This is a genomic window from Candidatus Nitrotoga sp. 1052, from assembly GCF_927312905.1.
Taxonomy (GTDB): domain Bacteria; phylum Pseudomonadota; class Gammaproteobacteria; order Burkholderiales; family Gallionellaceae; genus Nitrotoga.
The window spans coordinates 1-91704 of sequence record NZ_CAKMHQ010000012.1 but is presented as its reverse complement, the minus strand read 5'-3'; the positions used below and the strand labels follow the sequence as shown (position 1 = coordinate 91704).

64 protein-coding genes and 7 pseudogenes are annotated in these 91704 nt (G+C 51.4%); 47 read left to right on the top strand and 24 right to left on the bottom strand.

Annotation, left to right across the window (positions count from 1 at the left end; genetic code table 11):
• Positions 1 to 72: 72 nt before the first annotated feature.
• Positions 73 to 669, top strand: a complete 597-nt coding sequence (locus tag MJ768_RS02490) for a DUF1780 domain-containing protein (RefSeq protein ID WP_239287755.1) — start codon at positions 73 to 75, stop codon at positions 667 to 669.
• A 91-nt stretch (positions 670 to 760) separates the two neighbouring features.
• Complete coding sequence (locus MJ768_RS02485) at positions 761 to 1225, top strand: hypothetical protein (protein WP_239287754.1); 465 nt, start codon at positions 761 to 763, stop codon at positions 1223 to 1225.
• 993 nt (positions 1226 to 2218) lie between these two features.
• On the opposite strand, the gene MJ768_RS02480 is transcribed toward MJ768_RS02485, so the two are convergent.
• From MJ768_RS02480 to MJ768_RS02465, 4 genes are read right to left on the bottom strand one after another with little or no spacing between them, the layout of a single operon-like run.
• Complete coding sequence (locus MJ768_RS02480) at positions 2219 to 2722, bottom strand: hypothetical protein (protein WP_239287753.1); 504 nt, start codon at positions 2720 to 2722, stop codon at positions 2219 to 2221.
• A 33-nt stretch (positions 2723 to 2755) separates the two neighbouring features.
• The gene (locus MJ768_RS02475; protein ID WP_239287752.1) at positions 2756 to 2965 is read right to left on the bottom strand and encodes a hypothetical protein; all 210 of its coding nucleotides are present in this window, start codon (positions 2963 to 2965) and stop codon (positions 2756 to 2758) included.
• A gap of 3 nt (positions 2966 to 2968) precedes the next feature.
• Complete coding sequence (locus tag MJ768_RS02470; RefSeq protein WP_239287751.1) at positions 2969 to 3256, bottom strand: hypothetical protein; 288 nt, start codon at positions 3254 to 3256, stop codon at positions 2969 to 2971.
• Positions 3222 to 4193, bottom strand: a complete 972-nt coding sequence (locus MJ768_RS02465) for a ParM/StbA family protein (RefSeq protein WP_239287750.1) — start codon at positions 4191 to 4193, stop codon at positions 3222 to 3224. Before MJ768_RS02465 ends, MJ768_RS02470 begins: the two co-directional genes overlap by 35 nt.
• A 230-nt stretch (positions 4194 to 4423) precedes the next feature.
• Between MJ768_RS02465 and MJ768_RS02460 the strand changes: the two genes are divergently transcribed.
• The 19 genes from MJ768_RS02460 to MJ768_RS02370 all read left to right on the top strand — a co-directional run bounded on the left by MJ768_RS02460 (position 4424) and on the right by MJ768_RS02370 (position 29246).
• Positions 4424 to 5275: a replication initiator protein A gene (locus MJ768_RS02460; RefSeq protein ID WP_239287749.1), complete on the top strand. Its 852-nt coding sequence runs from the start codon at positions 4424 to 4426 to the stop codon at positions 5273 to 5275.
• Between the two features lie 203 nt (positions 5276 to 5478).
• The gene (gene mobI, locus MJ768_RS02455; RefSeq protein ID WP_239287748.1) at positions 5479 to 5937 is read left to right on the top strand and encodes a conjugative transfer protein MobI(A/C); all 459 of its coding nucleotides are present in this window, start codon (positions 5479 to 5481) and stop codon (positions 5935 to 5937) included.
• The gene (gene traD, locus MJ768_RS02450; protein ID WP_239287747.1) at positions 5934 to 7754 is read left to right on the top strand and encodes a conjugative transfer system coupling protein TraD; all 1821 of its coding nucleotides are present in this window, start codon (positions 5934 to 5936) and stop codon (positions 7752 to 7754) included. The genes mobI and traD overlap by 4 nt, the downstream gene beginning before the upstream one ends.
• 1 nt (position 7755) lies before the next feature.
• Positions 7756 to 8358 (top strand): DUF4400 domain-containing protein, encoded by a 603-nt coding sequence (locus tag MJ768_RS02445; RefSeq protein WP_239287745.1) that lies wholly within the window; start codon positions 7756 to 7758, stop codon positions 8356 to 8358.
• A gap of 4 nt (positions 8359 to 8362) precedes the next feature.
• A complete protein-coding gene (locus MJ768_RS02440) occupies positions 8363 to 8539 on the top strand; it encodes a metal-dependent hydrolase (protein ID WP_239287744.1) in 177 nt (58 codons plus the stop codon).
• Positions 8540 to 8627: 88 nt separating this feature from the next.
• Complete coding sequence (locus MJ768_RS02435) at positions 8628 to 8858, top strand: ParD-like family protein (RefSeq protein WP_239287743.1); 231 nt, start codon at positions 8628 to 8630, stop codon at positions 8856 to 8858.
• Positions 8855 to 9124: a type II toxin-antitoxin system RelE/ParE family toxin gene (locus MJ768_RS02430; RefSeq protein ID WP_239287742.1), complete on the top strand. Its 270-nt coding sequence runs from the start codon at positions 8855 to 8857 to the stop codon at positions 9122 to 9124. Before MJ768_RS02435 ends, MJ768_RS02430 begins: the two co-directional genes overlap by 4 nt.
• 72 nt (positions 9125 to 9196) lie before the next feature.
• On the top strand, positions 9197 to 9622 hold the full coding sequence (locus MJ768_RS02425; protein WP_239287741.1) for a hypothetical protein: 426 nt from the start codon (positions 9197 to 9199) through the stop codon (positions 9620 to 9622).
• Between the two features lie 542 nt (positions 9623 to 10164).
• Positions 10165 to 15279: a DEAD/DEAH box helicase gene (locus MJ768_RS02420; protein ID WP_239287740.1), complete on the top strand. Its 5115-nt coding sequence runs from the start codon at positions 10165 to 10167 to the stop codon at positions 15277 to 15279.
• Positions 15276 to 18134 (top strand): helicase-related protein, encoded by a 2859-nt coding sequence (locus MJ768_RS02415; RefSeq protein WP_239287739.1) that lies wholly within the window; start codon positions 15276 to 15278, stop codon positions 18132 to 18134. The genes MJ768_RS02420 and MJ768_RS02415 overlap by 4 nt, the downstream gene beginning before the upstream one ends.
• Before the next feature lie 11 nt (positions 18135 to 18145).
• Complete coding sequence (locus tag MJ768_RS02410) at positions 18146 to 19618, top strand: DUF4062 domain-containing protein (protein ID WP_239287738.1); 1473 nt, start codon at positions 18146 to 18148, stop codon at positions 19616 to 19618.
• A 112-nt stretch (positions 19619 to 19730) separates the two neighbouring features.
• Positions 19731 to 20462, top strand: coding sequence for a hypothetical protein (locus tag MJ768_RS02405; RefSeq protein ID WP_239287737.1), 732 nt, complete (start codon positions 19731 to 19733; stop codon positions 20460 to 20462).
• The gene (locus MJ768_RS02400) at positions 20459 to 23662 is read left to right on the top strand and encodes an Eco57I restriction-modification methylase domain-containing protein (protein ID WP_239287736.1); all 3204 of its coding nucleotides are present in this window, start codon (positions 20459 to 20461) and stop codon (positions 23660 to 23662) included. The genes MJ768_RS02405 and MJ768_RS02400 overlap by 4 nt, the downstream gene beginning before the upstream one ends.
• On the top strand, positions 23659 to 24672 hold the full coding sequence (locus tag MJ768_RS02395; RefSeq protein WP_239287734.1) for a CBASS cGAMP-activated phospholipase: 1014 nt from the start codon (positions 23659 to 23661) through the stop codon (positions 24670 to 24672). Before MJ768_RS02400 ends, MJ768_RS02395 begins: the two co-directional genes overlap by 4 nt.
• On the top strand, positions 24665 to 25150 hold the full coding sequence (locus MJ768_RS02390; protein ID WP_239287732.1) for a cyclic GMP-AMP synthase DncV-like nucleotidyltransferase: 486 nt from the start codon (positions 24665 to 24667) through the stop codon (positions 25148 to 25150). Before MJ768_RS02395 ends, MJ768_RS02390 begins: the two co-directional genes overlap by 8 nt.
• A gap of 90 nt (positions 25151 to 25240) precedes the next feature.
• Complete coding sequence (locus tag MJ768_RS02385; protein WP_239287730.1) at positions 25241 to 26065, top strand: nucleotide-binding domain-containing protein; 825 nt, start codon at positions 25241 to 25243, stop codon at positions 26063 to 26065.
• 240 nt (positions 26066 to 26305) lie between these two features.
• The gene (locus tag MJ768_RS02380) at positions 26306 to 26518 is read left to right on the top strand and encodes a hypothetical protein (protein WP_239287728.1); all 213 of its coding nucleotides are present in this window, start codon (positions 26306 to 26308) and stop codon (positions 26516 to 26518) included.
• 135 nt (positions 26519 to 26653) lie between these two features.
• The gene (locus MJ768_RS02375; RefSeq protein ID WP_239287727.1) at positions 26654 to 28375 is read left to right on the top strand and encodes a hypothetical protein; all 1722 of its coding nucleotides are present in this window, start codon (positions 26654 to 26656) and stop codon (positions 28373 to 28375) included.
• A gap of 550 nt (positions 28376 to 28925) precedes the next feature.
• Positions 28926 to 29246, top strand: a complete 321-nt coding sequence (locus MJ768_RS02370) for an integration host factor subunit beta (protein WP_239287726.1) — start codon at positions 28926 to 28928, stop codon at positions 29244 to 29246.
• Here MJ768_RS02370 and MJ768_RS02365 read toward each other — a convergent pair.
• From MJ768_RS02365 to MJ768_RS02345, 5 genes are all read right to left on the bottom strand, one after another.
• Entirely contained in the window at positions 29207 to 30481 is a 1275-nt protein-coding gene (locus tag MJ768_RS02365) for a Y-family DNA polymerase (RefSeq protein ID WP_239287725.1), read from the bottom strand. The two genes, MJ768_RS02370 and MJ768_RS02365, sit on opposite strands and share 40 nt — an antisense overlap.
• A 9-nt stretch (positions 30482 to 30490) precedes the next feature.
• A complete protein-coding gene (locus tag MJ768_RS02360; RefSeq protein WP_239287724.1) occupies positions 30491 to 31096 on the bottom strand; it encodes a LexA family protein in 606 nt (201 codons plus the stop codon).
• Positions 31097 to 31128: 32 nt separating this feature from the next.
• Entirely contained in the window at positions 31129 to 31809 is a 681-nt protein-coding gene (locus MJ768_RS02355; protein ID WP_239287723.1) for an SOS response-associated peptidase, read from the bottom strand.
• Positions 31810 to 32245: 436 nt separating this feature from the next.
• Positions 32246 to 32743, bottom strand: coding sequence for a GNAT family N-acetyltransferase (locus tag MJ768_RS02350; RefSeq protein ID WP_239287722.1), 498 nt, complete (start codon positions 32741 to 32743; stop codon positions 32246 to 32248).
• Positions 32743 to 33024: a type II toxin-antitoxin system TacA family antitoxin gene (locus tag MJ768_RS02345; RefSeq protein ID WP_239287721.1), complete on the bottom strand. Its 282-nt coding sequence runs from the start codon at positions 33022 to 33024 to the stop codon at positions 32743 to 32745. The genes MJ768_RS02350 and MJ768_RS02345 overlap by 1 nt, the downstream gene beginning before the upstream one ends.
• Positions 33025 to 33380: 356 nt before the next feature.
• Between MJ768_RS02345 and MJ768_RS02340 the strand changes: the two genes are divergently transcribed.
• From MJ768_RS02340 to MJ768_RS02330, 3 genes are all read left to right on the top strand, one after another.
• Positions 33381 to 33725, top strand: coding sequence for a toxin-antitoxin system TumE family protein (locus MJ768_RS02340; RefSeq protein WP_239287720.1), 345 nt, complete (start codon positions 33381 to 33383; stop codon positions 33723 to 33725).
• Positions 33706 to 34050: an HVO_A0114 family putative DNA-binding protein gene (locus MJ768_RS02335; protein WP_239287719.1), complete on the top strand. Its 345-nt coding sequence runs from the start codon at positions 33706 to 33708 to the stop codon at positions 34048 to 34050. The genes MJ768_RS02340 and MJ768_RS02335 overlap by 20 nt, the downstream gene beginning before the upstream one ends.
• A 500-nt stretch (positions 34051 to 34550) precedes the next feature.
• Positions 34551 to 35642, top strand: a complete 1092-nt coding sequence (locus tag MJ768_RS02330; protein WP_239287718.1) for a hypothetical protein — start codon at positions 34551 to 34553, stop codon at positions 35640 to 35642.
• A gap of 101 nt (positions 35643 to 35743) precedes the next feature.
• Here MJ768_RS02330 and MJ768_RS02325 read toward each other — a convergent pair.
• Positions 35744 to 35891: pseudogene (locus MJ768_RS02325) on the bottom strand (IS110 family transposase); the annotation flags it as partial.
• A 31-nt stretch (positions 35892 to 35922) separates the two neighbouring features.
• A pseudogene (locus MJ768_RS15250) lies at positions 35923 to 36905 on the bottom strand (IS110 family transposase).
• A 652-nt stretch (positions 36906 to 37557) separates the two neighbouring features.
• Here MJ768_RS15250 and lepB point away from each other — a divergent pair.
• From lepB to MJ768_RS02265, 9 genes are all read left to right on the top strand, one after another.
• A complete protein-coding gene (gene lepB / locus MJ768_RS02305) occupies positions 37558 to 38139 on the top strand; it encodes a signal peptidase I (RefSeq protein ID WP_239287713.1) in 582 nt (193 codons plus the stop codon).
• 3 nt (positions 38140 to 38142) lie between these two features.
• Entirely contained in the window at positions 38143 to 40245 is a 2103-nt protein-coding gene (gene mobH / locus MJ768_RS02300) for a MobH family relaxase (protein WP_239287712.1), read from the top strand.
• Between the two features lie 90 nt (positions 40246 to 40335).
• Positions 40336 to 40968 carry a type-F conjugative transfer system protein TraW gene (traW, locus tag MJ768_RS02295; RefSeq protein WP_239287711.1) on the top strand — a complete coding sequence of 211 codons (633 nt, stop codon included), beginning with the start codon at positions 40336 to 40338 and terminating at the stop codon, positions 40966 to 40968.
• Positions 40952 to 41959: a TraU family protein gene (locus MJ768_RS02290; RefSeq protein ID WP_239287710.1), complete on the top strand. Its 1008-nt coding sequence runs from the start codon at positions 40952 to 40954 to the stop codon at positions 41957 to 41959. The genes traW and MJ768_RS02290 overlap by 17 nt, the downstream gene beginning before the upstream one ends.
• The gene (trbC, locus tag MJ768_RS02285) at positions 41959 to 42615 is read left to right on the top strand and encodes a type-F conjugative transfer system pilin assembly protein TrbC (RefSeq protein WP_239287709.1); all 657 of its coding nucleotides are present in this window, start codon (positions 41959 to 41961) and stop codon (positions 42613 to 42615) included. Before MJ768_RS02290 ends, trbC begins: the two co-directional genes overlap by 1 nt.
• A gap of 23 nt (positions 42616 to 42638) precedes the next feature.
• Positions 42639 to 43355: a hypothetical protein gene (locus MJ768_RS02280; protein ID WP_239287708.1), complete on the top strand. Its 717-nt coding sequence runs from the start codon at positions 42639 to 42641 to the stop codon at positions 43353 to 43355.
• 50 nt (positions 43356 to 43405) lie between these two features.
• A complete protein-coding gene (locus MJ768_RS02275) occupies positions 43406 to 45097 on the top strand; it encodes a conjugal transfer protein TraN (RefSeq protein WP_239287707.1) in 1692 nt (563 codons plus the stop codon).
• A gap of 92 nt (positions 45098 to 45189) precedes the next feature.
• Positions 45190 to 45492, top strand: coding sequence for a hypothetical protein (locus MJ768_RS02270; RefSeq protein ID WP_239287705.1), 303 nt, complete (start codon positions 45190 to 45192; stop codon positions 45490 to 45492).
• Between the two features lie 52 nt (positions 45493 to 45544).
• Entirely contained in the window at positions 45545 to 45754 is a 210-nt protein-coding gene (locus MJ768_RS02265) for a hypothetical protein (protein ID WP_239287703.1), read from the top strand.
• A 715-nt stretch (positions 45755 to 46469) separates the two neighbouring features.
• On the opposite strand, the gene MJ768_RS02260 is transcribed toward MJ768_RS02265, so the two are convergent.
• Positions 46470 to 46535: a hypothetical protein gene (locus MJ768_RS02260; RefSeq protein ID WP_239287757.1), complete on the bottom strand. Its 66-nt coding sequence runs from the start codon at positions 46533 to 46535 to the stop codon at positions 46470 to 46472.
• Positions 46536 to 46560: 25 nt separating this feature from the next.
• Positions 46561 to 46854, bottom strand: a complete 294-nt coding sequence (locus MJ768_RS02255; RefSeq protein ID WP_239287701.1) for a LexA family protein — start codon at positions 46852 to 46854, stop codon at positions 46561 to 46563.
• A 319-nt stretch (positions 46855 to 47173) separates the two neighbouring features.
• On the opposite strand from MJ768_RS02255, the gene MJ768_RS02250 reads away from it, so the two are divergent.
• The 3 genes from MJ768_RS02250 (at position 47174) to MJ768_RS02240 (ending at position 52245) form a co-directional block, all read left to right on the top strand.
• Positions 47174 to 51400, top strand: a complete 4227-nt coding sequence (locus MJ768_RS02250) for a hypothetical protein (RefSeq protein WP_239287699.1) — start codon at positions 47174 to 47176, stop codon at positions 51398 to 51400.
• Positions 51397 to 51903 (top strand): hypothetical protein, encoded by a 507-nt coding sequence (locus tag MJ768_RS02245; protein ID WP_239287697.1) that lies wholly within the window; start codon positions 51397 to 51399, stop codon positions 51901 to 51903. Before MJ768_RS02250 ends, MJ768_RS02245 begins: the two co-directional genes overlap by 4 nt.
• A gap of 72 nt (positions 51904 to 51975) precedes the next feature.
• The gene (locus MJ768_RS02240) at positions 51976 to 52245 is read left to right on the top strand and encodes a hypothetical protein (protein ID WP_239287695.1); all 270 of its coding nucleotides are present in this window, start codon (positions 51976 to 51978) and stop codon (positions 52243 to 52245) included.
• 688 nt (positions 52246 to 52933) lie between these two features.
• Here MJ768_RS02240 and MJ768_RS15320 read toward each other — a convergent pair.
• The gene (locus tag MJ768_RS15320; RefSeq protein ID WP_445082958.1) at positions 52934 to 53038 is read right to left on the bottom strand and encodes a M48 family metalloprotease; all 105 of its coding nucleotides are present in this window, start codon (positions 53036 to 53038) and stop codon (positions 52934 to 52936) included.
• A gap of 397 nt (positions 53039 to 53435) precedes the next feature.
• Between MJ768_RS15320 and MJ768_RS02235 the strand changes: the two genes are divergently transcribed.
• Complete coding sequence (locus tag MJ768_RS02235; RefSeq protein WP_239287693.1) at positions 53436 to 61328, top strand: SpvB/TcaC N-terminal domain-containing protein; 7893 nt, start codon at positions 53436 to 53438, stop codon at positions 61326 to 61328.
• A 445-nt stretch (positions 61329 to 61773) separates the two neighbouring features.
• Positions 61774 to 62358, top strand: coding sequence for an ATP-binding protein (locus MJ768_RS02230; RefSeq protein WP_239287691.1), 585 nt, complete (start codon positions 61774 to 61776; stop codon positions 62356 to 62358).
• A 624-nt stretch (positions 62359 to 62982) separates the two neighbouring features.
• Here the strand turns inward: MJ768_RS02230 and MJ768_RS02225 are convergent.
• Together MJ768_RS02225 and MJ768_RS02220 are read right to left on the bottom strand one after the other, a co-directional pair.
• Entirely contained in the window at positions 62983 to 66309 is a 3327-nt protein-coding gene (locus MJ768_RS02225; protein WP_239287689.1) for a Tc toxin subunit A-related protein, read from the bottom strand.
• 327 nt (positions 66310 to 66636) lie between these two features.
• Positions 66637 to 74592 (bottom strand): neuraminidase-like domain-containing protein, encoded by a 7956-nt coding sequence (locus MJ768_RS02220; RefSeq protein WP_239287687.1) that lies wholly within the window; start codon positions 74590 to 74592, stop codon positions 66637 to 66639.
• A 194-nt stretch (positions 74593 to 74786) separates the two neighbouring features.
• Between MJ768_RS02220 and MJ768_RS02215 the strand changes: the two genes are divergently transcribed.
• Positions 74787 to 75263 (top strand): hypothetical protein, encoded by a 477-nt coding sequence (locus tag MJ768_RS02215; RefSeq protein WP_239287685.1) that lies wholly within the window; start codon positions 74787 to 74789, stop codon positions 75261 to 75263.
• On the opposite strand, the gene MJ768_RS02210 is transcribed toward MJ768_RS02215, so the two are convergent.
• Together MJ768_RS02210 and MJ768_RS02205 are read right to left on the bottom strand one after the other, a co-directional pair.
• Positions 75155 to 76645 (bottom strand): hypothetical protein, encoded by a 1491-nt coding sequence (locus MJ768_RS02210; protein WP_239287683.1) that lies wholly within the window; start codon positions 76643 to 76645, stop codon positions 75155 to 75157. The two genes, MJ768_RS02215 and MJ768_RS02210, sit on opposite strands and share 109 nt — an antisense overlap.
• Positions 76646 to 77195: 550 nt before the next feature.
• Positions 77196 to 77759: pseudogene (locus tag MJ768_RS02205) on the bottom strand (IS630 family transposase); the annotation flags it as partial.
• Positions 77760 to 78037: 278 nt separating this feature from the next.
• Here MJ768_RS02205 and MJ768_RS02200 point away from each other — a divergent pair.
• Both MJ768_RS02200 and MJ768_RS02195 read left to right on the top strand, forming a co-directional pair.
• Positions 78038 to 78895: pseudogene (locus MJ768_RS02200) on the top strand (IS630 family transposase); the annotation flags it as partial.
• Positions 78896 to 78898: 3 nt separating this feature from the next.
• Positions 78899 to 79985 (top strand): annotated as a pseudogene (locus MJ768_RS02195) (IS110 family transposase); the annotation flags it as partial.
• A 515-nt stretch (positions 79986 to 80500) separates the two neighbouring features.
• On the opposite strand, the gene MJ768_RS02190 reads toward MJ768_RS02195, so the two are convergent.
• The 3 genes from MJ768_RS02190 to MJ768_RS02180 all read right to left on the bottom strand — a co-directional run bounded on the left by MJ768_RS02190 (position 80501) and on the right by MJ768_RS02180 (position 82667).
• Positions 80501 to 81678 (bottom strand): IS3 family transposase gene (locus MJ768_RS02190; protein WP_239287681.1). Its coding sequence is split into 2 segments (ribosomal slippage): positions 80501 to 81411 and positions 81411 to 81678, totalling 1179 coding nucleotides; the frame shifts between segments, so codons are not numbered across the junction.
• 214 nt (positions 81679 to 81892) lie between these two features.
• Positions 81893 to 82453: a hypothetical protein gene (locus tag MJ768_RS02185; protein WP_239287679.1), complete on the bottom strand. Its 561-nt coding sequence runs from the start codon at positions 82451 to 82453 to the stop codon at positions 81893 to 81895.
• Between the two features lie 7 nt (positions 82454 to 82460).
• A complete protein-coding gene (locus MJ768_RS02180; RefSeq protein WP_239287677.1) occupies positions 82461 to 82667 on the bottom strand; it encodes a hypothetical protein in 207 nt (68 codons plus the stop codon).
• A gap of 1090 nt (positions 82668 to 83757) precedes the next feature.
• Between MJ768_RS02180 and MJ768_RS02175 the strand changes: the two genes are divergently transcribed.
• The 6 genes and pseudogenes from MJ768_RS02175 to MJ768_RS02150 all read left to right on the top strand — a co-directional run.
• Complete coding sequence (locus MJ768_RS02175; protein ID WP_239287675.1) at positions 83758 to 84180, top strand: hypothetical protein; 423 nt, start codon at positions 83758 to 83760, stop codon at positions 84178 to 84180.
• A gap of 14 nt (positions 84181 to 84194) precedes the next feature.
• The gene (locus MJ768_RS02170; RefSeq protein ID WP_239287673.1) at positions 84195 to 84419 is read left to right on the top strand and encodes a hypothetical protein; all 225 of its coding nucleotides are present in this window, start codon (positions 84195 to 84197) and stop codon (positions 84417 to 84419) included.
• A 65-nt stretch (positions 84420 to 84484) separates the two neighbouring features.
• Positions 84485 to 84782: pseudogene (locus tag MJ768_RS15315) on the top strand (IS5/IS1182 family transposase); the annotation flags it as partial.
• Positions 84783 to 84938: 156 nt separating this feature from the next.
• Complete coding sequence (locus MJ768_RS02160) at positions 84939 to 85970, top strand: hypothetical protein (RefSeq protein ID WP_239287671.1); 1032 nt, start codon at positions 84939 to 84941, stop codon at positions 85968 to 85970.
• Positions 85970 to 86437 carry a M15 family metallopeptidase gene (locus MJ768_RS02155; protein WP_239287669.1) on the top strand — a complete coding sequence of 156 codons (468 nt, stop codon included), beginning with the start codon at positions 85970 to 85972 and terminating at the stop codon, positions 86435 to 86437. The genes MJ768_RS02160 and MJ768_RS02155 overlap by 1 nt, the downstream gene beginning before the upstream one ends.
• 60 nt (positions 86438 to 86497) lie before the next feature.
• Positions 86498 to 86636, top strand: a pseudogene (locus MJ768_RS02150) (IS481 family transposase); the annotation flags it as partial.
• Positions 86637 to 88214: 1578 nt separating this feature from the next.
• Here MJ768_RS02150 and MJ768_RS15310 read toward each other — a convergent pair.
• From MJ768_RS15310 to MJ768_RS02140, 3 genes are all read right to left on the bottom strand, one after another.
• On the bottom strand, positions 88215 to 90005 hold the full coding sequence (locus MJ768_RS15310; RefSeq protein WP_445082959.1) for a trypsin-like peptidase domain-containing protein: 1791 nt from the start codon (positions 90003 to 90005) through the stop codon (positions 88215 to 88217).
• 152 nt (positions 90006 to 90157) lie between these two features.
• Positions 90158 to 91306 carry a hypothetical protein gene (locus MJ768_RS02145; protein WP_239287668.1) on the bottom strand — a complete coding sequence of 383 codons (1149 nt, stop codon included), beginning with the start codon at positions 91304 to 91306 and terminating at the stop codon, positions 90158 to 90160.
• A 3-nt stretch (positions 91307 to 91309) separates the two neighbouring features.
• The coding region (locus MJ768_RS02140) for a hypothetical protein (RefSeq protein ID WP_239287667.1) at positions 91310 to 91704 on the bottom strand (395 nt) is incomplete at its 5' end.

Genomic DNA, 91704 nt, shown 5'->3' with positions numbered 1-91704 from the left:
TCTACCCAAAGCTGAATCAGGTGTTCAGAATGGGGTTTTTCTACAGCGTCGTTAGCTGCCATGAATGATCAGATGTCGACCTCCGAAGCAGGTATACTCGCCGAAATGAAACGTTATTGGGCGGAGAGCCATCGGTTCTATTCAAACCCAGGTAAAGAAGATCGTGAACGCTGGGTCGTAGAAGAGTTCCTCAACTGCCTGTCTGTTCCTTTTACTAACGATGAATTGCAATCCCATCCTCAGTACAGCAAGGTCGATATCGAATTTCGTCAGGCACGATTCCAAATCAAGGAAATACCGAACCCCAATTTTCGACGTGGGGACGAAATCAAGGATACGTATCGCCGAGTGATGGAGGCGAAGACATTGCAAGACACTGTAGGGCCTGGCTTTGTCTATGAAGTGCCACCTGTTGTCAGCGGGTATGGCCTGGTTCGTGACAACGCACACAAGCTGGCGTTCGAAGAGAAGTACATCGATTGCAAAGCAAATATCGATCTCCTCTTCTATATCACACGCACAAGAGCCTCCATCGTTGAAATGAAAGATGTCAAAATCGAAGAACTGTCACCCCTCGGCTGGCGTTCGGTATCTTGCCTTATGGGTAGCCGAGCACTAGTTCTATATGCCACACTTGAAGCGCCTGCATTCCTGCATACTGCGCTATGAAAACAGCTAACCTTACAGTCAAGAGGGGCTGCGCGAGGCTTTATTCGCGCAGCCCCTTACTTTTACGTTGGGCATCATAGGAACCGATCTCATGAGCATCAGTGATGAACATTGTTTAGCCATTGGGAAAATCAGCGTTGCATTTGCTGAGCTTGAAAGCTGGCTTAGCTCATTCATTTGGTCGCTTATCAGTTCGGAGCAACATGTAGGTCAAATGGTCACCGCAGAAATGTCGTTTTCGCGCAAACTCGACCTTTTAGTTTCACTGTTTCAATACCGATGTAAAGACGCGCAGGAGCACGACCACCTTAAGGCACTTGTCAGCCGCCTATCCGACCTTGAACAACGGCCAAATACAGTGCAGCACTCGCTCTGGATTAGACAGACCGCTGATCCAACGGAAGCCACGCGACTGAAAATAACGGCTAAACGCAAACATGGATTGTCCCATGCAAAAGAAGTGCTGACATCACAGCCGCTTGAGTCTCTTGCAAGAAATCTACAGGTAGCCGTGTCTGAGCTATCATCCTTCATGGTCACGTTCCTCGCGAAATGATGCCCAACCCGACATTCAACCTGGTCTCCGCAAAAGCGCGGAGCCAGTTAATTTTACGTAGCCCACTCAATGCCCAAAGTGATTCCCGAAGTTCTTAAAGAGCACATCCTTCCGTTCAACTGGGATGTGTGCAAGGTTTGGGCAGTCGACACGGATACAGTTCAGGTTTCGTGTTCTGAATTCGCCTATCTCTTGGATCTACCGCTATGGTCATCGGTGCCCTGCCGTGGGTTGCTATTCGACACTTGCCTGATCGATGTCATTCGTAACCCTGGCGCCTCAGCTATCAGGCTCAACGCTTACATCAGACAGAGGTGGAATATCCGATAGACATACTGAAGTTGCAAGACAAGCAATGGATTCTTGATGGTGTTCACAGAATCGCGAAACATTTCATGTTGGGCAACGCGACGCTTCCCGCTCGTATTCATGATGAATCTATCATTGCTAAAATCAGAGTGGGCTAACCCTGCGGTCAACCGGACGCTGCGCGATAAAGCCGCGCCGCGCCAGTTACCTTGAACGTCTGCTTTCCGGAAAGTCAGATGGCCGGTATGTGTCGATAGTACGCAGTCGCCGAAGTTGGAAGCGGCCGTTCAGCGGCATTCCAAGCCAATGACCGGTGTACGTTGCATACCGGTCGTTCTCCACTCTAGTTGCCACCGGCAGCAATGTGTCGAAAGCACACGGTCGCGTTTCAAAAAAGCGGCCATTCTGAATGATTTCAGCGTCTATGACCGCTGATGGCTGTGTATCGGTCGTAGTTTCATCTGGACGCCACCGGCAGCAATGGCCGAAGTGGGTGCATTCCCCATTGGGGTATTGAGCAGCAGTCCATTGGCACATTCCAGAAGCTTATTTTGCCAGATTGGACGCCGAATACCAGTCGTTCGCAAATTGCCTCTTTTGTCCTGTGCCGAGCCATATGATTCGATCTGTTCGGACTGCAACTGTCTGTTTAAGTCTGAACTACTACAATTAAAGCAATTGGCCTCAGCGATGCAAACCGCCTACGCCGCTCCGCCTAATTGCACTTGCCATTTCCTGCTGGCGCAATTCGGACTTCATTGTCCAGAGGTGAGTCTTGTGCCAGTCTTCAGCGGTGCAGTCCTTGAAAGTCTTGGCACGCCATCTTGCTGCCCTCATTGCAGAGGGAGATGCCCAAAGCAAAAACCACAGGGTTATAACCGCAATGATTAACACCCAAACAAAAGACGCCATTGCACCCAAGGCGACAAAGAACACAAAACTCCATCCAAGCTTGATACCGCTATCTTCGGTTGCATGCTTAAACCCGGCCATCAAATCGTAAACGTACTGGGTAAGCGGGTTATTAAACTCAACCACGGTTTTGAAATCATATTTGGACGGCACGACCACATCTTGGTATTTTGGAAGGTCGAGAAGGCGGATCAGCAACCGAAACGCGCCGACAGTCAACCAGTAGCATGCAAATATCGCTACTATCGCGATGCTCAACAAAATCAAGATTCCCATTTTTGCCTTCAGTAACTCAATTATTTTTGCAATTTAGCCGATCAACCTCATCCCGCAATTTTTGGCCGCATCTCGGTCAAATGTTGCCGTATAACCACACCCCGCTTCGTTGGCCGAACGCTCGATCAAGCAGTCCAGGATGATCGCCCGAAAAAATGCGATGTGATGCCGTTCGATCTTTCTCTCAACCGCGATTGCTGGACGCATATCGACGATAATTTGTGTTTTCGCAAGCACTACCATGCATCAAACCTGATCGAATATTCTTTTCACGATCCCAGACGGGCTGCCGTGACTGGCTGGCTGAGTTACATCAGGAGTTGCTTCTTTAGCAGGGGTAACTACTGGAGCTTTGTTTATGGCTATCCCGCCACCTAGAACCGACAAACCAAGCGAGGCAAGCATCCGCATCCGTTCCGCTCTGGCGCGCAGGGGGAATGCAGACAGGTCGGCCTGCAATTCTGGATATCCCTCGAAATAATTGATGGTGATGCGCATCTTAGGCAGCACCTCCACGCCAGAACCCTCTTGCATTTGCGAATACAGAATCAGGGGCAACGGTTACCGGAACCTGATGGAAAGCGGCTTTGATTGCTGCTTCGTAGAATGGAGCACCTCCTCCAACCAACACAATCGTGTCGATATCAGAATCTTCTTTTCTGAGCGATTCTTGAAGTTGCGCGCCAACAATGTGGCCAACCTTGGATGATGCATCTGCCAGATAGGGTGCAATATCTATCCGCGCCCCAAAGACGGATACAGTGTTGCGTCCTGACCTGATCGCGTTCTCCAGCTTTCCTCTGCCTGGGTTGCCGCCATGATCCCTGGAAATTAATGCTGCAGTTTCATCCAGAATGACCGAGGCCGCATCCAGGCTTGTTCCAGATGAGGCTCGCTTGAATTCGCCGTTGACCAGCAATACCCAGTCAACCGAGAAGAAGCCGGGATCGACCACCAGAACGCTGGCATCCTCAACCTGGGTCGGGTCGGCGAGTCCGTGCAAGTAGTCCACAAACCCGCCCAAAGGTTGAGGCACGATCTTTACATCCTTTACTACAACCTTCCGGCATGGCGTAACCTGATGCTCGCCTTTCATGGTCTCGACCAGACGCGCACGAAGTTTGGCGTCGAAGTATTGGCTGGTTGGCAACCCGGTCACAATCTTGTCAATTTCACTCAAACCGGACAGCAGCAGGCCGGAATAAAACAACGCACGATAGGAATCCGTTGTGGTGAAATCCTTGTGCATCTCCCGCGCCCAGTTTTCGATTCTGTCGTGGCTGATCGCTGCGGCGAACTCGCGACCATCCACCAAAACGCGCACGGCATCGTCATCCCCCATGATTCTTTGCCCGATGTGATCCGACGGGGCTGCGCCTGCTGGGCGGTTCACCAATACAGGGTCGCCACCATTGTCGCCATAGGCAATTTTTAAATTCGAGTAACCAATATCCATTCCAATCACGCTCATTACCTTCTCCTTGAAATTAACTACACAACATCTACAGAACGTCTCCAGTTCGCCTGCACCGCAGCCACCGTAGCCAACAAGTGCCACAGCACGTCCACAGCACGTGTGCGAATTATTGATGAGCGAGAAAATATAATTCGGCAGATTCTCGGCAAATTTGCCGAAAATCTCGCTATCGTGCCAAATCGAACAAACTAAACTACCAACACATTCGTTTCGCTACACCTCCAATGCCGGTTCTCATATCGCCCGAGTCCTTCACTTATCTTTACTTGGCGGATGTGTTGAGCGCAGGCAAGGCCAGCACTCGTCCTGTCGTCTGCTCGCCATTTTCGTTATCTGCTCGTGATTTAGAGGCTCGGCGATTCGCTCTGGACGGACAGTTCTTCGAGATAACACCCAGCGCAACGGGGCTTCCGACTGTGCGCGACAAGGATGTCTTGATTTACTGCGTGAGTTGGTTGGCCAATGCACTATTTGATGAGCGGCACAAGGATTTGAGTCGCAATCTGCAATTTACCGCACGCGATTTTCTTGATTTCAGCAAACGCGGGATCGGCGGGGCTCAATACGATGGCTTGGCTCAGGCGCTGGATAGACTTGCCGGAAGCAAGATAACAACGAACATTTGCCCACCAGATGAAATCAAGGAATGCAGCGACAGCTTCAATTTGATTCGTTACGAGGCAGAACGGGATCGTGATGGACGCATTGATGCGGTGAGTATTGAGCTGCCCGAGCGGCTCTATCATTGCGCGACAGACTGGACGCAGGTATGTGTCATTTACCTGGACTACTTCTCGCTCGCGCCATTACGCAGGCTGATCTACATCCTCGCCAAAATACAGTGTGGCGAGTGGCAGCCGTGGGTTGTATCCCTAAATGAATTGCACCGTTTGACCGGGTGTTCCTCGCCCTTGCGCAAATTCAGAAATTCCGTGCAAGGACTGCTGACGGACAACGCTATCCCGGAATATCGAATTGAAATGGACGCGCAAGGAATGACGGTTACTTTTTACCGTTTGCCGGGGGCCACGCCAGGGCTTGTGCCGATTCCTGTAAAACGTTCCGCTTGTGTTTGAGTGATTCTGTAAATCGTTCCGCATTTAAGCGGATGAAATACAAGAAAGTTAATTCTGTAAAACGTTCCGCTTTGAGCTTTTCGGTGTGCTGTAAATCGATCCCATCTGCCGCGCGGAAACGGCGGTGCGCGTAGAAGTAAAGTTGCGCTGAAACGACAGATTCCGCACAGCAAATAATAGTTGTTTCTTTTGTAGAAAGAATCATGGAAGAGCAAGTCATGGATGAAATGGAGGTGGATGATGCGATCAGCATCTTGCGAGTCCGGCTGGAAGCACTTGAAACTAAGGCGGCAGATTTGTGCAAGCAACACTTTTATTTTGCCATGGCAGAAAACAAGGCAAGAGCATGGGAGCACAGGAGCGTCTTGTATGCACAGGCCAGAATGCGTGACAACACCCTGGGTGTTGCGTGGTACGAGATTCATTGGTATGGATCAAAGGCCGCCAAAACCCGCAGGATGACCAAAAATCTTATTCGCAAACCCAAAGGCAAGCACGGCTACAACCTGGATGCACTACTCAAGTTGGCCCAGCCATGGGAAATGGACATGGTGCGAGACACTGAACAAGAGCTATGCGCCATACGGCGCGAAGCGACATTCATTGGCAAGGCTATCGGGCAGCTCAATCACATCATCAAAAGTGAGGGTAGCCTCCGATGAAAGCATTCTACGAGTGGGAATCGCCGTGGCGACCAAATTTCGAGGCAACGATGTCGGCCTCGTGGGCAGGTGCTGCGTTGTTCACACTGATTGCGGCCAAATATATGCCAGTCCCTCTCCCTGTTAAGTTCAGCGCGATTGCGATGACTCTCTGTACCGGCATGGCCTTGTATCGCGGTATCGGGGCATGGCGCCGTTACGTCAACCTGACGCGCCTGGACAATTATGGCAAAGAATTCATCACCATTCCTGAGTTGATAAACAAGACAGCGGTGGCGACCCAAAAAAACTCTGTGTGGCTTGGCAAGGGCTTTGACTGGACGGATGTTGAATCGCAGCAGATGCACGCACTGATCGGGCAGGGTGTTGCACAGACCATCGGCAAGATCACCAACGAGCGTCACCTGGACGGCGCGTACTGGATACATGGTCTGGACAAAGAAACTGACCGGTTTATGGACATCGCCAATCTGGTCGGCCATACCTTGCTGGTTGGAACGACGCGGGTTGGTAAAACCAGAATGATGGAGTTGTTGATTGGTCAGGCAATCATTCGCAACGAAACCGTCATCATCATCGACCCGAAAGGGGATCATGCCCTGGCGGAAAACGCCAAACGGATATGTGCGGCAATGGGGCATCCGGAGCGTTTCGTGTACTTTCATCCCGCCCACCCGGAAAAGTCCACGCCCATCGACCCGATGCGTAACTGGAATCGCCGAACCGAACTAGCCAGTCGGGTTGCCGCGCTGATTCCATCCGAAACCGGCGCAGACCCGTTTGCGGCCTTTGGCTGGAAAGTGCTCAACGACATCGTGAACGGTTTGGTGGCAACGGGCGTGAGCCCCAATCTGGTTCACATGAAGCGTTATATTGAAGGTGGCGCGGACAACTTGCTGCTGAACACGTTGCGCCATCACTTCATCGACACCGTGCCGGAATGGGAGACGCGCTCCAGCGGGTTTGTGAAAAAACATCGTGACCGGATACTGGAAGCTTATATTGGTTTCTACAAGCAGATCGCCATCCACGAAGCGCAGTCGTCGGATCTGGATGGCCTGATTTCAACCTTCGAGCATAACCGCGACCACTTCCAAAAGATGGTCGCATCGCTCATCCCGATTCTGTCCATGCTGACCTCTGAGCCGCTGGCGGAACTTCTGTCGCCGGAATTCAAAACAGGGGATCAAAAGCAAGCGACCGACATGGCGAAGATCATCAACAACAACCAGGTACTCTATCTCGGCCTTGATAGCCTGGCTGATGGCACGGTCGGGAGTGCCATAGGCTCAATCATGCTGGCCGATCTGACCGCAGTGGCCGGTGATCGCTATAACTATGGAATCGCCTCAAACAAGCCGGTCAATCTCTTTATCGACGAAGCGGCAGAGGTCATCAACCAGCCCACCATCCAGCTCATGAACAAGGGCGGCGGCGCGCTCTTCAGGGTGACGATTGCGGCGCAGACGTTCGCGGATTTTCCTGCGCGGCTTGGTGATGAGAACAAGGCGCGCCAGGTGCTCGCCAACATCAACAATCAAATTGTGCTGCGTGTGATTGACGCGGAGACGCAACAATACATCGCCGACAGCATGCCCAAGATCAAAGCACAATCGCTAAGCATCAGGTACGGTCATGGCGTTGATGCGAAGATACAGGACGAATATCAGTCGTCCTATCAGGAATCCATGTTGGCGGAAGAAGTGGAGTTGTTCCCCGCCGCGATGCTTGGTAACCTTCCTCCGCTGCACTTCTTGGCCAGGATGTCAGGCGGGCGGGTCATCAAAGGCAGATTGCCAATCTTGAAGGCGGAATGACATGGCAAAAGACCAGAAAGAGCAGGGGAACTTTACTGCCCTATGGATGGTTTTAGCCTTGCTCGTGGCAATCTGCACATGGATGTTCATTACCCCGGAACACCTGCTGAAATCACTCGCAGGTGAACGCGCGTTTGTAACCGAGCTGTCTGGGCAGCAAGCCGATCAGTGGATATTTAGCAAAATGATTTCGGTAAGCGTGAGTCAGATTCAGGGCATGTCGGACGCTATCAAAGATACACAAGACACGCCGGGCGCATTCAAAGAGTGGATTCAGAACCGGATTGTTGTAACGTGGTTGTGGGGTTCGTTAATCGTGTACCGCGTCAACCTGCTTATGCTGTTCTGGTTCATCCTGATGCCATTCACCATTGCGGTGGCGATAGACGGCTATTCAACTAGGATGATACGCACCTTTCAGTTTTCTTCGCAGTCGCCCATTCGTCACCGGATAGGCGTGCTTATCTCCACGATAGTGATGTTTGGCGTAGCAATCTGGCTGGTGCTGCCGATACCTGTGCCTTCTATGGTTGCCCCTTTGGCGATTGTATCCATCGGCTGGGCGACCTGGATGTGGGTCAGTAATTTGCAGAAGCGAATTTGACTGGATGATGCTCGTCTTTACCCGCATTGCTGCGGGATTGTCATTACTTGTCTCAGGTGTGCTAAACGCGCAACCATTACAGACGATACTGGTGCTTGGTGGTGGTATCCTCGGCAGCATGCTGCCAGACATTGACCACCCGCAAAGCGCGTTTGTAAATGTGTCCTGCCGCTTTCGATAGCGATTGCAGGGAAATGCCGTTGTTGCCATGTTTACTTCGCCACGGCTACAATGTCGCTACTTTTGTAGTAAAGGTTATTGGGAGAGTAATGATGGGAATGCCAGTCAGGATTGATGACACGTTGTACGAGCAGGCGCGCGCTGAAGCGCTGGTTGAGCACCGCACCATTGCCGGGCAGATTGAGTATTGGGCGACGATCGGTCGTGCATCACTCGACAACCCTGATCTGCCGGTGAGTTTTGTGGCGGAAGCACTGGCATCGATGCGTGAGCCGCGCAATCAGGCCACACCCTTTGTGCCACGCAAACGGCGTACATGAGTTACGCGGTTGTACAGACGAGGCGATTTGCCCGTCAGTACAAAAAACTGAATGACAACGTTGCGACTGATGTCGATGATGCGGTCGAGCTGATCGCCAGAAAGCATTCCATCGGCGAACGAAAAAAAGGTGACCTGGCTGATTTGTTTGTATACAAATTTCACAGCCAAGGGCAACTCTATCTGCTGGGTTACACACTCGACGATGGTGTGCAGCTGGTTTATCTGGAGGCGATTGGCCCTCACGAAAATTTTATCGTGACCTGAAGCGCTAAGCTGAACACGCCTATGTCGCTAGTCAGCGAGCCGGGCGTTGGTTGGATTGTGTAGACTACTCGCATGATAGAAAGAGAACGACAAGATGCCATAACCTCGGATATTGACCCCGATAATCCGACGTGGGCAATCGAGAAACCTTGGAAGGAACTGCTCTCGGTGGAGCATGTTGAAGCTTGGATTAACCAGTACAACATGGAATTACAGCAGTACATTACCAAGACTAATTCGACTGGTTGTGGGGTGTGTTTCTGCCTCACCCATGGGGGTCACATCTTTATGCACACCCCCGAGGGGGCAATCCTGCTCGACGTGACGCCAGACGCGGAGTGGGCAGTGCCAGTGATTATTGCTGCAACTGGAATAGATGCTCCAGCTACGCAGATCTGGGTGCTACCTGACGATGTATTAACACAACTGGTGCTGGGCTTGAACAGTTTGATTGCTGCGACCAGAGTTGTCGTTATCCACAAATACAAAAAACAGTAGCCGCTACAACCACCTCCGTACTCTACTTTGGTAGTTGAAGCACCCTCCCAAAAAACTTGGTATCAATGTGCTCTTCCTCGTGGCGAAAATTAGAGAAGACGCTGCAGTGCCAAAACAAAAACCTCCCTGAGCACTTGTTTTCGTAAATCACCTCACCGCTTCATGGAGGAAAACCCAGATCACCAAAAAGATTACGTCCCTGGAAATATCGGGCAAGCAAAGCATTCAGCATCTGCCGGAAGAAATCTTTGATTGTGTAGTGCCGCGTCATCTGTTCACTACTCGGGTAAGGTAGAATCAAGCAATAGGATTATGCTGGACATTGCAGCACATTACAGCACATAGGCATTACAATCGCCGCCTATGGGAGAACAATGGCTGCTGCCGGAATAGACATGCAGCCTTTTGGTATCGAACATGGAAGTATTGATAATATAAATCACTTGTTCGGTGTCAGCTTGAAGCCGACGAAAAAGTCATGGATTAGCTTAAACATATAGGTATCCAGTTCGTCGGTCTAAATATATCCTTAAGAATCGAATATGAATGTCTTCCAAACACACGCCGATATAGTCTCTGACTACGCAACCTATATTCGGAGTTTTCTCAAAATTGCCGACCTCGCAATTCGCAAAACAGTTGAGCAGGCGCTTGATGAAGGGAAGTTGTGGCCAGAGCCGTTACTTCAGTTCAATCCCTCCTTCGAGATGTATGGCAGCCTTGAGGACTTGGCAGAGCAGAAGGTGATACACCCAGACATCCGAGACATCTTCAAGGGTTATTTGCTTTATCGCCATCAGGTAGAAGCCATTCGTCTAGGAACATCCGGCAAAGATTTTATCGTCACATCAGGAACAGGTTCGGGCAAATCCCTCACCTATATTGGGTCGATCTTTCACCACCTGTTGTCGAATCCTGGTGTTAAGGGAGTAACTGCGATTGTCGTTTATCCGATGAACGCGCTGATCAACTCTCAGTTTGAGGAATTTACCCGCTACAAGGACAACTACGAAAAGACCACGGGCAAAATTTTCCCAATCAGCTTCGGCCAATACACAGGGCAGGAAAAGGAAGATAAGCGCGCTGATATGCGCGATAACCCGCCGCAAATCTTGCTCACCAACTACATGATGCTGGAGTTGTTGCTGACGCGCCTTCGCGAGCGATCAATACGCGACGGAATATATGAGAATCTCAGTTACCTAGTTTTCGACGAGCTGCATACCTACCGTGGACGGCAGGGTGCGGACATAGCCATGTTGATTCGTCGCATTCGTGCCCGTTGTATTAAACCGATTGTGTGCATTGGCACCTCGGCAACGATGGTCTCTGTGGGCTCGCTTGCTGAACAACGTATCGAGGTAGCCAAGGTCGCGACGAAACTGTTCGGAAAAACTTTCACTCCAGATCAAATCATCAATGAAACCCTCGCTAGGTCGCTAGGTTACGATGGCTATTTGCCAGCTACATCACTATTAGCGAAGGCAATTGAAACTGGCGTTGATCAAAATGCAGATGCAGATGTGCTGAAGGCGCATCCTGTTGCAATTTGGCTTGAGAACAAGATTGCGCTAGAAGAGCGTGAAGGGCTTTTGGTACGTGGGAAGCCCCTAAAATTATCTGAAATTGCGACGTCTCTCGCTATTAATGCTGAAAAATCTGACGAACAATGCCAAGTTTTTTTAAAACAGTTGTTGCAGTGGATTAGCGTAGTCAACCAGAGCACACAGGATGCCGGGCATCGCTATACGCAACTGCCGTTCAAATTGCACCAGTTTATTTCTCAGACTGGTTCTGTCTATACAACACTCGATCAGGATGAGGATCGCTTCATATCACTTGAGCCTGGTGTCTACAAAGTTGATGGAAATGAAAAGAAACCAATATTCCCGAATGTCTTTAGCCGACCCAGTGGGCATGCGTTCATTTGCGTGGCAAAACTTGGCAATCGACTAGAGCCACGAGAATTTAGAGCAAGTTCCGACGAAGAGTTGGAGTCTAATGATGGATATTTAATTATTGGTGATGACATTTGGGACCCATTGGAAGATAGTGAACTTCTGCCCGAATCCTGGTTGCGCCAAACCAGGTCTGGGCTAGTACCTGACTCAAAGAAAAAAGCCTTCTTCCCGACCAAGCTGTTCTTCAATGAATTGGGCGAGTGCTCTGAAACAAAATCCATGAAGTGGTGGGGCTGGTTCATGAAAGCTCCGCTGTTATTTGATCCAACTGCCGGTGTCTTTTACGACACCAAGACCAACGAAGGAACTAAGCTGACGAAGTTGGGCAGTGAAGGACGCAGCACATCTACCACCATTACCGCCTTTTCTATTCTCAATCGTCTCAATGATGCGGGGTATCGTCAGGAAGACCAGAAGCTACTCAGCTTTACTGATAATCGCCAGGATGCTGCTTTGCAAGCGGGGCATTTCAACGATTTTGTTCAGGTAGTTCGTTTGCGAGCCGGCATTCGCAAAGCACTTGAGGTTGCGCCAGATCAAACACTGAATTTTGCAACACTTGGTGAGGCTATATTCAAGGCGCTGGCTGTGCCGTTCACCGAATTTGGCAACCGAAACGAAGAGCCACAATTTTCCTCAGTCCGCGATAATTACGAGCGATGTTTTCAAGACTATCTGCTTTACCGCGTCATTGCTGACCTTCGTCGAAGCTGGCGAATTGTTTTGCCAAATCTGGAGCAGTGCGCGCTGCTCAATGTTACCTATGCCGACTTGGATAACAGGGCTGCTGACGCTGCATGGAACAGTTTTCCGCTGATAGGCGACTTGTCATTTGAGAATCGTAAGGAGTTCATCTCCACGATTCTTGATTTCTTTAGACTCGAATATGCCATTCATAGTGAAAATTACCTTACACAATCCAAAATAAAGGAAAACGAGAAGCACTTTCGCGAAATGTTGCGTGCCCCGTGGACACTTGATCGGAACGAAGAGCTTCGGGAGCCTTTTTTCATTCGCTACGATCCGCTGCATAAGTCCGCCAGGTTTTCGTCGAAGAGCATGGGACCGGCCAGTGCATTGGGCAAGTTCATTAAGACTTATGTCCGTCAGAACAATATTGATCTTGATTTAAAAGGCCCGAACTACCGCATATTCATCGAGCGGCTCATGGCAATGCTTGAGCAAGCTGATTACCTGAAGTCACAGCTGGCCCGTAACGAAAAAAATGAGGATGTTCCAGTCTATCGCCTCAGACTGGAGAAAATTGTCTGGAAGCTGGGAGATTGCATGACCGTAAAGGCAGATGTCATCAAGCAGCGATCTTACAAAGAACAAGCGCCGCGCCCAAACTTTTTCTTTCAGAGTCTTTATTTGCGTGATTTCGCGAAGGTCAAGCGGCTGCGTGGAGAGGATCACACCGGGCAATTGAACACGGATGTGCGTATCGAGCGGGAAGATTTGTTCCGTGAGGGAAAGATCAGTGCATTGTTCTGTTCTCCTACGATGGAGCTTGGCATCGACATACGCAATTTGAGTGTCGTACACATGCGTAACGCGCCACCGAATCCATCCAACTATGCACAACGGTCAGGACGTGCTGGGCGGAGTGGTCAGGCTGCACTGGTATTTACCTATTGTTCAACTTATTCTCCACACGACAGACACTACTTTAATAAGCAGGTTGAATTGGTGGCTGGCGCAGTCATGGCGCCACGGCTGGATCTTTGTAATCGCGAATTACTGGCATCACACTTGAATGCCCTGGTTGCTTCAGAAATTGGCATGCCAGGCGTTGACGATGTAGGAACAGGAAAGGCGTCAATAATGCGCCTGATTGTTGATGACAACGATGCTATGCCTCTATCGAAAGAGGTTCGTTCAGGCTTGGAATTATCTCAGGCCGCATTCAACGAGATAAAGTCCACTTTCAAACGGGCTATACGAGATTTTGAGGGCGACCTTGAAGCCAATGGAATAACTTGGTATTCCGACCTCTGGATTGAGCAGAACCTGTTGAAGATTGCAGACAATCTGGATAGCGCGTTAATTCGCTGGCGGCGGCTTTACCGATCGGCCAGAGCCATACTCAGCCGCGCCACACAAAAGATTGATAGCGGTACGTTAAGCCTTGGAAGCGATGAATATCGTAAGCATAAACGCAATCAGGATCAGGCAACACGCCAGCTGGACTTATTGCGCAACGACCTGTCTGGACGTTCCACTGAACTTTCCGAGTTTTACCCTTATCGCTATCTGGCATCTGAAGGATTTTTGCCCGGCTATAACTTTACTCGCTTGCCGCTGCGAGTATTTCTCCCTACAGGGGATTCCGCTGGTGAATTTGTTTCGCGCCCAAGGTCTATTGCTCTTCGGGAATTCGGCCCGCTAAACATCATCTATCACAATGGCCGGAAATATCGGGTAAGCCAGCTTGTTATTCAGGATGCTGAATCGGCGCTGACAGAAGCCAAGGTTAGTACCAAGACCGGATATTTCATGACGGGTGATGAGGCCAAAAACAGTACATGTCCATTTTCAGGTATTGACCTATCAGACAACTCACAAAAGGAACATATCCATAATCTGGTTGAGATGTCCGAATCCAGGGCTGAAGAAATTGATCGAATCTCCTGCGAAGAAGAGGAGCGCGTTTCGCGTGGGTATGAGATCAAAACTTATTTTTCAGTTGATGGTGGGCATACTGAGCGAATTCGCAAAGCTGTAGCAAAAACCAGCGAAAATGCGCTGCTCAATCTACGCTACATTCCGGCCGCCCGTCTTGTCCATGTCAATACCCAATGGCGCGCACAAAAAACTGAGGGTTTCCCCATCGGGATGGTTTCTGGAGACTGGCGCGGCACCATTCCTGAGCCTGACGCAAACCTCAAAGAAGAATTCCGTTTGGTCAAACTCTGGACATCCAATCTTGCCGATGCCCTTTATATCGAACCTGTCCAGCCGCTCGGATTGAAACCGGAAGGTGTCATTACGCTACAACACGCACTCAAACGGGCTATTGAACGTGTATTTCAAGTTGAGCCCAATGAGATTGGCGTGGTTGCGATAGGCGACCATGAAGCACCAAACATCTTGTTGTACGAAGCGGCAGAAGGCAGTCTCGGTATCCTGTCGCAGTTTGTGGAAGACGTTAACGTTTTTCATGATGTAATTTCGCAGGCCATTTCTTTATGCCGCTTTGATGATGAGGACTACAAAGAGCCAGCCAGTTACGACGACCTGCTTAGCTATTACAACCAGCGTGACCACAAGATCATTGATCGTCATTTCATTAAGGATGCGCTGGAAAAATTGCGAATTTGCTCAATTGAAATCCAGACCAACACCGGGTTTGGTAGCTATGACGAGCAATATCAGGCACTGCAACGCGGTCTCGACCCGACCTCATCGACTGAGAGTAAGTTCATAAAATACCTATACGACAATGGACTGCGCTTGCCGGACGCTGCTCAGAAGCGTGTTGATGGGCTTTATGTGCAGCCAGATTTTTATTATGAGCCACGCATTTGGGTGTTCTGTGATGGCACCCCCCATGATGAGCCTGCAATTCAGGCTGATGATGAAATTAAGCGCCAGTCGATCATGGCGCAAGGTGATGAAGTCTGGGTTTATTATTACAAAGACAACCTTGTCGAGATAATAGCGGCCCGCCCTGATATTTTTAGAAAAGTCAGATGACAGACCTCCTTCAGCCCGGAAAATTGGTCACTCTGCGCGGGCGCGACTGGATCGTTCTTCCTTCTGACGATTCTGACCTGTTGGTCGTCAAGCCATTGGGCGGCTCTGATGACGAAATTGCCGGAATCTACCTGCCACTTGCAATAAAATCTGATCAGCCAGAGGATGCCAATTTCGAGCCTCCTTCAGCCGAAGATCTGGGCGACATCAGCTCCGCGCGCTTGCTCTATGATTCGGCTCGCTTGGCATTCCGCAATGGATCAGGGCCATTCCGTTCTCTGGCTAAGCTTTCTTTCCGCCCACGTTCCTATCAGATGGTGCCGCTCATCATGGCACTGCGTCAGGAATCGGTACGCCTGCTGATTGCCGACGATGTAGGTGTCGGCAAGACTGTGGAGGCGTTGCTCATCGTCAAGGAGTTGCTGGAACGACGCAAAATCAAGCGTTTCGCTGTGATCTGTTTGCCGCATCTTTGCGATCAATGGCAAAACGAAATTCGCTCCAAGCTGGATATTGAGGCGGTCATCATCCGTTCCAACACCCAGGCAAGGCTAGACCGCCAGATTCAAGGCGATACCAGCGTTTACGATTACTATCCGTATCAGGTCATCAGCATTGACTTCATCAAGTCGGATACTCGGCGAGACGTATTTGTCGAACAGTGCCCGGAACTGGTAATCGTCGATGAAGCCCACACAAATGCTCGCCCGGCAGGAGCATCGACAAGCCAGCAGCAGCGCTACCACTTGGTCAGCCGCATCGCGGAAAAACCTGGGCAGCAACTTATTCTTCTCACGGCCACACCACATAGCGGAAAGCCAGAGGAATTTCAGTCGCTACTTGGATTGTTACGCAAAGACTTTGAAGGTCTGGATATTCCGGAATCAACTCAACAGCAACGGCGCGAACTCGCAAAACACTTTGTGCAGCGCAAGCGTGGCGATGTCGAAAAGTGGCTGGGCGAAGATACCCCGTTTCCAAAACGTGATGCCTTTGAGTGGCCATGCGAGCTTTCACCCGCATACCTGATCTTTTTCGAAGATATTATCGGTTTCGCCCGTCGCCTGATTGCCCCTGACCCAGCGCGTGGAGTGACCAAGCGCGTGCATTACTGGACTGCACTTGCTCTGTTGCGAGGTGTTATGTCCAGCCCCGCTGCGGGCATCGAGATGCTCAATACCCGCCTCACCAACCTGGCCTCTTCTGCTGGTGACGAAGCCAGCGATGCGATCATCCTCGAACTGGAACAAAACCCCGTTGGCGATACAGAATCCGGTGCCGAGAGTGACAACACGCCCACCCAGATCGTCGAACGCAATGACTGGACGCAGCGTCAGCGGCAGGAACTGCGCGAGTTTGCCAAGCAACTCGAACAGCTAGGCAACATCAAGCAAGACAATAAATTGGCATCAGCCGAATTGATCCTCGACGACTGGTTGAAAAGCGGGTTAAATCCTGTTGTATTCTGCCGCTACATAGCCACAGCGAAATATATCGGCGAACAACTTGCGCACGTACTCAAAAAGAAATTTCCCAAGCTCGATCTGCAAGTCATCACCAGTGAATTGCCGGACGAGTTGCGCAAACAGCGTATTGAAGAAATGGGCAAGTCGCCACTACGGGTGTTGGTGGCCACCGACTGCCTCTCCGAAGGCATTAACCTGCAAGAGTATTTCACCGGTGTGCTGCACTACGACCTTCCGTGGAACCCCAACCGGCTAGAGCAGCGCGAGGGCCGTGTTGATCGCTTTGGGCAAATGGCGCCTATCGTCAAAGCGTGTCTTCTTTACGGCGCCGACAATCCTATTGATGGCATCGTCCTCGAAGTCCTTCTGCGCAAGGTCCGTGAGATCAAACGTGCCACGGGTATCAACGTCCCATTCCCCGAAGATTCACAGAGCATCATCGACACCATCACCCAAGCGCTGCTCCTTAATCCCAATCGCCACATCGAAAAAAAGAGCGTCGGCAAAAACCAGTTTGAATTCGACTTCGGACAGCTTGACGAAGCAGCAACTGCCCGCACCACCGTCACTCGCAAACTGGAAGAAGCCGCCGAGAGAGAGAAAACCTCGCGCGGCATCTTTGCCCAGAATGCCATCAAGGCGCAGGAAATCGAGGCTGATCTGCGGGAAGTCGATGAAGCAATCGGAGACCCAAAGGCTGTTGAGAATTTTGTTACTTCCGTGCTGAACAATCTGCTCGGCGTGCAGGTCAGCAGGGATGCCAAGGGATTCCGCGTCGTGATGGGCAATCTGCCCACGCAACTCAGAGACTTGCTACCGCCCGGCGACCCGCTCAAAGTATCTTTTCAATCGCCGACACCGGAGGGCTATCACTACCTGGGGCGCAACCATCGCTTTGTCGAACAGCTCTGCCAGTTTGTTATGGCTAACACGCTGGCGCGATCAGGCAGAAGAGCTGCCCGAACATCCGTGATCCGCACCCGTCAGGTCAGCATCAAGACCACCTTGTTGCTTTTTCGCTGCCGTAACGTCATTGAGCAGACCAAGGCAAATCATCAGATCGTCGCCGAAGAAATGCTGCTGTGGGGCTGGCGCGGAACACCGCAGCAAAAGGAGTTCCTTGATCATGCTGAAGCAATAAAGATTCTCACCGAGGTGCGTGCTTCTTCGGACATTTCACCCCAAGCCCGTGCCAGCTTTCTGGAGAATGAAGTCAAGCTCCTGAGCAATCTGGATTCGGAATTTAGGGTGATTGCCGAACAGCAGTCCAAGCGCCTCGTCGAAGCTCACGAACGCTTCAGCGCCCTTATGGACAAACAGCGTTTTCAGGTAGTCTATCCCGTGTTGCCGATGGACTTGCTTGGCATTTATATTTTGTTACCCGAATAGTGTTTTAAATAATGACCCCACTCGGAATTTTTATCAGCAGTGTGCAGAAAGAGTTGGCAGCGGAACGCAATGCGGTAAAAATATTTATTGAAAACGATTTTCTGCTGCGTCGTTTTTTTACGGTTTTTCTCTTTGAGGAATTGCCTGCCAGTGATCGGCGGACAGACGCGGTCTATCTTGCTGAAGTGGATCGTTGCGCCATATACCTTGGCTTGTTCGGCAATGACTACGGATTCGAGGACACCGAGGGCGTGTCTCCAACCGAGCGAGAGTTTGATCGTGCCACCATTCAGGGCAAGCCCCGCCTCGTTTTTATCAAAGGGACAGATAATCAGCAGCGGCATCCCAAGATGCAGGCTTTCATTCACAAGGCAGGAGACCAGCTCATTCGTCGGCGATTCAACACCAGTGACGAACTGAACACCGCACTTTATGCCAGCTTGGTGGAGCACCTCGAATCATGCGGCGTCATTCAAAATCGCACCTTTGATGAAAGGCCATGCTCGGACGCAACGCTAGACGATCTGGACGCCAGTAAAGTAACAAGCTTCGTGCGCCAGGCTCGCGCAGGGCGTCAATTTCCATTGGAGGAAAACGCACCGCTAATGGATGTTCTCACGCACTTGCATTTGCTCCACGAAGGCCATCCCACCAATGCCGCACTGCTCCTTTTTGGACGTGATCCGCAGCGTTTTCTGCCCTGCGCCGAAATACGATGCATGCACTTTCATGGCACCGAAATTCAGCGTCCGGTGCCGTTTTACCGCATCTTCAAAGAAACTGTTTTCGGGCAAGTGGATATGGCTGTGGACATCGTCATGTCAAAACTCAATCGCAGTGTGGGCACTCGCGCCGAAAGCAATCAGGCTCCCATCCGTTATGAAATTCCGCCCGATGTTATCCGCGAGGCCATTGTGAATGCCATCGCCCATCGCGACTATACCTCGGCGGGAGCCGTGCAGGTTTCTGTCTTCGCTGATCGCGTCGAAGTTTGGAATCCGGGCACGCTATCAGCGCCACTCACAACAGAAAGTTTGCGCCATCCTCATGGCTCTATTGCTCGCAACCATCGGCTTTGCGAGGCACTTTTTCTCGCCAGTTACATCGAAAAATATGGCACCGGCACCCTTATGATGATTCGTGAGTGCATCGCCCACGAACTGCCTGAACCGGACTTCGTTCAACGGGGTGGCGGGTTCACCACTGTTATTTGGCGCGACTGGCTGACGGATCAAGTGCTGGCGGGATGCGGCCTGAATGACCGGCAGTTGCAGGCTATTGTCTATCTGAAGTCAAATAATGTAATTACCAACGCGGAGTACCAGAAAGCTGTGGGTTGCCCCCAGCGGACGGCTACGCGAGATCTGAATGAACTGGTTAAAAAAGGCCTCATTGAACTTGGAGGGAGAGGGCGTGGGGCGAGCTATCGACTTTTGAATAAACGCGCCATAAATGCGCCAAATGCGCCATCGGGGAGCGAATAATGCGTACTATCCTGGCGAACTTCCACGGCTCGTTTAATGCGCCAGAAATACGCCAATTGCGTCACGAACACGCCAACCGTGCAAAGGCAATCTCGCCAGACGGGATCGCGGCATGAACTACCCCAGCATCCGCATCGAAGGTGCCATCCTCTCACCGGACATTCTTGACCGTCTCGACGATGCCCCCGGCCAGCGTCCTGCCGATTTCGGCCTCGACACTGGTAATAAGGTAAAAGACGAAATTGCCCGCGCCTGGGCAGACGCGCAAGACTACTGGCGCATCTTCCAGCGCAAGCTGGAAACGCTCCGGCCAGAATCCCCCGCAACCACCGAAACCCGCCAGCAATGGATCACGCCTTTGCTTGGCCTGCTAGGCTACCAAATCGAATTTCAGGCCAAGGGCGTTGAACTCAATGGCAAGACCTACACCATCTCTCACCGTGTCACCAATCGCGGCCACACCCCCATCCACATCATCGGTGCCCGCGAAGCCGCCGGACTGGATCGCAAGCCGGAGCGTACCCACATTGGCGCACCGCGTATGTCCGCCCACGCGCTGGTGCAGGAATATCTCAATCTTCACGACGAACTCTATGGCATTGTCACCAACGGTCGCGTGCTACGTCTGCTACGCGACAGCTCCCGCCTGATCAAGCTCAGCTACCTGGAATTCGATCTCGACCGCATATTTGGCGATGGCTTATTTGCCGACTTCGCCATTCTTTATCGTTTGCTGCACATTACCCGCCTGCCGAGCAGCAATGACGCAGCGAACGAAAGTCTGATCGAGCGTTACCACCACAGGATTCGCTGGACTCTGGCGCCCGCATTCGCGAGGGTTTGAGCAAGGCCGTAGAACAAGCCATCCGCGATTTTGCCAATGGCTTTCTTGTGCATCCTGATAACGAAGAGCTGCGCCAGTCGATTGCCGATGGAAAATTGAAACCGGAAACCTACTACCAGCACCTGCTGCGCCTGATCTACCGGCTGCTGTTCCTGCTCGTCATCGAAGAGCGTGACCTGGTCTTCCCCATCTCGGCAAGCACCCAGCAGCGCGACATCTACCGCAGCTACTACAGTCTCGAACGCCTGCGACTGCTGTCCGAAAAGCGCCACCTCGCCGACAAACGCCATCACGATCTTTGGCTGGCGATGCTCGCCACCTTCCGCCTGTTCGAAGCACACGGCCCTGGCCACAAAATCGGCCTTGCCCCGCTTGCCGGCGACCTGTTTAGCCCTGCGGCCATTGGCCCGCTGGCGAGTGCCATGCTGGGCAACGACGTTCTGCTCGGCTGCCTGCGCGCCCTCGGTCTCTATCAGCATCCCGACAACGGCCAGACCATCCGCGTGAATTACGCTGCCCTTAATGTAGAAGAGTTTGGCTCGGTCTATGAAGGCCTGCTCGAATACGAACCAGTGTTCCTTGGTGTCTCCCCTCGCCCGCAAGCGGGAGAGGGGCTGGGGGAGAGGGTCAATGCTGACCACTTAACCGTTCGTGGTGAGCTTGTCGAACCACCTGCTACGCAACTAGAACCCTTCGACAAGCTCAGGGCGAACGGGATTTTAATTAAGCCAACAATATTGGGAGAGAGGGTAGGCACCATCGAATTCGCCTTCGCCCAAGGCGACCAGCGTGCTGCCACCGGCTCCCACTATACCCCGGACGATCTCGTCCAGCCGCTCATCAAACACTCGCTAGACTACCTGATCGCCGACGCACTGAAAAAAACTGATCCGGCAAAAGTCCTGCTCGATCTCCGCGTCGCCGACATCTCCTGCGGCTCCGGTCACATTCTGCTCGCCGCCGCCCGTCGCATCGCTACCGAACTCGCCATCGTCCGCACCGGCGAAGAGCAACCCTCGCCATCGGCCTTCCGCAGCGCAATCCGCGACGTGATCCGCAACTGCATCTACGGTGTGGACTTGAACCCGCTCGCCGTCGAGCTCTGCAAGGTCGCTCTCTGGCTGGAAGCCCACAGCCCCGGCGAACCGCTCAACTTCCTCGACCACCACATCAAATGCGGCAATGCTATTGTCGGCTTTGCAAGGCGAGAGGAAGCCGAACGCGGCGTGCCCGACGAAGCATTCGCCACCATGCCCGGCGACGACAAGGACACCGCCGCGCTGCTCAGAAAGCGCAACAAACAGGAGCGCAAAGATCACGAGGCCGGTCAGTTGCCGCTTTCGCCCAGCCTGCAAAAACAGCTCGACGACATCCTGCGCGGCTGGCACGAACTCGCCACGCTGCCGGAACATACGCCCGATGAAATCGAAGCCAAGAAGGCCCGCTATCTCGCCTTGAGTCAGAGCCAGGACGCCTGGTTTCTTAACCAGATCGCCGCCATTCCCATCGCCCAGTTCTACCTGCCCAAGGCGGCTGACAACCTGCAAAAATTCGTCACCGATGCCACCTACCGGCGCTATTGGAAAGGCGAAGTGAGTCCGCAAGGTCAGGCGACTGCAGAGGCGTGGGCGATGGCCGAGCGCAAGCATTTCTTCCATTGGTTTCTAGAATTCCCAGAGATCATCGGAAGAGGAGGGTTTGATTGCATACTTGGCAATCCTCCATATCTTGGTGGTTCATCGCTAAGTAATACCTATGGTTATCCGTTCTGCCAGTATGTTAAGTGGGGATATGCGCCAGCAGGTTTATGTGATCTTGTTGTATATTTTATTCGTCGCATATTTGCCTTGCTGCGTCCCGCTGGTTTCATGGCATTTATTACAACAAACTCAATAAAGGATGGGGATAACAGAAGGGATGGTTTAGATCAGATACTCCTTCAGCAGGGCACGATTAATTTTGCAGTTAGAACAATTAAATGGCCAGGAAAAGCAAACTTAACAGTGTCCTTGGTAGCAATACATCGCGGACAATGGACAGGAGATAAAGTTTTAGATAACCAAAAGGTAGCAGCAATTAGTAGTTATTTTGAGGACTCTATCGACGCGGGTGATCCTTGTCCTCTCAACGAAAATTTACGGCGTACATTTGAGGGCTCTAAATTTTTGGGTGAAGGCTTTCTCTTGACCCATGAAGAAGCTACCCAAATGAAGTCTTTAAACAATACGTTGCAAGAAGTCATTTTCCCAGTAATTAATGGAGATGAAGTAAATAATCATCCTGAGCATATTCCGGGAAGAAGTATTATTAATTTTTTTGACTGGACTCTTGAACGAGCCCAAAGCTATGGCAGTGCATACCAACGAGTGCATGATCTCGTAAAGCCAGTTAGAGATAAAGATAAGCGTCCAGTTCGCCGTGAAAGATGGTGGCAGTATGCAGAGCGAGCTTCGGGGCTTTATAGTCGTATCGATGGTCTTTGTAGAGTATTTGCGACATCTGGAACCTCGAAGCACCTGAGCTTTACGGCACTTCCGACTGGTTACGTATATACCCAGTCACTTAAAATTCTTACATCAGATCGATGGGATGTTTTTGCAGTAATACACTGTACCCTGCATGAAGTTTGGGCGCGTAAATACAGTGGTTCGCTAGAAACTCGACTTAGCTATTCGCTTAGAAACTGCTTTGAGACTTTCCCATTTCCAAATGATCTTTGGTTCACCTCAGATCCTAAGCTGGCTGCTATTGGTGAGTATTATTACGAATCTCGCGGCACCGTGATGATGCAGCTATGGCTCGGCCTCACTGACATTTACAACCTGTTCCACACCCGCGACCTCACACCCGCCCAGGTCGCCAAAGTCAGCAAGAAATCCGTTGAAGAAGCCGAAGCCGGATACCAAGGCATCCTCGAACTGCGCCGCCTGCACCGCGAACTCGACATTGCCATCCGTGACGCCTATGGCTGGTCCGATCTTAATCTCGGTCACGATTTCATCGAAGTCGAAACCCTTCCCGAAAACGACCGCGTCCGCTACACCATCAGCCCCGCCGCCCGCAAGGAAGTTCTCAAACGCCTCCTCGCCGAAAACCATCGCCGCGCTGCAGTGCAAGCCGTAACCTCCCCCGAAAAGCCCAAGGCTAAACGCAGTCGCAAGTCCGCAGCCGACGATGTCCACGGAGATTTATTCATATGAACAATATCAAGTGGTCTGTTGAACAACCGTTTCAAGCCTTGGCGCTTACCGGCGGCGGGTTTCGTGGCATCTTCGCAGCCCAGGCACTTCAATGTATGGAGGAGCACATCGGCCATCCCGTGGGGCGACACTTCGACATTTCATGCGGAACTTCCATAGGCGGCATCGTTGCTCTCGCGGTCGCATTCGAGGTTCCAATGAAAAAGGTGGTAGATGTATTCACGGAACATGGAGAAGCTATCTTTCCGTCACACACGCCGCCAGAAGGCAAGTGGCAGATCGGGTGCGATCTATTCAAGCATCGCAATAGGCCACGTTATTCTTCTGTCTCTCTACGGCAGGCCATTGCTTCACTAATTCCTGAAGGTGCGGTTCTGGGTGATGCTCTTCATCCGGTAGCCATTCCGGCTGTAAATGTGACCGAGGGACGCCCCCAGGTTTTCAAGACTAGGCACAAGCAGGAATGGCATCGGGATTGGAAGCTGAAGGCAATTGACGTGGCTCTCGCCACATCGGCTGCGCCCACTTTCTTCGGGCTGGCAGAAGTCTCCGGCAGCCTCTATTCGGACGGTGGCCTATTTGCGAATGCGCCCGACCTGATTGCCTTCCATGAGGCAGAGTACTACTTCGGTGTGCCAGTCGATGCCGTAAGGATTCTCAGTATTGGCACCACGACGAAAAGTTATTCAATTTCTTTCAATGCTGGCCGGGAGTTCGGTGTCGCCGACTGGATGCAGGATGCACGTCTATTTTCCGTGATGATTTCTGCTCAACAGCAATTCGTCGATCAATTGATGGCTCACCGACTGGGTGATCGGTATCTCCGTCTGGACAAGGAGCCGTCGCAGGAGCAGGCGTCTGATCTCGGTCTGGATATAGCCACACCTGTTGCGATTCGGACACTCAAAGCGCTGGCTACAAAGGCTACCACCGACCTTATTGGCAACCGGCTTGATGGTTATCTGTCGCATACACCTCAACTTAAGATATTCGGGAAAGACAATGGGTAAGGCAGCGCGGCTATTTAACGGGACAGCGGAGCAAACGCTGATTGGCCGGTTAACACCGAGCCAGGAACAGCGAGAGTTTCTTCAGTTGCAATGGAACGATTTGGCTGAGTACCTCAAGCCGAAACTAACTGAAGATTACGGTTACCCGACTTCAACCTGGCTCCAAGGTTCATACAAGTATGGGACGCTGATTAAACCTGTCCATAAAAATGAGGAATACGACGTTGACGTAGGGCTGTATTTCGAGTGGGAGGATGATGGCAAAGTCAAGCCGTCTCCCGAACAGCTTAGGGAATGGGTTCAACAGGTGCTAATTGCCTACATGTACAGAACAGCCGAGTTACGAGAGGTTGTTCAGCCACCCAAAGAACGTTGTTCACGCGCGTGTTTTGATGCGCGTTTTCATATCGACGTTCCGGTGTATTGGCTTGATCCATCCTTAGACTCAAGGCGGCTTGCGACATTGTCTAATAAGTAGGAAAACTCCGATCCAAAAGCAATATATCTGTGGTTCAAGTCGTTCGTAGAGAGACCGGAACGGGATCAATTGCGAAGGCTGGTACGCTACTTGAAAGGATGGGCGGCTGTTGCTTTTGATGGCTTCAGTGATTCACGCCCTTCTTCAATCGTTCTTACTGTACTGGTAGCAGAGGCTTTTGCGGGCGATGGTTTGGCTGATAGAAACCTCGATGATGAAGATGCGCTGATCGCAGTGATTCGAAGTATTGATGCGCGACTATGTGCTTCTTTAATGGTTCGGAATCCGGTGGATACAACGGAGAACCTAAACCGGATTCCTGAGAAGAATTGGCCAAAATTTTTTGAGGCGCTCGGCTTGCTCAGAGATGCTGCCGATAAAGCTGCTGATAGTGATGAAGAATCAGGCGCAGCCTTGGCGTGGTCAGAAGTATTTTCATTTTTGATGCCGCTACCTGAGGCCGATGAGGTTGAAGTAGTTGACTTATCTGGACGGGCTTTGATGGTGCTGCCAAATATCCAGATTGAAGTGTATGCGCGAAATCCGAAAAGACTCATTGCGACGTATATGAATGAAGTTTCGACTATCTCCAAGAACTGCGATCTCAAGTTCAGAATTACCAACCCGCACGTCGTCCCTCAATATGCAACCATCGAATGGACGGTAAGGAACGATGGGAAGGAAGCAGATGCTGTAGGCGACCTTGGTCATACTCGCATAATGTCGATGGGCTTCGAAGCAGAAAGATCGACATCGTATTTCGGTAAACACTATATGGACTGTGTCATCCGGCTCAGTGGAAATATTTTCGCCGTGCGCCGTGTGCCAGTCAATGTACGGGCCACAATTTACCCAACAAGAAATCCTCCAAAGCCTTTTTACACAAGAATTCAAAGTTTGTTAAGAAGACGTTAGCGAGGCTGCAAGATATTCACCATGGGAGGGCGAAATGAATGAACATTAAAACCAACTGGGTATCACCACCGCTTGAACTAAAGGGGTCAGCTTCGCATTAGATTTCTTAATGATCCGAATGCTGGCTATGTCTGGCACTCAAAAGTGATTATTCAAAATTTCGAAGCAGACATACCGGCAGGCCGAACAAACAGCATTTTCATAAAATCGCCAGCGTCCGCAATGGTTTAGGGTTGTCAGATGCCTGCCCTTAGTCGCAGCCCGAGCAAGATGCAACGACCCTCAGTGGGGCAGGAGTCTGACAAGCCTAAACCAAAGCAGACAAATAGTACGGCGCTGTTAAACGACAGCAATAGCGCACATTCCAGCCAGTCAGGCTGTAAGATGTCTACTGGCTCGTGGGCTATCGACGTTGATCGCAAACATAGCTGGGCGATCGGTTTCAGACTTTAAATATGTATGCCTCCAGATGACTCTGTCCATCCGGATAAATCAGAGATCATCGTCAGCTTTGTTTAGCGGAAACCGCTTGGGGAACAGCCTATAATGGCTCCCCAGTAGCCGAACGCGATGGCAATGGAGGTTTGGATGGCACCAGAACAATGCATTTGGGGAATATGCTTCTACCAGCTTGATGGAAACGAGCAAAAGTTCTTCGGCTTCTCAGAGTTTCTAGCAAGCCTCGCGCTCATGGTTTTGGCTTGGACAATCGCCGATGTCCGTTACCGCTTTCGCATACGAAGCGCACCCATTCCCCTGCAAGGCATCACGTTCACTGTCGTCTCCGCCGTTGGTGTACTTACGCTGTTGACGGACCTTTGGCGTGCTGAACAGTGGTATGTCCCGGTGGGCAACTTCCTGACACCAAGCATTTGGCAAGCACTTCTTGGCAGCTTGTTCCTGCTTACCTTCCTCACTTGGGCTTGGTTCGCATTTATCCGCCCACCCATATACGGAAATCACAACGCCAAGCGGTTCGCTGAGATCCTGTATCGATACGTCCTCAAAGGCTCGCCTATAGAACTTGCCGTCATCGCCGACGAACTGGCCTACTCAGCCCAATCCCTTGTTCAACACGCAACGGATAGGGGGAGACATAAACAATACTGGAACAAAACCGAAGGGCAAGAGAAGCAAAAACGTCCAGATGTGGAGGGTTATGCTAATGATATTCTCCTACTTATCGCGGATCGGCGGATGTGCCGTGCAATCGTCGATTCGTCGCCGGGCACAGCCTTGGCCGTATTTCGTGCGATGGCTGAAACTAAGAAATATGGCGTACAGGTGGAGACCTTCGCAAGGAACATTGTGAATGAAGCAATCAGGAATAAAGATTCCTTCCTATTTCACGAAGCTGAGGGCTATGAGTCTGGGCTGATTGGATATCACAAGCCTCTCAGTCAGGCCATGTTCTCGAACTACTATATGGTCGAAAGCATCGGCACTATTCTTGATCCAGACATCCACAGTTATAGGAAATGGGACGCAGAACAGTGGGAGGCTTACTGCCGGGTTGTGCTAATAACTCTCCGCAGCTATGTCAAAGACGGTTTTGGCGAGCACTCGTACGTGCTCTATCGCGCCAAGGGCAATATCGAGAATGCGGTTTCCGACCTTTACACTCTGAACGAACTTACGAATACTTGGGACTCAGACATTTCCCGTCGCCTAAATGTCGTTGTCGATTTCATCCAAGATGCAGTTAAGATTCTCGACGAGAGGGATGTCCCTAGCTACGTTCACCGTCGTGTGAAAGAGAAACACGGCTATCCGCACAAAACCTTCTACGATCACATAGCTAGCATAATATTCGAGGTGATCTTCCATGTTTCTGCAGTTAATTCACCACTGTGGACCTGCTGGTCGATTCAACACAATTCGGTGTGGAGAAAGCTGTTCAACTTCGACTGCCTCGACGGCCCTGCGGGCAGGATGGTGAAGTTCAAAGTAAGACGACTTCTGTACGATGAAATTGCCGACATGAAAAAATTCCCCAATTTCAAGGGGGCCAAGATACTTGGCTTCTGCCTAAACGTTATGGGGCTTACCATTTGCAACGACGACTATGACAAGGACAGTAAGGCACTTCAGAAGGCCGTGCTGGCTTGGACCAAGAAAAACTTCGTGTGGCTGCACGATTACAACCCCCGAGTCGCGGATGCGTGCTTGGTAGCCGGTATGTCCTACGACGCAGACAATCAATGCCTAGTGCGAACTTCTCCAGCAGATGGGCTCAGACGAGAGCCAAGTTACGTCTATTTCGACCTCAATCCGGCTCTGTCGGAGTCGAACTCTCATGGAGAGATGTAATAGGATGCTGAATCGCCCCCGAACAGTAGGCGCCTTGCAGCCTGATTGTCTGGTATGCGCGGTAGGGCTGTCTTTCAATGGAATAACACCGCATGTCGGCTATGGCCGAGAAGTAGTCTCTCGTGGCAAACGAAATGACCGTCTCCAATGTGTCGTTTGCTGACCGTCATGATTGGCAGCATCTGGGCATTTAATTATCGAGATCGTCGGAGTGCAGGGGATATGTTTACCTGAGCCAGGTAGTCGATAGTCGAGGCATTAACACTAGATGATGATTTCGGCTGGCTTCTTTGGTGATAAATAATTCCGCTTTACAGCGCACCTTAGCCACTAGAAATGACCCGCTCCAACCTAATATCTCGCCTAGTCTAGTTACACCCTCAACTAATAATCAAAGATGCCGATAGTAAATAGCCAAGGCAATCCATTGATTGCACTGACCACTACACTAACAAACTGCTTGCTTCCGTCTTTGCTAAATCGTCTGCTTTCTACGGCTAAGAGGATGTTCTGTAACCGTGAACTATCACCAGTTAGTAAAGGTACCAGCATGAATCGCTCTGATCTAATATCACACCTAGCCGACCTGCATCCTCAACTTCAAATTAAAGATGTCGAAAGCATAGTCAAGGCAATCATTGATGCACTGGCCACTACACTATCGAATGGTGGGCGTATTGAGATACGTGGTTTTGGCAGCTTTAGATTGAATTACAGACCGCCACGCAATGGACGTAACCCAAAAACTGGTGAACGATTGGAAGTGCCTGCGAAATACGTGCCACACTTTAAGGCCGGCAAAGAGCTCAGGGATCGAGTAATCAAGGGTAGCTACTCTACTTCCGGCAATTCAAACCAGTCAGTGGTGTAGTTCGGAGACTGCCTCTCCCTCCGCATTGCCCAGCGATGCTTTAAGCCAGATGCGGCCAAGGTTACGCTCCCCTTTCCCATTTTCTTATTGATCGCATCCAGAGTGCGCATCATGTTGATAGACTTGGCTTGCTTATCGGTGTCATCAAATAGCGTCGCTTGAATCGATTCTTTACTCTGAAGTCCCATCAACAGCACGCCGCTTTTCTTGTAGTGAAAACCACTGCGATAGATTTCCTTCAAGCCCATGAGCGCAGCACCGATGAGTTCCATCGTGTCATCGCTGGGTTGATTCAATGACACTGTGATGGCCCCATTGTATTGAGGCGCTTCAGTCTTGAACGGATTGGTATGGATATAAACTGAAATGTTGGCAGCAACCGAACCGTCTCGCCGCAGCTTTTCGGCTGCCAGTGTGGTGAAGTAGGCAATTGATTCCGACAGGTCATCCAGTCCCGTCACCATGGTGCCGAATGAGCGGGAAACAATGATCTGTTGCCGTGGTTTACCTATTTCTTCCAGCCTGATGCAGGAGACGCCGTTGAGTTCCTGCACGGTGCGTTCCAGAACGATCGAGAACTGACTACGAATTCTCTTAAGATTGGCCGTGCGCAGGTCTTCGATGGTCTTGATTCTCATGGCCATGAGTCCCTCGGAGATGCGCCGCCCAACTCCCCATACATCTCCGACCGGAATGCTGGAAAAGAGCTCACTACGTTGGGCATCATCCAGCAGTCCGAAGTCGCATACACCGTCCGCACCAGCAAATCCTTTTTTGGCGCAGTGGTTGGCCAGTTTGGCCAGCGTCTTGGTATCAGCGATACCAACACAGACAGGAATACCAACGTTGCGCATGATAGTCTGCCGCATCGTCTTACCGTATGCCATCAACGATAGCGGATTAAAGCCATCAAGATCAAGGAAGCATTCGTCAATCGAATAGATTTCCTGGCGTGGAGAGAACGTGGAAAGAATGGACATTACACGCTTGGATAAGTCGTCGTAGAGCGTGTAATTGCTTGAGAACGCAATGATGCCATGCTGTTTGGCCAGCTTTTCCAGCTTGAACCATGGCTCGCCCATCCTGAGACCAAGCGCTTTTACTTCATTGGAACGGGAGACGACGCAGCCGTCGTTATTGGATAACACCAAGACTGGTTTGCCTTCAAGTTTGGGCTGGAAGACGCGCTCGCATGAGACGTAAAAATTGTTGCAGTCGATGAGGGCAAGTGCCATGGTTCACTATCAGATGAACTTCTTCACTGTGGAGGTCACTACTCCCCACACTTGCAGTTCCTGTCCGTCTTTGAGTTCTATTTCTTTAAAACGTGGATTTTCTGGTTTGAGGATGGTCTTGTTATCCCGCAGGATAAGACGCTTCACCGTCAAGTCGCCATCTATTATGGCAATGACGATGTTGCCAGATGAGGGGGTCAAGGACTTATCGACTACGAGCAAATCACCATCAAAGATGCCAGCGTCAATCATGCTGTTGCCCTTGGCGCGCACAAAGAAGGTTGCATCCTTGTTTGTGATCAAGTGTTGGTCCAGACTTAACCTGGCTTCGATGTAATCATCGGCGGGAGACGGAAATCCGGCTGGCACTTTATGGCTAAACAGGGGCACCCGGATGGGCTGGCTATCCAAGGCCGGGTATAAAATGTCATTTTTGAAGCGTGCCCCTAGCCGCTGAGCTTTGCAAGCCGCAAGGATGCCCCCAACCGTTTCGACTATGCTTTCCGGGATACGCATGAGCTTTGTGTTTTCACCGTAGGGACTTGAGCCGACTTTACGGCCAGCACCAGGCCGCGTGCCGCCGCGTGTTGATGATTTTGAGTTGGTTTGTTTCATATGATTATCGTAACAATAATCATAAGTGCAGGTCAAGCAATGTTTGGTAGGGGTTCGACCAGTCCAGCATCATCCCGTAATCCAACTCGATTGAGTTCGCGGGTGACCGGCCAGACTTGCAGGGAATCAGATTCACACGGATGAATCATCTGGAGCTGTTTAGCGGCTTGGTGTTCTTGTGGTGAAAGCCAAGCAGCCCATTGGTCTGGATTCAGGATCACGGGCATACGATCATGTATCGGTTCCATGAGCGAGTTCGCTGCGATAGTGATGATGCAGCAGCCTTCAATGGGCTCCCCATCTTCAGGATGCCATATCTCCCAAAGACCGGCAAAAGCTAGGGGGTCACCGGACTTGAGACTGACATACCACGGATACTTGATGCCATTCTCTGTTTTCCATTCATAGAAGCCCGATGCGGGGATGAGGCAGCGCCGATGCTTGAAGGCTGACCTGAATGATGGCTTCTCCGCAACGGTTTCGCCCCGTGCATTGGCGAGCTTGTTGCCTATTGTTACATCTTTTGCCCATGACGGAATCAAGCCCCAGCGCATCTTGTGGAGATGCCTGTTCCCTTCTGCATCAGCAGTGATGGAACAGATGCGAGACGATGGGGCAATATTCCAGGATGGCAGGAATTCCAAGTCGCCGGTCAGCTGGAAGTATTCACCGAGCTTCTTGGGATTTTCTTTCAGTGCAAAGCGGCCACACATATTATTTACCTCGCCATAGCCCTTCAACCACGGTGAAAATCAGGCAAGAATTCTACGCCCGTTCGTCGAACGAGTTCTTCATCGCTGATTAGCTTACCTATCCTAGATTCATCAGTGTTGTCTAGCCAAATGGGCCGACTCTCGATTTGTGGCGTGATCATAGACCCATTGATGCCAATGTTGTGTCGATGATCATCTGGTAAAGGCCAGAAGCCGACACTAATGAGAGAGATAGTTATGTGCCACAAATGATTATTTAATCACTATTTCCTTATCGGCCTTATGTAGCGCTGCACATAAGGCCGAGGAACGGGCATCTGAAAAGTTGCCTGAACGGCAATTCATGGCGCGCTGCGAAAATCCAATCTTGTTTTTTCACTATTAGAAATCATCGCTTAGTCTTGTCTATATGTCAGCATACAATTTTCTTGCGAGCCTATTTTGCCTGAAACACAGAAGCTGGCAGCAACATCCTGCCTGCTTGTCCTTGCAGCGGGATAAAACCAAAGTGCTTATAAAACGAAATTGCATCATCATCTTTGGCGTCAATGATGATTCCAGCCACGGCCAGGACGGTGCTGGCTTGCGATACTTTTTGGCAGGCATCGGCAAGCAGGATTGAACCCAACCCCTTGCCCTGGAATTTTTTATCCACTCCCAGCCGACCGATCAGTGCAACCGGCACCGGATAGTGGGGAAGCTTACGCGCCAGGGATGCCGGGAGGCTCGAACAACTCACGCTCCCTGCACTCAGGGTGAAAAATCCGGACAGTTGCCGTGGATCATTTTCCGGTGTGGCGATAAAAACCCGGGAAATATTTCTGCGCACATCCTGCGACGCATAGCGGCGGATATAGTCATTCAGGGGCTCGCTACCGCACTGAAAATCCGCAGCATTGATGAATGCATCAAGCGGCCTGATGCAATAAGTCATCAGCGGCGAACTTGATCGGCGTGACGCTTGAAAGCGCGCTTCAGTGCTGCATTGGGTTTGGCCGGTACATCCAGCGCTGTCAGGAACGCTTCGAAGTCTTTGGGTTTCAATGTGATTGATTCATGTTCCTGCACCACCCGCTCTGCGGATGCCAATGCATTCGACAGGACAAATTCGGAAATGCTGACGTGGGCATAACTGGCCGCCTTATCCAGCAACTGGCGAGTGCGGCTGTCGCAGCGGATATTCAGGCGATTTTCCTTGAGCGTTGAGGTTTCCATGTTGGACTCCCAGAGACTAATGGCTAAATTGTGCGCCATCTGTGCTCACATTGCAAGGGGGCTCTCTCGAAGCAATCACGGGGTCAGAGTAGCATTTATTGGGGGGTGTCTATTTTCTTTTGTGGTCGCCCTGCCTTTCTTGGTATAGATAATATTACTCTGCCCCCGATTATTAGGCTATGCGGGGCTTTAAATGAACCTGAAAACCATAGGTGCGTTTTTCAGGCCGTAATGAATGAAGCGATGTCACAGGTATCGGAGTCGGTTTCAATTTTCATCATGCCAACCTATGAGGTACGTGCAAAAACAATTCGAAGCTGAGCCCGTTTAATTCAGTTTATTTTTAAGGACCTCATGTGTTGTTCAATTTGACAACACGCCAGCATGTTGTTATTGTCTCCAACATGAATGCCCGCGAATTATTCAACCGACGCGTTGCTGTTACGGAGCAGGCCTTTGCGGAGCTGGTGCTGTGGGAAGTGCCCGAGCCGCTTTCCGGCAGCAAGCATCGCTACAAATATCGTTTGGCCTTCGTCGTTGCCGGAAAGTGTGTGCTGCGTTATGACAACGAATCAGGCAAGGGCGATCATAAACATGTGAGTGGCAAGGAAGTTAAATACAGCTTTGTTTCGGCTGACAAGCTGGTGACGGATTTTTTTGAAGATGTGAAGAGGTGGCGCGATGAAAACAGTAACGATTGATGTACGACCATTGACGGACACGCTGGGCGATTTCACCAAGACATGGAAGAGCGGCAAGCCTACCGCGCCGCGCATCAGCTTTGAATCGCCCGAACTGCTATTTAAAGTGTTGGCCGGCAAACGCTGGGAACTATTGATCGCAATGACAGGTGCAGGCGCAATGTCCATCCGCGAGGCGTCGCGGCGCGTCGAGCGCGACGTCAAAGCCGTGCATGGCGACGTGACCGCATTGCTTAACGCCGGGCTGCTGTCAAAAACAGACGATGGCATGATCGTGTTTCCGTTCGATGCCATCCATGTGGACTTCATGCTCAAGGCGGCTTGAGGTGAGGATCAATTGAGTCTGACCCTATCAGTCATTCAGAGACAACGAGATATACTGAACCATACGAAGAGCGCTGTGGGAGTCAAGAAACGATAGCCTCTACAAGCCGTACCAAGTGCTATGGCAGCCGCTTTTTCAAAAATTAAAACGTAAAGCGTTGGTAGAAAATGCAAATTGATTCGTTTTTGTTCGGTGTCCGAAATAGAATGAACAAAACTCGAATTAAGATTGTCGATCGCCATGATCATCTGAAAAAAAATTTAAGTTATAGACACAATAGAACAATTGAGTGCACGATGAGATTGATCTTGCATGGCTAAAATGAATGGGTAACAGTAGCATCGCATTGGGATGCCAAATAAGTGATTGAGTAGGTGGTTATGATAGGTCGAGAGAAGTTGGGCTTCATTTCATTCAACCCCAGCTTCCCAGCTTATTTGCGCATCCAGACGGACAAATGTCTGGGTTATTCAATCAAACAAAACTGAGAGGAAATTACTGTGCTTAGAAGAAGACTCGCAATTGTCTCTGTCATACTCTTCCTTTCCTCATCATTATCACACGCAGCCGGAATCGGCCTAATTTTGAAAAAGCTTGCCATGGAGGCGGGAAAGGCTGCGTCTTCTGAAGCAGGCAAAAGTTCCGTGGATTATTTTAAAAAAATGTTTAATAAGGACGCTACCCTCAAAAAGCAAAAGCAATCTCCACAACTTCGGGATGTAGAAAGTGGCGAGATTAGAAAATGGTTGATTTCACCAGTAGGGACATTGAGTAAGAGTGAAATTAAAGAGATTGCAAAGACCCTTAAATCACTTGATCAAAACAGAGAGCAATCCATAAGCATTAACGTCAACAACAAAGTTGAAGAGATATCGAATACTCAGGTCGACATCAAGAATGGCCTCCTAATTAACACAACTGACGGTCCGGTAACCCTTAATACCCAAAATGGCACACAAGGTGTTCAAATCATAGGAAATAATAATAACCCTCAGGTATACATAAATAGTCCGAACGCGGTACAGAACGTCACCCAATGGTATCAAGGCACGTGGCATGTTGATGTTGATAAAACGATGAAATTGAATGCCGACAATATCGAAAAATTAAATGCTCATATAGCTAAACTCGTAGCTAAACTCGGAATACCCCTACCTTATAATTTAGATGAATTCCTAAAATCAATAACCTATAAATTTTATAAAAATCATGGGGTTAAAAAAATGCCTGGAGCAAACAATAATAGTAATAATAGCAAGCAAATAGGTAATGTAAATACTACATCTTATAGTTATTATTCTTCTATCGGGCTTCAGGAATTTCATATAACACCTATATCTGACAGTAGTGCAACCCTGACTTTAAATAACCCCAATAATACTGAACCCACACCTGAATATATTCGTGTAGCACCCAAACTAATGGAAATTGAGCTTGTAAATGATCCAAAAAAAGGGGTGTATATAACAGAAAATATGCAATTGAGCAGCTGCATAGATTGCGACCCGGCTATTCCAAAAGGGAATGAAAAGTTTGAATACCAAAATTTGGATTTTAATATGTTCCTTAAAAAAACAGAGGAAGGGCATTAAGCCCAGTGCTTATGATCAATCATTGAAATCTATTTTAAAACCCTCGGTTGTCGCCTGAACGAAGTCGAACTAGTGTAGCTCGGTAGTTACCGTCTTAATTGTTAAGCATTTTTAAAATAATCGTATTGATATGCCTGTTGAGTTTTAAGTACGCCAACGCACAAAATGCACCTGCTTGCGCATCGCGGCGCCCAAGGCGGACATCTTGGACTTGCCTGGGACAAGCAGGCGTTCATACACAGCTTTGACGGTTGAAGCCATGTAGATACCATCTTTAAAGTCAAGCATTTTTCAGGTAATCGTATTGATACGGCTGCTGAGTTTTGAGTACGCCAAAGCACAAATGCACCAGCTTACGCATTGCGGCACCGAGGGAGGACATCTTGGACTTGCCTCGGGCAAGCAGGCGTTCATAGACAGCTTTGACATGTGGGTTGTAGCGTGTTCCTACGACGGCAGCCATATAGAGCACGGCGCGTATTCTGGCGGGGCCGGCCTTGGACATTCTTGCGCGTCCCAGCACTGAACTACCCGACTGTCGTCCCACCGGAACGAGTCCCAGATAAGCCGCCAACTGTTCCGCCGAACCGAAATCATGGTTGTTCACAGAGAGTATATTGCTCCCCACCTGCGGGCCAATTGCTGGAATACTCTGGAGCAATGCCCTATCTTTCTGAAGATTCGAATGCTTGTCGATGTGTTCGTCAATATCCTTTTGCAGCTGGGCTAACTGCTTGACCAGAACCCAATGCTATCTTCAAGTGATTTATGAATCAGCGCTGGCGTGTCTGTGGCAACGGCTTTCTCCTGGCGATTGCGCTCGCGTTGTAAATCTTGGGCAATGGCTTCACGGCGGACCAACAACGCTTGCAGTACCCGCGCTTCCTGAGGAGGCGGCACCTAAGCTTTGGGTTTGAGTAATGCGCCATAACGGGCCAGCACAACGCTGTCCACGCCATCGGTCTTGATGCGCACGGCAAGCCCACGACCAAAATCTTTAACCTGCGCCGGATTGATGATGGAAGCCATCACGCCAGCATCCGCGAGCGCCATGGCAGCTTGTTAGTGATAGATGCCGGTGGCTTCCATGATGATATGCAATGCTTCTGGGGAAACGTTTTGTTTAGCAACCCAAGCCAGCAAATCAACGATGCCTGACTGGGTGTTTTTCACTACTTTGATCTTGCGCTTGCCACTGGCTTCATCCAGCAACAGGCAACAATCCAATTTGGCTTTTGCCACATCCATACCGAGATAGAACATGATGACCTCCTGTTTCAATGTTAGCCAACTTCGCCCACTTGCCTTGTGCATGCAGGGTTCACCCCTTGGATACCGTTCAGTGTCTATGCTGGCGAAAGGTGAAACAGAGGGCTTGATCTACGTTACAAGGTCGAGCCTTAAGGTTGGGCTCAAGCTTCCTCTGCTTCGTGTAATGGTAGCTAACCACCAAGGAAAGAAAGATACAAGGGTGGGCATGTCTTTGTGCCCACGCGGTCAATTGACCCGAAGCCCCCTATACCCCTCAAGCCCCCTACCACTCGCCCGCTCGCCACATCAGGAACAGTTGGGGTCAGTCCTAACATTGAAACATTTTGTTGGAATGTTAGAACTGACCCCACGATTTGCGCGATTTGAACTGACCCCGCGATTTTGAATATGAACCATCTCAATTGAGCGGAGAGGTCAGGTTTTACATAGAGCCTAGCGATGGTGTCTTGCTGCCATGTCGGGATGCTTTGAGACCATTTTAGAATCTCTCGCAGGATCGTCACTGGCTTTTCTTCCGTTGTTTGGAGGTTGGGCAGATAAATTACTTTCAGATCATGGCAGTTCATATGAATTGCATATGGCCAGAAAAAATTAACTTAGATTCACACCCACACATAAATTGCAACACAGATTCTGCGCATAATTGCTCAGAACTCTCCTGATTTTATTGTGCTTCCCGCGCGACAATTGTTGCATGGAAGACATTCGATCCCTCAAGGCGTTATTCTGGTTTTCAGGCAAGATGGATGTGCTGTACGAGCATCTCTGTCGCCAGTACAAAACATACATCCTGCTGCTGCTTACCTATCTCGCTTTCTCGCTACGGTATGAGTTTGCCGTCAACGTAAGCCGAAGTCTTCCGGGTACGCTGTACCTCATAGAGAAGGGCGACCTCCCCAAGCGAGGGGAGTATGTTGCCTTCAACTACCAGAGCAATTTTCTGTACCCACAAGGCACACGCTTCTTGAAGCGCGTAATGGGCACAGCGGGCGATTCTGTCCAATCCCGCGACCACAAATTCTATGTCTATGGGACATTCGTGGGTGAGGCAAAACCTGCGACCAGCACCGGGCGACCGATTCGGGAGCTGGGGTTCAATGGCGTGATCCCCGCTGGTCACTACTATGTAATGGCCGATCACTCGCTGAGTCTTGATTCCCGGTATGAAGCGGTCGGATTGGTGTCAGCCAGCCAGGTCATCGGCAAGGCGTTCAAGCTGTTCTGATTCATGGATACCTTAACTGATCGACTGCTACGCAAATTCTGCTTTCTGCCGAGCGCGCATGAGGCTGTGCAAATCAAACAGATTGCGTCTGCGAAGCGGATTGAAGACTTGCAAAGAATACCGCGCTATCCGCCATTCATGGAGGGATTGCCGGTGTATGCCCCCGCCGAACTGCTCGCCACGCAACACGAACTAACGGGCGGAATTCGCCAGCTGATTGCTGACGCGGAGCTGCTGGCAACTCACTACAACCCGGCGATGTTGCGCCTGGCCGCTTTTGTCCATCTTTTGCCGGCCTCGCAAGCGCATCATCATCGCGGGGCGGGCGGCATGTTGCGCCACTCTCTCGAAGTTGGTTTGTGGGCACTGCAACAGACTGAGGGCAAGCTGATACGCGGCGTGATCACGCCACAGCAACGGCGGGTGATAGAGCCGCGCTGGCGGCTGGCCGTGTTCCTGGCTGGCATCTGCCACGACCTCGGCAAGGTGGTGACCGACTTGACTGTCACCGACCGCGCGAACACGCAGAAATGGCGACCTTACCACCAAGGTGTTTATGACTGGGCGTTGGCGCACGACATCGAGAATTATTTTTTGCATTGGCAAGAGGGGAGAGGAAGACATCACACCAATGTGTCCAGCACCTTGATTGATGCGGTGATTGCCAAAGAGTCGTTCGACTGGATAAGTGACGGCAGCACGGATGTGGTGATCTGGTTGACGGAATCGCTCAACAGCAACCCCGGACAATCCAACCAGATACATGACTATGTGGTCAGAGCCGACCAGTTAAGCGTCGAACGTGACCTGAAAACCATGGGCGTGGCGATGGCAGGCTACGAGATCGGTGTGCCCGTCGAGCGGTATCTGACCGACATCATGCGCCGTCTGGTGCGAGAGGGCGTGTGGCGAATCAACGAACCTTCCGCCAGAGTATGGAATATCAACGGCATTACCTACCTTGTCTGGCCGATGGCGGGTGAGGAGATTGCCCGGCGCACAAACGATGAAGACATTCCCGGCTTACCCAAAACCCCGGATGGCATCCTCGACATGATGGTTGAAAGAGGGATTGCCTGTATGCGCGAAGGCGATGGTGATCCTTACTTCTATATTGCGCCCGACGTGCTTACTGATAAAATCCCCACCCTGAAACTGAAGTCCATCCGGCTGCGCGATCAGGCGCTCATCAGCACGATGCCGATTGCGCCTGTCGCCGGCCGCGTGATTGGCAGCAACGAAGCTGCTGGCCGCACCGAAACCCATGTTGACGCAGAAAACCTAGCACCTCCCCAGCACCTCTCCAGCACGTCTGAGCAAGTGATCAGCACCGGCACAGAAAACCCAGTACACCTACAGCACGTCTCCAGTACAGCTGAGTCAGAAACCCTTGGGCCAGCAACTCCTGTCACCGCCGAGCAACTCACCGGCAGCATGGGTGAAATGCTCAAGGTATTGATCGATGACTTCCGAACCGGCAAGAAAGCATTGAATGACCTTGCTTTGCATCCCGAAGACGGCTGTTTGCGCCTCAAGTGGCCCAATGCCTTTTCCGGTTATGAATTCACCCCCAAACAGATACTGGATGGCCTTACCGAGCGCGGCTGGATGGAAGCAGACAGTGATGTTGCCAAAGTAGGTGAAGCCGAGTTCGCCAGCGGCGTAGCCAAGGCCATCAGACTTACTCGGTCGATCAGCAATCTTTTTCCGCAGCGCGCAACAACCGCGCCTCAATGCGCCACTATCAATACGGTTTTCGCATCCGATCCGCAGCTGAAGACAAAGGCAGTTCGCCAGCCTGTCACGAGCGATGCGTCTGAGCAGCAGAACATCGTCACACCTCCCAATAGCAAGCCAAGGAAGCGAGCTGCGCCAAAGCCACGCGCGTCTAGCAATGCTGCGATCAAAGATCAATCGTCACCGCCTGTTGATCTGCCTGGCCAAATAGCCAAACTAAACGAACTGTTGCAAGCGGCTCAGAGGGACGGCAAAGAACTGACCAAGCGTGACATCAACTTGTTGGTGCAGCAGAAAGTGGGAGTCAAAGCTGCAGCCCATTTCATGCGAGGCATCAGACCTTCCGGCATCCCGGAATTGAGAACATGAACACAAAGCAGATCATCATCTTCACTGGACCGCACGGACATTGGCTGGTCTGGCATTCGATACATTCAGACTTGCAAAACGGACGGTGAGATGCGAAGCCACTTTTATCTTGCTCCGCTTTACGCTGTGGTGATCGCCACTCAGATCGGTTTGGCTCACGCAGAAGACCTCGGTGTCATCGGCAAGACGTATGACATTGCCGAACATGATCTCATCGAGTTCATCAAGGACAAATTGCGCCACATGGAGAAAACCGGGGAGCTGGCAAAACGACAGACTGAATACAAAAACCGCGTGATGTCGGGCATTAAACATCCCAGGCCGATACCGGGTATTCAAGCCACAGAAACAGCCAATACACACTATTACGACCCTTCCATAGTCACGGACAAGGATATTGCTGACGCAACCGGAAAAATTCTTTATCCCCGTGGCACGCGCGTTAATCCGCTCGATTACATTGGCTGGAATAAATACTTGTTGTTCGTGGATCCGCGCGATGCCAAGCAGTTGGAATTCAGCAAAAAAATTACCGCAGCATCCGACAGGCCGGTCAAGCTGGTGCTGGTAGCAGGCGCCCCATTGGAGCTGATGCGTAAATGGAAGATGCCCGTTTATTTCGATCAAGGCGGCAGACTAACCAGACGTTTCGCCATCACCCAGGTGCCCGCCATCGTCAGACAAGAAGGGAAGAGGCTGCGTATTGATGAACTACGTTACTAAAACATTACTCTGTGCGTTCGGCCTGCTGATATGTGGACAGAATGCGCTGGCATCTCTTGAGTGCCATGGGCGTTTCCCCAATCCGATTACCGACATCTGTTGGAGTTGTGTTTTCCCGATCACGTTTGGTGCGGGCGTGCTGTCTCTACCCATCGCGCTCGGGCAAGAGGACACGCCGAATCCTGGCGGTGCGCCGATTTGCCTGTGCGGCGTCAATCCCGGCATCAAGATCAGTTTCTGGGAGCCAGTGCGTCACGTCGATGTGGTGCGAAAACCATTCTGCATGACATCGTTGGGCGGTATTGATATGAACCCCGGATTCGACGCACCACACGGCACACAAAGAAAAAAAGACAACTCTGACACCAGCTCGTTCTATCAAGTGCATTGGTATGTTGATCCGAAATTGATATTGCTAGAAGCCGTTGTAGATAGTCCGTGTCTCGAACAGCAGGTGTTCGATGTGGCCTATCTCACCGAACTCGATCCGCTTTGGAATGATGACGAAATGACCAGCATCCTCAATCCGGATTCATTCCTGTTTGGCAACCTGGTAGCCAGACTCGCCTGTGGCGCGGATTGCGTTGCGTCCTCCCTTGGATTTGGCAGCAACACGTTATTCTGGTGTGCCGGTTGTCAGGGTTCGATGTATCCGTTGAACGGACATGTCGCTTCACATATTGGCGGCGTGCAGGCATCGAGCCTGCTGGTGTCGCGCATCATTGCCAAAATGCATCGCGAAGGGCTGATGTGGGCCGCATCGGGGAGTTCCGGGCTGTGTGGATACTACCCGCAACTGCTCATGGACAAGACCAACTACAAATACCAAATGCACTTTCCGGTAGCGCAAGACAAGATCAATGGTAAATGCTGTCAGCCGCTAGGCCGCACAACTGTCATTTGGGGCGCTGGTAAAGAAATTTCGGCCGCTGGCGAAGATTTTGCCTACATGATCTTCCGCAAGCGGAACTGTTGCCAGGGACCATTCTGATGGTGAATGTCGCGTCGCGTATCACATTGGCCTGTGTGCTTGTTTTGCTGGTGCAGCAAGCCAGCGCGGAAACTGTACTGGAAAGATCAAACCGGATCCTCCAGGAGATCAACGAGCGCGTTGTTAATAAATACCGCTCCCCCGCACTTGATGTAACCGCATTGCCTCAACCGGCGACCACCGCAAACCCGGAAGACGTGGCAAAGCAATTCCACCAGCAGCCCTTGCAAACAAAGCCAGCAACACCAGAGATGATGATCTTTGTGTCGTTCTCGATGCCGCGAGAAAGTTTGCTGCGCATTGTTGAACAGTCGGAAAAAACCGGTGCGCGACTGATTTTCCGTGGTTTCAATGGCGACAAAATGACCGACATGTCAAAGCGCATCAGCGCGCTGCTAGGCAATCATCGTGTCGAAGCAGTCATCCATCCGCCCGCGTTTACTCAGTTCAAAGTGAATCAAGTACCTGCCCTGGTGCTCGCTCAATCCGACGCTGGCGACAAACTGGAGAGCGGCTACGCTCAACCGGATCGGTATGTGAAGGTTACGGGCGACGTAAGCCAGGACTACGCACTTGAATACATCGAGCGCACGTCACCGCAATGGGCGGCGACTGCGCGCTTGTTTGGCGACAAAGTCAAAATGGATCATCAATGAGAGCAGGGTGCAGAAAGTTTGCCATGGTCTTGTATCTGAGTGGCGCAATCCCGCTGCTGTCACACGCCGTTACACCCGTGGAGCAGGCGTTTATCGATGGTCAAGCCACTGCGCAAAGTGCCATACCCAATGCATCGACAAACATCACCAACGGCACGATAGCGGCTACGGTTAACAGCTTCAATCCGAGCTACTACAATTACAGCCGTACCGCGCCAGAAGCGGGCTATTTCATGGGGGGAAGCGGAGATACGATTACGGCAGGGGCAGGGAAAGTGAGCGCCTGTCAGACCGGACCGGTCAACCCAAACGCCTTCCTCCAGCAAAACTGTGAAGCCATCAATTACATGGCGCGCAACCCGACAACGCGACCGCAGTTCACCCTTACCTCGGGCGATCCGAATGTCACAAGATCGAGAATCATAGAAGCCAATCCCGGAACACTTGCAGCAACATCATTGGGGTATGCCAGCCCATCCGCAATCGGGGCTTTTACCGGATGCACGACTCAAACCATCACCAAGCCGCCAACCTTTACCACCGAAGTCTGCAATGAGTATCTGACCACAACCAGTCACATGTGTATTGTCGGACGCACGATTGTGGTGGATGCCGATGCCAACTATCAATGCAGCCAGACAGCAATAAGCTACGAATCCCTGAGTTGTCGGCGAGGTGCCTCGACGGTAAGTACCTGGACGTCCAATGAGTGCATCGTCTTGCAACAGCGGGCACTGTAATGAAGGCGCTATCGTTGGTGATTCGGTCATTAAACAGATTGAAATCCGTATTGAAATCCGTTCGTGGTGAGCTTGTCGAACCACCTGCCTCTTCGACAATCTCGGGGCGCACGGCACACTATATATTGGTCGGCTCTATAGTGATCCTTTTCGCCATGGTGCTCTGCGGTCGTGCAATTGCCGCTGATTGTCGGCTGGCAAGTTCCACTTGCGTCGATAACACGGCCAGCAAAACGATTTCCGGTGTCACGGTGACGCTGGCTGAGGCTGGCGGTTGCTGGGAGTATCAGGACACCTATACCTGCATCAAACCCAACGCTGTCGATAATTGTTCAGCCTTCGGGCAAATTTCAGGGTGTTGGCAAGTCAGCTCAACGTGTGCGGTTACCGACACCACGTTTGGCACAGGCTGCATGCAATGGGATAACACATGGCGGTGTGGCAACCCGGCGTTATCCACGCCGTCGAACACAATAAGGGTAGCTGATAGCTATACCATTGTGACCGACACCCTCAATAACACCCAGTGCCAATCGTACGCAAACAGCCCAACCTGCGCGATTGCGTCGCACATCTGCATTGAGCCAGCGGCAACCCGCATAATTAACGGATTGCCGGTGTACAAAGACTGCTGGAGCTGGCAAGACAATTATTCGTGTCTGGGGACGCCGCAAACGGACTGCGGCGCATTGCTGGCTAGAGGATGCGCGCTCAGCACATCGCAATGCCTGACAACAGCTATCAACAACCAGTGCAGTCTCACCGAAAAAACCTATCGCTGCCAAAGCGCGCCCGGATCATCTTCCACTGTTGCAGATTGCGGTGGAAACACCTACTGCACAGGCGGCAACTGTTTCAATACCGGTCATGTGCCGGACACGGATTTTGCTCAAACAGCCGCCATGATGGAAGTCATGCGACAGGGCGGAAATTACATGGATGCAGTGAGCCTGCGTATATTTGGAGGGCAGGGGTCTAGTTGTAAAAAATCACTGTTTGGTTTGGTTAACTGCTGCAAGCCGAGTGGAGGTGGTGCGGCAGTAAGCAATGCTTCCGTCATGGGGTATGCCGTGAGTGCCGGTGGACAGACACTGAAATATGGCAGCAGTTACATGTATGACACGCTGTTTGATAACTTCCACATTGTGCGAGGATTGGACTCGGTGCTTGCATCAACCCCGATCGGATCACTCGCCGGTGGGTCGTCGATGCCATTCAGTCCGTCTTTTTCGCTTTACGGCTTTACCGCAACGTGGGGCGCAATGCCGGGGGCACTGGGTTCTTTTGGTGGGATCAGTTTTGCTTTCGACCCCACCTCACTCGCGATCCAAGTAGGACTGATGATTCTTCAGGAACTTCTGTCATGCGACCAGCCAGAAAAAATGCTCGCCATGAAAAAAGGGCAGAACCTTTGTCGTTACACAGGGAGCCATTGTTCAATAAAGATTCCAATTATCGGCTCCTGTATGCAGACAACAGAAAGTTATTGCTGCTTCAATTCCCGCTTGGCAAGAATTATAAATACATCTGGCGGAGTGCAAATTGGTAAGCCAGTCACGGACTGCACAGGCTTCACCCCAACCGAGTTTTCCAGTCTTGATTTTTCGAGAATTGACCTTACCGAATTCTTTAACGAGATTATGGCGAACGTGAGAATGCCAAGCGCAACCATTATCAACACCGATAGCACCGCCACCATGCAGCGCAAGCTGAATAACTACTACACGCGAGGTCGTCAATGATCGTAACAAAATACTTTATCACCATTACCACAATCATTCTTTTGGTAACTGCGGCAAACGCAGCGGAAAGCATTAGCGCGAAGGCGTTGTTCATGCAGGCATTGAATGCGCCAAATGGCACAGCCAAAGGGATTATAGAGGACAAAGAAGCAGATGCAATTCACACTGCAACCGGCGCGTCCGATCCAATCAGAGCGGAGGTATCAACAATCAAGAAATTTAACCAGGAAGGGTGTAGCCGCCTTGCGGTTAAATTAATTCAGCCTAACACGCCAACCAAAGAGGGCGGTAAAACGGACTTTGCGCTGAATTATGAACTGAATTTATGTCGAAACGGCACGCCCCCGAGCGAAGGGATGGATTTGGCGAAGTTGGTAAAGGTTTTGGTCAACTGACAAACAGAGTAAAGATATACTGAATATAGCTTTCTCCGTCATCAAGAATATCATGACGACCACATCAAAACCAGATCAACTATTACTCCGTTTCCGACCAACCGACACGCAGAACGGCATCAGCCGTTCAACCGTGGAAAAATTGGCCGAATATCTCGGTTTCACAGGGGAAACGCAAGTGATTCATTATGCGTTACGCAAGCTGGCGAAAAAAATGATTCCGGCCCATGAAGCAGACGACGGCGAACTGACGCCGACATAGTTTGTCGCAATTCGCAAAGCAATACCCCAAGGCCGCACAAAATCGTTCAAATCGAGCTTGTTCTGAAGCAATGGGGAAATATTGGTGGCCGGCTCCGGAAGCAGGCGAAATTGTATGGTGTCACTTTTCAGAAAATAAAGGAATTAAGCCGGGGCCGAAGCCTGGACCTGCTTTAATAGTCAAGGTATTTGACGATCAGGCGCCCCATTTCATTGTATTGGTGGCCTAGGGAACCAGCCAGAAAATTGACCAACCCCGCTCGGGAGAATTTCTTATTGCTGATCGCGAGACGCCGGCGTACCGACTTGCAGGCTTAAGCTACTCGATAAAATTCAGTTTTCATAACACGGTTGAACTGCCATACAACAGCGAATGGCTCAAGGTGCCGCCCAGCGCCTCAAACGGCCAAACATCAAAGCTCGGTGTGCTTCATCCAAGTTTGATGCAGCGCGTAAGTGCCGCCTAGGAAGCGGCTCAAGCAGGTTGACATCTTTCCCTCCCAAAAGGAAGGGAATCCCTACGGTGTTGCTAAAACCTGGCTGACTCACTTCGACATTGCCCTTCGCTCAAGCTGATTGCTGTCCTTTAGCAGTCGGTGGGATTTTCACTCGGGGAAGAGTAGGAATGCACGTTTGTGGTCAAAATCATTGCGAGTGAAGAATGATAAATCGTCGCTATAACGGGTAGGAGGCGTGATGTGCGTTTTCCTTGAGTATCACATCGAGGCCCGGGCGATCAGGTCATCGTTAATGCTGTTGGCGATCTTGCTGAACGTGCTCATGGTGCAGGGGCAGTCCACCATCGCATCACCGTGGCAGCGTCCGTCCGTCATGGATCAAGCCGACCATGAGGCCTTCGATAGCCAGGTGGCCGTTGACCACGATGGGCGCATAGTCTGGGTTCTCCGCCAACAGCTCGATGCGCCCGCCTCGGCGCTTGAGACGCTTCACCGTCACCTCGTTCTCCAGTCCCGGCCCAGCCAGAACCGGAGTTCGAGTTCGATCAGCGCATCGCCTGGTGACAGCAATTTTTTTGCTCACCTTGGGTAGGCTTGTGCGCTGAGTTTGGCGTGTGCCGTTTTTTGGTGTTAACGCAATCAATTCTTACAGTGGGAATGGGCGAAAAGTAGAATCTGTCATGGTTTTGAGGATGGAAATCGGATTGGCGAGGAGATGTGGGGAAAAGTTTATTTGACTTGCGCGGTTGAGTTTCCTATTCTTTCCCTATCCTTAAAATGTAGCGACGGAGGGGGCCTTGGGGGCAACGTGGTCGAGGTGTGCAACAATCACGATCGCTCTGACCAGCGTGGCCTTGGCGTCTGTGCGACCGGTACTGGCGGCAGGTAGTGTCGGCGAGCCAATCGCGTTCGCGACGCCCTCCCAGCTGCGGCTCCGCACTGTCTCCTTACAGTTGACCCCATTGGAAGCCAATCAGCTAGCTGACGCTTGGCTCGCGCAACTCGATTCAAACGATCCGCGATTGGTACCCGGTGCTATCTATCTTTTGGCGGATGCTCCCGCGGCAGTCATCGAGTCCATTGCAACGAAGCTGTCCGGCACGGACCGTTTCGCACGCGTGCTGGCAAACGCGAGTCCAGAAGTCCGAGGCAGAGTCCGGAACGCGCCGGCGATGAACACCGCCAAGTTGCTGGACTTCGCGCCCGCGGGGTTCATCTCGGAGCTGGATGAAGCATTGGCCGCCGGTGACATCGGATTGATAGCGGCCGTGGTTTCCACGGCTGAAGGATTCCGCCACCTTCCGACCGAGGTGGTGAGCAAGGTCGTAGCCGCGCTGGAGACGGGCAAACTGGGAGACCAGCAGCGGCGTGAGCTGGTGGCCTTGTTGCGCCGCCATCCCCTTGACCTCAAACCAGCGCAGGCGCAACTCCAGAGTTGGCGGGTGAACCGATCCCAAGACCCCCTCGTGACGCAGAAGCGCGATCTAGCGTTGGCGGCCTTGTTGTCGCTTCGTGTCCCGCTACCCAACGAAGAGATCTTGTCCGCGTTGAAATCGGCCGACCTGGCGGTCTCTAGAGCGGCCGTCGCGTACCTTCGAGCGTTTGGCCAATCAGCTTCAACACCGCTTGCGCTGTCTCGCGCCGAGTCGGACGAAGTTGTACGTCTGCTTGATTCTGCGAAGCAGATCGGCGATTGGTCAGAAGCTTTTGAACTGCTGCGAGACCGGAGCCCTGCAGTCCTTGAGGAGCACTACCGGAGGACAACCCCGGCATCGGTCGCCGTGATTTGGCCCGCAGAATTGGCGGCCCAGTGGCTCAGGCGAGCTCCGACTTCTGTACAAGCATCATTGGTCACCAACTTCCCACTTGAGCTGTACGACCCGCTCAGCCAATTAGCGGACTGCAATGCCCTTCGCTATAAGTTTGCCCTGCTAACTGTGCGCAGTAGTGCAGGTCAAGCTACGTTGAAGGAATTCTGGACCACAGCAGCCAACAAGATGCACAACTGTCGCGATTCGTTCGGTGACGAGATTGATGCCTACCTCGCAGAAGCTGGCAAGGGGCGTGATCTAGGCATTGAGCTGGCCGCCTTTGTCCGACAAAACGGCCTCGGGCAATTGCCCGACTGGCAGCCACGCTCGATGGGGCTTTCGCGGGCTCTCAGCCGGGAGCTTACGCGACGGCTGATGATCTCCGACTGGACAGTGGCCAAGCAACTGATGCTCGCCGGCGTAAGGCCATCTCCAACTTTGCTCGAACAGAAGGGCTTCTGGATCAATACAAAGCCTTCGCTAACCGGGCTGAACCATGAGTGGTTCTTTCGCGTCCTACAGGCGGCGGGAGCTGCGCCCGAGTCGATTGTGCAGTTCGCAGCACAGGCAGCCATCGACCCCGGGCTGGACCAAGTTGCCCGCGCCACCGCACTCATTGCCTTGGCTTCTGTTGGGCGAGTTGTGCAACACCAGGATGTTTTCAACAAAGCGCTCCTCGATAGCAAGCTCATCAGCCGAACCGCAATGTTGCTCCTAGGCCGAGCCTATGACGAAGGGCTCACCAGAACCGCCTTCAAGAGCCCAGACGAAGAAATAATAGCGACGGTGTTGACCCGGCCTGAGCTCGCAAACGACACACCTGATTGGCTGCCAAGGTTAGTGCGCTTCGGTACAACATACGCGCGATGGCAGACCGAAAGGGCGAAATGGTCTGAAGAGCCTTCGAAGAGTTGCTTTTCGCTTGTGCCGGCAAGGCCGCTTGGCACGGATGTCGGCCTCGCAATCCTCGACGCGGTCACGACAGAAGCTTCTGCCGATGTGCTCAGGGCCTGCATTGGCATTCTCTTTGATACCAACAGCTCGATGGCAATCATAGCGCGGCAATGGGATGCGACCTCCGTCGTGGATCCAGCGCGGATACTGGCTGCGCTCAAGGAGCTGTGGCAGTCGACGGCGTTCCAGAACGCCGGCAATCCGCTGAGGAAGAAAGTGGCAGCCTTGGCAGCGGCGGCCGGAGGTGACTTGCCATATCAACTAGAGTCACAGTCGACGCTATCATGGTGGGAGGATGTGCTTGACAAGGAACTTCCCGCGGTGGCATCTCAGGTCCGAACAGAGCGCCGGAAGCGCTTGGTGTTGGGCGCCCTAATTGCCGTTCCGGCGGCTGTCTTGTTGCATTTAGGTGTCTGGGCCGTTCTCCTGGCGGGCTATCCCAAGTCGCCAACGCTTCAAGCAGTCGTCTTCTGGAATCCCTTCGTCCGCAAGGTGATAGGCTTTGGCTATATCGATCTCGTTCTGCTTTACGTGCCGTTCGCAAGACGGCGATTGTTCGCACCCTTCGCGTCAGACTTCCTCCGAGATGTACGTGACGCAAGCGGACCGGCATCGCAGGCGCAGGGGTATTTCGACGGAAGCATGGTGCAGCACTGGCCTGCACGTTCAGGGGCCACACTCGATATCCGGGCTCAGCCACGACCGATAACTTCGGCGCTGGCAACCCACCGAGGACGCGTCCTATTGCTTGGTAAGTCTGGACTAGGCAAGTCGAGCTTTCTCAAATTCTGGCTGTCCAGCCGAGCGACCGAGGGCAAGGACATCATGGTCTATCTGCGCGCAGACCAGTGCAGGGCCGGCGTCGAAGCTGAGATCGTCAAGCGTATGAAAAGCGTCGGAAGCGACCAGAACCTGCTGCGGTCAGTTCTCTACGCAGGCCGCATGTCGGTCTATATCGATGGTTACAACGAAGTGGACCTGACGACGCAAGACGCCATCACGTCCTTCGTCGGGGACTATCCGCACGCAAACATTCTGGTCACGAGCCAAATCCTATTGCGTGGGTTTACCGGCATCGAAACCTTCGAACTGCTGCCACTGGATCGCGAACATGTGCGAGCCTTTCTTACGACGCGTTCCGAAGTGCTGCCGGCAGATGCGGTGATTCGCGACGAGGTATTTCAACGGGCCGCGAGCGCGTTCCTTGACGACGTCTGGGCTAGGCCGGCGACCGAGGAGGAGGTGCAGGCGTTCGAGGAAATCCTGGCCAACCCAATGGACCTAACCTCGGTGGCGCTGCTGCTATCTCAAGGCGGGGTTCCGGATCTCTTCGCGTTGGAGAAACAGCAGTTCGACACGGTCAAGCGGTACCTGCAGGCGCAAGGCCTTGAGTTCCGCACGCTGGGGTTCTCAAGTGCCTTGCTGACGCAAAGGCTCGCCGACCAGGAAGATCTTGGCGGATTGCCCTTCAAACCTGAGGTGGCGGAACTGGTCCACGCGAAGCTGGCGCAGGTGCGTACGTTCAGTGAGCCCTCCGGAAAATTAGCGGCACAGGAGATTCGTTTCCGACATGATAGGATCAGGGACTTCTTCACGCACTTCGTCCTTTTGGAAATGGCGCCGGAAGAGCAAGCCGCCCACGCCAAGGACGCCCGGTTTGCAGGGGTGTTTCCGTACCTGGCGCGTTCGATGCCCTGTGCAAGCGCTGAAGCGTTACGCGAGCAGCTCATCACTGTGGCCGCGCACATCGAAGACCATCGGGTCAGCGACAGCTTCATGCGGGAATTCAGCTGGCGACAGCGTTTTGCCGCGCAAGATCCGGATTGGATGCTTTCTTACGACATGCCGGCCGCAAGGTACGCTGACAGCGAATACGCCAACCTAGCACAGAAGCGGTCTGATCTGGATGCAGCCATGGGACGTTTGCGCGAGCAGATAGCGTCCTCGCGGCGAATAACTCGCGTCCTGACGACCGCAGATTCGGCGGAAATGGTATCGCTCGCGCGCGAAATGCTGTTGGCCATGGGGGCCAGCGAAGCAAAAATCCAGCAGCCCATCGGTGCCACACTGACCGCCCCGGATGGACAGGACTTTCTGCTAGTGGCGCTGACCCAAAGCGAAGGCATCCGCCCATTTCATGTCGACTTGCTGCTCGCCCGCATCGAACGCAGCGACGTGCCCAAGCTTGTGGTCCTAAACTCACAGGTCGGCGTGGCACCAGAAGCGCGTACTGCCAACTTGACTGCGGACCAAGGCACAGCGTTGCTCGCGCGATCCGCTACGCCGATGAGCAGTGTGGAGCTATATGAAGCATTCCGGGCTACCCGAGAGGGCCACGAAAAATACGACTTTTGGGCGTACCTGACCAGGTGCTGGTCCGCTCGGGAACCTTTACCGACCCTTCGAGCCAAGGAGATCTCATGAATCACTCCCTTCAGTGGTTGGTGTGCTGCCTTGCCGGCGTGTCGGCGCTCGCCTGGGCGGAAAAGTTCGAGAACCTGTATGTCTCCTTCAACCTGCCAGATGGATGGAAATGCCAGCGAGAGGGCACGGAGTTCGTCTGTCACGCCCCGAATCCATCCAACAGAGATCACGCAGCGATGATGATCATGACGGCGAAGGTGCCTGGACCGGACGATACCTTAGCGGCCTACATGGAGCACCTTGGCAAGATTGCTCCAGCGAAAGGTGCAAGCGTGGTCAAACCATCCGCTCGGGTGAATCTGCAAGGCACGCTGTGGGTTGATGCAACCCTGCTGGGATCAGAGGTACCGAACTACTACACGCGGTACATGGCCACTGTTAAAGACAACATTGCCGTGCTGTACACGTTCTCGGTACACAAGAGTCGCTACCAGGACTTCGCGGGAGTTTCTATGCTCGCTGCACAGACGCTTCAGGTTAAACCCAGGCCGGCGCTGCGCTAAGCCTCGACACTGCATCGACTGCGACATTGATTGGAATAAGGCAACACGTCAGATAGCAGCCGTTTGCTTCCGATGATCAAGTGCATCCAGGCATGTTATGGCAAGTTACCGCGCCCAAGGGCGGCGGATGCGGGTTATGCCAGCAAGGAAAACATCAGTGAGGTCAGAACACTGGGTATCAAAGAAGTGGGGCTGCCCAAGAAGCGCGGCATGAACGTCGAAGAGATGACAGGCAGCGAGTGGATATACAAGAAACTCAAACTTTTCCGTGCCGGGATCGAAGGCAACATCGATGCTAAAACGGGTGTTTGGTTTGGATTGCTGCGCATGGAGAGGGCTTGAGCACTTCCAGTCTTACGTGATGTCGGCTGTGCTGGCGTATAACTTCAAGCTATTCGCCAGACTGTCGCGACAAGGTTTATAGCGCGTCAAAGTGGGGGGCGTTTGAAAATGCCAGTCATGGCGCGGGGGAGCTCGCGCCAAATCAGGTGAAAAATAGGATGGACGGGCCAAGGTGGCATAATCGTCTGTCTATAATGAAAAATGCGCTCGATTTACAGCAACTGACCTATATACTCAGCGGGCAGTCCTGAAAACTTTGGTGTTTATGGATGAAAACTGCCTAGTCGATAAGGATGGATTGACATGGAATTCGATGCGACACAGCTAACTAGCACGAAGAACGCGAATTGGTTACCGATGCAAAATGATTGGCTCCTCAAACAATCTGATTTTAGAGCCCTCGACCGACAGGCCACGCTACGACTATTTTGAGCTGCCTCAACGCGTCGTCGACAAGAACTTCGATGCTAATGGCAGCAACGCTTGGCTGATGAATGCGCAATGCAAGGGTCGTTGTTGCTTGACCACCCCCGGCTTAGGTACTTCCCCGGACTCGCGTGTCAAGGGTATTTCGAAGCACGTAGCAGCACTAGTGAATAAGTTTTTATTTAGGTAAATGGTTAGTAAATAACGGATAACGGAAGGTAACACGTGACTTTCAAGGTAGCGCAAAACATCATTCAGAAGCTCACGGACGCGTTGTTTCCCTAGCACCGATGGCTGAGCGTTGGATGATGCGTCGCATCAAGTGACGTTTGTGCAGATGACCGAGCTCGTGCGCCAGGATGCCCATTACGGCCGAATAAGGTCTGGCCTGGCGTTTTAGTCAGCTCGGAGATTAGGTGGCATCCTGAAAAATCGGGAAATATTCAAACTTTGCGGGATTCGTCGCAATTTTTTATAGAGGTGATCTTAAGGATTTTCCTTAGTTAAAAATAAGGAATTTGCTTATTTTTCATTTTTTAGCATTACTTTATTATGGCTTTCGGCGGACTAAGCTGCCGATTAAAGCGAAGACGACTGAAAGTTAGTTGTTTTGATAATCGGAACAAATAAACAGCGGCTAAATTCTAACGCTTAGAAACAGTTTGTTTTTAAAATAGATTTTATTATCGTCCAAGATATTGAATTTAAATCAGCTTTAAAGCGGTTCATCAAGCAGAGTTTACGAATTTACAGTGGAATAACCTATGGTTCCGACTGAAGAAACTGCGAAAGCTGGCGAAAAAAAACAAGGGGTATCTGCGCCCACAATTACGCTTCCGAAAGGTGGCGGAGCCATTAATGGCATGGGTGAGAAGTTTGCCGTCAATCCTGTTACCGGTACTGGCTCGATGAGCATACCGATTGCAACATCTCCAGGTCGTTCTGGTTTCGGCCCGGGACTTTCTATCTCATATGACTCAGGCACTGGTAACGGCTCGTTTGGTTTGGGCTGGAATCTCTCTACTCCCTCTATTACCCGCAAGACCGACAAGGGATTACCCAAGTATCAAGATGCTGACGAGTCCGACGTATTTATATTGTCCGGCTTGGAAGACTTGGTTCCAGTACTGATCGAGAAAGAAGGGAAGTGGGAGAGAGAGATTATCCCCCCTCGGATCGTAGGAGGTAAGACATACAATATTCAGCGCTACCGCCCTCGCATCGAAGGTTTATTTGCCCGAATCGAGCGATGGACCAATCAAACTGACCTGACTGATACCTTTTGGCGCTCCATCTCTAAAGACAACATCACCACTTGGTATGGCAAAACTGAAGAAAGCTGCATTGCTGATCCGTCCGCATCTGGTCGTATCTTCTCTTGGCTGATCTGCGAGAGCTACGATGACAAAGGCAATGCCATTGCCTATCAATATGCAAAAGAAAATTCGGATAACACCGGTCCATCTCAAGCTCAAGCCCACGAAAAAAACCGTTCATTAGAGACAAGAAAAGCAAACCGCTATCTGAAGTATATTAAATACGGAAATCTCAAATCGTATATACCTATCCTTACGGCAACTGATGCTTGGCCAGCCTTGCCTGGAGACGACAAATGGTTGTTCGAGGTGGTCTTTGACTACGGCGAACACGACAAAGATAATCCGCTGCCGAGAGAAACCAACAAGAAATGGCCGGTTCGGAATGATCCGTTCTCTAACTATAGAGCCGGATTTGAAGTGCGTACATACCGCCTATGCCAACGGGTCTTGATGTTCCATCATTTTCCTGGTGAACAGGGGGTAGGTCAGAACTGTCTGGTGCGTTCAACAGATTTTACCTATTCCTACGAAAAAGACCCGACCAGTACACAAAACCCCATTTTTTCCTTCCTGCTTGCAGCAACGCAAACAGGCTATAAGCGTAATGACGGTGGTGGTTACCTGTCAAAATCACTGCCACCCGTGGAATTTGAATACACCCAACCAATTATTAACGAGATGATTCATGAAGTTGATCCGGAAAGTCTGGAAAATCTTCCCTGCGGTCTGGATGGATCGAATTATCAATGGGCGGATCTGGATGGTGAAGGTCTCTCTGGCATTCTGACCGAACAGGCCGATGGCTGGTTCTATAAACGCAATCTCAGCGCCAACCATCAAGTCATTGATGCTGATACGAAAGCTGAGTATACAGCCGCCCATTTCGGTGCCCTGGAACGCGTTGACACAAAACCTAACACCACACTCGCCGGGGGCCATGCCCAATTCATGGATCTGGCAGGGGACGGCCGGACTGATCTGGTGGAAATGGAAGGACCTGTACGCGGTTTCTATGAACGTACTTTTGATCAGGATTGGGAACCTTTTCAACCTTTTATCTCCTGGCCGAATGTCGATACCCGCGATCCGAATCTCAAATTTATTGATCTCACGGGCGATGGCCACGCCGATATCCTCATTTCCGAGGATCAGGCTTTCATCTGGTATGCGTCCTTGGCGGAATCAGGATATGGAGTGGCGCAACGGGTCCAGCAACAATTCGATGAAGAGAAAGGCCCTCGTCTCGTCTTTGCCGATAGCGAACAGTCCATATTTCTAGCAGACCTCTCAGGTGATGGCCTCACCGATCTTGTGCGCATACGTAATGGCGAAGTCTGCTACTGGCCCAACCTGGGTTATTGCCGTTTCGGTGCCAAAGTCACCATGGACAATTCGCCTTGGTTTGATGCTTGCGATCAGTTTAATCCGCGCCGTATACGGCTTGCAGACATTGACGGCTCAGGTACCACGGACATCCTGTATTTGCACGGCCAGGGTGTTCATATCTATTTCAATCAATCGGGTAATAGCTGGAGCCTACGAATAGAACTGCCGGCCCTCCCCGCAATTGACAACTTGGCCGTTATCCAGGCCATGGATTTCCTGGGTAACGGTACCGCTTGCCTGGTTTGGTCATCGCCATTACCAAACTATGCACGCTGTCCCATGCGCTACATCGATCTGATGGGTGGACAAAAACCGCATCTATTGATCAAAACCGTGAACAACTTAGGGGCGGAAACACGCGTAGAGTATGCCGCCTCCACCAAGTTTTATTTGAATGACAAGCTTGCAGGGAAACCCTGGATCACCAAGCTGCCTTTCCCCGTCCATTGCGTCGAGAAAGCCACCGTTACCGACCACTGGCGGAAGACCAGTTTTTCCAGTACTTATTCCTATCATCACGGCTATTTCGATGGTATCGAACGGGAGTTTCGCGGTTTTGGTCGAGTGGAGCAAGTGGATGTAGAGTCCTATGGCGAATTCGAACAAGGCAATGCCGCCAGCCCCTATATTACTAACAACAAGACGCTCTACCAACCGCCGGTCAAAACCGTCACTTGGTATCATACGGGCGCTTTTCTCGACCGCGAGAAAATTCTCTCGCACTTCGAGCACGAATACTTCCCCAGCTGGCTTGAAGAAAAATATCCAGGCAAAGTCAAAAACCCGAATAATTTTCAAGAGATTGTCTTGCCCCAGCCCGACTTGGATGCCCAACAGCTCAGCGCCGAAGAGTGGCGCGAAGCCCTGCGCGCCTGCAAAGGCATGATGCTGCGCCAGGAAGTGGTCGAACTGGATATCGATGCGCTGGAACGGCCCAAGGATCCGGAACAACTGCCGGTGAAACTATTTTCCACCGCCTATCACAATTGCCACGTCCGTTGCCTGCAACCGCTGGCCGGAAACCGCCATGCCGTTTTCCTGGTCGCCGAAAGCGAAGCCATCACCTACCACTACGAACTGGACATTCGGGAACCCGCACTCACTAAGCTCAGCCCCGATCCGCGCATTGCCCATACCCTGAATCTTCAATTCGACGAGTATGCCAATGTCCTGCAATCGGTTGCCGTCGTCTATCCACGCCTCGGCAAGTTTGAGGACGATGCTGGCCTGGCCGATGGACTCACCGATGCGCTTTTTCTCATCCGCCAAGTCCAAAAGGAAGAAACTCATTTAGCGTACTCTGAGACGCGTTACACGGAGGATTTCGAAATCAAACCGGCGGACAAGAACACAGCATCGGACAACCATCGCTTGCGCTTGCCCTGTGAGGTGCTGAACTATGAGCTGACAGGGATAAAGCCGCAGAAGACGTATTTCACGCTTAATGAATTGCGAGTGTTTCAACTCAGCTTCGTGTATCAGAAATCAGGCACACCCGTGCCGGACATTCCCTATCACCAGCTACCGAACAGGACTACCCCGGAGAAACGCCTGGTCGAACACGCGCGGACGCTATACTTTGCTGAAAACCTGGTCGATCCCTTGCCTTTCGGTGAACACGGCCGACTGGGTCTGACCTACGAAAGCTACAAGCTGGCGCTGACCGAGGAACTGCTCGATGCTGTATTCAAAGACACTGCGGGGAACAATAAGCTTGATCAACCCATCGACGGCGTTACCACTGCTCGCACCAAGCTTAACGATCCCGCCAGCAGTGGCTACCTCACCGGCGCGAAACTCGCTACGCGCTTTGCATCCATTCCGGCCACCGAGCTAACAGGCCAATGCTGGATTCGCTCCGGTATCGCCGGCTTTGCCGACGATGCGGCGCAGCACTTCTATTTGCCGGAACGTTACACCGACCCTTTTGATAACGTCACCACGCTGAAATACGACGGGGAATACGATCTGTTTATTAAGTCCAGCACGGACGCGATGGGGAATACAACCGCAGTTACCCAGTTCGACTTTCGTGTACTCGCTCCACGCGAAATGCAGGACATCAACGACAACCTGTCCGAGATTTACTTCGACGTACTGGGCCTGCCCACCGCGATGGCGGTGAAGGGCAAAGGAACGGAAGGCGATCACCTCACGGGCTTTACCAATGTTCTGGCCAACCTGCCATTAGCCGACCTCGCGAAATTTTTCGATCAAGCTGACCTCGACGAGGCGCAAGCGCGCACCTGGCTGGGCCACGCCACCGTTCGCCACGTATACTACTTTGGCGAAACTATCAAGGATGGCAAGATCACCTGGGCCACACACCCCGCCTGCGCCTGCGGCATTGTGCGTGAGCAGCACGTCAGCCAGCTTGCACTGGGTACGCAAAGCCCGCTACAAACCGCTTTCGAATACTCCGACGGCATGGGTAGTGTGGTGGTGAAGAAAGTCCAGGCGGAGCCCGAAAAACCAGGACAACCCCTGCGCTGGATTGCCAACGGCAAGACCATTCTCAACAACAAGGGCAAACCGGTCAAACAATACGAACCTTATTTCAGCTCATCCGGGCATAAATTCGAAGAGCCTAAGGAAGAAGGCGTCACGCCGGTCATATACTACGATGCCGTCGGCCGCAAGGTGCGCACCGAAATGCCAGATGGCAGCTATAGCCGGGTCGAGTTCTCACCCTGGCATGTTCTCAACTTCGACCAGAATGACACCGTAAAAAAGAGCAATTGGTACACCGACCGCAATTCACTCGATCCTGACCAACTGTTACCGCGCAACCCAATAACCGGCGAACTCTTAGCCACGCCAGATCAGCGGGCCGCCTGGCTCGCGGCTCAGCACGACAACACCCCCGCGCTCACGATACTCGACAGCCTTGGCCGCGACGTCATTTCCATCGTTCATAATCGCGTGAAAGACGCGGCCGGTGCGCTGAAGGACGAAAAATATCTTACTTTCACCAAGCTCGACGCTGAAGGCAAGCCGCTGTGGATTCGCGATGCCCGGAACAATCGGGTGATGCAATACATCAAGCCGCCAGTGCCGAGTAATCAAGTCATAGACCCGATTAGTGGCTTCGCGCCCTCTTACGACATCGCCGGCAATCTCCTGTTCCAGCACAGCATGGATGCCGGTGATCGTTGGATGATCAACGATGCGGCAGGTAAGCCGATGGTGGCGTGGGATTTTAATGACCGGCAGGACGAAGAAGGTACCGTATTCGCCGAGCATCGTGTATTTTTTACCGGATACGATGCATTGCATCGTCCTGTAGCGAATTGGCTCGTGATCAATGGCGGCGCTGCGCAGATGATCGAGCGCTTCGAATACATCGATACAAGAGATAACATTGCTGATGCCCATATCCGCAATATACGCGGACAGCTTCACAAGCATTTCGATTCCGGCGGTCTGAAGCAGGTCGAGCGGCTCGATTTCAAGGGCAATTCACTGGAACTGCGCCGCCAGTTGGCGCAAGCTTTCAAAGCGCCAATGATCGACTGGCAGCCGGGTTCGGCGACGGCGGTGCTGGAGATCGAGACCTTTACCCAGATTACCGAGTACGACGCCCTGAACCGAATGTCGCGGCTCTTCAATTGGCACAACGCCACACCCGGCAGCCGGGTTGCGGTTTATGAACCCCAGTATAGCCCGCGTGGCGTACTGGCCAGTGAAACACTGATCCTTCATGCCACCAAGACCGCAACTGGATATACCGAAGGGCCGCAAGCGCAAAGAACCGTTGCCCTTCAAGGGATCGAGTACGACGCCAAAGGGCAAAAACAACGTATCCAATACGGCAATGGCACGGTAACTCGCTACCACTACGATGAGGAAACTTTCCGCTTACAGCAATTGCGCACAACCCGTACCGGTTTTGAGCAGCCATTACCGCAAGCGGCGAGTGGATTGAAGGACGACAAAGTCCTGCAGAATCTCTATTACATCTACGACCCGGTGGGCAATATCACAGAAATACGTGATGATGCTTATGAACCAGTGTTTTTTAAGAATCAGATGGTTGAACCAGTCAGTCGTTATACCTACGATTCGCTCTACCGGTTAACCGAAGCCAGTGGCCGCGAAAGCGCCACCGCTCCAGATCCGCCGCCGCAAATCACGGTATCGCCCGAGCAAGTGGATTTTCCGGTGATATCCGGTGCCTTGCGCAACTATACCCAGAAATATTTCTACGATGCTGTCGGTAACTTTGAGCGCATGCGCCATGAGGCTGGAGCGGCGGGAAGTTGGACGCGGGATTACGCCACTGCGGAAAACAGCAATCGCCTGATGAGCACCCAAAGAGGCGATAAAATAGAGGATCCTATCCGCTACGACTACGACCCGCACGGTAACATGCTCAATGTCGCCAATGTTGCCCCAGTCCAATACATCCGCTGGGATTATCGCGACATGATCCATTTTCTCAATTTACAAGGTGGCGGGTTGGCCTATTACAATTACGGTGCGGACAAGCAACGCACGCGCAAGCGGCTGGAACGGGGGCTCGGCACTGTGGAGGAACGGATCGACTTGGGTGGGCTGGAGATTTACCGCAAATTTAAGAACGGTACTTTGGTGGAAGAAATCGAATCGGTTCATGTATTTGAAGGCCAGCAACGGGTTTTGCTGATTGATGATGTGCTGCAAACCGATAACGCCAGGCTGAAAACAGGTCCTCTTTACCGCTACCAGTACAGTAATCACCTCGGTTCGGCGGCGTTAGAACTGGATGACAAGGCGCAGATTATCTCTTATGAGGAATTTCACCCTTATGGCACGACGGCTTATGAAGCGACTCGGAAACAGACTGAGGTGCCAAAACGGTATCGATATACGGCCAAGGAGCGGGATGAGGAATCCGGTTTTAATTATCATGGGGCTAGATATTATGCGGGGTGGTTGGGGCGATGGGTGGGTTGCGATCCGATTGGCGTGGGGGATGGATTAAACATTTATCAATATACGGCAAATAATCCTGTTATACATGTAGATCCTGTAGGAACTCAACATGAAGCCATTCTCTTAGAAAGTCCTGAACATCCTTCGTCAGTGGTTGAAGCTCCTGTTCCAAAGGCTCCAACCGAACCTCCTGTTTATGAAACTATAGTTCGTGGAGTTGGTCCTCAGCGAAATAATGTACCGAAGGACATAGATTCTACTTATCCCAAAGCAGCTGAAAATAGAAGTTTTTGGAGTCGTGGAGGCGCAGGTTTACTACTTGGTAGTAGTGCAACCATTCTTGGCGGTGCCATTATACTTTCTAGTCCTATAGGCTGGGGCATTGCATTAGCAGGAGCTATGCTATCTGCTGGAGGTACGGCTAGCACATTAGTGAGCGCAGTGGAACTTGGAGCTTCCTACAGCGGGAAAACAACAAAGGAGCAAGATCTTGAAACCAACAAAGCGGTAGGAACTGTCTTAAGTTTGAGTTCTCCCGGTGGCTTGGTGGGAGGAGCAACTGGACTGATGTTTGGCGGAGAAAAAGGCATGGAAAAAGGCGCACTTATAGGTGGACTTGCTGAGGGGGCATTCTCACTCGGTGTAGTTTGCTCTCGCTTGCGTCCAGGACCTGGACTATTCCCAGAGCCTCTTGCCGAGGCATCTGTAAAAGAATGGCAAGCAATGAATAGTGCTCAACGAAGAATTTACGAAAAAGGACAACTTGCGCTTAGACAGGGCGCATACGGTAGTCTAGCACACCTAAGTCCCATGGCGCGTGGTCGTGAATTAGAGTCTTTAGGGTTGGGAGGGACACTCAGGCTTGTCAACCCCCTCAAAATACCAGGGTTATTACCAACGGGACTGACTGCCGGTGCGAGATTAGTGGCACCTTCCTTGATGGATGCCACGCAACATTTGCTTGATCCACATATATACATGTATTTGCAATTCCAAGATATTGGGGTGCCTGATACTCATACTGATGAAAAGAGATAACGCAGTATCATGCGGCAGTACGTTGGATTGGCGTAACCCCCGTAAGGCGGGAACCGTTTAAGGTTCTGCCACATGGAGGAACCGCGGAATGAGATTTGCTACATGCAGGTCGTAGGGCGGACAGTACCGCCCGACGATGATTGTTTTACCAACCGCTGGCATTTGATTAAACAACATTTTACGAAGTCCTTGCACATAACTGAGCGGTGTTCAAAGGTGCGCAGCGAATGCGGGTTAACGCGGCTTGTGGCAACGCCGGTTTTGGGAGCATGGGACTCGCGATGACCGTGATTATGCGACACACAATTGATTATTGTTCCATCAATCCGCGCGACCCACGGCGAGTTTGAAAGCAGACATATTTTTAGCGCCGTCTGGTCAAGATGCCCAATGTGCAATGGAGAGGTTGAAGCGAGAAAAAAAGCAAAAAAGGAAACCAGGGTACGTGAAGAAAATTACTCTGCTAGAAGCACAGGGTGGGTCAGGCGGGGATCCCTTACCGATTTCAAGATCGCAGCTTGAAATCATTTATAGCGGAAACCGAACCGCAACGCATAGCGCTGCCTTCGCAGACAACTACGCGGACACATTTGACGATGTGCTGAAAGGCGGGCGCTGTGCCGTGTTTGTCGGCAAGCCCGGCACAGGCAAAACCCATCTGGCCGTGGGTATCGGTCTGCGCATCATGCACCGGGATAGTTGCTCAGCACTATTCACCACTGTGCTACGTGCAATCAGACGCATCAAGGACACTTGGAGTAGAAACAGCAACGAAACAGAAAGGCAAGCGGTTGCCGCGATGACATTCCCTGATCTGTTAATTCTTGACGAGGTGGGCGTGCAAATTGGCAGCGAGACAGAAAAGTTGTTCTTATTTGATCTGCTCAACGAGCGCTACGAGAAACGCTATCCAACAATCTTTATCTCTAATCTGACAGTGGAAGAGGTCAAGGTATATCTCGGCGAGTGTATTGCTGACAGGCTCAGAGAGAACAGTGGCGAGTTTGTAACTTTTGACTGGGAGCCATAGGGGACGTGGGTGAGTGTCAAGGAAATCGGCTCGGTACGAGATTATAAATCTGTACCCCACCCCCACCCTCGACTTGGTACTTCCACGCACTGGGACGGCAAGGGGATTTTGAAGCCCGGTCTCGCGCTAGTGAATAAGTTTTTTGGTTAGGTGAACGGCTGATAATACTCTTTTGAATAACAAATAAAGGGAGGAGACAGGCATTACAAGATCGAATTCAAAATTCCTAATGATGGCTTGGTGTGAGCTACCTCAAAGGGCGTCAAAAAATTGCATTAAACGTTGAGTCTGCCCAGACGGGCATCAAACTTCTTGTGGCCCGACGGTTATCGCTAATACTTGACGGTAATTATTTAAATCAAGAGAAGTAGCAGTCTTTTATTATTTTTCTTTATGAACAAAGTAAAGCGGACGAGGCCTGCCCGGTTAAGAGGGTTCTCGGACGTGAAACTTGGGCCAAGTTCGGCCTTTGACGCAGGATACAACGAGGCGTTGAGGTTGGACATACTGCGTCATTTTGGCTTCAAGTTAACTCCCTACTGCTAAGGGATCGGCGTTGCGGTATGAGTCGAGTAGACCAAAAAATTCGCTTTTTCCGCAGCAGTTCCACGAAACTGAACGCACTCACTTGCTCCATGTTAGCCCAATCCAAAGGTCACTGATCTCCCTTTGTTCAAAGAAGAACCTCACTTTGCTGATCGGGCTGGCAGGCAGACTGATTTCAGATAGCTTACTGACCAGTAGATTTCCCATCGCAGCATCCTTGGCTAAGGTATCTTTCTTAGCTGTTGCATCGTGTTGATCAGCCTTGTCGAATACATCTAAACTGACGGGTACCGGAATCTTTGTGCTGCGCGCAAGGAGGTCCATTCGCAGTACACTGCCAAGGCTCCCTTGACTCCAGAACGGGTAATGCTCCTCGCGCAAGTTGAGGGCCAGTTCGAAGCGTTGGCTGGCGCCCGGCGTTTGCCCTTGGAACTTTGCCCACTCGCTGGGGAATTCGTGCCGTACAGAGAACAGTCGCACAGATCCTGCCGCTTGCGCCGCCTCGATTGTGGCCGCAACGTTTTTCACTGCTTCCTTGCGCAGCAAGCCTCCACCGTCGCGCGCCGTGTAGCGGAGGTGAAGGATTACGTCGCTGATCGTGTTGTAATCGAACTGGCGCGGTTGGCCATTGCTGGGATTGGCCGGAAGTTCCAACTGCCATTCGCTGATCACTCCAGAGTTCTCGAAAGGCAGGTAGCGGTCATCGCGCAGGTTGGTCTCGAAAAGGCCGCTGTCATTCTGCGCCGAGCTAGTAACAATGGATTGCAAGCTTCCATAATAATCATTGAAGCGGTCGTCCTCGGCGTTCGCACGTGCATAGCCGTCATTACTTAGGACTTGTGTTTTGCGAATGCTGCTCTTCAACAACGTCAGCGTGCAGTTAACGCTGGCGTAAGGACCGGTTACGCAGGGGATACTCACCGCTACAGTTTTGACGCGACGGAAGTAGTGACCCGGTCCGTCCATATCGAAGAGCGATTCTGGCAGCATCACGGTGCAGCGCCCAGTGGCGCGTAATTGAAGTAGCGCCAGCGGATTCACCTGCAACAGGCTGACATGCTTGGTGAGCTCGTATTCGCGCTGGTTGAGATCATGATAGGCCATTTCCATACGTTTGATGTCGAAGTAGAGCTTCTCCCCGGCAAGCAAGCCCTCCTTGCCCGCTAGGTAGCCGAACTGGAGATAGCTTAGTTCCTGGTTGCCCAGCTCGTGCTGTAAGGCGCGCTCGGCTTTTTTAGCAACATCGAAAGCAAACTGGAAACACTGGGCGTACAGCCCCTTCACCTCGCGCTTCATCCAGACGTAGAGCGCTTTGTTAGTCTTCTTGCCCTTCTTCTCAGTGCCTTCCTCGTTCAGAAATTGCTCGATCTCCTTCGCGTGCTTGATTTGCTGGCGGTGGTTCTTCAGTTCCAGCTCGGCAATGGCTTGACGTATTTCCGCAGCACGAACTTGCTTGAAGATCTGAGTGATATCACCGGCGGCTAAGTTGCTTTGGAAGGCCCAGTCTTGCTCGCGGCGGCTATAGGAACCAATTTTGGCTGTGGTGCCCGCTTCGTACGTCAACTTGTCAGCATCCGACTTGGCAAAGCTCGACCAAAAGGACATCGACTTGGACAATGCAGAACCACCAAACTCAGAAGTGCCACCAATTCCCCAGTAAGCTAAGAACATTGAATACTCAGGGATGAGACTAAGCCCAGCGGCGATCTTGTCTTTGTCTGCAGCATCGTTTTGTAAGCCTCGCGCTTCTTTTAATTTCTTGATCTCTGCAGCCTCCTGCGTGTTTATCCTTTTCCCGCCGCCTTCATCACCTAGGTCTTTGGCAATGTCCACTTCGAGCTCACGCTTGATGATTTCCGGCTCTTTCATAGCGAACTTCATTTTATTCAGGCTGTCTTTATCCAACTCACCCAGGTCAGGAAGTGCCTTCTCGACTTCATCTGCCTGTTTGCCCAATTGTCGCTCGTAATAGCTATACCGCTGCACCGCCAGAGCCAATGACTGGATCAAACCTTCCTTCGACTTAATAGACTCCTGAAGCTGGCCGTAGCGCACATGCTCGACCATTTCCGTAGCCACGCGCTCATGCTGGGCGCGTAGGATCGCCATCGCCTCTCCGTCTTCCTTCTCCATCGCCGAGAGTAGATTGTTGCCTAGTGATTTGACCTCCTGACATATATCCGCGGCCTTTTGCACCAGGAGCTGAAAACGCACTAGCGGCAAGGGCTGATTAAGACCGTTGATGATCGCCCCTACGTCTAGCCCGGCGGCCGTCGCACGCGCCAGCATGGCGGGATCAATCGGCGGTTCGAACAGGGCGAGCTGGCGGAAGGTGCCTTGGAAGTTCATGCTATTGCGGATCTTGAACAGGCGGTTGGCCACCGTATCCCAATAGCCCAGCAGCTTGTCGTTTCGCGGCACGCAGAAATAGAGTGCCTTACCCAGGCTACGCACGGTTGCTAGACGGTCGTTATCGGCGGCATCGTCTGTTGGGAATGGCATGAGATCGAAAGGCAGATCCGCTTCCACTTCGCGCATCACTGTTCCGAACTGGCTGATGTCATGCCGCAGATTGGCGTAGGTCTGCGGGCGGACCGTGCCCTTCTTAGTTACTGACTGCGTGCGTGGGCCAAGTATGTTGGCCGCGAGCACATACACCATCATCGCCTCGTCAATTGTCTCGCCAGTATCCTGCCTAAAAAGTGAGTCGCCCCAAGCGATCAGGTTGTCCAGATAAGCCATCACTGTCTTGTACATGTACGCCTGCTGCCGATAGCGTGCGATAACGTGCGGGCGGAAAGGGGCGTCCTTCCATGCCTCGATACTGCGGATGGTCTCTTTGCGCAACGTCTCGTCCGTTCCGGTCGCGAGATTGACCAGAATTTCTTCGATCTTATTGGCATCCGTCGTCTGAAAGGGCCGAACCTTCCAGAAACGCTCAGGAGTGGGGCCGTCGCTGTCGTCGGTTGGGTCAAACAAGTAATGGAACCAACGTTGCGCCTCGGCAAAACGCTGATTTTTGCTGAGGTGGATGGCTATGGTGATGGGCACATGGAAGAACAACTCCCAGTTGTAAGCCGAATAGGCGCCGCCAGAGGTGAAGTCGAGGTCTTTGACCGGGTATGGCCGCTGTACCAGCGCCGATGGGTTGTAGCGTGCCGGCGTAAAGATGTCCGCATACAGCACAGGCAATGGTGCACCATCCACCAGTGTGGCACTGGTATCGACATCCAGCGTCACACTATCGCGGCCATCGCGGCGGACTACTGTCTTGCTGGGAATGGTCACCGGCTTGTTTACGGCGGGCGTGAGCGGTGATTCATCCGACAGGTTGAGAACTTTGCTACCTGCAAAACGGATTATGCCGCCATCTAGCGTGACCGTCGCCCCATCAGAAAGATGCAAAATGGTTCCGACGGCAAGCTGAACCGATTTACCGTTCGCGTCCTTCGCCGTTGTTGCGTTGGTAAGTTGAACACGTGTGTCGTATTCCGTATCCGCAGCCTGCAGTCCAGAGCTGCCTCTGCGGAGCAGCCGCTGGGTTAATTGCTGCACGTAGGGATGCTGGTGCAGGTACAAGCGATAACTGAGTTCGCGTTCCTGAATGATCAGGTACTTGGTTTCTTCCGTTTCGATGAAGCGTCTGGGCTTAAAGGCGAGCTCTGTATCCAGGTGGCCATGAAAACGATCGGCCTTAGCTATTGTTAGGTTTTTCATGACATCCCCTGTTTTTTAACGTTCTAACCGACCAACGTCAGGCATGCCTGTGCCGAAGTCTGAGCGATTCCATTCATTGAGATTCTGTGCTAGCGCCGAGTTGAAGCCACCACCTCCGACAATGTTTAAGCCACCACCGACCTGGGTCAGACCGGACTGCTCGAGAGTGGCCCCTCCCGTAAGAACAACGGTGCTGCCCGATGTTAAGCCGCTCCCTGGATTTACATTTATCGGTACTCCTTCCTTACCGACGCCCCCAGATAATAATATCTGCAGTCCCGGTTGTCCGCGAGGGCCAATCAATGAACCATCAAACATCAAGCCCGTGCCAGAGTTCACAAGCCAGTCACGGCTTGGGATTGGTTGGATGAGCGACCGCTGGTTGATACGGAAGCCCCCTCTCGGTTCTCCGGGGTCTGGAGTGGGCCCCTTGTTGGGAATCTTTGGAATCACTACGTTCTTCTTCCACCAATCCGGGTCCAGCCAGGGTTGCTCATATCGCGGCGGAAGCATGACCCATTCCTGCCATTCCTCGATAGTCCGCTCGGTTACGTTAGGTTCGACGAAAAAGGTGTGGGCATTGTCTTGGTAAAAGACCGGTTTCATGAGCGACGCGATCTCTCCAATACCGCTCTCAATGGCGGCCTTAGCGACGGCTGGATTGATATAACCCTCCTCGGAAACTCCCAGTGCCATGAGGTTGTTGTCACACGGCAGTAGTGTATAAGCGCCGCCCTGTTGCAGGATGTTTAGATTTGCATTCTGGGTCGTGTTCACAGTTCCTGTGGTGATGCGCTCCTGGAAGCTGACTTTGAATTCGCTGTTGCCAGAATAGCGATTGGCAAGTCCCATGTTCGCACTGTTGTAAGGGTTGTCGGGCTTGGTGGCATAGCTATCCTTTTCCGGCGTGCTGTTGCGACCTGCCAAGTGGAACGCCTGGTTAATCGCACCACCCAGGTGAATATAAACCCCGCGCTCCTCACCGTTCTCATAGGCTTTTGAGACATGGACGAATACGGATTTGCTGTCGAAGCTCAACACCCCAACCTTAACGATCGGACTAGGTGCATTGAAACCACTCGACTCGCGCGTACTCCATTTACCGTTAAGGTATTCGCTCCAATGAAGCTGCACATCAATTTGTTTCGGCTCACCTGCAACCTTCACAGCTCTCATCATATCTGCTAGTCCGGCTTGAGCCAACGACCCTTGTAGGGATCCCGGCTGCGCGTTCTCGGCCGATTTTTCCATAAATGTCACCCAGAACAAATACAGACGATCACGCCAGACCACTGGAGCCAGGTGATCTCCCTCGATCTCGGCACTCACCGGTTCCCACGGTGTCCACATTTGTTGGGCGTATTGGCGGTAGAAGTACTTGTGCGGCTCGCTGTAAGTGCGGCCGATCACGTGCAGGCAGCGACCGGCGGGGTTGGCATTGTCCTCCAGATGCATGGCTACGATATCCAGCCGCGCCAGTTCGTCCAGCTTCTTAAGGTAGTTGAAGAAGGCGTCTTCCACCAGGTCACGGGAGATGTCGCCCTGCAGCAGGGCACCTTCCATCTCGGAGAACAGATGTGTCTTGTCGTCGCGGAACTCGGGCTCCAGCCAATTCTCGGGGAAGAGGAATATCTTGCGGTTCGCTTCCCACACGCGGTAGCGCTTCATCCATTCCCACTGCTTGGAATTGATGACCGAAGGATGCACCAGCAACTCCATGTTCAGTAGGCAACGTTGGATGAACAATTGCACTGAGGCGGTTGCAAGCCGGATGCGTGAAGTCTGCACCACCGGCTCCATGCCTGGGTCAATCAGGAAGTATTCGTAAAGTTGTTCCATGCGGGCGAAGCCGTGCTGGTGCATGACGTGAGCCACCAGTGCGTCGCGCTGTCGCTGGCGAAGCTTGTCGAAGATCGGCTGGGCCAACCGCTGCCAGGTTTCCGGCTCAAAGCGCGCCTTAATCGCTTCTTTCACGTCGCTGGCTATCACAAAGCGCTGGGCGGACGTGGCGGCGGAACTGGCAATGCGGGTCCACTGAGATAGTGACGCCACCGGTACACTAAAGCGCTCTGCGACCTGCAGCGCTTCCCACAGCCGCTGCAATGGTTTCTCGTTTTGGAACGAGGGAACGGCGACTAACTCCTGGGCAGAGGCTTTTACCGTCGCTTCATCCCGACGAGTGAGCTTGGAGACAAGCGGATAAACCTTCTTGTCCAGCCTGTCAGCATCAGCCGTTTCGTTAGCTTCAAAGATCCCAATTATGGCGTCCGTTCCGCCAGCCAAATCATCCTTGAGTCGTGCATAGGCAGCAAGGCGCAGGAATCGAGCAAAGCGTTCTGTTGCGGCTGTTTTCTCAGCTTGCGTGTCGCCAGCAGTCTCAGTCGGCAACTCGCTCAGGCTTACACCATCGAAGTCGGCGGCGTGGCTCAGGATATATCGAATTTCCCGTTCGCTCAGACTCAGACTCTGCACCAGTTGCAGGGCCTTGTTGAGTAACAGCGCAGCGCGCTCTGCCGCGTTTATGGCGGCAATGGGGTAGAGTGTTAGTTGCGACAACGGTCCCTTGGGCAATGTCTCGCCTTGCACCCGCAATCTAGCTTCACCGCCGTTCAGCTTCTTCAAGTTAAGCGCGAAGCGATAGAGCACGCCGGCTTTCAGTTCCAAAAATTCTTTGGGCTGGTTCCCGAGCATGGCGTGGTCCCCAGCAGCCTTGCCTTTCAGGAATACAGGCTCAGGCATATCTGGAAACCGCAACTCTGCTTCGGTGTGCTGTTTATCGAGCTCGATTGAGAAACGATAAGCGCCCGCTGTGGGCACCTCCAGATAACCTGCCAGAAGCGCACCTTCCGCTGTAGCGGGCTTGAGCGGGTTACCGTCCTTGTCTTGGGAACTGGTGTCCGCATCGGCAAGGGAAAGCGTGGTCAGGGCTGTTTCTGCGCCATCGAAGAATGTCGCTGTGACCGAACGTTCAGAAGTAGACGCTAACGCGGTCAGCAAGTTTTTGGACCCTGCGATAGCGATCAAGCGCTCGTCGGTAAGCAGGCTCTCAACCAATCCCGGATCGGCTGCAGTCTGCGCCGTCATCGTCTGGACTATGAACTGCCGGATCAGCCGCGTTTGCAGGAAAGGCAGAAAGGCGTTGGCGAGTTTCGTTCGCTTTTTTCGGACCCGATCCTGCTCCGTTTCGCCTGCGGCAAGCGCGAGATTCGGATCAAAAAGTAGGTCGAAATCAGCCAGATCCATGAAGCCTGTTGTAACTGATGGATTGAGCGCGTGCTTCTCCAAATGCTTGATAAAGAACTTGTTTGCTTGCTGCTTTGCTTGCACCTGCACTTCTTCCAGCAAATCAGTGAAGGTCAGTTGTTGCCCTGCTGCTAGTGTTACATTGAACTTAGCCTTCAAGTCCGCCTTCTGTCGATCGAACAAGACGCCACGGAACACAAGTTTTTGCTCTTGTCTCGAACTGTTGTAGTCCACTTGACTGATTGCAAGTTCACCAATGAAATTTGTTGCGTGCAATTGGTCTGCTTCCGCGACGGGGGATTTTGTGGCGGTGAACTCCGCCGTATTGTTCATCATTGCCAGGAAGCGCTCCACCACATCGGACGGCAGCGCCAGTCCGAGCTTCTGGCGCAGCATTTCTTCGCTCATGGCCCCAGAATCATCTGGCACGGTGTGTTCGGCACGGATGACGCGTATACCCTCGGATATCATTTTTAGCAACGCCAGTGTGGCATCGCTGTTGGGGTGGTACTTGCCTGTTTCGTCGAAGCGATGGCGCAGCAGGTATTCCAGGTCTTCGATTTTCAGCCCACTTTTCTTGACCTCTTCTGCCACCTCCACAAAGCGCAGGGTCTGAGAAAAGGGATAGTCATACTCGATCGCTTTTTTCAGCGGTTCGACTCCCACAGTTGCGTCCGCAAGCGGCTCAGGATGCAATTGCGTGAACGGGTCAAGGCCGGAGAGCTGCTTAAGCGCAATCAGCTCGGAAACCAACAGCTTAAGCGCCTTCGCTAGGAGACCGTACCGGTAGAGCAGTGACACATTCGGCAGCGATAACTCGGCCGTTTCGAGGGGTATTGCTGCATCTACGAGGATGCGGCTGATCTCGTCGGCGGTGAGGCCTAAGGCGCCCCGCAGGGCAAGCACATGATCCTTGAGTTTGATCCCCGCCACGGACATGTATCGCCCCAACGGATGGTCAAATACCGAAGTGCTCTTCAGCACGCTGCGGGTCAGAAAGAGCTGCGTGTAAAGTGGCATGCTGCCGGTGGTCGCGATGTTCGACCACAGCGTGATGAGCTTGATACGGCTCTGCTTGCCGACCCGCACCTTCTCGTCCAATGCCTTTAGGTGCGACAAGTAAATCAGCGCGGTTCTGAGCGGTTGCTTGCCAAGGTTGATTGGATCATCGTCGAACGGCACTTCTTTGGGAACAAATGTACAAAGGGCGCGGTCGACCTCCTCTATGCTCCACCCAAGCTTGCGCCACAAGCGCACAAACAGATTAATACGCAAAAAGGCTATTGGATCTGCTTTTGTGCCGTCGGCGTATTGCAGAGTGGTAAGATCGAAATTGCACCCCGCATCGGGGTCCGCAAGCACTAACACCCCATCGAAGGGAATGGCCTGCAATTCGGCCTCCAACTGCGCTGTGGAAACGTTGAACGCAAGGGCCAGCACCTGCATCTCCTCCGTAAAGGCATCAACCTCTAGGCGCCGTTTATTATCTTCGATAGAAACGGGTGCGGGGTCATTCTTATGGGCAAGGTAGAAACGCGCGTCGTGAATGCTGGCCCCAAGCTTGTAGAGCACGCCTAGTTTCGCAAGCTTGGGGTTCACAAAGCCGGTCTGGACAATTTCCGCAATCTCCTTATAGCTGACCCCAAGGCGTCGGGAAAGGGCTTTGGCCGAGTTTAGGTCAATGCGCTGTTTGGTGTTGGGATCAGTTGCAACGGTCACTGCTTCTGCAGCCGTCATGAAGCCATACAACTCATGCCATTTAGCCAACGGATCAATGTCGATGAAGATGGCCGTTTCCCCCAGCGAAAATCCCAGCGACTCCATGAAAATTGTAAAGCGGTCTAAGGATTGCGTGGGGGCGAACAGACCGTCGTTCGGGAGGAGCACCTCCAAGACTCGCGCCAGTGGCGTTTCAAAGAAATTGCAGAACTGCCGCACTGTTTCGATCCAGAGGTCGAACGGCAGAGTAAGCGGGTAGCGCGCCTCACGAAGTGTGTCATAGGCTTCGCGGATCACGTTCTGCGGCTCCGCGAGCAGCTCTGCAGTGGTGGCCTCACCCGTGTCGTGCCCGGCTTCTTTCTCTAACTTCCCGTTGGCAACGTAGTACTCCAGTATCTCATTGACGACATCGATGTAGGGCAACGCAGTCTGGGTGTTTTGGCAATCGAGCGCGATGTACGGTAGGTCGGGACGGCGCTCCTGCAGAACGTCATACGGCTTAACTGGATTGCCGTGCTTATCCTTGTGTGGGTACTCCTGATTGTGATGGGTCGCTTTCCACTGTGCCAGAAAATTGCTCCACACTCCCGGCTCGGTGTCAACGAATTGCAGCAGGTCCACCAGGTAGGCAGCGGGGCTGAGCACTGAACGGCAGTGCTCACACTCGCAGAAGTCCAACGAGCCGAACAGAGCTTCCATGGTGGGAAAGTGCTTGATTAACTCGTTGCGCACATTTTCGCGCACTTCCGCCGACGCCGACATCCCTGCAACGGCCGGTTCGCTGTCCAGTTTCTTGGCGATGGTGAACAGGTTGTATGTCACGACGCTGACCTGCTTCGCCTTGCGGTATACCAGCCGGGACTCAGTTCGGGTAGGGGACCTGCCATAAAGGTCAAAGTATTTGCGCTCGTAGAGCGCCGTGAACTCCGACTCGGAATACGCCATCACGTCATAGGCGGAGGTCATGCCCAGACTGATGAGAATAGGCATCGCCTCGTTGCTGTGGGTAATCTGGTATACGCGCTGCAGAACTTTCAGCTGCTGGCCGGCCGCCTGAAACTCGGCGTTGCTCATGCCAGCCTGCATTCCAGCGTGTGATTTGAGGAAGGCGGCCACCGGCGTTTCACCAAGGCGGAAACCCTGCGCTGTCGCAGCTTTCAGCAGCGTGACCGTGGCATCGCGGGCCGTAGGCAGCTTGATCTCATCCTCTTCGATCAATCGTCCAACCACCTGGGTGGGATAACTCAGGCGCACTTTGCGTGCCATATCTTCGGCGTAAGCATTAAGGCGGCTTTCGATTTTCTCGCCCGCGTAAGCAGGAGGAATCACGGCGTCCAGCTTCTTCCTATCAGCGTCCATCAGGTTATTCCGACGCTTCAAAGGAATTCCAGCTTGACCAAGCACCTCCGTGACCCATAATTCGGCGCGGTAGAGGCCCTGCTCCACCAGTTGCTCGGGGCCGTAAATCTGCTTTTCTATCAGCCGCGCGGTCATGCTTTCGCTATTGCCGGTCAGAAATATCAGCTTGCCTTGCAATTGCAGCTTGGCGACTTGTTCATCGTCCAGCCCGGCCTTACGCGCCTCATCCCACAATTGAGAAGCATCCCCGCGATGGCGGAGGTAGACGGGAGCGAATTTGGTCTGCGCATCAGCGCTCAAGCCCGATGCCTTGAGCAACTCGCCATAAGTCGAGCGTGAGCCGGGCGCGGGGACGTTCAGGCGCACGGTGGTTGCGAAGGTAGCAAACTGCTTCTTGAAATTGCCGATCTGCTGGTCGCTGAGTTCGACGATACCGGCATCGCGAACGGCTTTGAGCGCCTGTTCGGCCACATCCGGTTCAACCTGCGCCAACATTAACTTGTCGAAGGGCAAGCCTGCGCGCAGCAGACCGTACACGAACTCCTGCGGCAACTGTACGTCTGCATCCGCGCTAAGCCGTTCAGTGGTGGCTGCCAGCGCAATCAGGCGCGCGTCCCAGCCAGTGACGCGGTTCAGTACGGTGAGATCCTGGCGTTCGTTGTTCTCTTTCGCCTCGGCCAGCTTGATCATCTGACCGACATGCGGTGTCAGGTCGGCCGCCAGGCGCCGGTATTCCGCCGCTAGCGGTTGCAAGGCACCGGGCGCGACCAGATTCAATACCGCGCGGGACTCGCCGCTTAGATCATTCAACGGTTTTGAAAGCAGTTTCTCTTCGTTCGCACCGTTCACGGCGCGAACCTCGAGACTCACTGCCCTCCCGCCTGGATCGTAGGTGAAAGCATACTGACCGCCAGCAAGGGTGCTCGTTTCGTTCAGCAACGTCGCGTTGCCGCCATAGTCCAGGCGATACAGGCGCAACTTCAACTGCTCAGCGGGCATACCGTGTTGCAACATGATCTGGCCTTCGAGCCGGCGCTGCGTCGCAGGCTTGCGATCCATGGGCAAGGTGAGGTCCATGATCTCCAGGGGCTTCGCATTGCGAATAACTTCCGAGGATTGCAGCAGCTCGCCATCGTCGTCCATGAGCGAGACGCGCAGGTTGATGCCATCAACCCCACGCAATAACTCGTAGCGGATGGTGTAACGCCCCGCCGCGTCGGTAACATCGTCACCCAAGCGGATGCCTCCCCGATCGGATTCGTGAAAGGCGCGCGACTGCACGCCCTGCAGGGGCAAACCGTCCTCGCGACGCACCTGGCCGCTGACGATGTAGGACTTCGGCGCGTCCGCTCTGTCGAGCAGCCCCGCCTCGCGCAGGAAGGCGTTAATTGCGTTTGCGGTCGGCTCATCCACCGCACCGTCGGCCTGGATTTGCCGCGATTCCTGGAAGATACCTACCAGCTTGCGCGTGGCACTGCCGTAGGTCTGCTCGGCACGTTCGCGTTGCAGAGCAGCCGCTAGTTCGCGCCGGGTACCCTCATCATCCCGCAGGATGACGCCCCGTTCGAGGATCTGTTGTAGCGCATCCTGAAGGTCCGCCACGACCGCACCGGTCATGCGATCATTCAGCGAAAAGGTTATTTTGTTCATGGTCTATTCCTCCTAGGTCTTTAGTAGCCAATATACGAGCGCGTAACGTGCTCCTTTTTGCTTGATGAGTTCTGGCCGCTCAATGATGAGTGCGGTGAGGAAGGCCGCCAACGCGTCGCTAATGGCTCTTGTTTTCTTCGCTGTCCAGGTTAGCGCAGCGGGCGTCCCCCAAGCTTTGCTGGAACTGCTGGCTGATGAACAGCGCCACTTCCTCTTTTGGTTGCGAGTATGCTCTGCATCTGTTGCAGCAAGGCCTACCAGTCCTTGGCGCTGACGGCGCTGACCAGTTTTCCAGCCAGCGTCTCCGTCTCGCGCAGGCTGCGGCAGAGCCGGAACTGCTCGATGAGGATGCCGGGGATACCATCGCCGTGGAGGTCGGTACACTGAAAAACCGCACCTTCCACCCCGATGGGCAGATTTTCCAAACTGGCGGCATCCCCTCATGCACTGTTGACCTGCACGATGGGCTGTGTGTATTCGTACTCGACAGGCGGAAAGCTGCGTTTATCGTAGCCGCCGGTGTTATGTCGATAGCCGGTTCAGGAAAGCCCGAGTGCATGGATCAAGTTGGCCAGATCTTCCGAGCGAATCCCGCTGGCGTGGTACTCCAGGAGCTTCTCAAGGGGATACGAACAAGATTCTGGTTCTGGGCCAGAGGGTTCTCCGAATGATCGAGGACGATCTCGTGTTCCAGTGCTCGCATGCGGTAATGGAGTAGTTCCTGTTCGACACGCGCAAGCTCCCAAGAAACCGAATACCGGACTAGGGCATTCAATATGGACTGGCGGCATTTTATGTCCCCGGCTGGCTTGAAGGCGTCGGAAATAGGAGCCGTCTTAGAGCACCCGTCTCCGACGTAGACGGTAAGGTTCGTCATTGAGGGTGCCAAATATTGAAGTTCAAGAAGGATAGCATCCACGCGTTTTTTGAGCAGCGACTCGCGCTCATCGATGCGGCTTAAGCGTCTTTCTAGGGCCGAAAGTTCTAAGCGAATATGCTCAGATTGGATTAGCGCGGGCCCTACCTCGGGATGCTTCACTGCTGAGAAGGCTTTTTCAAAGCCGGTTAGCGTGGACGCGACAAGAAGCGCTGGCTTAAAGTTCGCGGAAGGCACAGCCTTAGATTGAGCACCCTGCAGGGCGTCTAGGATCTGACTTATCGAGTTCGATTGGATCTTCAGTTGCTCAAGATAGCCTTCCTCGCCAAGCTGTGGAAAGTGAAGTTTTTGCGCCGTGGCACCGATAGTGTCGACCTTCTCTCCAAGTGCCTTTAGCTTATCTTGCAACGCTTTGGCCTTCGTTGCGATTACGCTCTCGTTGCCTTTAGCTATGGCTTCCTCGTATTCATTGCGCGCCGCATTGTAAGCCTCCTTTTTGGCCGCCAAGTTAACTTTGACCTGATTCCTCTCAGATTTCAGAAGTGCAAGCTCGTTGGTCACTGCGACAAACAGTCCAGAAACTTTCTTGATATCATCCTCCAACTCCTTATTGACTTTGGTGTAACCATCACAAGCTTCCAGGAAATCCGCATAGAAATCTGCCGCGTCTTGCGTCGCGTGCTTTGGCGCTTGGACTGGAGCGGGGCAGGTTGTACTCCCCTTTCCTTGCGAGGCGAGGTTGTACATCCGCTGTTGTACGTCCAAGCGCTCCTGCAAAAACCGGATACGCTCTATGTCGGTTCCGATCTTGATTGCGGTCTGGGAATTGGCACTAGGCCCGAGGAGAAACTTGACGCGTTGGAGGATTTCCTTATTAATCTCAGTCCATGACGATAATCCATCTTCGCCCTTAAAGACCGACAACAGCCAACGGTCACGAAGCGCCAGTTCACTTCTGCGGATGATATCTGCTTCACGCTGGGTAAGTTCCGCTAGGAGTATTCGTTCAGCCTTCAGTCCACTGGTGATCTTTGACGCGTCAAGTGCATCCTTCGCCACTTGTGCCGTCTTTTCCTCCGCAGGTCGATGAAGCTGTGCGCCAGTCGAGCAACCGGTGACGAATAGTATCGAACTGAAGCATCCCAGCAATGAAATTGCGAACATCACTGTTCTCATAATCTCTCCTTAGTGAACGAGCTTAAGCTGTTAACCATAATAATGAGATATATAAAAAATAAAATAAGCAATTTCCCTATTTTTGGCCTGTGTGCATTACCGTGCAGACCAGATGCCGACAGTATAATATTGCGCAAATTCTTAACGTTATAGCTCTTCGTATATTGTGCCTGCTGATAATGACAGCCGATAAACGTGCTGGACAAGGATGCAGGTGCAGGATGAGTTAACTTTTTCAATTCAGATGGAATAAAGGAGATCAATGGTAAAGCCCATTAGGGCACTTCGCTAAGACCGCTGAAAATATGGCCCCCATTACTATCTCATTGAACCCCGCTTTAAACACATTTATGACAAGGGATTAAGTGAAACAATACTATGGTTTTTATGCAGTTTACTTGACGAAGATGCCCTTCAAGCAGAATAGGTACTATTAATTAGAAGTCGGCAACATATTGGCGTGTACTTAAGCAGACTAACTGCCGTCAGGAAAATTTTCCAAAAACTGTTGGTAACGAAACATTATTGATCCGGCAATAAATTGTTGAACTTAAGCTGCATACTTTACCGGAGCATGTTCAAAATAGCTTTTTACACGCTCGGGTGATTTCTGTAGCTTGCGCATGTGACTGGTGGTCGTCTTGAGTAGTTGCCCCTTTGTTCGGGCAGGTGCCTTGGTCGTCACTGCCTGTTTGAGATCGACATTCAGCATTTCATCTGGATTCAGTTCAGGGCTGTAACTCGGCAGATAAAACACTTCAATCTCGTCCTGATGTTTCGCGAGCCATGCCTTAACCAGCTTGGCATGTTGGACTCGCAAGTTATCCAGAATCAGGAATACCTTGCGCTTGGCATCTTTCACCAACCGCTTCAGAAATACGATGAGCTAATCTGAATCCAACCCACCGTTCAGCAGCATCCACCTGACCTTGCCTTGGTTCGTGACAGTAGAGATAAGTCCCACGTTCTCGCGCTTACTGTTGACCCGCACCACGGGTGTTTTTCCTTTGGGTGCGAAAGAACGTCCGCGCACGTCATCGCTGCGCAATCCAGTTTCATCTCCCCAGTGGATTTCAGCTCCTTCTGCTTTAGCGCGTTCAGCAATCACCGGATAACAGCGAAGCGAGCAAGTACCTAATTGGTAGGTCTAGAGATAATTCTTTAAATCAACTAAGTGTTGGCGAACTTGATCGGCTAATCAGAATTTTGAAATCTTCTCAGACCGAAATGTTAATCTTTGAGGATGCAGTCTTTATATTGAATGCCCTCGCGTCTACTGAGGATCAGAAACAAGCAGTGTCCAGCGTCCTAGCCGAGATGCTTGCGGCAAAGCCTATAGATCCGGCCATTAAATAGTTTTAGAATTTTGGTGATTTTGAATATCATAGTTGCATGGAAAAAATAGACGCCAGAACCCTCAAAGACGAAGCACTGCATGAACGCCACAGACAAGTCCTCCGACTACATAAGTGTGGTGGTAGTCCAGCGCAAATAGCTCAAGTTTCGGAGTTAAGCTACCCCGCTGTAAGGAAGATCATACGGCTCTATGAAACAAGGGGCGCCGCTGGAATAAAACCCGGTAAGCGAGGCCGTCGTGCAGGTGAGAACCGCAGCCTGTCCAAAGAGCAAGAGCGGCTATTGCAACAGTTCATTTGCGAGAAACGCCCTGAGCAGATGAAAATGGATTTTGCGTTGTGGAATCGTGCTGCGGTAAGTCAGTTAATCAAGCAGGAGTGCCCTATTTCCATGCCGATCCGGACGGTGGGACATTATCTCAAACGTTGGGGATTTACACCGCAAAAGCCGATCAAGAAAGCTTACGAACAGCGACCTGAGGCGGTAAAGCAATGGCTCGACGAGCAGTATCCGGAGATTGCCAGGCGTGCCCGTACCGAGGGCGGAGAAATTCACTGGGGTGATGAGACGGCACTGGTTAATACCGATGTACGCGGGCGTGGTTTTGCGCCTAAGGGAAAAACGCCGGTGGCCTATGCGCCCGGTACGCGGCAGCGGCTGTCGATGATTGCCACTGTAACCAAAAAAGGCTGTGCACGCTGGCAGATTATCGACGGAAATTTCGACTCGGATCGGCTCATTGAATTCCTTGAACTACTGATCAAGGATGCGGGGAGAAAAGTGTTCTTGATTCTGGATAATTTGAGAGTGCACCACAGCAAACCAGTGAAGGCTTGGCTGGAAAAAAACAAGGAAAAAATCGAATGCTTTTATTTGCCTAGCTACAGTCCGGAACCGGTCAAGGAGTTCGGCTGTTTTACCGAAGATATTGAAGCAATGGCCGACTGGCTGATCGAGTGCGGGGTAGATGTGGTGGCGATGGAATCGACGGGCGTGTACTGGATCGCCCCCTATGAGATTCTTGAATCGCGCGGCCTCATCGTCTATCTGGTCAATGCACGGCATGTCAGGCATGTCTCTGGCAGGAAGTCGGATGTGTTGGATTGCCAATGGCTACAGCAATTGATGAGCTTTGGATTACTGTCGGGCGCGTTCCGGCCTGTTGGAGAGATATGCGCGTTACGCGCCATATCGCGGCAGCGCGATACCTTGCTGAACGAGCAGGCGAGACAGGTACAGCGCATGCAGAAAGCGCTGACGCAAATGAATGTGCAATTGACCAACGTGATTGCCGACATTGTCGGCAAGACCGGACAAGACATCATCCGTGCCATCGTTGCCGGAGAGCGTGACCCGCATAAACTGGCGAAACTGCGCAACTACCGGATTCACGCCAGCGCAGAGACGATTGCGAAGAGCCTCGAAGGTAACTGGCGGGAAGAGCATGTATTCTGCTTGTCACAAGCGCTGTCATTGTTCGATGCCTACCAAGCGCTGATTGTTGCGGTAGACGTCAAGTTGGAGGAAATGATCAAACCGATGCGTCAACATCAAGACGCACTGGCCGCAAACAAGAACAAGGGCCGAGGCAAAAATGCCCCGACCTTTGATGCACGCAATGCGTTGTACCAGTGGGTAGGCGTAGACTTGACGCGCATAGGCGGAATCGACGTGAGTACCGCACTCAAGGTGTTGGTCGAGATCGGCCCGGACTTATCGAAATTCGAGAATGCCAAACGTTTTGCCTCGTGGCTAGGCTTGTGTCCCGGCACCAAGATATCGGGCGGAAAAAAACTTTCGAGCGCATCGAAACGCATCCCAAATCGGGTCGCACAGGCACTCAAATTGGCCGCACAAGGATTGCATCGAAGTCACTGCGCCCTTGGTGCCTATTATCGACGGATGGCAGCCCGCATGGGTGTAGGCAAAGCGATTACCGCCACTGCACATAAACTTGCTCGCTTAATCTTTGCAATGCTGACGAAAGGCGGTGAATATGTCGAACGATCGCAGGAGCAATACGAGAACCAAATGCACAAAAGAACCGTGGCTTACTTGAAGCGCAAAGCTGCGGCTTTCGGATTCACCATGCAGCCCATCAATGCCGTTTGATGGCTCTTTGACTATTACCGGGAATGTTGTAACTTTATGAATTTATGAGTGTAAAAAAGCTGTTTCTTGAGAGTAACGTTTCCAACGGCGTTCTGCCATTACAAACTTTTCCCTGAAGAGTTTTTAGCTGCACCTCCCTATAAGTAAAAATCAAGCGTGCCAATCATCCTTTTGCCATGCTCGCTTCAGAGTACACTAAAAATGTTTTACATCCTACAGCGGGATAGGTTTGTGTTGGTTACCTGTACCCACTGTCTTCACACAGCGGTAGTATGAAAATCAGCTCGCTACTTAAATAGTATCCTCCCCTATTGGCAACTAATCACAGCTATATGGGTTAGTCCGAAGAGGAGCGCAACACTACTCGTAGGACTCAAACTGTAGTGGTCAAGTAATTTCGGACACAACGATTGGTTTTTTTACTGCCCTGTTCCGCTCAAAGCCGGAGGGCGACAGATTGCCCAATACTGAGTGTATGCAATTACAGTTATAGAATCCCACGATGTATGCGGTGATATCTGTTTTAGCCTCCATTTGATTGGCATATTCGCGCTGCCAACCGCGCTCCATTTTGAGGTTCAGGAAGAAGCATTCTGCCACTGCATTGCACCAACAGTTGCCCTTACGGCTCATGCTGCAGACGAAGCCATGCTTCACTAGCAAAGCCTGATACTGGCCGCAGGCATATTGACTGCCACGGTCGGAGTGGACGATCAACCCCGGCGCTGGTAGACGCTGCTGTATTGCCATGTACAGTGCGGTGCAGACCAATTCAGCAGACATGCTCGGCGCCATTGCCCATCCAACCACCTTGCGCGAGAATAAGTCCAGCACTATCGCCAAATAGAGCCAGCCTGACCCGGTGCGGATATAGGTGATATCGCCCACCCAAGCAATATTGGGTGCGACCGGATTGAATTGCCGATCCAGAATATTGGCAGCAATTGGCAGATTGTGTTTGCTGTCAGTTGTGTGGATAAATTTACGCTTCCATACTGGCTTCAAGCCTGCCTGGCGCATCAGGTGGCGCACCCGATAGCGACCAACTTGAATACCTTGCGCATCCAATGCGGTGACCAGACGACGGCTGCCATAGCTTTGATGACTGGCCATGAAAGCAGCTCGCAGATGAGTGCTTGTTTTGCAAATCATTGGTTTGGCGAGACGGCTTCTAGCCTCATAAAAACCGGAACGACTCACTTCCAAGACGCGGCAACTCTGCTGAACAGGGATCGCCTTCTGTTGCAACAGGCAAATAAGCGGGTAGCTCATTTCAGTTCCCGGGCAAAGAAGGCTGACGCTTTTTTTAAAATATCAACATCCATACGAAGTCGACGGTTTTCTTGCTCCAGTTGGCGGACACGCTGTTGTTCAGCAGTGAGTGGATTGCCGATGCCACGCTGTCCACTTTGCTCGGCTTTATATTGCTTTACCCAACGACGGATCGCAGTCAGGCCGATTCCCATGCTTTGGCTGACATGCTGAACACTCAGTCCCTGTCCCTGGATCATGCGCACAACTTCCAGTTTGAAACTGGTGTCGAATTTTTTTCGTTGCTTTGTCATTTAGTACTCCTCTGATGGTGGATTTTCCACCTATCGAGGTGTCCGTGTAAATTAGACCACAACAAACAAAGGAACTCTAAAAGATATTTTCTATGGGGTCTGGCCCGCAAGCAGGGGCCGGGCTTCTCCAACAAACGGCTCAGATCGTGGCTTAGCTCAGCTCGCACAATCTAACCTTATTCGTTAGACTTCAACTATTGACAGATAAAGACGCTTATATATAGTTTGGCGTAGGATAGGCGGTTTCGTGGTATTTAAGATCAACGCCTTTATTTCTTAGGGCATTGGCTATTGACTTAGCAACGCCTCGCTCATCTGGAGTGGTGAAGCGAATTTCACTATTTACAATTCCGTAACCTGGCTGTTGGTTGATTGATTCTGTCAGAAGTCGCGGTCTCCAGCGACCTGAGTCACTTTTCCCTTTAAGATTACAGACAGCCTTGACTATTGGCTCCGATGTACCCCGTTGGCTTTCGCAGTAGAAGAAGTCCAAATTGATCTGGCCTGTGCTAATGCCGCTATTGGCAGTATTTGTTTGTGCGGAGATTTTTGACTGAATGGACGACTTAAGCATATCTTCCTCGTAGTATTTTGATGTTTCTGCCGCGGCCCGCTTTGCTTCTGGCGCGGTGGCACCTATAGCCAGAACTTGCAGTAGCTTCCATCTGAATGGATCATCCGTTAAAGATTCGACGAGCACCCGAATAGGGTCCTCTTCGCGAGGACCCTTGTTCTTTTTTTCGATAATTTTTTTGACCTCTAGATATAGGTCCAATGTCATCTCAACGGTGGGACTCGGGACTTTTTAAGTCAGCCTCAGATTGTTTTAAGGATTGTTCCAATTTTGCAGTATCAGCCTGAAGCCTTTTTATATCTGCGTCAAAGGTGAGTGCTTTCAAGGCTGCAAATACGCCGATTGCCAGCGAAACTAACGTTAACAGCTTTGTCACCGTATAACCTGTACTCGGTTTACGAGTCTCAGTATCCATGACTTCTCCTGATTTTGGAGGTAACTAAAGTTTGTCGTCGCCTTGAACTTTGTTGTGGTGTTATCTAATGGACACCTCTATAAATCGCGACGAATCTCACCAACTTTAAGTATTTACTGGTTTTTTAGAACACCACCGGTTTACCGCTCTGAATAAACGCCAGAACAGGTTTTTCTGGTTTGATTTCACCTGCTTTTTACTTAGCAGGCGAACCTATCCCGTTGGCTAGAAAAGCCAACTAGACGGATGTCTGCATGTTGTAGACTATCTGGCCTGTGTGCGTTATCGTGCAAACTAGAGCCCGCTCCTTAAATATTGTGTTCGTTTAAATGTTTTAGCGCTTCGCTTATTGAGGATTGATCGCAGTAAGACGCACCGGACAAGGCGATTCAGGCGGGGCTGAATTTTTCAACCGGTAGCCATGGTTGCGGAAAGTCATAATTGGTCGCTTATTGCTAATCATGAATATTGAATTAGAAATGGAATAAGATCAAATTAGTACGAAATACCTTTTACTTTTGACACAATTCTCAACTTTCGTTAGTAAGCCGCAAGGATCCGCATATACTGCGCAATGAATCAGGAGAGTACAAAATGAATCGCGGTGCATTATTTTTGTTTACGTGTATGATATTTTTGTCGTATGGTGCTCACCCACTATGCGCTGAACCTCAGAGCAATGCTCAGACTCCTTCTAGCAAGCCTGCTTCACAGCCAATCAATCCCAAGCCAAAGTCTCCTAATGGTCCAGTCGGTCCAAATTGGATGCCCGCTGGAAAGGAAGAGTACCGGAAGGATTTAGAGTCTTATCGAATAAATCTAGAACGATTTAGGCAGCAAGGACCCTCGTCGAACAACTTGAGAGACTACAAGGAAGGATTGGATCTTTATAAAAAGGGCATAGAGAGTTACCGAAATAACAACACTGTTCCCGCGCAAAATTAATTAGGAAATGCTCCAGTCAATTGTCTTGTCGCTAACCCATTTATTCCTCCCGGTAATGGTGACTGTCGTAATCCTGTGGGGAGTATCCGTACTTACAATTCGATTTACTGTCGCCTCACGAGTTAAGGGTTACGCAGTGTTTCTGATGGCTTTCGGTTTGCTTGGTGGTGTTACAGGTTTAATCGCTGGGGTTAGCCGTGAGTCAATTGTCCAAGGATTACTGACTGGATTGCTTGGCATTGTTACTGCCCTCCTATCTTATTTATTTGGCAAAGAATCTCTCAGAGAATGGAGAAATCACATTCCATATGCGATTATTTTACTAATTGTATGTTGTCTGGCTGGATTGAGTATTGGCGGAAGTTACAGAAATGAAAGAGACAAATCTGACAGAGAATATAATGAGTATTTATTGGAGTATGAAAAGGTCTACCTCGAGGTTCTAAAGGAGGAGAGGTTAATTAAGCTGCGGGCACAGTACAAGGAAAACCAAGAACCCGTAACTGTCATTCCGCCCAACAAGTCGATCGAGCGGGATGTGCCAAAATCGGTGCACTCCTCACCTTGAATGGTGCGCCGTGCATGGCAACTCCGCAGGTGGAAGTCCTGTGGCTGAATATTCGCACAGACGAAGGCAAATCGTCCGTGTCGGCATCGACTACACGTCGACGTGGGCAAGCGCTATTACTCGATGCCAATCGCTTCGCCGAACTGGGCGTGCGTGTTACAGTCGTCACGATTGAGGTATATCATCGCCGAAAGTGTATTATCGCAGATGCTAGCAGTCCTGTCGGTCTTACCTACTAAAAAACAATAAGCTGCAATTATAAAATTGTATACTTATTATATATCAATATATTACGTGTCATTTCGTGAGCCGATTTAAGTCAATCACACGTGACATAAACTACTTGTTCCCGCCTTCTATGAACGACGGGCTACTGGAACATCACTTAGCACGATTTATCGTTTAAATCGTCGAACGACGGGAATTGAAGCACATAAAACGCGCCTACGATACCAGTGGAAGTGCGCCGTCGTATCACGCATTACTGTGATGTCTATTCTGGTCTGGTTTATAGCTACGCCACGGGCGTGTTTTCATGTCGTAAGCTGGAGAACACTACCCACGATTCAGTGACATTTCGCTTTGTAGCCGCAGAAGCCTATCTGGTTGATGGAAATTTTGTGATGACTTGTGGACGGTAAGGGTAGTGAAGTAGTGGGAAGAAGTGTGGTGGAGTAGAAGATATACTAACCAAGAAAATGGATTTCTGCAAAGACGGGAATCTTCGCAAGTAACAGTTTCTGTTTAAAGGGGATTACATGTTAGATAGTACCGTTTTGGAAGTCGCGATTGGACTAATTTTTTGTTTTGCCTCTGTCGCTCTCATCGCTAGCTCAATCAACGAAGCCATTGCATCAGCATTGAAACTTCGCTCGCGGACACTTTTGGAAGGAATCAAGGCCATCCTCAATGACCCAAAGTTTGATGGCCTTGCGCTTAACATATACAACCACCCATTAGTGAATCCAATAGCCCCTGGAACGGCAAAATCTGAAAAAGACCTTAAGAGTAAGCCGTCTTATATCAAACCAAAAGATTTTGCCATTTCATTTATTGATGCAATACAAACCATACCGGGTAATTTCCAAAAACTAGGTGATGATATCAACGCGATACAAGACACTCAATTAAAAAAATTACTTCAAGGCATGTATGCTCGAGCATCGGGAGACATTGAGAATTTACACACGCAACTGGCAGATTGGTTTGATGCGGGAATGGATCGAGTATCCGGTAACTATAAGCGCCACACCCAAGTGTATTGCTTTTTAATCTCATTGGGAATTGCCTTTCTCTTCAATATCGATAGTATCCATCTTTTCAAGACTCTTTGGGAACATCCTGGAATTGCGGCAAAGATCAATTTACCATCCGGTATTTCGACCCAAGTCGGGACGGACATTAAAGAAATCTTTGATGAACTTAAGAAAATGCCTATCGGTTGGCCGGATGCTAGTCCGAAATTTCACTGGGACGCTTTGACTGATAAAGGTTCCTATGTTCAATTAATAGGTTGGTTGTTAACGGCATCGGCAGCTCTTTTTGGAGCGCCGTTCTGGTTCGATCTATTGCAACGACTGATTCGCGTCCGTGGTACTGGAGTCAAACCGAATCAGTCAAACCAGACAGAGCCATCAACCCCAAACTCTCCAATAACAATTAACACATTTCAACCCATCCAGCAATCATCAGAAATTGTTGATGAGCGCAATGCAATTGTGAACTTACACAGTAATCTTAATAAGACCGACGAGAGTTACAGGCCGGTTCAACTAGGGGAGCGTTGGTAATGGTGAACAATTGGCCTAGGCAAAATTTTTCATCCATGATCGCTTTCTATGGAAATATTGGCGAAAATCAAATGAGACTTGCACTGCCTTACCCAATGCGCTTGGCATGGGACACTTCTAAAACAGTGAACAGCATTTCTTGTCATGCCAAGGTGCATGACAGCCTTGGAAAAATCCTGTCCGACATCTTTGCGCTTTACGGAAGCATAGAGGAAATAGGTAAGGCGCGCATGGATCTTTTCGGCGGGTGTCTGAATGTGCGAAAAGTACGTGGCGGAACCAATTGGAGCATCCATAGTTGGGGGACTGCTATTGATCTTGATCCAGATCACAACACGCTGACTATGCCCCGTACTCAAGCCACCATGCCCAAAGAAGTCATTACGATTTTCGCAAACGAAGGCTGGGTAAATATGGGAGATTCTCGCAACTATGATTTTATGCATTTTCAAGCAGCAATGTTATAAAGTGGAAGTTCACAACGCGCAAATATATGAAGATATAATCTATTTTCAATGACATCGACTTATACTAAAACCAAGGCGATGCCCCCTCACAGACTAACGTTATATGCGAATGCTTCTCCAAAGTAATGTGCGGATATTTTACTAAGTCCCATTCCGAGAAATTTTTTATGCCGATGTGGAAACCTTTCAGAAAGATCTATGAGGTTGGCTTAATTATTACAATAATGAAAGAACTCATCAGGGCAAAGTTTGTCACACCTGCACTTTTCTAACCTCAGATAATTTTATTTGACTAGCTTCAATTACCTGCCGGTCTATATATGCATCCCTTTGTGTTTAATTCAATTGGGTAATGTCGACACCAGCACTTTCCGTAACAACTGAAGATCCATTCTAGAAATCGCTGATTGGCTTTTTGTATTCAGCCGTCGTGGAACAACCGTTCAACATGATTAGCACCATAACTGCAACAGAGAACCTATAAGGTTGTATCGATATGCGACATCTCATCATCGTTTCTCTCAATAAATCGCCTCGCCCCAAGCGGCGGGGTATTGTGATGAATTGCTCGAAAATCATAGATTTTCATTGCAATGTTATCTATGCGTCGCAAGCGGCGGGGAATTTACCCGCAGAGATTAAAGTTATTAGTTGAGAATACATTGTGGAGATTATGAAAGATGACTACGGTATGAGACTGCATCACATGGTTGCCTTTGAAAAGATCAAGCATAGTTAAGGGTAAACTAATCAAGATGCATCTCATAGGCTGGCTGCTGGTGCGGGTGCTTTCCGCAATTGTCCGTGCAGCTTGTACAAACCCGAAAGAGTTGAGTTGACGTGGTGGGAGGCGGGGTGCCGCCCCACCACCAATACTCAAACCTCAACCGTTCTCGGTTGGGGGTTTTTCTTGCCTGTTTGCGCCAACGCGCGCGCACTTGTGAGGGTTCTTTAGTAGCTTTGTGGACTTCGCCGTTCGGCTACCTCAGCTATTCAGAGTCATATTCCACTCTCTCAGTGCTATTCTTCTCTTCTGTCTTCTTTCGTAAATAGAGTCGAAGTCCGCAAAGGGTCGCCAACCACGCAATTATAATCAATAAGTTACATGCGGACTAATAAAGCGGTTTGATTTTAGCATTGGCAGGCGGAGGAGACTGGCCCGATTCGAATTTAGGAGAATGGGTGATAGATGGTGGGCTGTATCGGTTGTGGAGCAGGCCATCAATCTCGTCCTAGTGCATAAACAGTTTGGCACGTATGTAAGCGACGACACGCGCAAAACCCAAAAAACTGCCGCAATGAACTCATGGCGCATATATATAGCTTTGAATACATCGCGTACGAACTTGAACACATTGCTGTGTTCATCCCCGTCACCTGTCCCTCTCGGCATGTGCCAGCGCCTGTCAATATCCTGTAAGCAGAATTAAAAATTCGACGGCACACTTCCCAGCCAAGAGCAGCAACACCTCTGTTAGACATACTCACGTATTCGCGCCCAACTCCAACGAGACGAAATTGAGAAATATGGTTTTCGTGTTGCCGAAGCGGCCATACATCCGGATGCATTATGAAGCATTTCGCATCTGACCCTGATGCAATCCGTTGAGCAAAACGAACCTGAACTACTTGTCAACGAGGCTACTTTTTCGCTAGTCAAAACGCTTCCTGGAGCTATTTGTACGCTGAACCTTAAGTCTTCCAGCACAAAAATATCCTGAAGTTTCGCCGCTTTTATAAGCAGCGTTAAGTTCACTACACGTAACTAGATTGACAATTACCGAGTCTGGTCGAATAGCAGTGTAGGCTTCAGCCGGGGCTCTTGGCTGGGCCGATCGATCGCAATTTGGCCCCAGCAATAAATAATGCCAGCGTCAGTTGAAGCGCATGTCGCTCGTTCACCGACCCATAGATAGCTGAAGCGCTGCTCTGTTTGTATTTCTACCGGTGTGAGGCTTGGAATTCGTGTGCCGTTTCCAAGTTGCCCGTATGTATTGTCGCCCCAACAAAATATCTTACCTGTGGTCGACATTGCGCATGTGTGTTCGCCCATGCCAGTCGCAACATATAGGAATTTTTCGGGGGAACCGACTCTCATTGGTCTCGATTCATCGTGCAAGTGCCCGAGACCCAAACGACCTGAGGTATTTATGCCCCAACAGAATAATTCACTTTCCGGGGTGATGGCACAAGTGTATCGATCTCCCACGCTGACAGAATCGACTAAACTGACATGTGGAGTGGACGGCACCACTCCAGAATTAAAGGTTCTTCTGTTGGTGGGCAAAGTCAATTGCAATATAATGGGAACGGATGTATCATTATCTTCCACAAAGCCTCTACTTTCACCTATCGTTTGAGCATCACCCCAGCACAGCAACCAGTATTGGAACGATATTCCACAGGAGTGGCTGCTTCCCACGCTGATTGAACGAAAATATTCCGTTCCGGCAACGCGGATAGGAATGTGAGATGGGGCTAAAGTGCCATCTCCGAGTTGTCCGTGAGTGTTATCGCCCCAACAGTAGACGGCGCCTCGTGCTGTGAGACCACAGGTATGTAAGTGACCTACGGCAAGGGTCATAAACGCTGGCCCCCCTTGGACTGCTACTGGCAGCGAATATAACCGATTGCTGCTCGGTATTCCAAGCTGACCATTAGGTCCTCGTCCGACGCAAAACGTTTCCGAGTTAACCGTGACAGCACAAAGATGTTCTCGGCCCGCCCCAAAGTTTCGCACCCGCTCATCCGCTAAAGGGCGTTGCCCACCAATGAAAGATACCCCTACTCGTTGCCACGGAACAGTGTCCGAGCACCACAGGGATGTCCCGCTTCCATTATTGATGCAGACAAAGCCAACTCCAATTGACAAGTGCGGTCTTTTTGAGCGCAAGATGAAAGGAATTCGCCATATTTCAAGCAAGGTACGAAGCGACGCTGTGGAAAGATCCACAGGCCTGTCTGAAGGCACCGAGTCGGCACCGCCTTCTAATGGGACTGCGTAACCGTATGGAGCAGTTTCACTGCGTATCATGCCCAATATAAGCATCTCGCCGTTTAGCAATGCTCCGCCAGAATGTCCTGCATCTAAAAGAGCTGATTCAAACTCATAGAGGGGGCCACTAGTGAGCTTAAGGCGCTCCGGCGAACCATTCATCCTCCAATGTCGGCCTTGTGGCTGACCGAGCATGTAGATTGTATCGTCCTCTTGTAAGGCGTCACTTGGAGAGAGCACATCAATACGGTAACCGCGAATCATCTCGAGATACCTAGGACTCAATACCATTCGAAGGACAGCGATGTCCAGTTTAATCGTGTCGACAAACATTGGCATGACGGACACTTCTTGGGCCTTAGTCTCTTGCAAGACTAGACCTCTGACTTCTGGGTTTCTGTCATCGGCGACTCGCAAGGCCACTCGCACCGTGGCAATCTCTGGGATGCCCGCATCGTTTATTTTACGCACAAGATGGTTTGCAGTTATGAGATATATTGCCTCACTATCAATGCCCACAGCGATTGCAGCCCCAAGTCTAGTCCCGCCGGACGGGAATTCAGCTGTCACCATAGCTACCAAACGCTCGACGTCTAATCGGACCTGCGATTCTGGGGATTCATAGTACCGGGATCGGGAGGCACTCGCGTCCGTTGTCGCGACCATAATAACCACGAGCGTAAGAGCGCGCACGATGTTGTCGCACCATTGTCGGCTCAAAATCTTCATGTTATCCATCGTAACCACTTCAGCAGACCGACCAAAAGTCCGAACAGATAAAGGGAGCTTGCCCAGAGAAAACTTAGTTCGTGGTGAGTTCTAAGGTATTCCAACTTCGTTGGCATCATGGATCGCCAACGTCCCGCAGTCCTAAAATCGATCGCATCGACAGTCCCTGTTGCGCGAAGGAGAATCCGTCCTGTTTTTATTTTTACTGAATGAACTACTCCCCTGAAATTGCCAAATCGGACGAATTCTCCATCCTGAATAGGAATCATCCGGCCCCGAACATCCTCTAAGACCAGATTTCCTCCGAGTATAGGTGATATGAGTACAGAAGAAGTGTGCGCCTCATCGCTCGCTAGGCTATGGAGTTGATTAAACGTTAATGACGAAAGTTCTATTCCACGTAGAAGAGTCTTGTTCTTGGCGTCTTCCTGCGTAAACCTCAGTTCCAGAGGGCTGCCAGTTGCCTGCACCCGTAGCAACGTCGGTATTGAAAATACTCGAGATTCGTTGGATGTCGCCGTTTTGACTGTTGTTCTACCGCGTAACGAAGCCTCAGCAGTTCCAAGAGAAGCAAAATATTCGATTAAAATGTGTGTCCGATCGGGCACTTCGAATGCAACTACTTGATCCTTCTTTGCCAATAAGGGGGCTAACGAGATATCTGAGCTGCCTTTGGCAGCCGAGAGAACTTTTACTGCGCTAATATCGCCAGCTCCCGATGCGTCAAGTAAAGGGACATCGTCAATGAACAACGCAGAACCGTTTTGAACCGAAAGTTCACTCAAAACCATCATGGGTGAGATCTCGCTTGACTCTTTTGACCTAGACTGGAATGCTGTCGTCTCAACATTCACCTGAATGTCCGTCTTCGATACACGGGTGAAGGCTAGCAAGCTGACGATAACCATAGAAAACATGAACACTACAATAACGGGCCATAAAGGGGGCTTTTGGTCTGATAGCCCGGCATGCTCGATCTCGCTAAGTCTTACCAGCTGTTCAAGTTCTTGAACTTCATCTTCAGAAAGCGATCGATTAGCAAGCACTTGGCCTCGTAGCTCCCGCGTACGCTTCTTAATCAACATATCTAAGTTGACGAGTTCATTTTCTGCTGGCTGCGAGGCCTTATCGTGTTCATCCAGCATAGGTCATTTCTGAACGAGAAGTCTTACTATAGTGGATCCTTCAGGATTCATAGTCGCCGAAACAACGACAAGATAAATCTGTCCAGATGGAAGATCATGTGGCAATGTGATGTCGAACGGAGTTTTAGGGGGGTAATAATTGCCGGGTTCCTTACGAGATTTAAGCAAAATATTCGTGGACTTCAAGTTGCCATCCAACTCTGACACGGTCGTAAATACTTCAGTCAACTCGGCGGTTGGAACCAATCTTATGACCGTTTCCTTTTTGATGCTCGAATTTACAGCATCATCCAAAGGCAAATATACCGCGCGCTTGACTCCGCCCACCTCTGCAATGTACCACCCTAGCAGACTGTCGGACTTCGAGTTTTGAGGCAGCGTAACATATTGTTTTTTAT

Coding starts and splice junctions, on each gene's coding strand:
- MJ768_RS02180 (WP_239287677.1), bottom strand. CDS start 82,667: ATGGATACTGAGACTCGTAAACCGAGTACAGGTTATACGGTGACAAAG.
- MJ768_RS02370 (WP_239287726.1), top strand. CDS start 28,926: ATGAATCGCTCTGATCTAATATCACACCTAGCCGACCTGCATCCTCAA.
- MJ768_RS02475 (WP_239287752.1), bottom strand. CDS start 2,965: ATGGTAGTGCTTGCGAAAACACAAATTATCGTCGATATGCGTCCAGCA.
- MJ768_RS02155 (WP_239287669.1), top strand. CDS start 85,970: ATGGTGAACAATTGGCCTAGGCAAAATTTTTCATCCATGATCGCTTTC.
- MJ768_RS02380 (WP_239287728.1), top strand. CDS start 26,306: ATGCCTGCCCTTAGTCGCAGCCCGAGCAAGATGCAACGACCCTCAGTG.
- MJ768_RS02240 (WP_239287695.1), top strand. CDS start 51,976: ATGATCAAGTGCATCCAGGCATGTTATGGCAAGTTACCGCGCCCAAGG.
- MJ768_RS02405 (WP_239287737.1), top strand. CDS start 19,731: ATGAACTACCCCAGCATCCGCATCGAAGGTGCCATCCTCTCACCGGAC.
- MJ768_RS02220 (WP_239287687.1), bottom strand. CDS start 74,592: ATGAACAAAATAACCTTTTCGCTGAATGATCGCATGACCGGTGCGGTC.
- MJ768_RS02345 (WP_239287721.1), bottom strand. CDS start 33,024: ATGGAAACCTCAACGCTCAAGGAAAATCGCCTGAATATCCGCTGCGAC.
- MJ768_RS02235 (WP_239287693.1), top strand. CDS start 53,436: ATGGTTCCGACTGAAGAAACTGCGAAAGCTGGCGAAAAAAAACAAGGG.
- traD (WP_239287747.1), top strand. CDS start 5,934: ATGAAAGCATTCTACGAGTGGGAATCGCCGTGGCGACCAAATTTCGAG.
- MJ768_RS02390 (WP_239287732.1), top strand. CDS start 24,665: ATGGGTAAGGCAGCGCGGCTATTTAACGGGACAGCGGAGCAAACGCTG.
- MJ768_RS02490 (WP_239287755.1), top strand. CDS start 73: ATGTCGACCTCCGAAGCAGGTATACTCGCCGAAATGAAACGTTATTGG.
- MJ768_RS02365 (WP_239287725.1), bottom strand. CDS start 30,481: ATGGCACTTGCCCTCATCGACTGCAACAATTTTTACGTCTCATGCGAG.
- MJ768_RS02470 (WP_239287751.1), bottom strand. CDS start 3,256: ATGCAAGAGGGTTCTGGCGTGGAGGTGCTGCCTAAGATGCGCATCACC.
- MJ768_RS15310 (WP_445082959.1), bottom strand. CDS start 90,005: ATGGTGACAGCTGAATTCCCGTCCGGCGGGACTAGACTTGGGGCTGCA.
- MJ768_RS02210 (WP_239287683.1), bottom strand. CDS start 76,645: ATGAGAACAGTGATGTTCGCAATTTCATTGCTGGGATGCTTCAGTTCG.
- MJ768_RS02485 (WP_239287754.1), top strand. CDS start 761: ATGAGCATCAGTGATGAACATTGTTTAGCCATTGGGAAAATCAGCGTT.
- MJ768_RS02465 (WP_239287750.1), bottom strand. CDS start 4,193: ATGAGCGTGATTGGAATGGATATTGGTTACTCGAATTTAAAAATTGCC.
- mobH (WP_239287712.1), top strand. CDS start 38,143: ATGGATACCTTAACTGATCGACTGCTACGCAAATTCTGCTTTCTGCCG.
- MJ768_RS02410 (WP_239287738.1), top strand. CDS start 18,146: ATGACCCCACTCGGAATTTTTATCAGCAGTGTGCAGAAAGAGTTGGCA.
- mobI (WP_239287748.1), top strand. CDS start 5,479: ATGGAAGAGCAAGTCATGGATGAAATGGAGGTGGATGATGCGATCAGC.
- MJ768_RS02360 (WP_239287724.1), bottom strand. CDS start 31,096: ATGAAACAAACCAACTCAAAATCATCAACACGCGGCGGCACGCGGCCT.
- MJ768_RS02335 (WP_239287719.1), top strand. CDS start 33,706: ATGAAAACAGTAACGATTGATGTACGACCATTGACGGACACGCTGGGC.
- MJ768_RS02440 (WP_239287744.1), top strand. CDS start 8,363: ATGATGCTCGTCTTTACCCGCATTGCTGCGGGATTGTCATTACTTGTC.
- MJ768_RS02425 (WP_239287741.1), top strand. CDS start 9,197: ATGATAGAAAGAGAACGACAAGATGCCATAACCTCGGATATTGACCCC.
- MJ768_RS02245 (WP_239287697.1), top strand. CDS start 51,397: ATGAATCACTCCCTTCAGTGGTTGGTGTGCTGCCTTGCCGGCGTGTCG.
- MJ768_RS02160 (WP_239287671.1), top strand. CDS start 84,939: ATGTTAGATAGTACCGTTTTGGAAGTCGCGATTGGACTAATTTTTTGT.
- MJ768_RS02350 (WP_239287722.1), bottom strand. CDS start 32,743: ATGACTTATTGCATCAGGCCGCTTGATGCATTCATCAATGCTGCGGAT.
- MJ768_RS02175 (WP_239287675.1), top strand. CDS start 83,758: ATGGCTTTCGGTTTGCTTGGTGGTGTTACAGGTTTAATCGCTGGGGTT.
- MJ768_RS02355 (WP_239287723.1), bottom strand. CDS start 31,809: ATGTGTGGCCGCTTTGCACTGAAAGAAAATCCCAAGAAGCTCGGTGAA.
- MJ768_RS02270 (WP_239287705.1), top strand. CDS start 45,190: ATGCAGGCATTGAATGCGCCAAATGGCACAGCCAAAGGGATTATAGAG.
- MJ768_RS02420 (WP_239287740.1), top strand. CDS start 10,165: ATGAATGTCTTCCAAACACACGCCGATATAGTCTCTGACTACGCAACC.
- MJ768_RS02435 (WP_239287743.1), top strand. CDS start 8,628: ATGATGGGAATGCCAGTCAGGATTGATGACACGTTGTACGAGCAGGCG.
- traW (WP_239287711.1), top strand. CDS start 40,336: ATGCGAAGCCACTTTTATCTTGCTCCGCTTTACGCTGTGGTGATCGCC.
- MJ768_RS15320 (WP_445082958.1), bottom strand. CDS start 53,038: ATGGGCATCCTGGCGCACGAGCTCGGTCATCTGCACAAACGTCACTTG.
- MJ768_RS02265 (WP_239287703.1), top strand. CDS start 45,545: ATGACGACCACATCAAAACCAGATCAACTATTACTCCGTTTCCGACCA.
- MJ768_RS02215 (WP_239287685.1), top strand. CDS start 74,787: ATGAACAGCGCCACTTCCTCTTTTGGTTGCGAGTATGCTCTGCATCTG.
- MJ768_RS02445 (WP_239287745.1), top strand. CDS start 7,756: ATGGCAAAAGACCAGAAAGAGCAGGGGAACTTTACTGCCCTATGGATG.
- MJ768_RS02375 (WP_239287727.1), top strand. CDS start 26,654: ATGGCACCAGAACAATGCATTTGGGGAATATGCTTCTACCAGCTTGAT.
- MJ768_RS02280 (WP_239287708.1), top strand. CDS start 42,639: ATGGTCTTGTATCTGAGTGGCGCAATCCCGCTGCTGTCACACGCCGTT.
- MJ768_RS02460 (WP_239287749.1), top strand. CDS start 4,424: ATGCCGGTTCTCATATCGCCCGAGTCCTTCACTTATCTTTACTTGGCG.
- MJ768_RS02415 (WP_239287739.1), top strand. CDS start 15,276: ATGACAGACCTCCTTCAGCCCGGAAAATTGGTCACTCTGCGCGGGCGC.
- MJ768_RS02290 (WP_239287710.1), top strand. CDS start 40,952: ATGAACTACGTTACTAAAACATTACTCTGTGCGTTCGGCCTGCTGATA.
- MJ768_RS02480 (WP_239287753.1), bottom strand. CDS start 2,722: ATGGGAATCTTGATTTTGTTGAGCATCGCGATAGTAGCGATATTTGCA.
- MJ768_RS02430 (WP_239287742.1), top strand. CDS start 8,855: ATGAGTTACGCGGTTGTACAGACGAGGCGATTTGCCCGTCAGTACAAA.
- trbC (WP_239287709.1), top strand. CDS start 41,959: ATGGTGAATGTCGCGTCGCGTATCACATTGGCCTGTGTGCTTGTTTTG.
- MJ768_RS02145 (WP_239287668.1), bottom strand. CDS start 91,306: ATGCTGGATGAACACGATAAGGCCTCGCAGCCAGCAGAAAATGAACTC.
- MJ768_RS02395 (WP_239287734.1), top strand. CDS start 23,659: ATGAACAATATCAAGTGGTCTGTTGAACAACCGTTTCAAGCCTTGGCG.
- MJ768_RS02170 (WP_239287673.1), top strand. CDS start 84,195: ATGGCAACTCCGCAGGTGGAAGTCCTGTGGCTGAATATTCGCACAGAC.